The following is a 113,178-nucleotide window of genomic DNA, read 5'->3' on the forward strand; positions in this document are numbered from 1 at the left end:
TCACAGCTGCCGCTGCCGGTGCAGGGAACCGTCCTGCTGGTCGTGCTGGCCCTGCTGGCGCCGCCCGCGTGGCGCGCCTGGCAGCGCGCCATCCCTTCGCCGTCGCCGGCTCGCGTCGATCCGGCGCAAGCCTGGCGCGATGCGCTGGCCAGGGCGGTCGCCTCGGTGCGCATCCACGACGCCGATCAACTCGGCCGCGTATTCGGCACGCTGCGTACCTTGCCGGTCGCGTTGCAGGGCTGGGCCATGCAGTCCGCGCGTTGCCGCCCGGACGGCGCGGCCTGGGCCTGTTCCGCGCGCTACACCAGGACCGCGCCTGGCGCCACCAACCGCGCATTGGCGCAGCATTTGCCCGCCACCGTGCGCCCCAGCTTCACCACGCTGGACGAGGCGCACCTCCTATGGCGCGTCGAAGGCCGGGCCCGCACGCTCCGACCGGAGATACTGCGGGATGCCGCGCAAACGGATATCGATTTCGCCAGCACGTTGCAGGCCATCCGCCCGGCGTTTGCCCGCATCGCGCTCGGCGTTCCGGCCGCGCTCGCGGTCTCGCCGCCGCGCGACGAAAGCGGCAGCCCGCTGCCGGCGCCGGCGGATCTGCCCCGCATGCGCCAGCGCAACGTGGTCCTCCAGGGCCCGCTGCGCTCCTTTGCCTTGTTCGCCAGCCCGCGAGCGGTCGCGTCATGGACGGCCATCGGCCTGGAACTGCATGGCGACCGCCGTCCGGACATTGCCCACAGCCCATTGATGGCACAGCTTGAAGGAACCGTGTATGAACGCGAATGACCCGCGCCGGCAGCGCCTGCGCCGCGCGGTGGCCATGATGGCCATCGCTGCAAGCTGTGCCGCCCGGGCACAGGGGGATGCCGGTGCCGTTCCGCCCGACGCCGCCGCGGCGCCAGGATGGCCTGACGCGGATATCGTCGACCAACTGCTGCGCCGGGAAACCCGTGCGGCGCTGGCCGAACACGCGCATCGTCGTGGCGCGCCGCCTGATCCGCCGGCGCGAACGGAATCCCGCGCGGCGGCCCAGGCGCAGCCGGATCGCATCGACCTGGCCGCGATCTACGGCATCGGCAAGCGGCTGGACGTCGAAGTCCTGGTGAATGGCCAGCGCCTGCGCTACCGCCATGGCCGCAAATGGCCGGAAGAGTCACCCGACGGCGAAGGGGCCTACGCGCTGCGCGGCATCCATGGCAGCTGCATCCTGCTCGACAGCCCAGGCGGCAATCGCCGCGCCTGCCTGTCGCGTGGCGACTAGGGGCCGCCATGCTGGTACGACGATTCTCAAGGGCCTGGTCCACGCGGACGCCGGGGCAGGCGAGGCAGGCCACGCAGGCCACACAGGCCACACAGGCCACACAGTCCACACAGTCCACGCAGGCCACACAGTCCACGCCGGCCACACTAGCCGGCTCGTCCGTGCTGCCGGTGCTCGCCACGCAGGACGACATTGCGCGCATGGTCCCTGCGTTCGTGCGGGCGGTCGGCGACGAATTCGATCTTGCGGCCCTGGCGGGGCGGCTTTGCCCCGTCGTACTGCAGGATGGCGCCGTGGCCATCTTCGCGCTGGCCGACTATGCCCGTGGCGACCAGGCGGACGAAGTCGAACGCATGGTGCTGCGTCGCGGACGCCGCCTGGCCGCGCCGTCGCGCTATGTGCTGCCCGCGCCCCTGCTGCTTAGCGTGGCGCGCGGCCAATTGACCCTGCAACGCTTGCGCGATCGCCGCACCATCCTGGCGGACCGGCATAAATCCGCCTTGGCGGCCGGCTTTTGTGACATCGTCACGTGGGGCGTCCGCCACGATGCCAGCGATGTTCATTTGAACGTTCATCTGCGCAAGCCGGAGTCCGAAGTGCGCTTCACGATCGCGGGGCGCTACGTCGCGCCGTCGCGCTTTCGCCATATGCCGACCGCGACCCTGATGGAGATGCTGGCCGTGGCATGGATGGATATACGCGGCGGCAATGGCGCGGTGTTCGATCCCCAGGTCGAGCAGCAGGGACAGTTGCACATCCAGGTGGACGACCGCCCGGTCATGCTGCGCTGGGCTTCGCTGGCGACGGACAGGGGGCCGGCGGTATGCCTGCGCCTGCTGCGGCTGGACATGCAGTTCCAGGGACTCTCGCTGCGCTCGCTAGGCTATCTGGACAGCCAGATCGAGATGCTGCGGCACGCCAGCCGGGCCGACGGCGGCGCGGTCGTGCTGGCCGGCGTGGTCGGGTCCGGCAAGTCCACGACCATCGCCACGCTGATCCGCACGTTGCCCGGCAGCCGCAAGGTCATCACGCTGGAAGACCCCGTGGAATATGTCATCGACAATGCGCTGCAGAATAGCGTCTCCCGCAATCTCGATGACAGCAGCGCCACGGTCTTCGATGCCAAGCTCAGGACCGTGAAGCGCTCCGCGATGGACGATCTGCTTATCGGCGAAATTCGCGACGCGGAGACCGGCCGGGCGTTCATGGATCTCGCGGGATCGGGCGTCAACCTCTATACGACAACCCACGCCGCCTCGGCGATGATGATCCCCGAACGGCTGTCCTCCGATTTCATCGGCGTGTCGCGCGACTTCCTGGCCACCCCGGGCGTGCTCAAATTGCTGGTGTACCAGGCCCTGTTGCCCCGGCTTTGCCCACATTGCGCCTTGCCGCTGGCAACGCTGCATGATCGCGCCGACGGCGCGGCCTGGCGCGACTGGACACACCGTTTAACGGCCCTGTACGACCTGCGCGCCGAAACGCTGCGCATGCGCAACAGCGAGGGCTGCACCCGCTGCGCGAACGAGGAACTGCCTCATCTGAACGGCACCGCCGGCCGCACCGTGGTGGCGGAGATGATCGAACCTGCGCACGACGATATCTTTCTGCGCTGCGTGCGTCAGCGGGACAACCTGGCGCTGCGCCGCCATCTGCGCGGACGCCGTGCCGCGCCGTTCGACAGCCCGGACATGAACGGCAAGAGCGCCATGGAGTGCGCCATGTACAAGGTATCGACCGGAGAGATCGATCCGCGCGACGTGGAATCCCGTTTCCAGTCCTATGCCTCGGTCGAACGCGAGCGCGCGGCGTCGGGGGGCTGCCATGCCTGACTGGCGCGGCATGATCACGGGCGCGATAGCCGCGCGGCTGGATTTCCAGCGCCTGCGCCTGCGCTGGGACGCCGTGCGGTTCTCCGGTATGCGCGCGGACTACTACGAGTACCTTGCCGACATGCTGGACGGCCTGCAGGGACGCAAGACCCTGCGCGATCTCTTCGATGACGACGCCTGCCGCCATGGCGGGGGCAGCGTTCGCGGGCGCCTGGCGCGGCACTGGTCACAGGCGCTGGAACGCTGCGGCGGGGATCTGGCCCTGGCCTGGGCGGGCAGCATGCCGGCCGCCGAACTGGCCCTGCTGCACGCTGCCCAGGAGGGTGGCGCGGGCGCGCTGACCGCCGCGTTGCGCGACCTGGCCCGCGCCGCGCGCGTGGTCGAACAATGCGTGCGCATCCTCCGCGACACGCTGATGGCGGGCGTGGCGGCCGTGGCCGTGGCACTGGCCCTGGCCGCGGCGGTGCCGTATTTCACCGCGCCGCGACTGCAGGCCGTGTTCCACGGTGTGCCGTCCACCTACTACGGCGTCCTGACACGTGGCCTCTTTACCTTCGCCGGCGCGGTGCGCCACGGCCTGCCCCTGCTGCTTGCATGCGGGGTGGGCGGCATCTGGCTGCTGCTCTGGTCGCTGCCCAATCTGGTCGGGTCGTGGCGCGCGCGGCTGGACGGCTGGCTTGTGTGGCGCCTGTATCGCGACGTCAATACCATCCGCTTCCTGGCCATGCTTGCCGTCTTGGTCCGTCCGCGTGGCAATGTCGATATCCGCCTGCGCCAGGCCCTGGCCATGCAAGCCGATCAGGCGCGCCCCTGGCTGTCCTGGCATATACGCGAGATGGTCGCGCGCATCGATGCCGGAATGGTGGGCGCCGACAGTTTCGACACGGGCATGATAGACCGGCGCATCTGGTGGTACCTGAGCGACATGGTCGCCGCTCACGGCATGGCCGCAGGGCTGGACAAGGCCGCGGATCGTATCGAACGGCGCGCACTGGCACAGGTCGGCCGACAGGCTCAGGCACTTCGCTGGGGGATGCTGCTCGGCGCGGTATCCGCGGTCATCGCCCTGGCCTTGTGGCATTACGCCGCGATCGACGAATTACGCCGCGCCCTGATGCACGTCCACGCGGCCGGCTAGCCGGCCGTCCTCAATGCTTTCCAAAACACCCGGCCTTTACAAGGAGCCGCCATGTCCGCGCGCCGCCACGCCCTCCAGCAAGGGTTCTCGCTGATCGAAGTGTCCATCGTGACCGCCATCGTCCTATTGATCGCCATCGTCGGGATACCCGCGATCGGCAGCTATGTCGTCGAAAACAAGGTGCCCAAGGTCGGCGAGGAACTGCAGCGCTTCGTCGCCCGGGTCAAGGCCAACGGCCAGGGCGGCGGGGTCGCGCCGTACCACAAGCTGCATGGCGGCATGCTGGCGAACGCCTTGCGGGATTCCAGCGTCTTCGCGGTCAGCGGCAGCGATGCATCGGCCGTGGTGGCGCACGGCCTGGGCGGGAATGGCGCGGGCGGCAACGGCACCATCGCGGTGGCGCCGGCCTCGTTCGCGGGCGGCGGCCCCGGGTCGGCCTTCACGCTGACGCTGACCAACGTCAACAACGCCGCTTGTCCGGGAATCGCATCGGTCATGCAGCGCGTATCGGAAATCATCGCGGTGGAAGGCGAGGGCGGGCCGGTGATCGTCAAGGACACCAGTGCATCGCCACCTCAAGGTTACGACGCCATGCTCGCGCAGGCGCAATGCGCCCGTGGCGATGCCAATACCTTTGTTTTCACCGCACGCTGACCGGGGCGCGCTTATGCCCGGCCTTCATTCCGCGCGCCCGGATCGCGGCGTTCGCGGCCAACGCGGTTTCGCCCTGCTCGAATTGACCATCGCCGTCGCGATCACCTGCCTGCTGGCCATCTGGGCGGCCAATCGCTTGATGCACGACGCGGACGGCATCGCGGAACGCGCGGCAGGCCTGTGGATGCTGGACATCCGCCGCGCGCTGGACGGCATGCTGGCCCGCCACGGCGACACGCTGGCCGGCGGCGCCGCGCCGGTGGATGAACAGGGCAGGGCACTGTATGCCGATCCCTGGGCGCCTACGCTGACGGAGTTGAAGGCACAAGGCCATCTTGCCGCCGCCTTTCCGGAGCCGGGCCCCATGGGCATGCAGGCCGCGGTCAAGCTGTGGCGCGGCGAGGACTGCCCGGGCGCCGGATGCCGCGTGGAGGCCCTGGCGTACAGCGGCGTGCCGGCCGGTGCCGCGGGCGGACGCCGCGCTCCGGCCACGGCCGATCTGTCCCGCATCGCGGGTGTCATCATGGCGACCGACGGGGCGGGAGCCAGCGTGTCGGCGCTTGCGCCCGACCGCCTGCGTGGCGCGGCTTTCGATCTTCCCAATCCTCCGGTGCCCGGCATGGCACCCTTGCCCATCGGCACGGTCGCTGTCCGCGCCGGCCGCGAAGCCGCCGATGCCGGGCGCTATCTGCAGACGCGGGACCCGCGCGATCCGCAATTCCGCGGCGACGTCTCGGCGGCTGGTACGCTGTCGACGCGTGGCCGCCTGGTCGCCGGCGAGCATCTGAAACTGGACGGCCTCGCCGTCCCAGGGGACCCCTGTCTTGAAAACGGCTTGCTGGCACGGGATGCGGATGGCAGCCTGCTGAACTGCGCGGCGGGCATCTGGTCGCCGCCGGGCGGATTCGGCGGCGCGTATGCCACCAATACCGGCGCCGGCTGCGATGTGCCGGGGCGGTCGGTGCCGAATCCCCGAACCGGCGCGTGCTCCTGCCCGCCGGGCTATCGCGCCGTCATGGTCGCCGCCGGCGGCGAGCGGGACGCGGAAGTCGGCTGGACCGAAGGCTACGTCTGCCTGCGTTGAATGGCCGTGGCCCCGGACGTTACAGTCTTCAAACGGACGCAACCCTCTATAATCAAAAATTCGCCTCATGTCGACCGATTCATCCGCGATGAAATCCTCCGAGATCCGCCAGAAGTTCCTGCAGTTCTTCCAGTCCAAGGGGCACACCATCGTCCCTTCGTCGTCGCTCGTTCCCGGCAATGACCCGACCTTGCTGTTCACCAATTCGGGCATGGTCCAGTTCAAGGACGTGTTCACCGGCAAGGAAACCCGCGCCTATACGCGTGCAACGTCGTCGCAGCGCAGTGTGCGGGCCGGCGGCAAGCATAACGACCTGGAAAACGTCGGGTACACGGCGCGGCATCACACGTTCTTCGAAATGCTGGGCAACTTCAGCTTCGGGGACTATTTCAAGCGCGACGCGATCCATTACGCCTGGGAACTCCTGACCGCCGTCTATAAGCTGCCGGCTGAAAAACTGTGGGTCACGGTCTATCACGAAGACGACGAGGCCTATGACATCTGGGCCAAGGAAATCGGCGTGCCGGCGGAACGCATCGTCCGGATCGGCGACAACAAGGGCGCCCGCTACGCCTCCGACAACTTCTGGCAGATGGCGGAAACCGGGCCCTGCGGCCCGTGTTCGGAAATCTTCTACGACCATGGCCCGGACGTCTGGGGCGGGCCCCCGGGTTCGCCGGAAGAGGACGGCGACCGCTACATCGAGATCTGGAACCTGGTGTTCATGCAGTTCGAGCGCGATGCGGCCGGCAATATGTCCAAGCTGCCCAAGCCCTGCGTGGATACCGGCATGGGCCTGGAGCGGATCTCCGCCGTGCTGCAGGGCGTGCATTCCAATTATGAAATCGATCTTTTCCAGAAGCTGATCGCGGCCGCCGCGCGTGAGACCGGCGTGCGAGATCTCGCCGACAATTCGCTGAAGGTCATCGCGGACCATATCCGTGCGTGTTCCTTCCTGATCGTCGACGGCGTCATCCCCAGCAACGAAGGGCGCGGCTACGTCCTGCGCCGCATCGTACGGCGCGCCTTGCGGCATGGGTACAAGCTGGGGCAGACCAAGCCCTTCTTCTATCGGCTGGTGCCCGACCTTGTCGCCGAAATGGGCGATGCCTATCCCGAGCTCGCCCGTACCGCGGATCGCGTCGCGCAAGTGCTCAGGCAGGAAGAGGAACGCTTCGGCGAAACCCTCGAACACGGCATGAAAATCCTGGAAAGCGCCTTGGCCGGCGTGCCGAAGGGCGGGCAGTTGGACGGCACGACGCTGTTCACGCTGTACGACACCTATGGCTTCCCCCTCGACCTGACGGCCGACATCTGCCGCGAACGCGGGGTGGAAGTCGACCAGGCCGGCTTCGACGCGGCCATGGCGCGCCAGCGCGAACAGGCAAGGGCGGCCGGCAAGTTCAAGATGGCCGAAGGCCTGGCCTACGAAGGCGCGGCCACCCGTTTCGAGGGCTACGAGAACATCGAGCTGGACAATGTGCGGGTCGTCGCACTGTATGCGGACGGCACCGCCGTGGCGCGCATCCAGGCCGGCCAGGACGCCGTGGTCGTGCTGGATGCCACGCCTTTCTATGCCGAATCCGGCGGCCAGGTCGGCGACACCGGTTTGCTGGAAGCCGCCGGCATGCGCTTCGCCGTGGCCGATACACAGAAGATCCAGGCCGGCGTCTTCGGCCACCATGGCAAGCTGGAGTCCGGCGGCCTGGCCGTCGGCGATACGGTACTGGCCCGCGTGGATGCCGTACGGCGCGCCCGCACCGTGCGCAACCACTCGGCCACGCACCTGATGCACAAGGCCTTGCGCGAAGTCCTGGGTGCCCACGTGCAGCAGCGCGGGTCCCTGGTCGATCCGGAAAAAACCCGCTTCGATTTCGCCCATGATGCCCCGATGACCGCCGAGCAGATCGCCCGCGTGGAAGCCATCGTCAATGCCGAAGTGCTGGCCAACCAGCCCGCCCAGTCGCGCGTGCTGCCGTATGAAGAGGCGGTCAAGGGCGGCGCCATGGCCTTGTTCGGCGAAAAATACGGCGACACGGTTCGCGTGCTGGACATCGGCTTTTCCCGCGAATTGTGCGGCGGTACGCACGTGACGCGTACCGGCGATATCGGCATGTTCAAGATCGTCGCGGAAACCGGCGTGGCCGCCGGCGTGCGTCGCGTCGAAGCGATCACCGGGGACAACACGCTGGCCTGGGTACAGGCGCAGACGGCCTTGCTGAACCGCGCCGCCGCCGCGCTCAGGACGCCGGCCGCCGATCTTCCCGAGCGCATCGCCCAGGTACAGGAGCAGGTCAAGTCTCTGGAAAAAGACCTGGACCAGGCGCGCAGCCGCCTGGCCGCCAACGCCGGCAACGACCTGGCTGCCCGCCAAACGGTGGAAATCAAGGGCATCAAGGTACTGGCGGCCGGCATCGACGGCGCCGATCCCAAGGCGCTGCGCGGGATGGTCGATCAGCTCAAGGACAAGCTCAAGCCGGCCGTGGTGCTGCTGGCCGCCGCGGCCGACGGCAAGATCAGTGTGGTTGGCGGTGTCACGTCCGACCTGACCGACCGCATCAAGGCCGGGGAGCTGGTCGGCTTCGTATCGACCCAGCTGGGCGGCAAGGGCGGCGGCCGTCCGGACATGGCCATGGGCGGTGGCAGCGATGCCGCGGCCCTGCCGGCGGCCATCGCGAGCGTGCGCTCATGGGTGGATGAACGGCTGTGACGCGCGATACCGAACCTGGCGGCGGCACGGCCGTGCCGTCCGCGGAGCCGCAGGCGGCCGCGCCCGTCGCGGACCTGGAAGTCGACGCCAAGGGCCTGGCCTGCCCGCTGCCCATCTTGCGTGCCAAGAAAGCCCTGGCGCAACTGGCCAGCGGCCAGGTGCTGAAAGTCGTCACGACCGACCGCAATGCCATCCGCGATTTCCAGGCTTTCGCGCGGCAGACGGGCAATACCCTGCTGCTACAGGAAGAAAGCGCGGGGCAGGGCGTGCATTTCCTGCGCCGGCGCTAGGCAGGGTTCAGCGCTGACTTCCGGCTATCCGTGCCGGGCTACAGCGTCGGGCGGACGGCGTTTTCATTCGCTGTTTTCATGCGCCGTTTTCACGCGCAGTCTCCACGTTTTGCCCGCCTCCCTTCGCCCGCGGTATTAAAAGGGACGCGATAAATCGCGGCCAGGCTGCGACACTATCCAGCGAAAGATCCCCGCCCATTTGCCGGGATACTCGCGGAGTGCTAGAATCTACTGTTTTTCACAACCAATTCAAGGGATTACCTATGCTGGTGATTCGTCTGGCCCGCGGTGGCTCGAAAAAGCGTCCGTTCTACAACCTGGTGGCGACCGACTCGCGTAACCGCCGCGACGGCCGTTTCGTCGAGCGTGTGGGTTTCTACAATCCGGTAGCCGGCGAAGGCACGGAAAAGCTGCGCATCGCCCTGGACCGCGTTCAGTACTGGACCGGCAACGGCGCCCAGCTGTCGCCTGCCGTCGCGCGCCTGGTCAAGGACTACTCGGCCAAGGTTTCGGCCTCTGCCTGATACCCGTCCGTGCCTGTGAACAGGGCGGGGCATACCGCCGTCCGCCTCGTTCCATGACCCGCGCCGCGCAATGAGCAACGCCGCACCTACCGTTGGCGCGCCCGCCGATCTCGTCGAGCTCGGGCGCATTACCGGCGCCTATGGGGTCAAAGGCTGGGTCAAGATCCAGCCGCATTCGGCCGATGCGGACGTCCTTCTGGCTATCGCATCGGGCTCGTCCACCACGTCCTCGCCCCCGTCGACCTGGTGGCTGATCCGTCACGCCCCCCCCGGCACCACCGGCGCTTCAAGCCGCACGTCGTCGCCGCATCCGTACGTCATCCGGGCCGCGCGCCCGCAGGGCTCGCACATCGTCGCCCAGCTGGACGGCATCGCCGATCGCGATCAGGCCGAAGCGTTGAAAGGCATGGCGGTATGTGCGCCGCGCAGCGCTTTTCCCGCGCCCGACGAAGACGAGTATTACTGGGTCGACCTGATCGGCTGCTCCGTCCATGGCGACGACAACGGCGCTGCTGCCTTGCTCGGCATCGTTGACGAGGTCGTGGACAATGGCGCGCATGCCCTCCTCAAGGTGCGGCGCCAGCATGTGCCGGCGCCGGGCCAGCAGCCCCAGCCCCTGCTCGACGCGAAAGGCCGGGCTCTCGAAGTCCTGGTTCCCTTCGTCCACGCCCACATACGCGCCGTGGACCTGGCCAGCCGCCGTATCGACACCGACTGGCCGCTGGATTTCTGATGCGCTTCGACGTCGTGACCCTGTTCCCCGACATGTTCGCGGTCGTGCGGGATCTGGGGGTGACCGGCCGCGCCCACGGGCAGGGCCTGTGGAATCTGCAAACGTGGAATCCGCGCGACTTTACCCACGACGTCCATCGCACCGTGGACGATCGCCCGTATGGGGGCGGCCCGGGCATGGTCATGATGGCCGCACCGCTCGCGTCCGCCGTTCAGGCAGCCCGCGCGCGCAGGGCCGCCGATGCGGTGGCTCCCGCGCCCATCATCCTGCTGTCGCCCACCGGACGCCGGTTCGACCAGCCGCGCGCCCAGTCGCTGGCCGCTTCGGCCGGCGCGATCTTCATCTGCGGCCGCTATGAAGGCATAGATCAACGCTTCATCGACCGTCATGTCGACGAAGAGCTCTCTCTTGGCGATTTCGTGTTGTCGGGCGGCGAACTCGCCGCCCTGGCGATCATGGACGCCGCCGTGCGCTTACTGCCTGGCGTCCTGAACGACGATGAATCCGCCGTGCAGGATTCCTTCAATCCGGCCTTGTCCGGCCTGCTGGACAGCCCTCACTACACCCGGCCTGAGGTCTACGAAGGCGAGGCGGTGCCCGCGCCGCTGCTGTCGGGCCATCACGCCAATATCGCCCGCTGGCGGCGCGAACAATCCCTGCGCCTGACGGCCGCGCGCCGGCCCGATTTGATCGAGCGTGCGCGCGAGCAAGGCTGGCTCACCCCGCAGGACGAACGCTTCCTCAAGACGCTGACGCCGGACAGCTAGGGCCTGTTGACAGGCCCTAGCCGATTACGCTGACGTCCGGCGTCCCGCGGCACGCAGCCGGCGGGTTTGCACCCAGTCCGGCGATCGGCACCCGCCCAACGATCCGCACCCACCGCAGCGATCGGCATCCGCCGGGCGATCGGCATCACGCCAGAGATCGGCATCCCGCCGGCGGTTTGCATCCCCCCAGCGATCGGCATCCCCTCGGCGGTTGGCACGCGCCCTCGGCGAGGGCGCCCCTCCCGCCGGCCTCAGTTCCCCAGCTTGCCGCGCTGCTCGCGGACCTTGGCCAGGGTTTCGCCGAATTGGCCCAGGCGCGCCTTTTCCTGTTCGACGACCGCGGCGGGCGCCCGTTGCACGAAGCTGGCATTGGACAACTTGCCGTTGGCCTTGGCGATTTCGCCTTCCAGCCGGGCGATTTCCTTGTCCAGCCGCGCGCGTTCGGCCACCACGTCGATTTCCACATGCAGCATCAGTCGGGCATCGCCCACCACCTGCACCGGCGCGCCCACGTCGGGCAGGTCGGCCACCACGTCGACCTGGGTCAGGCGCGCCAGCGCCGCCAGATACGGCGCGTTGCGCGCCAGCAGCTGCGCCGGCCCTTGCGCGATCAACGGCACCTTCTGCGCCGGCGATAGATTCATCTCGCCGCGCAGCGCGCGCACGGCCTCGATCTGCGCCTTCAGTTCCGCCACGTCGGCTTCTGCCTGCTTGTCGACCGCCGCCGGGTTCGGCTGCGGATAAGGCTGGACGCTGATGCTGCCGGCCGCGCCCGCTTGCCGCTTGCCCGCCACCACCGACACCTTCTGCCAGAGTTCTTCGGTGATGAAGGGAATGATGGGATGCGCCAGGCGCAACACGACCTCCAGCACGCGTATCAACGTGGCGCGCGTGGCGGCCTGCTGTGCCGGCGTGCCGGTCTGCAGCTGTACCTTGGCCAGCTCGACGTACCAGTCGCAGTACTCGTCCCAGATGAAGCGGTACAGCGCATTGGCGATGTTGTCGAAACGATAATCGGCGAACCCGCGCGCCACTTCGGCCTCCAGCTCCTGCAGCTGGCTGACGATCCAGCGGTCGACGAAGCTGGGCTCGCCGGCCGTCGCGGCCGCATCGTGGCCTTCGGTATTCATCAGCACGAAACGCGTGGCGTTCCAGAGCTTGTTGCAGAAATTCCGGTAGCCTTCGCAGCGCTTCAGGTCGAAGTTGATGTTGCGTCCCAGCGTGGCGTAGGCCGCCATCGTGAAACGCAGCGCATCCGCGCCGTATGCCGGGATGCCATCCGGGAATTGCTTGCGGGTGGCCTTTTCGATGTTGCCGGCCAGCTTGGGATTCATCAGCCCGTAGGTGCGCTTGGCCACCAGCGTTTCAAGATCGACGCCGTCGATGAGGTCCACCGGGTCCAGGGTATTGCCCTTGGACTTGCTCATTTTCTGGCCTTCCGCGTCGCGGATCAGGCCATGCATGTACACGTGCTTGAAGGGGATTTCGCCCACCAGGTGCGTGGACATCATGATCATGCGGGCAACCCAGAAGAAAATGATGTCGAAGCCCGTTACCAGCACGCTGGACGGCAGATAGCGCGCAAGGTCCGGCGTCTTGTCGGGCCAGCCCAGGTCGGTGAAGGGCACCAGCGCCGACGAAAACCAGGTGTCCAGCACGTCCGGGTCGCGCTCCAGCGGGCCTTCCACGCCTGCCGCGCGGGCCTGTTCCACGGCGTCCGCCTCGTTGTGGGCGACGAAGACGCTGCCATCCTTGGCGTACCAGGCCGGAATCTGGTGGCCCCACCACAGTTGGCGCGAAATGCACCAATCCTGGATATTGTCCAGCCACTGGTTGTAGATGGTGGTCCAGTTGTCCGGATAGAAGGTCACGCGGCCTTCGGCAACCACGTCCAGCGCCACCTGCGTGATGCTCTTGCCGGGATGCCGCGTGCCTTCCGGCGCCGGCTTGCTCATGGCCATGAACCACTGGTCCGTCAGCATGGGTTCCAGGACCACGCCCGTGCGGTCGCCCTTGGGCTGCATCATCTTGTGCGCCTCGACGCCTTTCAGGTAGCCCTTGGCGTCCAGCTCGGCCACCACCGCCTTGCGCGCCGCGTAGCGCTCCAGGCCGCGGAACTGCACCGGACCGTTTTCATTGATGTGTGCATCGGGCGTGAAGATCACGATCATCGGCAGGTTGTGCCGCAGCGCGCATGCATAGTCGTTGAAATCATGGGCGCCCGTGATCTTGACCACACCCGTGCCGAATTCCGGATCGACGAAATCGTCCGCGATGATGGGGATGTTGCGGTCGCACAGCGGCAGTTCGACCAGCTTGCCGACCAGATGGCGATAGCGCTCATCGCCCGGATGCACGCACAGCGCGCCGTCGGCCAGCATGGTTTCGGGCCGTGTCGTGGCAATGGTCAGGCCACGCAGCGTCACCGTATTGCCTTCCTTGTCCACGATGGTCTGGGGGCCGTCGACGAAGGGGTATTCGATGCGCCACATGTGGCCTTCGGTTTCCTCGGCCTGCACTTCCAGGTCGGACACCGCCGTCAGGAGCTTGGGATCCCAGTTCACCAGGCGCTTGCCGCGGTAGATCAGTCCTTCCCGGTACAGGCGGACGAAGGTTTCCACCACGCCGCGGGACATGCGCTCGTCCATGGTGAAATATTCGCGGCCCCAATCCGCCGAGGCCCCCAGCCGGCGGATCTGGCTGGTGATCGTGCTGCCGGATTGCTGCTTCCATTCCCAGATTTTTTCCACGAACTTTTCACGGCCCAGGTCATGGCGCGAAATGTGCTGAGCGTCCAGCTGGCGCTGGACGACGATTTGGGTGGCGATGCCGGCGTGGTCCGTCCCCGGTATCAGCACCGTATCGGCGCCCCGCATGCGGTGGTAGCGCGCCAGCCCATCCATGATGGTCTGGTTGAAGGCATGCCCCATGTGCAACGTTCCCGTCACGTTGGGCGGGGGAAACTGGATGGCATAGTTGCCCGCGGCATCATTCCCGGGGACGTGCCGCCCGCCTTCGAAGTACCCGCGCCGCTCCCATTCGGCGTACCAGCGCGCCTCGATTTCGGCGGGTTCGAAGCTTTTGGATAGTTCCTGCGACTCGTTCTGGGGTGCGGCTTTGTTCATTGCGCGATTCCGGCTGACTGACGGCCCCGGGGGCTGTTTCACACGGGGCAAACCTGCAATTTTAAGATGTAGACGCCAATCGCGGCGTGCTAGAATGTCCGGTTACTGTAAACCACGTAGAAGTCCCTGTTTTTATTGGAGTTTTCATGTCCACCGAACGTACCCTCTCGATCATCAAGCCCGACGCCGTGGCCAAGAATGTTATCGGCCAGATCGTGGCCCGTTTCGAGCAGGCCGGCCTGAAGGTCATCGCCGCGCGCATGCAGCAATTGTCGCGCGCCGATGCCGAACGCTTCTACGCCGTCCACAAGGCACGTCCCTTCTTCAAGGACCTGGTCGATTTCATGGTTTCCGGCCCGGTCTTCGTGCAGGTGCTGGAAGGTGAAGGCGCCATCGCCAAGAACCGCGACCTGATGGGCGCGACCGACCCCAAGAAGGCCGAACGCGGCACCATCCGCGCCGACTTCGCCGACAGCATCGATGCCAACGCCGTGCACGGTTCGGATGCGCCCGAAACGGCCGCCGTCGAAATCGCCTTCTTCTTCCCCGAAATCAACATCCACAGCCGCTGATCGCGGTTTTTGCCGACGTCATGAACGATAGCGAACGTGTCAACCTGCTGGGCCTGGATGGCGCCGAGCTGACTGCCCTGGTGCAGCGCTGGGGCGGCAAGCCTTTTCGCGCCCGGCAGCTGCAGCGCTGGGTGCACCAGCGCGGCGCCGACACGTTCGACGCCATGACCGACCTGGCGCGCGATTTCCGCGCCCAGCTGGCGCGGGAATGCACCGTCCAGGCCCTGCCCGTCGTCACGGAGCAGAAATCCACCGACGGCACCCGCAAGTGGCTGTTCGACGTGGGGCAGGGCAATGCCATCGAAACCGTCTTCATTCCCGAGGACGACCGCGGCACGCTCTGCATCTCCAGCCAGGCAGGCTGCACCGTGGCCTGCCGTTTCTGTTCCACCGGCCACCAGGGCTTCAACCGCAACCTCCACGCCAGCGAAATCATCGGCCAGCTATGGTGGGCGCGTAAAACCCTGGAAGCCGACCTGGCCAGTGCCCGCCTGCCGTCCGCCAAGCCGGATGCCGCCGCACCGGCCGACGCCCGCGTGGTCAGCAACGTCGTGATGATGGGCATGGGCGAACCCCTGCTCAACTACGACCAGGTGCTGACCTCGCTGCGCCTGATGCTGGACGACAATGCCTACGGGCTGTCGCGGCGCCGTGTCACCGTGTCGACCTCCGGCGTGGTCCCCATGATGGACCGCCTGGCGCGCGACTGCCCGGTCGCGCTCGCGGTTTCCCTGCATGCGCCCAACGACGCGCTGCGCGATGAACTCGTGCCGCTGAACCGCAAGTATCCGCTGGCGGAACTCCTGGCGGCCTGCAATCGCTACCTCGAACACGCGCCGCGCGACTTCATCACTTTCGAATATGTCATGCTCGACGGCGTCAACGATGCCGACGAGCATGCCCGGGAATTGATCCGCATTGCCGCGCAAGTGCGCTGCAAGATCAACCTCATTCCGTTCAATCCGTTTCCGCAATCCGGCCTGAAGCGCTCGCCTTCCGCGCGCGTCCGGCTTTTTGCGCAACGCCTGATGGACGCGGGTGTCGTGACGACCGTGCGCAAGACGCGCGGCGACGACATCGACGCGGCCTGCGGGCAGCTGGCCGGCGAAGTGCGCGACCGGACCCGCATCACCGAGCGGATCGCCGCCGAACGGCAGGCCATTCCCATCAAGCAGGTATATGCCGGTGCGCGGCCGTCCGAAGGGCGGCCTGCCTCCCCCGAGGAGGACTCGCGCACCGACAGGAGGGTAGTACATTGACCGACAATGCCACGACGTCCGTTTCCACCTCGCCCGGCAAGGATGCCGCCGGTGAACATGCGGTGGGCGGCGCGCTGCGGGCGTTGCGCGTGAACAAGGGCTGGTCGCTCGACGAAGTCGCCAGCCGCATCAAGTTCGCGCCGCGCCAGATCGCCGCCCTGGAGGAAGAGCGCTGGGCCGATCTTCCCAAGGGCATTTCGCTGCGCGGCCTGATCCGCAGCTATGCGCGCCTGCTGGGCGCCGATCCCGAAGCCATCATCGCCTCGCTGGAGCCGCAGATGCGCGGCGCCGCGCCGGCACGCCTCGCCACCCAGGGCGCGCTGCAGTCGCCGCGCGGCACCTTGCCCGCCGAAGAGGAACGCAGTTCTTCGTCCTGGGGCTGGCTGATCGTCATTCTGCTCGTTATCGCCGCGGCGTTGGCCTATGGCCTCTGGCAGGGTTGGTTGCCCGCCCACTGGTTACCCAGCTGGCTGTCCCGCGCGGGGCATTGACCGCGGGCCGCCGGCGCATCACCGTCCATCGACGCCCCTCCGCTTTCCCTCAGGCTCCATTACCGCGTTTCGCCATTTCGCCATGCAAGATTCGCCATCGCCCTGCCAGGATCAAGCGCCCCCGCCCGTGGGGCCCGCGTCCCGCCACGCCACGCGCGCCGTGCGGATCCGATGGCGCGGCCGCGCCGTGACCGTCGGCGGCGATGCGCCGGTGGTCGTGCAGTCCATGACCAACACCGACACCGCCGACGCCATCGCCACGGCCATCCAGGTGCGCGACCTGGCGCAGGCGGGCTCTGAACTGGTGCGCATCACGGTCAACACCCCGGAAGCGGCGCGCGAAGTGCCCGCCATCCGCGAGCAGCTGGACCGCATGGGGGTGGACGTGCCGCTGGTCGGCGACTTCCACTACAACGGCCACAAGCTGCTGACCCAGTTTCCGGAATGCGCACAGGCCTTGTCCAAATACCGCATCAACCCGGGCAATATGGGCGGGGGCAAAAAGCGTGACGACAACTTCGCGCAGATGATCGAGGTCGCTTGCCGCCACGGCAAACCCGTGCGCATCGGCGTGAACTGGGGCAGCCTGGACCACGAACTCATGGCGCGCAAGATGGACGAGAACAATCTGCGCGCCACGCCCTGGGAGGCGCAAGCGGTGATGCGCGATGCCCTGGTCGTTTCCGCCATCAGCAATGCGCGCCGCGCGGAAGAACTGGGCCTGGCGGGCGACAAGATCATCCTGTCCTGCAAGGTCAGCCATGTGCAGGACCTCATCGCGGTGTACCGCGACCTGGCCGCGCGGTGCGACTATCCGCTGCACCTGGGGCTGACCGAAGCCGGCATGGGCAGCAAGGGCATCGTCGCCTCGACCGCCGCGCTGGCGGTGCTGCTGCAGGAAGGCATAGGCGACACCATCCGCATCTCGCTTACCCCAGAACCCGGCGGCGATCGCACCCGTGAAGTCGTCGTGGCGCAGGAAATCCTGCAAAGCATGGGATTGCGCGCATTCACCCCCATGGTGGTGGCCTGCCCGGGATGCGGCCGCACCAGCAGCACGGTGTTCCAGGAACTGGCCGACAGCATCCAGTCGTACCTGCGTCGCCAGATGCCGGTGTGGCGCACCCGCTATCCCGGCGTGGAAAGCATGAACGTCGCCGTCATGGGCTGTGTGGTCAACGGTCCGGGCGAAAGCCGCCATGCCGATATCGGAATCAGCCTGCCCGGCACGGGCGAGGTTCCCGCCGCCCCGGTGTTCATCGATGGCGAGCGCACCGTGACGCTCAAGGGCGACCATATCGCCGAGGAATTCCAGGCGATCGTCGAAAACTACGTGGCGCGCCGCTACGGCTCGCAGGTCTCACAATAAAAGAAAGGTACGGCGCCCCGGCGCGGCTGACGCCACGGGCGCGCATCACGACATGACGCAAGCTTTCCAGAAAGTCACCGCCATCCGCGGCATGAACGATGTCCTGCCCGGCGTGGGCGCCCGGTGGGAGCAGTTCGAGGAAATCGTCCGGAACTGGCTGCACGCCTATGGTTATCGCAATGTGCGCACGCCCGTCCTGGAACACACGCGCCTGTTCGCGCGCGGCATCGGCGAAGTCACCGACATCGTCGAAAAAGAGATGTACACCTTCACCGACGCGCTGAACGGCGAATCGCTGACGATGCGCCCGGAGATGACCGCCGGCATCGTGCGCGCGTCCATCGAGCACAATCTGCTGTACGACCGCCCGCACCGCGTGTATTCACTGGGTCCGGTCTTCCGCCATGAACGCCCGCAGCGCGGCCGTTACCGCCAGTTCCACCAGATCGACGTCGAAGCGCTGGGCTTCGCCGGCCCGGATGTCGATGCCGAGCTCATCGTCATGCTGGCGCGCCTGTGGAAACTGCTGGGCCTGACCGACGTGCGGCTGGAACTCAATTCCCTGGGCCAGCCGGCCGAACGTGCCGCGCATCGGGCCGCGCTGATCGAACACCTGGAAAAGCACCGCGACGTCCTGGACGAAGACGGCCAGCGCCGCATGTACACCAACCCGCTGCGCGTGCTCGATACCAAGAATCCCGCCATGCAGGCCATGGCCGACAGCGCGCCGCGGCTATTCGATTTCCTGGGCGACGAATCGCGCGCGCACTTCGACGGCGTGCGTCAGCGGCTGGACGACGCCGGCATCGCCTATCGCCTGAATCCCCGGCTGGTGCGCGGGCTGGATTACTACAACCTCACCGTCTTCGAGTGGGTCACGGACCGCCTCGGCGCACAGGGCACGGTGTGCGGCGGCGGCCGCTACGACGGGCTGATCGAACTGCTGGGCGGCAAGCCGGCGCCGGCCGTCGGCTTTGCCATCGGCATGGAGCGCCTGCTGGACCTCTGGGACCAGACCGTCCCGGCGGAACCGACGCCCGAATGCGACGTCTACGTGGTGCACCAGGGCGAAGAGGCACAGCGCCTGGCGGCCAAGGTCGGGGAGCAACTGCGCGATGCCGGACTTTCCGTTATCGTCCACGCCGGCGCGGCCAGCTTCAAGTCGCAGTTCAAGCGTGCCGACGCCAGTGGTGCCCGGCTTGCGGTTATCCTTGGCGCCGACGAAGTGGCGGCCGGTACGGCGGGCATCAAGCCCTTGCGCGGCGAAGACGCGCAGCGGCAGGTGCCGCTTGCGGAACTGGCGCAGGCGCTGCGCGGATAGCGGCCCGGCCGCCGGCCCGGTTTTTTGAAAATGGTGATTCGGCAGGACATGTGAGCATGGCATACGATCTCGAAGAACAGGAAAAACTCGACGCGTTGAAAGCCTGGTGGGCGCGCTACGGCCTGCTGGTTTCCATCGTCGTCGCGGTGTGCGCCATCTCCTATGGCGGCTGGATGGGCTGGCAGGCCTATCAGGCGCATGCCAGCCGGCAGGCCATGGGGTATTTCGAGGCGCTGGAAGACGCCGCCCGCCTGGGCGGCGCCGACGCCACCGCCCGCATCAAGGCCGCGGCCGGCACCTTGCGCGACGACTATCCCAACACGGGCTATGCGGCTCGCGGCGTGCTTGTCGCCGCACAGGCCCTGCAAGCGCAGAACGACGTGCAGGGGGCGCGCGAACAGCTCGAATGGCTGGCCTCCCAGCGCAAGCAGCCGGCCCTGCAGCCGGTGGCCAAGCTGCGCCTGGCCGGCCTGTTGCTGGACCAGAAGCAATACGATGCCGCGCTGGCCCAGCTGCAGGATCCTCCGCCGGCATTCGCCGCCCTGTACGCCGATCGCCGCGGCGACATCCTTGCGGCCCAAGGCAAGGTCCAGGAGGCGCGCGCCGCCTGGCAAAGCGCCATCGACGGCCTGGGTGCGGCGAATCCGCTGACCCCCGTCGTGCGATTGAAACTCGATGCCCTGAGCGGAGCCTGATTGCGATGTTTACGTTTGCCTTCCGTCGTCCCGTTGTCCTGGCCGCGTGCCTCGTGGCCGTGCTCAGCCTGGGCGCATGCTCGATGTTCTCCAAGGAGGACGCCCGCTACGACCCGGCGCCCCTGACTGACTACAAGCCTGGCCTGTCCGTGCGCCAGGTCTGGTCCGTTTCCATCGGCAGCGGCGGAGGCTTCGGCTTCTATCCCTCCGTGGTCGGCGAGTCCGTTTACGCCGCGGCGCCCAATGGCACCGTGGGCAAGTACGACCTGCTCAGCGGCCGTACCCTTTGGCGCGCGGACGCCAAGGCGGACCTGACCGCCGGCGCCGGCAGCGACGGCACGACCACCGTCGTGGCGACCAGCGGGGGCGACGTCATCGCTTTCGACGATACGGGCAAGCAGAAATGGAAAGTGCGCGCCACCAGCGAAGTGGACGAGCCGCCGCTGGTCAACAACGGACTCGTGGTGGTCCGCAGCGGCGACTACCGCATCACCGCGTATGACGCCCGCAATGGCGACCGCGTGTGGAGCGTGCAGCGGCCCGGCCCCGCGCTGGCGCTGCGGACCAGCACCCAGATGATCATGGCGCAGGGCCTGGTCATCGCCGGCCTGGCCGGCGGCAAGATGATGGCCATCAGCGCCGACAGCGGCAACGTGCAATGGGAAGGCACCGTGGCCACGCCCAAGGGCGGCAGCGATCTCGAACGTCTGAACGACGTGGTGGGCGCGCCGCGGCTGGTCGGCCCGCTGATGTGCGCGGTCGCCTACCAGGGCCGCATCGTCTGCTTCGACGTCTCGCAGGGCGGACGCCCGGTCTGGGCCAAGGAGTTTTCCGGCGCCGTCGGCCTGGGCGCGGATGAAAACGCCGTCTATGCGCCCGACTCGCACAGCGTCGTCCATGCCTACAGCCTGCGCGACGGTACCGAAATGTGGAAGCAGGACGCCCTGCGCAACCGCCACCTGACCGCGCCGGTGCCCATCGGGCCGGCCATCGCCGTTGGCGATTATGATGGCTATGTGCACTTCCTTTCGCGCACGGACGGCCGTCTGCTCGCACGGCTGTCCGTCGGGGGCAACGCAGTGCTGTCGCCCCTGCAGACTACCCCCCAAGGCGTGCTGGTCCAGACCGGGAACGGTAATCTGGTCCTGATCGGCACCAACTGAACCCCAACCGCTTCCCATCCGTGTCCTTCAAGCCTGTCGTCGCTCTGGTCGGTCGTCCCAATGTCGGGAAGTCCACGCTGTTCAATCGCCTGACGCGTTCGCGCGCCGCCCTGGTCGCCGACTACGCCGGGCTGACACGCGATCGCCATTACGGCGAGGGCAGGGTGGGCGACTATCCCTTCATCGTCATCGACACCGGCGGTTTCGAGCCGGTTGCCAAGGACGGCATCCTGCGGGAAATGGCGCGCCAGACTCGCCAGGCCATTGCCGAGGCCGACGTCGTGGTTTTCCTGGTGGACGGCCGTGCCGGCGTTAACGGGCACGACCACGAAATCGCCGACCTGCTGCGCCGTTCGGGCCAGCGCCGCGTCCTGCTGGCGGTCAACAAGGCCGAAGGCATGGGCATGGCGGCCACCACGGATTTCCATGAGCTCGGGCTGGGCCAGCCCTGGCCCATTTCCGCGGCGCACGGCGACGGGATCGTCGATCTGATCGAGCACGCCCTGCAAGGGCTGGTCGAGCCCGAACCTGAGGCGCAACCGACCGAAGACGACGAAGCGGACATCGCCGAAGGCGACGACGCCGCGCTGCCCGAAGGAAAATTCAGCGCACCGCCGCCCGATCACCGCATCAAGCTGGCCATCGTCGGACGCCCCAATGTGGGCAAGTCCACGCTGATCAATACCCTGCTGGGCGAAGAGCGGGTCATCGCCTTCGACATGCCCGGCACCACGCGCGACGCCATCGAAATCGACTTCGACCGCGACGGCAAGCGCTACACGCTGATCGATACGGCCGGGCTGCGCAAGCGCGGCAAGGTATTCGAGGCGGTCGAGAAATTCTCGGTGATCAAGACCCTGCAGGCCATCGAAGCCAGCAACGTGGTGCTGCTCATGCTGGATGCGCAGACCGAGATCTCTGAACAGGACGCGCATATCGCCGGCTTCGTGCTGGAAACGGGGCGCGCCGTGGTGGTGGCCATCAATAAATGGGATGGCCTGGATGCCGATCAGCGCGAGCGCATCCAGCGCGAATTCGATCGCAAGCTGCGCTTCCTTTCCTTCGCGCGGATGCATACCATATCCGCGCTGAAGGGCGCGGGCGTGAAGACCTTGCTGAAGTCCGTCATCGCCGCGCATGCGGCGGCATTCGCCAAGCTGTCCACGCCCAAGCTGACGCGCGAACTGCAAGCAGCGGTCGAGCAGCAGCCGCCGCCGCGCAAGGGCATCTTCCGGCCCAAGATGCGGTACGCGCACCAGGGGGGGCAGAACCCGCCTTTGGTCATCATCCACGGCAACGCGCTGGATGCCATCCCGGACGCCTACCGCCGCTACCTGGAAACCCGTTTCCGCAACGCCTTCGACCTGGCCGGCACGCCGCTGCGCATCGAGTTCAAATCCTCGCACAATCCCTACGTGCAAGATAAATCGTAAATCGCAGCCAAGGATCCGCCATGAGCCGTTTTTGGAGCCCCGTCGTCGCCGGGCTCAGCCCCTATGTACCCGGCGAGCAGCCCAAGCTGGCGAACCTGATCAAGCTCAACACCAACGAGAATCCCTTCGGGCCGTCGCCCAAGGTCCTGGAAGCGTTGCGCGCGGCCTGCGACGACACGCTGCGGCTCTATCCCGATCCCGCTTCCGACCGGCTGCGCAAGGCCATCGCCGCCCATTGCGGCGTGGCGCTGCCGCAGGTTTTCGTTGGCAACGGTTCCGACGAAGTCCTGGCCATTGCCTTCCAGGCTTTGTTGAACCACCAGGCGCCCTTGCGCTTCCCGGACATCACCTACAGCTTCTACCCGGTCTATTGCGGCCTGTACGGTGTGCGCCATCAGGTCATCCCGCTCACCGAGGATTTCCGCATCGACGTCCAGGACTACCTGCCCACCGGCGGCCAGCCGCAGGGACCCATCCTGTTTCCCAATCCCAATGCGCCCACGGGCCGCGCGCTGCCGCTGGCCGACATCGAGCGCATCGTCGCGGCCAATCCGGATGCGGTCGTCGTCATCGATGAAGCCTATGTGGATTTCGGCGCCGAATCCGCGGTGCCGCTGGTCAGCCGCTACGACAACGTGCTGGTGATCCAGACGCTGTCCAAGTCCCGGTCCCTGGCCGGGCTGCGGCTGGGCTTCGCCATCGGCAGCGCGGCGTTGATCGAAGGCCTGGAGCGGGTCAAGAACAGCTTCAACTCCTACCCCATCGATCGCCTGGCACAAGCCGGCGCCACGGCCGCGATCGAGGATACGGACTACTTCGAGTCCACCCGTTCGGCCGTCATCCATACGCGCGAGGCGCTGACCGGCTCGCTGCAGTCGCTGGGCTTCGATGTGATCCCATCCGCGGCCAACTTCGTGCTGGCCCGCCATCCTGAACGGGACGCGGCCGGGCTGGCTGCTGCGCTGCGGGAGAAGGGCATCATCGTGCGTCATTTCAGCCATCCGCGCATCGTCCAGCACTTGCGGATTTCGATCGGAACGGCCCAGGAATGCGAGGCATTGGTGCACGCGTTGCGCACGATTTTGGGGTGAACTTTTGGTGTCATGTTGCGTCACATCATTCAGTGGCACCGCCCGGGAAAACCCTGTAGAGTAGCTATTTCGGCGTCTGCCACTATCAAAACAACACCCCAAAACAACACAATGGAGCCTGGCCAATGAGCAATAAAGGGCAAACTTTGCAAGATCCGTTCTTGAACACGCTGCGTAAGGATCACGTACCCGTGTCCATTTATCTCGTCAACGGCATCAAGCTTCAGGGGCAGATCGAATCGTTCGATCAGTACGTCGTGCTGCTGCGTAATACCGTGACCCAGATGGTCTACAAGCATGCCATTTCAACCGTGGTTCCGGCCCGCGCGGTCAATTTCCAGGTGGAAATCCCTTCTGAATAATCGCTCTACCGATCGTCGCGCAGGCCCCGCTAGCGGCCGCGCGGACGGTCCCCCACGCGGCCCCGCGCCGCTCAATGGCCGCCTTGCTTCTCGTGCCCGCCGCACCGTTCGTGTCGGCGGGCATTTTCACTGTGCGCGCTTGGTTCGGCTGGCCGTTTCCCCCATCGTGCCGGCGATCGCGCGGGCGCGTCCCCCCATTCCCGTTTTTCGTGCCGTTCGTATCGCTCGCGCCGGCCAGGAGGCTGCATGCGTGCGTTGATCATCAGTGTCGATCTCGGCAATCCGGATTTCGACGCCCACGCCCAGGAGTTCGCCATGCTGGCGCATGGCGCCGGCGCGGACATCGTCGATACCGTGCTGGCGCGCCGCGACCGGCCCGACGCCAAATACTTCATCGGTTCCGGCAAGGTCCAGGAAGCGGTCCTGCTGGCTCGCGCGCACGATGCCGACGTGATCCTGTTCGACCAGCCCTTGTCGCCCGCGCAGCAGCGCAACCTTGAACGAGAATTCAACCTTCGCGTGGTCGACCGCGTCGCCTTGATCCTGGACATCTTTGCCCTGCGGGCCAAAAGCCACGAAGGCAAGCTGCAAGTCGAACTGGCACAGCTGCAGCATCTGACCACGCGGCTGACGCGCCTGTGGACCCACCTTGAGCGCCAGCGCGGCGGCATCGGCATGCGCGGGCCCGGCGAGTCCCAGCTCGAAATGGATCGGCGCATGATCGGCGCCCGCGTCAAGGTGTTGCGCGAGCGGCTGGACAGGGTCGAACGGCAGCGCGTCACGCAGCGGCGCTCGCGCGCACGCGGCGGCGCACTGTCGGTATCCCTGGTCGGCTATACGAACGCCGGAAAATCCAGCCTGTTCAACGCCATGACCCGTGCCGGGGCGTATGCCGCAGACCAGCTTTTCGCCACCCTGGATACGACCACCCGCCGCATCTGGATCGACGGCGCGGGCTCCATCGTGCTGTCCGATACGGTGGGATTCATTCGCGATCTGCCGCCCACGCTCATTGCCGCCTTTCGCGCCACCCTCGAAGAGACGGTGCACGCCGATCTGCTATTGCACGTCGTCGATGCCGCGAGTCCGCAGCGCGATGAACAGGTCCAGGAAGTGGAGAAAGTGTTGAACGAAATCGGCGCGGGCGATATCCCCGTCATCATGGTCCATAACAAGATCGATCTGCTGGGGCTGCCCCCCCGAGTCGAGCAGAATGCCCATGGTACGATTGCGCGGGTGTTTGTCAGCGCCGCCGAGCGCGCCGGCCTGGATGCGTTGCGCGCGGCAATTGCGCAGGCTGGTCAGATTGCGGGAAATAATGCGTCCAATATCCAAACTGTTCAATCTGAATGACCCCGGCTGGGGGCGAGGCAGCCAGAACGGCTCCGAACCACCCCGGCGTCCGCAAGGTAGCGGCGATGGGCCGCCGGACCTGGACGAGGTCTGGCGCGATTTCAACAACCGTATCGCCGCGCTGTTCGGCCGCAAGGGCAACCAGGGCGGCCGCAACGGCGGCCCGGGCGGTACCGGTGGTACCGGTCCCCGCAATGCACGCATCGGTGCCGGCCTCATCATCCTGGTATTGGTGGCGCTTTGGCTGGCCAGCGGTTTCTATATCGTCCAGGAAGGCCAGGTGGCGGTGGTCACGCAGTTCGGCAAGTATTTTAAGACCGCACAGGCGGGCTTCCAGTGGCGCCTGCCTTATCCGATCCAGAACCAGGAAATCGTCAACATCTCGCAGTTGCGGACGTTCGAAGTAGGCTTCCGCGGCAGCTCGCGCAACAAGGTGCTGCCCGAGGCCCTCATGCTGACGACCGACGAAAACATCGTCGACATGCAATTCGTGGTGCAGTATCGCCTGCGTGCGGATGGCGCGCCGGACTACCTGTTCCGCACGCGCGATCCCGACGAATCGGTCCGCCAGGCCGCCGAGACCGCCATGCGCGAAGTCGTCGGCAAGCAGCCCATGGACTACGTCCTCTACGAAGGCCGCACCAACGTCGCCACGCAGGTCCAGGCGCTCATGCAGCAGATCCTGGACCGCTACGACACCGGCATCCAGGTCAGCACTGTCGCCATCCAGAACGTGCAGCCACCCGAACAGGTGCAGGCCGCCTTCGATGACGCGGTCAAGGCGGGCCAGGACCGCGAGCGCCAGATCAACGAAGGCGAAGCCTATGCCAACCAGGTCGTGCCACTGGCCGCCGGCCAGGCATCGCGCATGATCCAGGAGGCCGAAGGCTACAAGGCCAAGGTGATCGGCGACGCGACCGGCAATACCTCGCGTTTCAACAGCATCGTCAACGAATACCGCAAGTCGCCCGCGGTCATGCGCGAGCGCATGTACCTCGAAACCATGGAGGAAATCTTCTCGCGCGCCAGCAAGGTAATGATCGATACGCGGGGCGGCAACAATGTCGTCTACCTGCCGATCGACAAGATCATCCAGCAGGCCGCGCAAGAGGCCGGCAAGTCATCGCCGCAACCGGGCCCGCTGAGCCTGCCCGGCGCCAGCCAGCCGACCATTCCGCCATCGCCACGTCCCGTCCCTGGGCAAACATCCGGCAACCCCGGCAGCGGCAACACGCTGACCCGCGACCGCTTGTCGCGCTAACCGGAGGAGCCCCGAACATGCAACGTCTACTGCCCATACTGGTCGGCCTGCTCATCATCCTGGCCGCGCTTTCCTCCTGCGTTTTCATCGTCCGCGAACGTGACTATGCCCTGGTGTTCTCGCTGGGAGAGGTACGCAAGGTCATCAGCGAGCCCGGTCTTTACTTCAAGGCGCCGCCGCCGTTCCAGAATGTCGTGACGCTGGACAAGCGCATCCTGACCATCGAATCGACGGATGCCGAGCGCATCCAGACGGCGGAAAAGAAAAACCTGCTGATCGACTCGTACGTCAAGTGGCGCATCGCCGATCCGCGCCTGTACTACATCACGTTCGGCGGCAACGAACGGGCCGCGCAGGAACGCCTGCAGGCCCAGATCCGCGACGCCCTGAACGCGGCCGTCAACATCCGTACGGTCAAGGACGTGGTATCCGCCGAGCGCGAAAAGGTCATGGCGGAAATCCTCTCCAACGTGGCCAAGCGCGCCGCTCCGCTGGGCGTGCAGATCGTGGACGTGCGCCTGCGCCGCATCGAATTCGCGCCGGAAATCTCCGAATCGGTCTATCGCCGCATGGAGGCCGAACGCAAGCGCGTGGCCAACGAGCTGCGCTCCATCGGCGCCGCCGAAGGCGAGAAGATCCGCGCGGAAGCCGACCGGCGCCGCGAGGAAATCCTGGCCGATGCCTATGCCAAGTCGCAGGCCATCATGGGCGAGGGCGATGCCAAGGCCAGCAGCATCTACGCCGACTCCTACGGCAAGGACCCCGTGTTCTACACCTTCTACAAGAGCCTGGAAGCCTATCGCTCGTCGTTCTCGAAGCTGGGCGACCTGCTGGTGGTGGATCCCAGTTCCGAATTCTTCCAGTTCTTCAAATCTTCCGTGGGCGTGCCGGGCGCGCCTAGCGGCACCCTGGGGGGGATTCCCGGCAGCACCACGCCGGGGACCCCGCCGGACAGCCGGAAATAGGGCAGTTTGCGGGGCAGTGCACGGGCTGGCGGGATCGCCCGAACCATGTACAATACCCCGTAAGCTTTAAAACATTCCGCAGCGGCTGAGCGGGCTTACGCCCCTCAGCCGCTTTTTCGTTTGGTTTGTCGTTTGGGTATCGTCTGGCGCTGCCCGCGTCTTTCTTCTCTACGCATGATCAGGTAACTAACATGGGCAACTGGTTGCTCCCCGAGCGCCTGGCGGATATTCTGCCCGCCGAGGCCCGGCGCATCGAGGAACTGCGTCGCGAACTACTCGATCTTTACCGCACCTACGGGTACGAGCTGGTCGCGCCGCCCCTGGTGGAATACATCGACTCCCTGCTCTCCGGCACCGGCACCGACCTGGACTTGCGCACCAGCAAGCTGGTCGACCAGCTTTCGGGCCGGATGCTGGGCGTGCGTGCGGACATGACGCCGCAGGTATCCCGCATCGACGCGCACCTGCTGAACCGCGCCGGCGTGACACGCCTGTGCTATTGCGGCACCGTGCTGCATGCCCGGCCCACCGACCTCCTGTCCAATCGCGAATTGCTGCAGATCGGGGCCGAAATCTACGGCCATGCGGGCGTGGAAGCGGACATCGAAATCCTGCGCCTGGTGCTCGATACCGTCACCATCGCTGGCGTGCGGCAGCCGCGCCTCGATCTTTGCCACCCCGGCGTGGTGCGGGCGATCATCGATGCCGATCCCGCCGCGCGCGCCCACGGCGAGCAGATCCATGCGCTGCTGCGCGACAAGGACGTACCTGGCCTGCTGGACCTGGCGCAGCGCCCGGACGGCCCCGGCGCGCAGACCATCCAGACGCTGCGCACCCTCATGGGCCTTTATGGCGACGTCGGCACGCTGGCTCGCGCCCGCGCCGAACTCCCGCCCTTGCCAGGCATCGCCCAGGCGCTGGATGCGCTGGAAGCGCTGCTGCGGGCACTGCCCGAGCTGCGCGCCAGCATCGACCTCGCCGACGTGCGCGGCTATGGCTACCACTCCGGCGTCACCTTCGCGCTGTACGCCGAAGGATGGCACGACGCCCTGGTCAGCGGCGGCCGCTATGACGATGTCAGCCGCGTGTTCGGGCGTGCCCGCCCGGCCACGGGCTTCAGCCTGGACCTGCGCAAACTCGCGGCCGGATTGCCCCCCGCGGAACGCTCCCGCGCCGTGCGCGCCCCGTGGGGCCAGGATGCCGCCCTGGTGGCCGCCGTTCGCGGCTTGCGCCAGGCCGGCGAAATCGTCGTGCAGGTCCTTCCCGGCCACGAGCACGATCAGGACGAATTCATCTGCGACCGCGAGCTCACGCTCCAGGACGGCGCATGGCAGGTTCGCAACCTTTGACTCATTCCCTCTTTCCAAGAGGGTCCCGACGGAATCCGCGGTTTCCCGCGAAACTCGATATTCACTTTCGATCATGAGCAAGAACGTAGTCATCATCGGCACCCAATGGGGTGACGAAGGCAAAGGAAAAATCGTCGACTGGCTGGCGGAATCGGTACAGGGCGTCGTGCGTTTCCAGGGCGGTCACAATGCCGGCCATACCTTGTGGATCAACGGCAAGAAAACCATCCTTCGCCTTATCCCTTCGGGCATCATGCATCCCGGCGTGACCTGCTATATCGGCAACGGCGTCGTGCTCTCCCCGGAAGCGCTGCTCAAGGAAATCGAAGAGCTCGAAGCCGCCGGCCTGGATGTCCGCTCGCGCCTGCAGATTTCGGAGATCTGCCCGCTGATCCTGCCGTACCACGTTGCCGTGGACCAGGCGCGCGAACAGCGCAAGGGCGAGGGCAAGATCGGTACGACCGGGCGCGGGATCGGCCCCGCCTACGAGGACAAGATCGCCCGCCGTGCGCTGCGCGTGCAGGACCTCTTCGATCCCGTGCTGTTCGACCAGAAACTCGCCGAAGTGCTGGATTACCACAACTTCGTGCTGACCAAATACCTGGGCGCGGAGGCCGTGTCGGCCAGCCAGGTGCGCGACCAGGCCATGGCGCTGGCGCCGGCGATCGCCCCCATGGTGCGCGACGTCTCCAGCAACCTGTTCGCCGCCCAGAAGGCCGGCCAGCGCCTGCTGTTCGAAGGCGCACAGGGAGCGCTGCTGGACGTCGATCACGGCACCTACCCCTACGTCACCAGCAGCAATTGCGTCGCCGGCGCGGCGGCCGCCGGTGCCGGCGTCGGCCCGCAATCCCTGGACTACGTCCTCGGCATCACCAAGGCCTATACCACGCGCGTCGGCTCCGGTCCTTTCCCCACCGAACTGCTGGACGAAATCGGTGCGCGGCTGGCCAACATCGGCAAGGAATTCGGCTCGGTCACCGGCCGCCCGCGCCGCTGTGGCTGGTTCGACGGCGCCGCGCTCAAGCGGTCCGTGCGCCTGAACGGCATCAGTGGTCTTTGCATCACCAAGCTGGACGTGCTGGACGGTCTGGAAACCATCCGCCTGGGCGTGGGTTATCGGGTCAACGGCGAATTCCGCGACGTGCTGCCTTACGGCGCGGTCGAAGTGGCCAAGGCCGAAGCAGTGTTCGAGGAACTGCCGGGGTGGTCCGAGTCCACCGTCGGCATTACCGAATACGAAAAGCTGCCGGCGGCGGCGCGCGCCTACCTGGAGCGCGTGGCGCAGGTCTGCGAAGTACCCATCGATCTGGTTTCCACCGGCCCGGACCGTACCGAAACCATCGTGTTGCGCCATCCGCTGAAGGGGTAGGAGTACACGGCCATGGCTCTCCCGCCAAGTACCGATAAAGACCTGTGGATCAGCTGGGAGGAATATCACCGGCTGATCGAACAACTGGCCTTGAACGTGCACCGTTCAGGCTGGCGGTTCGACCAGATCCTGTGCCTGGCGCGCGGGGGCGTGCGGGTCGGCGACGTGCTTTCCCGCATCTTCGACGTGCCCTTGGGGATACTCGCCACCAGCAGCTATCGCGAAGCGGCCGGCACCAAGCAGGGTGCGCTGGACATCGCCCAGTTCATCACCATCACCCGCGGTACGCTTGCCGGGCGGGTGTTGCTGGTGGACGACATGGTCGATACCGGGCTGACGTTCAACCGCGTGATGGAGCATTTGCGCGGGCAGTTCCCCGCGATCACGGAACTGCGCAGTGCGGTCCTGTGGTGGAAGGGCCATGCCAAAGCCGTCCCCGATTATTACGTGGACAAGCTGGTCACCAATCCCTGGATCCACCAGCCCTTCGAGGACTACGACAGCCTGCGGCCGCATCAGCTGGAAGCCTGGACCCGGAAGGGCTCGACGTCCTGACGCGTTGCGTGCTAGAATCTCCTGTTACCAAGTCGACTTTTCGGCTTTACCTTTCGGGTTTTACCCTTTTCGGCTTCCCCCACTCTTCGCTCTACGCCTATGCCTATTGTTCGCCTGAAGGAAAACGAACCGTTTGAAGCCGCCCTGCGTCGCTTCAAGCGCACCATCGAAAAAACGGGTCTTCTGACCGAACTGCGTTCGCGCGAGTTCTACGAGAAGCCCACGGCCGAGCGCAAGCGCAAGCACGCCGCCGCGGTGAAGCGCCATTACAAGCGGATTCGTAGCCAGCAACTGCCCCCGCGTCTGTATTGACGCCTGTCCTGATTGACGGATCGATGATTGATGAATCGGTCTAATCGATTCGAATTTGATTGATTCCCGAATCCTTCATACAGGAATTACTCGCCCGGGTCGACGTCGTCGATGTGGTCGGGCGTTATGTGCAGTTGCGCAAGGGTGGGGCCAACCTGCTTGGCCTGTGTCCCTTCCATAACGAAAAAAGTCCCTCCTTCACGGTAAGCCCCACCAAGCAGTTCTATCACTGCTTCGGTTGCGGCGCGCATGGCAGCGCCATTACCTTCCTGATGGAACACACGGGCGCCAGCTTCCCTGAAGCCGTGCGCTCGCTGGCGGGATCCGCCGGCATGGCCGTGCCGGAAGAAGACCGCAGTCCGCGCCAGCGCGCCGAATCCGCGCGCCGCAAGGAAGAGGTCTCGCGCCACACGCAAGTGCTGGAAGCGGCCCAAGCGTTTTACCTGAAGCAATTGCGCGCGTCCGCGCCGGCCATCCGCTATCTCAAGCAGCGCGGCCTGACAGGCGAGATCGCCCGTCATTTCGGCCTCGGCTGGTCAGGTAGCGACCGCCAGGGCTTGGCTCAGGTATTCAGTCGCTACGATGATCCCGTGCTGGTAGAGGCCGGCCTGGTCATCGAGGCCGAGGACGCCCGCCGTTATGACCGCTTCCGCGAGCGTGTCATGTTCCCTATCCGGAATGCACGCGGCGTGTTGATCGGCTTCGGCGGGCGCATCATCGGCAAGGGCGAGCCCAAGTACCTGAATTCCCCCGAAACCCCGATCTTTTCCAAGGGCCAGGAGCTGTACGGTCTGTGGGAAGCGCGGCAGGCCATACGTACCGAAGGCCAGGTCATCGTGGTGGAAGGCTATATGGATGTAGTCGGCCTGGCCCAACTCGGCCTGGGCAATGCCGTGGCCACGCTGGGAACCTCGACCACGCCGGACCACGTAAAGAAGTTGCTGCGCGCCAGCGACCGCGTGGTGTTCAGCTTCGATGGCGACAAGGCGGGGCGCCGCGCCGCCTGGCGGGCGCTGCAGGCGTGCCTGCCGGTCTTGCGCGACGATATCAACCTGCGCTTTCTCTTCCTGCCGGCCGAGCACGATCCGGATTCCTATGTGCGCGAGTTCGGTGCCGAAGCCTTCCGCGCCAGCCTGGGTGAAGCGACCGCGTTGTCGCGGTTCCTGTTGGACGAATTGGCCTCTCGCCACAACCTGGGCGAGGCGGAAGGGCGGGCCGCCTGCATGCACGAAGCGCGGCCCTTGCTGGGCGCCATTCCGGCCTGCGGGTTGAAGACCCAGATCGAGCGCGAATTGGGCAAGCTGGTGCAGTTGACGCCCGAAGAGGTTGGGCAGGCGCTGGCCCTGCCTGTCGGTCCGCCTGGGACGCAGGCGGCTGTCGCCCAGGGGGCAGCGCCGTCGCGGCCGCCCGGGCCGCGGGCGGAAGGGCCTTTCGACATGGGCATGGAGGATGGGCCGCCACCTGATTTCTCCTACGAGCCTATCCCGGACGGCGCGGGCGAGCCTTCCTGGGAAGGCAGCGGTCGCGAAAAGAAGGGACGGTTCACCGCCAAGCGCTTCGATGCGAAACCGGGCGGCAAATGGTCGCGTCGTGACGACCGCGACAAGGTGGGCGGGGTGATCGAGCCGCGCCGGCCGGTGCCGACCATGGCACGCCGCCTGTTGCGGCTGTTGTTGTCGCACCCGGAACTGGTCGACACGATGGGGGATCAGCAGCTTGAAGTATTGGACAGGGGGCCCCACCTTGGTATGGTCAGGGAGCTCGTTGTGCTGGCCCAGCGCAGCGGGGCGCGCCATCTGGGGGCCTTGCTGGAAGCCGCGGAGCCTGAATCGGACATCCAACTGGTATTGCGCAGCATGAGCGCGGACTTGGTCGGCGAGGAAGAATTGCCCGACCCCCAAGCGGAGTGGGACGACGCCTTGCACCGCATCGAATTCGTGGCCATCCGCGCCGAAATCGACGAATTGGCCCGGTCGGGCTTGCAAACGCCGCAGGACCGCGACCGGTATCAGGAACTTTCCAGGCGTTTAGCGGCAATTAAGCACGCCGGGAGCGACTCAATAGGGTAAAATCAAGGGTTTTCCTGACAGGCAAGGCCGGCGGTGTTGGCAGCGGGGGTGGAACGGCGAGCGCCAAGGCGCGACCACGTTCCCGTCGTGGCGAACGTTAAGGGGCAGCAAACGAGCAGCAAACGGGGCAGCAAACCAGCCAGCACGGGACAGCAAACGGAACCGCGAATGGGACCGCCGACGGCGCAAGCCGGGCGAGAACCGGACGGTTTCGGCCTTGTCTAATGCCAGTAGGTGCGGGCGCCGAGTATCCCGGGCGCTGGGGCCCAGTGTGTCAGGAGATCGGGAAAGCTGTCGGTGTACGGTCGGTGCGGTACGGTCGACCAACAGGGTGTTCATTCTACCGAAGGCATCGTAACAACGCATCGACACGAGATTACCCAAGGTACCAGAAATCAGGAAGAGCAGGGCCCAATTGGTTGGTTGGCGCAGGACAGAAAATACCGGATTCCTGCCTGGCTGGCTGGTATAGGACGGAAGTCGCGGCACATGTGCCCGAAGATTGCAAGACAAGGTGCTGCACAACGCCATCATCCGGCAAGCAGCCTCGCCCATCAGGGGCTTCTGCAATGTTCACGCATGGGACGTGACGTACCGCCCGATCACCAAGCACTGTTGTTAGTTTTAAAAGTACGCGTCTTGACTCGGCTCGGGCATGAACCCCGGCCGTCGATAGCGGTGCGGCAGGCTTTCCGCCTGCAACGACCACGGAAGCGACTATGACGAAATCCATCGGCAAAACCTCCTCAGCAGTTGAAATGGCCGAAGAAGCCAAAACGGCCAGGCCCGCTGCCAGCAAGGCGGCGGAAAAGACATCGGCCAAAGCGGCCGTCAAGGTTGCGCCCAAGTCCGCCACCGTGAAGCCCGCCCCGGCGAAGAAGGCCGCCAAGGCCGACACGCCCGAGAAGGCCGCCAAGGCAAAGAAAGCCGAAGACAAGCTGGCCGAACTGGTCGGCCGTCCCGCGTCCGTGCCCAGTGGGCGCCGTCCCGGCCGGCCCGCCAAGAACCAGAACAATGACAACGCCGATTTCGATGACGCCGGCGACGGCGAAGGCGAAGTGCTGCCCGAACTGAAGCCGGTCAAGCGCGGCGGCAAGCGCGGCAAGGGCGATGCCAAGGATCTGATCGCCCGCGGCCCCGTCAGCCCGGAAGAATACGAAGCACGCCGCAACCGCCTGAAGCAGCTCATCAAGCTGGGCAAGGACCGCGGCTACCTGACGTACGGCGAGATCAACGATCATCTGCCCGACGATCTGGTCGATGCCGAAGCCATCGACGGCATCATCAGCACCTTCAGCGACATGGGCATCGCGGTCTATGACCAGGCGCCCGATGCCGAAACGCTGCTGATGAGCGAAAACGCGCCGGTTGCCTCCAATGACGATGACGTCGAGGACGAAGCCGAAGCCGCGCTGACCACCGTCGATTCCGACTTCGGCCGCACGACAGATCCGGTCCGCATGTATATGCGCGAAATGGGTTCGGTCGAGCTGCTGACGCGCGAAGGCGAAATTGAAATCGCCAAGCGCATCGAAGACGGCCTGAAGCACATGGTCATGGCGATCTCCGCCTGCCCCACCACGATCAACGAGATCCTGGCGCATGTCACGCGCGTGCGTGAAGGCCAAGCCCAGATCGACGAAGTCGTGGACGGCCTGGTCGACCCGGAAGACGGCGAAGAGTACGCCGGCGCCGGCGTGACGGCCGACGAGGACGAGAACGAGGACGGTCCCGCCGGCGGCATGAGCAGCAAGCAGCTGGAAGACCTGCGCGTCAAGGCGCTGGCCAAGTTCGACGAAGTGGCCAAGCAGTTCGAAAGGATGCGCGGCGCCTACGAAGTCGACGGTTATCGTTCCTCCCCTTATCTGAAGGCGCAGGAAGCGATCCAGAACGAACTCATGGGCATCCGCTTCACCGCCAAGATGGTGGAGCGCCTCGCCGACACGCTGCGCAACCAGGTCGAGGAAGTGCGCCAGCTGGAACGCGCCGTCCTGCATACCTGCGTGGATCGCGCCGGTATGCCGCGCTCGCATTTCATCAAGGTGTTCCCGGGCAACGAAACCAACCTGCAGTGGGTGGTGGACGAAGTCGCGGCGGGCCATCCGTACGCCGAAACCCTGGAACGCCAGATTCCGGCCGTGCAGGAATTGCAGCAGAAGCTGATCGATCTGCAGGCGCGCGTCGTGTTGCCGCTGAAGGACCTGAAGGAAGTCAACAAGCGCATGGCCACGGGCGAAGCGAAGGCCCGCAAGGCCAAGCGCGAAATGACCGAGGCCAACCTGCGCCTGGTGATCTCCATCGCCAAGAAGTACACCAACCGTGGCCTGCAATTCCTGGATCTCATCCAGGAAGGCAACATCGGCTTGATGAAGGCGGTGGACAAGTTCGAATACCGGCGTGGCTACAAGTTTTCAACATATGCCACATGGTGGATCCGCCAGGCCATCACGCGTTCGATCGCCGACCAGGCGCGGACCATCCGTATTCCGGTTCACATGATCGAGACGATCAACAAGATGAACCGGATCAGCCGCCAGATCCTGCAGGAAACGGGCGCCGAGCCCGATCCCGCGACGCTGGCGCAGAAGATGGACATGCCGGAAGACAAGATCCGCAAGATCCTGAAGATCGCCAAGGAGCCGATCTCCATGGAAACGCCCATCGGTGATGACGACGATTCGCACCTGGGCGATTTCATCGAAGACACGGCAACGCTGGCGCCTTCGGACGCGGCATTGCACGGTTCCATGCGCGATGTGGTCAAGGAAGTGCTAGACTCCCTGACTCCGCGCGAGGCCAAGGTTCTGCGCATGCGCTTCGGCATCGAGATGAGCACCGATCAGACGCTGGAAGAAGTCGGCAAGCAGTTCGACGTCACCCGCGAGCGGATCCGCCAGATCGAAGCCAAGGCCTTGCGCAAGCTGCGCCATCCCAGCCGCGCCGACAAGCTGAAGAGTTTCCTCGAAGGCCAGTAAGGCAGGGACGCGCGCCCGCACGCAGGATACAAGACCAATAAGGGCCTCTAGCTCATGCCTGGTTAGAGCAGCGGACTCATAATCCGTTGGTGCCGAGTTCGACTCTCGGGGGGCCTACCAACAATTCAAGGACTTGCAACGCCAGCCGTTGCAGGTCCTTTTTCTTTTCCACCGGCACGCGGGGTTAGTGCTTCAGTCCAATTGTGTGTGCGCGACCGCGGCAACTACCATGCAGACCGACGGCTCGGCAATCCGCCTGTTTCCAGAGCTGTCGCGGGGGAGACGCCATGCGCATGCCGGACGCACGTCACGCTATCGGGGCGATCCACAGGTTGATGCCGATAGGGCTACTCACCGTTGCGCTTGCGGCCTTTCCGATGGCGGGACGCGCCACCGAGCAGATCACCGAGGCGGAAGCCAGATCGATAGCCGCGGATGCATACGTTTATTTCTATCCGCTCGTCTCGATGGACGTCACCCGCAGGCAAAGCACCAACATCGCTTCTGCTGGCAGCAAGCCCGGCTTCGCGCCGATGAATGCCATATCCAACTGGCCGACATTTCCCCCGGCCGACGTGAAGATAGTCGTCCGACCGAACTTCGATACCCTCTATTCCTCGGGGTTTCTTGATCTCACCAAGGGGCCTGTCGTCGTGTCCGTGCCCGACACCGGCGGACGCTACTATCTCATGCCGATGCTGGACATGTGGACGGACGTGTTCGCTTCCCCGGGTTGGCGCACGACGGGCACGCAGGCGGGGCATTATCTCGTCGCGAATCCGGACTGGCGGCCCGAACTGCGCGATACGTTCGGCGAGTACAAGCTTCCGGCTGGGACCGTCAGGATCGACGCACCGACGCCCTATGTCCTGATCATCGGCCGCACCAAGACGGACGGCCCCGCGGACTACGATAACGTCCACAAGATCCAGGCAGGTTATAAGTTCGTTCCGCTGTCGCAATGGGGGCAGGCCGAACAGCCTGTGACGGCAACAGTCGATCCGGCGATCGACATGAAAACCCCGCCCAAGCTCCAGGTAGACGCAATGCCGGGCGAAAAGTATTTCGTCTACGCCGCGGAATTGCTCAAGCTGCATCCGCCCCATGCGACGGATCAACCCATCATTGCGCGCATGAAGCGCATAGGTATCGAGCCCGGCAAGAGCCTCGACACAAGTACGCTCGATCCGGTGGTGAAAAAGGCGCTGGCGGCGGCACCGGAAGCGGCTCAGCGGGTCATGCTATGGAAAGTCGCGACACTGGCGCGTGTCGCGAACGGCTGGGCCATGAATACCGATACGATGGGCGTATATGGCAACTACTACTTGAAGCGTGCGATCATCGCGCAGCAAGGGCTCGGCGCCAATGTGGTGGAAGACGCGATTTATCCGCTGAATCTGGCCGACAGCGAGGGCAAGCCGCTTGACGGATCCAACAAGTATGTACTCCGCTTCGAGAAGGGCAATACGCCTCCCGCGCAGGCCTTCTGGTCGGTCACGCTCTACGACGCTGAAGGCTTCCAGGTCCAGAACAGCCTGGACCGCTTCGCGGTCAGTAGCTGGATGCCATTCAAGTACGGCCCGGACGGTTCGCTGGAACTGTATTTCCAGAACGAGAACCCCGGGAAGGACAAGGAGGCGAATTGGTTGCCGGCGCCGAAGGGGGAATTCAATCTGACGATGCGTCTTTATGCACCGGAGTCCGATGCGCTTACCGGCAAGTGGAATCCGCCGATGGTCCGGAGAACGAGCGACACGGTACCCGTAACGGCCCAGTGAGGCGCGGGCAGCCCGACTTGCCATGGCCAAATCGCCAGCACATCCGGCCAGCGCCGCGCATCAGCCGAGGACTTGCAAGGGTAATCGTTGCAAGTCCTTTTTCTTTGCACCGTGACAGCGGCAGGCCACGGCATCCAGCCGGCCGTCACCGATGATGATTTATGGACTGGCTGGTTTACAATGCGCCCTCATCAAGGAGACCGCCATGGGGCGCCCGCGGCAGTTCGACGAAGACCAGGTACTGGAACGCGCGTTGCGTGTCTTCTGGGAAAAGGGGTTTGATGCCGCGTCGCTGGCCGATCTGCAGCGCGCGACGGGATTGACCAAGTCCAGCCTGTACAAGGCCTTCGCAAGCAAGGAAGGGCTTTTCCGCCGCGTTCTCGAGCGGTACCACCGCGACTACCTGGCCTTCCGCGTGGATGCCTTGGCCCAACCGACGCCAAGGCGGATCGCGCAAGCCTTGCTCGACGGGATCGTCCATCTTTATACGGGAAAGAATGCGCCGTCGGGCTGTCTCGTCACGTTGGCCGCGCTTGCCTGCAGCACGGACGCGCGGCCAGTGCGCGATGCGCTGTCCGACAGTCGCAGTGCATTCGAACGGACCCTGCGCGCCCGCTTTCATTCGGTGCGGAATGCGGGGCCGCTGCCCGCCGGCATGGGCAGCGCCGCCGCCGCCGCTTTCCTTTGCACTTTCATACAGGGGCTTGCGGTCCAGGCAAGGGACGGCGCCACCCGGCGTCAGTTGCGCCAGCTGGCGGCGGCGGTATTGAAAAGCTGGCCCGGATAAACTGCCAGCGCTCGTCAATCACGGTGGTGTTTTATCGCGGCACAGGCAGTGGCATGACTTCAGCAAACGAACCATTCCCGGGCCTGCGCAGGACCTGGACACACGATATCGGCCCCTTGCGGCTGGAAAGGGCGCAGTCCCACGGGCCGCTTGCGCATCCCATCCGGGTGCCGGTGGCCAAGCGTACCGCCATCATCATCCAGCTGAGGCCGTTTCGCCTGCACAGGCTGTGGCGATCGGGGGCGCTGGTCTACGAGGGCGCGCACAAACCCGGCGGCGTCTCGGTGACGAATATGGAAGAGGAATGGACCTGCCACCACCTTTCCGCCTTCGACAATTTCCGCATGCATCTGGACCATGACCAGCTCGCGGAAATCGCGGCCTGCGGCGGTGGCGGGCGCGATTTTTCGCTGCGCAATCCGACAGGCGCGGTCGACAGGACGCTGCTGTCATTGGTCCACGCGCTGTCGCCGGCGGTGAACTCGGGCAATGATCTCAACCGGCTTTATGTCGGCCATGTCACCAGCGCGATGATGACCCATATCGTTTCCGTGTACGGCAGTCATTTGCGGCGCGGCAACTATTGCCCCGCATTGAGCGCGCGCCATGAGCGCCTGGCGATCGAGTACATGTGCCATCGGCTCGCGGAAAACATTTCCGTCGAGGATGTCGCCGCCGCATGCGGGATATCGGCTGGACATTTCACCAAGGCCTTTGCCGGCTCGACGGGTTTCACGCCGCACCAATGGGTGTTGCACCGGCGTATCGAATTGGCGAAAGCGCTGCTGCGCAAGGGCGTGGATATCGCATCCATCGCGAGCACTTGTGGTTTTTCGGACCAGAGCCACTTCAGCAGGGTATTCAAGAAAATGACGGGGATGCCCCCGGCCAGGTGGCGTAGCCAGTAAGTCGTTTCTGGATCTTGTTTTTCCCTCATAAAGCGGAGTAGGCTATGTGCGTTTCGTACATTTGTCCTCTCTTTCATACAAGACGGTGGTGGAGCGGGCAGGATATCTTGCGCCCTGCGTTTCTCGTCGAAGATATTTCTGCATTGCAGCACGCTGAACCTGCTACCTGGGGGTGATTCCGCGCAACGCCGGCCCGGCCCTCGGACCGGCGATTGTGGACCGTTCGGTACCTTATTTCTTTGAGCTGGACCGATTCCCATTCCCTGTTGTGACGACGCCCTGCGGTTTGTCGCGTGACGCTTTTCGCCCGAGCCGCGCGGGTGCGCCATTGGACCGTTGGTAAGGAGAGTCTCATGAGTACGCTCACGCACAAGCGCGCCACCGTGAACGGCGTTCGCCTGCACTATGTCACCGCCGGCAGCGGTCCCGTGGTTTTGTGCATGCACGGCTGGCCGCAAAACCACCGCGAGTTCCTGCCTGTGATCGAGGCGTTCAGCGATAAATACCGTTTCATCGCGCCCGATCTGCGCGGCTACGCGGATAGCGACAAGCCGTTCGACGGCTACGAGCCGAAGACGATCGCGGCGGACATGCTGGAATTGCTGGCGGTCGAAGGCGTGGACCGGTTTCACATCCTGAGCCACGATCTGGGCGGGCCGCCGTCGGTCGCGCTGGCCTATCTGGCCCAGGCGCGGGCGCTGTCGCTGGCAACCATCGAGACTCCGTTCTTCGGCCTGGATTTTCCGGGCTACGTCGATCCCCGCGTGCCGTATTGGCACCTGGGCATGCACATGAACATGGACGTTACGCTGTTCCTCGTGGAAGGGAAGGAGGAACGGTATCTGCGCCATTTTTTCAGGGACTTCGCCTACAACCCCGCTGCTCTTCCCGAAGAAGAGGTGCAGCGCTACGTGATGCAGATGCGCCAGCCGGGCAATCTGCGCGCCAGTCTGAACCACTACGGCTACATTCCGCAAATGGCGGAGCAAACCGGCGAACTGACAAAGACCAAGCTGACCGTTCCCATGCTGGCCTGGGCGGGGCGGTCCTCATTTGGCGATCACTGCTTCGATTGTGCCAAGGCCATCGCGGTGTCCGCGAAGGGCGGCGTGATCGAGGAGTGCGGGCACTGGGTGTTCGAAGAGAGACCCGAATTCATCAACGAGCAGTTGGGTGCCTTCTGGGCGGAGCATGCCGGAACGAAGTAACCCATGCGATGCATAGGGAGACCATGATGATGCCCTCACATGACACGCCGCCCGGGGTTACACGGGCCGACCACACCGGCTTTACCGTTTCCTCGCTGGATGAATCGCTGGCGTTCTGGGTGGATGTGCTGGGATTCCGCCTGGTTACCCGGGATCGCTATCCGGCCAGTGAGTTTCTCGACAATGTGGTCGGCGTCCCGGGCGCCGAACTCGAGCTGGCGATGGTGGAGGCCCCAGGCGGGCACCTGATCGAATTGCTCGAATATTCCGCGCCCGCGAACCGGGAGTATTTCAAGCCGCGCGCATGCGATGTGGGCTCCGTTCACCTCGCCTTCCTTGTCGATGACCTGGATGCGCTGCTGGCGCGCGTGGCGGGCGCCGGCTGGATGGCGCTGGGCGAGCCGCAGACCGTACGAGGCGGCAGCCGGGATGGCCTGCGCCTGTTCTATGCGCGCGGTCCGGACGGCGTGACGGTGGAGTTCCTTCAGCCGCCGCGGCAGGCCGATGGGCGTGCGGCCGGATGGAAAAACTCGATGAACGAGCGATAGCCGTATCGAGCTTGTCAGCGTTGTACCTTATCGATTCCTCAAGGAGTGCATGATGGCAAACCCCAAGCTTGAAGTCCTTACCCCGCAGAACAGCCAGATCATCTTCATCGACCAGCAGCCGCAAATGGCGTTCGGCGTGCAGTCGATGGACCGACAAGCGCTGAAGAACAATGTGGTCGGACTGGCCAAGGCCGCGAAGATCTTCAATATCCCGACGACCATCACCACCGTGGAAACCGAAAGCTTCTCCGGCTACAGCTATCCGGAGCTGCTGGATGTGTTCCCGGGCAAGGAGGTGCTGGAGCGCACGTCCATGAATTCCTGGGATGACCAGAAGGTACGTGATGCCCTGGCGGCGAACAAGCGCAAGAAGGTGGTCGTCTCCGGCCTGTGGACGGAGGTGTGCAACAACACCTTCGCGCTGTGCGCGATGGCCGATGGCGGCTACGAGATCTACATGGTGGCCGACGCTTCCGGTGGTACGTCCAAGGAGGCGCACGACTATGCCATGCAGCGCATGATCCAGGCTGGCGTGGTGCCGGTGACCTGGCAGCAAGTGCTGCTGGAATGGCAGCGCGACTGGGCGCATCGCGACACCTACGACGGCGTCATCGACATCGTCAAGGAGCATTCCGGTGCGTACGGCATGGGCGTGGACTACGCCTATACGATGGTGCACAAGGCCGCGCAGCGCACCGCGACCCCGCACGAAGCGCGTCCGGCGGTTCCGGCCCGCTGACAGGGTGCACGGATGGGTCGGCATGCGCATGCATCGCCGGCCCCGCCCGGAGGCCTGCACCGGCCAATGCCGGCGCGGGCATCCTTCGTCATCCTGCCTTCACGCAAGGAGCCTATCGTGCCCCCCATCAACCGCCGCCAGTTCATTGCCGGCGCCGCCGCCGCCCAAGCGGCCATCACCCACAGGAGTCTCGCCATGAGCGCACAGTCCGTGCCGGATCTTATCCTCGTCAATGGCAGGTTCAGCACGCTGGACCGTGCCAATCCGCAGGCCGATGCCGTCGCCATGCAGGACGGCCGCTTCGTCGGCGTGGGGACGCGCGACGATGTCATGAAGCTCGCCGGGCCGCGCACCCAGGTCATCGACCTGAACGGCCGCCGCGTCATCCCGGGGCTGATCGACAGCCACATGCACATCATCCGCGGCGGCCTGAACTACAACATGGAGCTGCGTTGGGACGGCGTGCGTTCGCTGGCGGACGCCATGCGCATGCTCAAGGACCAGGTGGCGCGCACCCCGGCGCCGCAGTGGGTCCGCGTGGTGGGCGGCTTCACCGAGCACCAGTTCGCGGAAAAGCGCCTGCCCACGATAGACGAATTGAATGCCGTGGCGCCCGACACGCCCGTGTTCATCCTGCACCTGTATGACCGCGCCATGCTGAACGGCGCCGCGCTGCGCACGGTGGGGTACACCAAGGACACACCCAATCCCCCGGGCGGCGAGATCGTCCGCGACGCCCATGGCAATCCCACGGGGCTGTTGCTGGCCAAGCCCAATGCCACGATCCTGTACGCCACGCTGGCCAAGGGGCCGAAGCTGCCGCCGGAATACCAGATGAACTCCACGCGCCACTTCATGCGCGAAGTGAACCGCCTGGGCGTGACCGGCGTGATCGACGCGGGCGGTGGCTACCAGAATTATCCGGACGACTACACCATCATCGAACAGCTGCATGCGGCCGGACAACTTACCGTGCGGCTTGCGTACAACCTGTTCACGCAGAAGCCCAAGGAAGAACTGAACGACTTCAAGACGTGGACGACCTCGGTGCAGCCGGGGCAGGGGGACGACCTGTACCGCCACAACGGCGCGGGCGAGATGCTGGTCTATTCGGCGGCGGACTTCGAAGACTTCCGTGTCGAACGGCCGGACATGCCGCCGTCCATGGAGGGCGACCTCGAACCGGTGATCCGGCTGCTGGCGGAAAAGCGCTGGCCCTGGCGGCTGCACGCAACCTACGACGAAACGATCACGCGGGCGCTCGATGTCTTCGAGAAGGTGAACCGCGACGTGCCGTTCGACGGCCTGAACTGGTTCTTCGACCACGCCGAAACCATTTCGGACCGCAATATCGACCGCATCGCCGCGCTGGGCGGCGGCATCGCCGTGCAGCACCGCATGGCGTACCAGGGCGAATACTTCATCGAGCGCTACGGCGCCAGGGCGGCCGAGGCGACGCCGCCGGTCAAGCGGATGCTGGAAAAGGGCGTGAAGGTCGGCGCGGGCACCGATGCCACGCGCGTGGCGTCCTACAACCCGTGGGTCGCCCTGTACTGGTTGACGACGGGCAAGACCGTGGGCGGCACCTCCATCTATCCCCAAGCTAACGTGCTGGACCGGGAAACCGCGCTGCGGCTGTGGACCGAGTCCAACACCTGGTTCTCGTCCGAGGTGGGCAAGAAAGGGCAGATCAAGGTCGGCCAGTTGGCCGACCTGGCGGTACTGTCCGCCGACTACTTCGCCGTGCCCGGTGACGAGATCCAGGACATCACGTCGGTGATGACGGTGCTGGGAGGCAAGGTGGTGTATGGCGACGGCGAATTCGGCGGGCATGCCCCCGAGATTCCCCCGCCCATGCCGGACTGGGCGCCGGTGCGCCATTACGGCGGCTACCAGCCGCGTGCCCAGGCCAGCACGCGCGCCGCGCTCAAGACCATGTGCGGGTGCGCGCGGTCGTGCGGCGTGCATGGCCATGCGCATGCGCGGGCGTGGGGCTCCAGCACGCCCGTTTCCGACGAGAAGACGTTCTGGGGCGCGTTGGGCTGCTCGTGCTGGGCATTCTGAACCACAGCGGAGGCCGTGCCATGAACCGATTATCCGCGTCATCGTCGCCGTTCCAGGCGTCCACCGCGTCCGGGGCGTCCACGACGTCGTCGGCGTCCCAGGCGCCCGCAAAGTCCCAGGCGTTCCCGACGTCCCAGGGGCCCTGGACGTCCCTGGTCTCCCAGGCGTCGCCGAACGGCGGGCCGCCGGGACGCGCCGCCCCGGCGGGTTCGGGCCCATCCGCGCCCTCGCGGGAGCTTCCCCCGGGGCTGCCGCGCTGGCTACGGTGGATTGCCTTGCTGCTGCTGTGCGCCGCCTACCTGCAGGGCGGGCTGGTCAAGCTTTTCGACTTCCCCGGCGCGGTGGTTGAAATACAGCACCTCGGCCTGGCGCCGGCGGTTCCCATGGCGGTGGCCGTCATCGTGCTGGAGCTCGGCGCATCCGCGCTGATCCTGCTGGGATGGTGGCGCTGGCTGGGGGCCTTGCTTCTGGGGGCGTTCACGCTGGCGGCCACCTTCCTCGCGCTGCGCTTCTGGAGCGCACCGCCCGACGCGCGCTTCGCGATGGAAAATGCGTTCTTCGAGCACCTGGGCCTGGTGGGCGGCTTTCTGCTGGTCGCCTGGCACGACTTGCGCCACCGGCATGCCGGCGCTTACCTCCGCACCACCACAGGAGTGCAATCATGAAGGTATATCTGATCTCGCTGGGTGCCGGCATATTGGTCGGCATCATCTACGCGCTCCTGGGGGTCCGCTCGCCCGCGCCGCCGGCGGTTGCCCTGATCGGACTACTCGGTATGCTGATCGGCGAACAGGTACTGCCCCCAGTGAAACGGATGATGGCCGGCGAAGCGGTGACGACCGCCTGGTTCCGCCAGGAGTGCGTGCCCAAGATCACGGGCAACCCGCCCAAGGAAGCGGCGGCCGCTGGAGCCGAATGCGAAACCCCGACAAGGAGCCAATGATGGCCTTGACCTCCCAGGCCTTACAGGCAAAGCCGGCGGCGGTGGCCGACATTCCCAGCTGGCTGCTTTCGTTCGCCGCCGGCTACGTGGACGTCGTTGGCTTCGCGGCGCTGTTCGGGCTGTTCACCGCGCACGTGACCGGCAACTTCATCATGATCGGCGTGCAGCTCATCGGGGCTTCGGAAGGCCTGCTGACCAAGCTGCTCGCGCTGCCGACCTTCGTCGTCGCCGTGGGCTGTGCCCGCCTGCTGGAGACCGCGCTGCGCCGGCGCGGATTGCCTGCCATTGCCGTGCTGTTTTTCCTCGAAGGCGCGCTGCTGGCGGCCTTCATGGCGACCGGACTTGTCGCCGTGCCCCTAACCGATCCCAGCGCGCCCCTGGTCGTCATCTGCGGACTGCTGGGCGTGGCGGCGATGGGCATACAGAACGCGATGTCCCGCACCCTCCTGGCCGATGCAGGACCGACCACGATCATGACCGGCAACACGACCCAGATCGTGATCGATGCGGTCGACCTGCCGGGCGCGACGCCGGAAGCGCGCGCCGCCATACGCCGCAGGCTGGGCAAGATGCTGCCGGCGGTGATCGGCTTCGCGAGCGGCGCCATCATCGGGGCGTTCGCCTTCAAGCTGGTTTCTTTCTGGAGCTTGGCGCTGCCCGCGGTGTTGCTGCTGAGCCTCTCCCTCCAGCATCGGCGCGAACCGCATTCGCTTTAGACGCGGGCCGGACCCAAAAAAAACGCCACGGCGGAAGCCGTGGCGGTAAGTGCGCTACGTTCGCTATTACGGTGCTGCGTTACCGTTCAAAAGCGACGCGAAACATTACCAAGTCGTCTTGAAAATATGGGGCCATAGCCTCGGCATTCTGTAACAAAATGAAAGCTTCTAGTTTGTATTTCTAGAAATATAAAAATCCGATTTGCGCAGGGCGGTACGGGCCGGCGAGCGCCGGCTGACATGGACCTGTCACACGGATCGATACAACGTTGCAAGTGGTCCAACCTCTTAAAGTCCGGACCTTAAATGTCGCCCGGCCCGGCGGCAGCCCCGTTCCGCGCGCCTTAATCCAGGGCGCGGCGGACGATATCGACCAGCGTGGTCGCTTCCGCTTCGTCCATGTCGAAGCGCGTGACGAGGCGGATGACGCCCCCGCGGCGGCGCCCGAAGCGTGCGCCCGCCGCCGTGATGGCCTGGACCGCGCGGTCCGGCATGCGCAGGAACAGCATGTTGGCCTCGACGGGCGCCACCAGTTCGATCCCGGGCAGGGCGCCCAATTCGCGGCCCAGGCGCGTCGCGATGGCGTTCGAATGCCGGGCCAGCCGCAGATACAGGTCGTCCTGGACATAAGCCAGCAATTGGGCGGACGAAAATCGCATCTTGGACCATGTCTGCCCGGCACGCCGCAGGCGATAGGACAGTGGCTCGGCCAGTTCGGCGTTGAAGACCACGATGGCGTCGGCGTTCATGCCGCCGTTCTTGGTGACGCCGAAGGACAGGATGTCGACGCCCGCGCGCCACGTCATCTCGGCCGGGGTGCAATCCAGGCGGGCCAGCGCGTTCGCGAAGCGCGCGCCGTCCATGTGGAAGCGGATGCCCGCATCGCGCGCGATCGCGCCGATCGCGGCGATATCCTCGCGGCGATAAACCGTGCCGTATTCGGTGGCTTGGGTGATCGTCACCGCATCGGGCTGCGAGCGGTTGCGTATGCCGCGTTCCGCCGTGGCCAGGGTGTCTTGCAAGGTCGCGGGCGCCAGCTTGTACGCTTCGCCCGGCAGTGCGACGAGCTTGGCTCCTCCGCTATAGAACTCCGTGGCGCCGCCTTCCGAGGTGTGGACGTGCGCCTCCTGGTGGCAATAGATCGCGCCCCATGGACGCGCGCAGCAGGACAGCGATATCGCGTTGGCCGCGGTGCCCGTGGCGACCGGGAAGACCGTGACGGGCGTTTCGAACAGCGTGGAAAACGCCTGGTTGACGGCCGCGCTGTAGTCGTCGTCGCCGTAGGATGCGGCTGGATCCCGATTGGCTGCTTCGACGGCGCGCAGGATTTCGGGACTGGCCGTGCCGACATTGTCGCTGCGGAAATTCAGCGTGACGGTGGGCGGAAGATCGTTCAACTTGGACTCCAGGCAGCGTCGTCGACGCTACATCAACGGGCTATCCCGCCGCCGCAGGCGCCGCTGCAGCAGCAGTAGCGGGACGGCGGTGAAAATGATCAATATCGATGCGGCGGCCGCCGCCAATCCGGCGCCGGTGCCTTCCAGCAACTGGTACATGCGTACCGTGATCGTGGACCAGCGGCTGGTGTACAGCACAATGGTCGAGCTCAGCTCCGACGCCACCGTGATCCAGACCAGCACCATGCCGCCGACCAGGCCGCCGGCCATCAGCGGAACGACCAGGCCGACGAAGGTCCTGAACGGCGATACGCCGAGATTGATCGAAGCCTCTTCCAGGCTGGGCTCGATCTGATGCACGATGGCGGCGGCCGAGCGTACGCTGAACGGCAGCTTGCGCACGACGTAGGCGATGACCAGGATGAGCCACCCACCTGTCAATACTAGGGGGTGGTTGTTGAAGGCCAGGATCAGGCCGACGCCCATCACCGTGCCCGACACCGCGAAGGGCACCATGCCGATCATATCCAGCGTGGCGGAAAGCCGCCCGCGATGGCGGGTGACGATATAGCCGATGGGCGCGCCCACCACGGTCGCGACCAGTGCGGCCACGGTCGCCAGGATCAGCGTGTTGTAAAGCGGCTCGTACGAGCCTGCGAGCAAACCGGCGTAGTTGCTCAGGCCCAGATCCCAGGTCAGTACCGGGCCCCTGAAGCGCAGGAAGGAAATGCACAGCACGGCGACGAAAGGCATCAGCGACAGCAGCACGATGCCCCAGCTGTACAGCGTCGCGAGCGCGCGCCAGCCGGGCGACAGCGGCAGCGCCGGCGGCGCGCTACGCGCGTTCGTCGTGAAGCGCCGTTTCGACAGGTAGTGGCGCTGCGCCAGCAGCCCCAGCGCCGTGCACAGGATCAACAGCACGCTCAGGGCGCCGGCCGCCGCCGGGTTGTTCTCCGCTTCGCCGGCGAAGAGCTTGAAGATGTCCACCGCCAGGAAGGGGCGGTCCTCCGCCAGGACGGACGGTACGCCGAAGTTCTCCAGCGTTTCGATGAAAACCAGCAGCGCGCCCGCCAGCACGGCGGGCATCACCACCGGAAGCAGCACCGTGCGGAAGACATGCCAGCGCGAACCACCCAGGTTGCGCGCGGCCTCCTCCACCGAAATGTCGATCGCCTTGAAGCCGGCCATGGTTGGCATCAGCACATAGGGATACAAGGTCAGCGAGAGTACGGCAATGATGCCCGGCAGTCCGTAGATGGGCCCGATGGGTATGCCGATTTCCCGCAGGGCGGTCGTGATGACGCCCGCATGGCCGAACAGCAGCACCAGCGCATAGGCGGCCACGAAGGAAGGCAGCACCAGGGGCAGCGAGGCCAGCGTGAACAGGACGGCCTTGCCGGGCAGGTCGACCCGTGCCATGCAAAAGGCCAGCGGCACGCCGATCACGGTGGCGCCCACGGTGGCGCAAGCCGCCGCAACCAGGCTGTTGCCCACGCTCTTGAGGTAATAGCCGCTCTTGAATATGCCCGCATAGTTGGCCAGCGTTAAGGCGCCGGTACCGTCCACCCGCAGGCTGGCGTTCAGCACCAGCGCCAGGGGGTAGAGCAGGAAGAGGGCGAGCAGGGCCAGCGCGCCGATCGACACGACATAGCGAAAGCCCTTCATGAGGCCGGGAACGCGATGATCTGCGCCGGATCGTAGGCCAGCGTCAGGGGCGCGCCTTCGGCCATGGCGCCCAGCGATGCGCCCAGCGCGGAAATCCGGATGGGCGTGCCATCCGGCAGCGCCGCATGCAGCCGGTGTATCTGGCCCAGGAACTCGCGCAATACCAGCCTGGCGCGCAGCAGGGGGCCTGGCGCGTGGTCCACGAGGCGCAGCGCCTCCGGGCGTATCGACAACAGGACCTTGCCGCCCGGTTCGGCCACCTTGCCCTGCACCGATATCGTGGTGCCGCCCGCCGCGACTTCGCTCATCTGTCCATCGAAGCCGCCCGCCACGCCAGGCAGCATATTGGTGCCGCCCAGGAATTCCGCGACGAAGGCCGTGCGCGGGCGCTGATAGATGGATTCGGGCGATCCGATCTGTTCGACCTTGCCGTCACGCAGCACGGCGATGCGATCGGAAATCGCCAGGGCCTCTTCCTGGTCGTGCGTCACGTAGACCGCGGTCAGGCCCAGGGACTTCTGCAACTGGCGGATCTCGACACGCATTTCCACGCGCAGCTGGGCGTCCAGGTTGGACAAGGGTTCGTCGAACAGCAGTACGGCCGGCTCGATGACGAGCGCGCGCGCGATGGCTACGCGCTGCAGTTGTCCGCCGGACAACTGGTGCGGCCAGCGCCGCCCGTAGTTCGCCAGGCGCACCCGTTCCAGCGCCTTGCGCACGCGCGCTTCGATGTCCGCGGCCGGCACCTTGCGCGCCCGCAGTCCATAGGCCACGTTGTCGGCAACGGTCAGGTTGGGAAAGATGGCGTAGTTCTGGAACACCATCGCGATGTTGCGGCGGTGCGCGGGCAGGCGGTCGATGCGTGCGTCGCCCAGCAGGATGCTGCCGGATGCGATGTCCGTAAAGCCCGCGATGCTGCGCAGCAGCGTAGTCTTGCCGCAGCCGGAAGGGCCGAGCAGCGTGAACAGCTCTCCGTCACCGATGGTGAGGGAAATGCCATCCACCGCCCGCGCCGCGCCATAGCTGCAGACCAGCTCGTCGATACGTATGGTCGTCATGGAAGCAGCGGACCGGGGCCCTCAGCGCGTTTCCTGGATGGTGGTCTTCAGGCGGCGCAGCGTATCGGCGCGAGCGGCTTCCCATTTGGCGTCGTCGTAGGGCAGTACCTTGATTTCCTTGAAGGCCGGCATCTTTCCCACGGCGCTCAGGTCGACGTCCTGCCGGGCGGGGCGGCGAAAGGTGGCCTTCAGCAGCATTTCCTGCGTGGGCTTGCTCGCCAGATAGTCGATCAGCTTCTGGGCGTTTTCAAGGTCCGGACCGCCCTTGATGATGGCGGCGCCTTCGGCCAGGGCCACGGTGCCGTCCGCCGGATAGCCGACCTCGACCGGCGCGCCGTTGTGCGCCCACAGGTTGCCCGCGTATTCCAGCGAAATCCCCAGCGGATATTCGCCGCTGCCGTTGCCGTCGAAGACCAGCGTCGAGCGGTTCAGCACCTTGGTGTTGGCGACCAGTTTGCCGAACTTCTGCCACGCCGCGTCGTTGTCGCCCCAGGCCTGCAGCAACGCCGTCGCCGCCGCGTAGGAGAAGCCGGAATTGGCGGGATCGGTGTAGGCGATGCGGCCTTTCCATTTGGCGTCCAGCAGGTCTTCCCACCGCTTGGGCGCGTCGGCGTCCGGAATGGCCTTGCTGTTGCGGTTGATGGTCACCACCTGGATATTGGTGCCGACCCAGAGGTTATTGGGATCGCGATACAGTTCGGGTACGGCCTCGCGCCCCTTGACGGCGTAGGGCTGGAAATACTTGCCATTCTGCTTGAGCAGGGCGGCGCTCACGCCCCACACCACGTCGGCCTGCGGATTGCCTTGCTCCGATGCGATGCGGCGGAACAGCACGCCCGAGCCGGTGGAGATCACGTTCACCGTGATGCCGGTGGATTGCTTGAAGCCGTCGGCCACCAGCTTGTTGACGGTATCGTCATTGGCCGAATACAGCACCACGTGATCGGACGCGGCCATCGCGGACGTGACCGTGCCGACGACGGCCAGCGCCAGCGTCGCGAGACAGGCAGGCAGGCGTTTCATGTTTTCCCCTATTTATCGTTGAATGGATGCGGCAAGACTGGCGCGCGCCGCGGCGATCCCGGCACCCGGCGTGAAGGCATGGCCCAGGTGCGACAGGACGCTTTCCAGGTGCTCCAGATCGGTGAGGATCGTGTCGTCGTTGAAATCGCCCATCGTGCCGATGCGGATGACGCGGCCGGACAGCTTGTTGCGCGAACCGGCGATCACCGTGCGATGGCGCTCGTACAGCGCCTTGACGATCGCCGCGCCGTCCAGCGCCTGCGGCACCGACACGGCAACGACGGTGCTGGACCGATTTCGACCCGTGCCGAACACGGGCAGGTTGATGGCGGCGGCACCGTCACGCAGCGCGGCCGACAGGCGCCGATGGCGCGCCAGCACCTGGGGCAGGCCCTCGCCGTGGATCATGTCCAGGGCTTCCAGCAGGCCGTAGACGATCGGCACGGCCGGTGTGAAGGGCGTTTCGCCTTTTTCCAGCGACGCCAGCGCGCGCGCGAAGTCCCAATAGAAGGCGGGGAAGTGGTCGCCCCGGCCGATCACCTCCCAGGCCTTGGCGCTGACACTGGCCAAGCCCAGGCCGGGCGGGCACATCAGTGCTTTCTGCGATGCCGACACGACCACGTCGACACCCCATTCATCCTGCTTCATCTCCGTGCCCGCCAGCCCGCTGACGGAATCCGCGACCAGCAGCGTGGGCGTGTCGCGAAGCAGCGCACCCAGCCGGGCCAGGTCGGCCGTAATGGCGGTCGAGCTTTCGTTGTGGATGACGAATACCGCCCGGTAGCGCTTTTCGCTCAGGCGTTGCGCCACCGCGTCGATGTCGATGTCGCTGCCCCAGGGCATGTCCAGGCGGTCGAAGCGGGCGCCTATCGCCTGCGCGATCGAGGCGAAGCGTTCGCCGAACTGCCCGTGCGAGACGAACAGCAATTCGGTGTCGGGGCTGGCGATATTGACCACCGCGGCTTCCATCATCCCGCTGCCCGAGGCAGCAAAGAACAGGACGCGGTTGCGGGTGCCGAAGATGGGCTTGAGCCGTTCTTCGGCATCGGCCAGCATGGCGCGGAATTCAGGTCCGCGATGGTTGACGATCAGGCGGGCGGTGGCCTGCCGGATGCGCTCGGGTACGAACGTCGGGCCGGGAAGCCGCAGACGATATCCGTCGGGGATGACCCCGGCCTTGTTTGCAGCATGAGACACCCTATGGAACCTCCCCGCTATCGCCCCCGACTGCATCCAATCATACAGTCGTACAGAGGCGCAAAGCATGGACGGTTTGCAGCTAATAGTCAATCCGGTGTATCGCTGCCCGGCGCAAAGCCCTGTCGCCAAAGATTACGTCCGCGTGAACCGCGACGGGACATCGAACAAGACACGCGATGCCGCCGTCAACGTCGGCGAAACAGTGGCGTCGCGCCGGTAACTTGCCGTGATACGCCCGCGTGCGGGTAGGCGCCGGGTGCAACGGTGGCTTCGACCGGAGAATACAATCGCCCGTTTCGTCTACGACCTTCGAGGCCCGCCTACCCATGACAGACAGCTACCGCATTCCCGATCAGGTCTCGATGCCTGAATTGACGCTGCGCGGCGTCATCCTCGGCGCGCTGATTACGGTGGTGTTCACGGCGTCCAACGTCTATCTGGGATTGAAGGTTGGCCTGACGTTTTCCTCCGCCATACCCGCCGCGGTCATCTCCATGTCCGTCCTGCGGCTGTTCCGCGACGCCAACATCCTGGAAAACAATATGGTGCAGACGCAGGCGTCCGCGGCCGGCACCTTGTCCTCGGTGATTTTCATCCTGCCCGCGCTCGTCATGATGGGGCATTGGCAAGGCTTCCCGTTCTGGCTGACCCTGGCGGTCTGCGCGGCCGGCGGGATGTTGGGTGTCATGTTCACCATCCCCTTGCGGCGGGTCATGGTGGTGCAAAGCGACCTGCCCTATCCCGAAGGCGTGGCGGCCGCGGAGATCCTGCGCGTGGGCGCGGCGGCATCGGCGGACGCGCAGGCCGTCTCCGGCGATGCGAACACCAGGAAGGCCGCTGCGAACGGCGGGTCCGGCACCGGCATGGCGGACATCGCCACCGGGGGACTGGTCGCCGCGGCGGTCAGCTTCGCCGCCGGCGGGCTGCGCGTGCTGGGCGACGGCGTAAGCATCTGGTTGTCGGCGGGCGCGGCCATCTTCCGCATCCCCATGGGTTTCTCGACCGCCTTGCTGGGCGCCGGCTACCTGATCGGCATCGTGGCGGGGCTGGCGATGCTGACGGGATTGGTCATCGCCTGGGGCATTTCCGTGCCGGTGTTGACGGCGCTGCACCCCATGCCGGCGGGGGCGTCGGCGGCCAGCTACGCCACCGGCCTCTGGTCTTCCCAGGTGCGCTTCATCGGCGCGGGCGTGATCGGCGTGGGCGCCATCTGGACGCTGGCCACGCTGGCCGCGCCGATGGCGCGCGGCCTGAAGGTGACGTTCTCCAGGATGAGCGGCGTGGGCGGGCAGGGCACCGGGCAATCGCCGCGCACGGACCGCGACCTGCCCGGATTCTGGATCGCCGCGATCAGTCTGGTCATGGTGGCCGTGCTGGTGCTGACCTTCCATGCATTCCTGTCCGGCGCGCCGCTGGCGACGGGCCTGACCTGGCGGCTGGTGATCTATGCCGTCATCTTCGCCTTCGTCTTCGGCCTGCTGGTCGCCGCGGCCTGCGGCTATATGGCCGGCCTGGTAGGGTCGTCGACCAGTCCCATTTCCGGCGTCGGTATCGTGGCCATCGTGCTGGTATCGCTGCTGATCCTGGCCATCGGCAATGGCGATGGATTGCTGTCCACCGACGCGGGCCGGCGGCTGGCCATCGCGGTGGCCATTTTCACCACATCGGCGGTGATCGCCGTGGCGTCGATCTCGAACGACAACCTGCAGGATCTGAAGACGGGATGGCTGGTGGGGGCCACGCCGTGGCGCCAGCAGGTCGCGCTGTTGATCGGCTGCGTGGCCGGCGCCGTGGTCATCTCGCCCATCCTGGATCTCTTGTACAAGGCCTACGGTTTCGCGGACGCCCTGCCGCGTCCCGGCATGGATCCGACGCAGGTCCTGTCCGCGCCGCAGGCCACGCTCATGCTGGCCATCGTGCGCGGCATTTTTACCCACCAGTTGAATTGGGCCATGATCGTGATCGGCATGGGCATCGGCATCGCGCTGATCGTGGTGGACCAGATCCTGGAGCGTACCTGCAAGGTGGCGCGCATGCCGGTGCTGGCGGTCGGCATCGGCATCTACCTGCCGCCCACGGTCAGCGCCCCGCTGGTGCTGGGCGCGGTGCTGGCCTGGCTGGTCGACCGTGCCTTGCAACGGCGCCGGAATGCCGGCCGGGCGGACGACGCCGCCATTGCCGGCGCCCAACGCCGCGGCGTGCTGATCGCGTCGGGATTGATCGTCGGCGAGAGCTTGATCGGCGTCGTCATGGCGGCCGTGATTGGCGCCAGTGGCAACGACGCGCCGCTGGCGATCGCCGGTGCCGGTTTCGCGCCGATCGCTTCCTGGCTGGGGCTGGCCGTGTTCCTGGCGGTGGCCTTGCTGTTCGCGCGCCGCGTGGTGGCGGCCGCGGCCTGGCGTTGATACGCCCCGGAGGGCGCGCGACGGCGCGCGGCCGCGCGCAAGGCTAATCGTGATAGACGATGCGCAGCGGCAGCGCTTCGCGGTCCGCCAGCCGGCGGCTGGCTTCCTCCACCAGTTCGTCCTCGGCCGCGCGCAGCGCGGCAACGCCGCTCAACCCGGTGCTGCGTTCCACCCGGCGCAACACATCGGCCGTGCAGCGGCAGGCGACGTAGCGATGCCCCGTTTCCAGCCAGAAGACGGCGCCGTCCTCGACCATCGATATCTCCCAGATTGCCCCCATCGTGTCCTCCCGAAGTCCAGGGGTTAACATTGGGCCCGCGCAAATCCGGTTCAAGGCATATGGGCTATTTGGTAATCCGCTCCCAGTCTAGGCAGGCTCCATCCATGGTGGAAATCAGATGGACGTACTACGACGCCCGCACGACACGCCGACGCCCTACGCCGCATGGCGCATCGCGTGCAAGGCCGGAGATGCATGGCTGAACCTTATCTGGTCCGTCCGGACTAAGGCTCACGTCGCTTATCGCCTTCAATCCGTGGAATCTATGAAGAAGCTTATTGTCGTTTTGTGGTCCGCCGCGGCCTTCTGCACCAGCGGTGCCGTGCAGGCCGCTGCCCCCGCCGTGGCGCCGTCCGCGACGCAGCCCGCCACCGCCGGCCAGCCCGCCACCGCCGGCCAGCCCGCCTCCGCCGGCCAGCCCGCCTCCGCCACACCGCCCGCGCCGGAAGCGCCCGCACCGGATGCCAGGTCGTGGCTGCTGCTGGATGCCACGAGCGGGCAGGTCATCGCCTCGAAGAACCCCGACGAACGCGTGGAGCCCGCTTCGCTGACCAAGATCATGACGTCCTATCTGATCTTCCAGGCGCTGCGCGACAAAACGCTGGATCTCAACCAGCAGGTGACCGTCTCCACCAACGCATGGAAGGTCGCGCCGGGCAGCTCGAAGATGTTCCTGGAGCCCGGCATGCATGTGAGCATCGACGATCTACTGTCGGGCCTGCTCATTCAATCGGGCAACGACGCCGCCGTCGCGCTGGCGGAGGCCGCAGCCGGCTCCGAGGCGGCCTTCGTGCAACGCATGAATGACACGGCCGAACGCATGGGCCTGAAGTCCACCCACTTCAACAGCCCGCATGGTCTGCCGGATCCGCAGACGTATTCCACCGCGCGCGACCTGGCGACGCTGACCTCGCGTGTGATCCGCGATTTTCCGGACCTATACGTGCGCTACGACCACGTGAAGTCATTCCGCTTCAACAACATCACGCAGCCCAACCGCAACCGCCTGCTCTGGAGCGATCCGTCGGTGGATGGCGGCAAGACCGGGCATACCGAGGCGGCAGGCTACTGCATGATCGCGTCCGCACTGCGTCCGGGCGCGGCCGGCCAGCGCCGGCTGATCGCGGTCGTCATGGGCACCCCTTCGGACAAAGTGCGCACCGCGGCCACGGGCATGCTGCTGAACTGGGGCTTCCAGAACTACGAGACCGTCAAGCTTTACGCCAAGGGTCAATCGATCGGCAACTCGACGGTCTGGAAAGGCCAGCAGCCGCAGGTGCTGGTGGGCTTCGATCGCGATATCTATGCCACCGTTCCGCGCGCCTGGGTGCCCCGCCTGCAGAAGGTCATCACCCACCAGGGACCCCTGGTCGCGCCGCTGACGCTGGACAGCCAGGTGGGTACGGCCGATGTGCAGGTCGATGGCCGAACGATCCAGAGCTATCCCATCGTGGCCTTGCAGCCGGTGGAGCAGGGCGGCATGCTGTCGCGCGGTTGGGACAGTATGCGGCTGTGGGTCTATGGATTGATGAAAGAGCAGCCCCCGGCCTGAACGCCGCCGCGCCGGCTTTGGCGTTATGTCAGAAACCGCTGACATAACGCCAGCCGATCCAGCACTGTTGCACACCTTGCTGGCTTTCCGTTAGTTCGAGTCCCGATCATGATTCTCCTGTCCAGGCAGAAGAGAGATAACCATGACAAGACTGATCGATGTACCCGGGATGGCCACCTTGATGCGCGAGGTCGGCGTCGCGCCCTTCATGCGCGATCTCGCGCAACGCATACGCGCCGATTACCTGCGCTGGCCGGAATTCGAGAAATCCGCCCGGCTTGCGTCGCATTCGCCCGTGGGCGTGATCGAATTGATGCCCGTGGCCGACGCGGCGCGCTATGCCTTCAAGTATGTCAACGGGCATCCCGGCAACACCGTGCTGGGCCTGCCTACCGTGATGGCCTTCGGGGTGCTGGCCGACGTCGCGACCGGTTATCCGCGCCTGATGTCCGAGCTGACCTTGACCACGGCGATGCGTACCGCCGCCACCTCGGTCGTCGCCGCGGCGGCGCTGGCCCGCCCCGATGCGCGCACCATGGCCCTCATCGGCAACGGCGCACAGAGCGAATTCCAGGCGCTTGCCTTCCACGACATGCTGGGTATCGAGGAAGTCCGCCTTTTCGACATCGATAGCCGCGCCACCGCCAAGCTGGTGCGCAATCTGGCGCAGGCTGCGCCCGCGCTGCATGTCGTCGTGGCGGCCAGTGCCGCGGCGGCGGTACGGGGCGCGCATATCGTCACCACCGTCACCGCGGACAAGGCCTACGCAACCATCGTCACGCCCGGGATGATGGAACCGGGCATGCATCTGAACGCGGTGGGCGGCGATTGCCCCGGCAAGACGGAAATCCATCCCGATATCCTGCGGCGGGCGCGCATCATCGTGGAATACGAGCCGCAATCGCGCATCGAAGGCGATATCCAGCAGTTGCCCGCGGACTTCCCGGTGACTGAATTGTGGCGGGTGCTGAACGGCGATCGGGCCGGACGCGAGTCGCCGGCGCAGGTCACCGTCTTCGATTCCGTGGGTTTCGCCCTGGAGGACTATTCCGCCCTGTGCCTGGTTGCGGAGCTGGCGGAAAAGCACGGCGTGGGGGTAGAGCTGCCCCTGATCGCGATGGGCGGGGATCCCAAGGACCTGTATGCCCTCGCGCTGGGCGAAGACGCGGCCCTGCGCGCCGCAGCCTAGTCGCCCATCGTCGCTTGGGTGAATGCGCCGGTTCCATCCGTTCCGGGTCGCCGCCCATTCTCGCGACCCGCACATCGATCCACGTCCGGGCCTTGCCCGACGCAACTGGCTATTTGTACACGGCCAGCAGCAGATTGGTTTCCGAGTTCGCGATCCCTTTGATGCGGCGCAGATCGCGCAGCACGCGGTCGAACGTCGCCAGGTCCTGCACCCGGATTTCCGCCACCAGGTCCCAGCGTCCGCTGGTCGAATGCACCTGCACGATCTCCGGCAGCCGGCGCAGCGCCGTCAGCACGGCGTCGGTTTCGTTGCCCCGCACCTCGATCAAGGTCATGGCCCGTACGCCGTCGTCCTCGGTTTCGCTGCGCAGGCGGACGGTGAATCCCAGGATCGTGCCGCCGCGCACCAGGCGGTCTATGCGATTGTGTATGGTGCCGCGCGACACGGCCAATTTTTTGGCCAGCGTGGCGGTGGTCAGGCGGCCGTTGTCGCGCAGCAGGGCGATGAGGCGGCGGTCCAGATCGTCTAGGGCTTCTTGCATGGGAAGAGCGGCGTGGTGCCGTAGGGGGCTGCGCTACTGTAGCACCGCGCGACGCATTCGACGTTTCGCGGCGGGTGCGCTAAAATCGTTGATAGATCAATTATTGATATATCCACAAATGGCCCCCCGCGCTCCCGCCACCCCCCATTCCGCCGGCCAGGTATTGCCGTTTCGCCAGTCCTTGATGGCGATGCTGGGCATGTGCTTCGTCGTCATGATGGTGGCCATCGACCAGACGGTGGTCGGCACCGCCTTGCCCACGGTGGTGGCGGAGCTCAAGGGCTTCGACCTGTACGCCTGGGTCGCGACCTCGTATCTGCTGACCTCGGTCATCACCGTGCCGATCTTCGGGCGCCTGGGCGACTACTACGGCCGCAAGCCTTTCGTGGTGTCGGCGATCCTGGTGTTCACGGCGGCGTCGGCCCTGTGCGGCGCGGCCGACAGCATGCTGTTCCTGGTCATCGCGCGGGCGCTGCAGGGCATCGGTGGCGGCATGCTGGTGGGCACCGCCTTTGCCTGCATCCCCGACCTGTTTCCGGATTCCTATGTGCGCCTGCGCTGGCAGGTCATGTTCAGTTCGGCCTTCGGCATCGCCAACGCCATCGGGCCGTCGCTGGGCGGTATCCTGACCGAATACTACGGCTGGCGTTCCGTCTTCTACGTCAACATCCCGGTGGGTCTGCTGGGGCTCTGGTTCGTCTCCCGCCATCTGCCCCATCTGCGCCACAGCGATCCCAACCGCAAGATCCGCCTGGACTGGCCGGGCGCGCTGCTCATCGCGCTCGCGCTGGGCGGCTTGCAACTGGTGGTCGAGTTGTTGCCGGCCAGGGGGATCAGCAACCTGACCGCCACGCTGGCCGCCGCCAGCCTGGTCGCCTTCGGCCTGCTGTATTGGTGGGAAAGGCGTTGCGAGCAGCCGCTGCTGCCGTTCGAGATGTTCCGCAATGCCAGCCTGGCGCCGCTCTTCATGCTGGCGCTGCTGGTCGGGGTCTCGATGTTTTCGCTGCTGTTCTATGCGCCGCTGCTGCTGCAGGGCGGCTTCGGATTGTCGCCCAAGGATGCTGGCCTGCTGATCACGCCCATGGTCGTTTGCATTACCGTGGGCAGCATCACCAACGGCCGCATCGTCACGCGCATCAAGAATCCGAACAACATGCTCTATGTCGGCTTTCTGCTGATGTGCCTGGCTACGGCCGGCATCATTTCCACCCACAACTACACGCCGCGCTGGCTGATCGCCAGCTACATGCTGGCGGCCGGCCTGGGTCTGGGGTTCATCATGCCGAACCTGACGGTCTTTGCGCAGGAAACCGCCGGGCGGGCGCACCTGGGCATCGCCACGGCGCTGCTGCAATCGCTGCGCATGGTCGGCGGCATGGTGGGCACGGCCGTCGTGGGCACCATGGTGAACCACAGCTATATCAGCGGCGTGCGCGCATCGCTGGATAGCGGCCAGGCGCTACGCTGGCTGGATACGCTGGACGATCCGCAGATACTGGTGAACCCTTCCGCGCAGGCCGCCTTCATGCAGCAGGTGGCGGCGGCAGGCCGGGATGGCGCCTCGTACCTGGAAGCGGCCCGTGTATCGTTGGTCGGCGCTATCCACGACGGGCAGATCATCGTGCTGGCGATCGCCATCCTGTCGCTGTGGTTCGTGCGGCGGGTGCCGCCGATCCGGCTTACCCGCCGTTCCAAGGCGGCCAGCGCGCCGGCGGAGTAAGGCATGCCGAAGGAGCAACAAGGGCTGCATACCGTGCAGATGCTGGGGCAGACCTATCGATCGATGATGGCGGCTTTCGAAGCAAATGTGGGGCATGCCTTGCCCCGCTGGCGCATTCTGCTGGCGTTGCACGAGGCGGGCGCCCTGTCGCAGAAGATCCTGGCGGAACGCTGCCGCCTGGATCCCGCATCGCTGACGCGCCAGCTGCAGGCCATGGAAAGCCTGGGGTGGATCAGCCGCGCCATCGATGAACAGGACAACCGCGTGATCAACGCCATGCTCACCACGCAGGGCAAGCGCGTGGTGGCCGAGGCGCTGCCGCGGCGCGCCGCGTTCTTCGATCACGCCATGCAGGGCCTGTCGGCGGAGCAGATCAAGGTCTGCCACGAAGTCCTGGCCGTGCTGGAGGAAAACTTCAAGGCGGCGCAGCAGCGCGTGACCAGCTGAGCCGGCGCCTGCCGAACCGCCGGAGACGGTGGTGGGTCGCCTTCTGCAAGATGGCCGGCCACCGGATGCCGGAACGCTGCCGGCTGACTGCGCAGTGGACCTGGCCGGATGAGGTCAAGGCCCGGTGCCCATCAATTGCGCGGCCAATTCCCGTAACCGGTTCTTCTGTACCTTCACGGAATTGGCGCTCTCCACCACGGGAAATGCCGGCAGCACGTGAAAACCGGCGGGCACCTTGAAGGCGGCCATGGCGCGCCGGCATGCCGTCCGCCATGCGGCCGGATCCGGGATCGCGCCGTCTTCCAGCAGTACGAAGGCATAAGGCACCGTCGTCCCCTGGTGTTCGGTGCCTACCACCTGGCAGGCGCGGATGCCGGGCAGGGCGGCGATGCAGGCTTCGATTTCCGCCGAATTGACCAGGAAACCCGCCAGGCGCAGGGAGTCGCCCATGCGGCCCTGGAAGACGAACTGCGTTTGGTCCACGACATAACCCAGGTCGCCCGTCCGAAAGTAGCCGTCCGGCGTCAGCGCCCGTGACGTAGGGACGGGATCGTCCAGGTATCCCAGCATCAGGCTGGGGCTGAGTATTTCGATTTCGCCGGATTCGCCGGGCGCCCCCAGGCGTCCGCTGGCCGGGTCGCGTACCCGTACGCGCGCGTCGGGGTAGATCAGCCGTCCGCCGGGAAGATAGCGATGGACGGCGTCCTGCAAGGGTTGCGCCGCCACCAGCGCGATCAGTTCGCTGGACCCGTACAGCCCCGTCGTCGCGATGCCGTGCGCCGCGGCGCGCGCGGGCAACGATTCCAGGCCAGGCGCGAAGCTCGCGAAGCCGAACAGGCGTACGGACGAATAGTCGTTGCCTGGCGCCGCATCCAGCATGCGCTGCAGGGCTTCGTTGTTCAGGTAGGCATGCGTGACGCGATGGCGTGAGATGGCGTCCGCCGCATGCCGCGCGTTGAATACGGCCTGGCACACCACCGGTATCCCGGGCGCGAGGCCCCCCGCCAGCGCGGCGAATCCGAAGACGCCGCAGAAGGGGGCGGCGGCCAGGATACGCGCGCCATCATCGTGTCCATAGGCACGCGCCACTTGGTCGCCGTGCCGCAGCAAGGTCGCCTGCCCATGCACGACGAACTTGGGCAGCGAGGTCGTACCCGATGTCGTGAAGCAGATCGCTGGCCCGTCGGCCGCGGCCTCGGCCAGCGGCGTTCCCTCGGCCATCATCGCGCGCAAGGAATAGGCGGGCACGCCCGCCGGCCCTCTGGAAGGCGCGCCTGCTGCGCCTGCCAGGCATACGCCGCGCAGGCGTCGCGTGAGCGTGGCAGGCACGTCCGAGAGGATCGCGTCGAAGTCGATGTCCTTGAACCCGGGCCAGTACAGCAGCCAGTCCGCGCGGCCACGGCCCAGCACGTCGGCCAGTTCACGCGCGCGAAAACGCGTGTTCACCGCCAGCGCCAGCGCACCGATGCGCGCGCATGCCAGGAAGCCGGCCACCCATTCTTCCCCATTCGGCAGCCAGATGGCGACGCGATCCCCCGCGCGCATGCCCGCATCGGCCAGCGCGCCCGCCAGGCGCGCGGCGTGCTCGCGCAATGCCGATACCGTGACCGGCGTATCGCCATCGATCAGGGCGATGCCCGCCGGCTCGCGCGCGGCCCAGGCATCCAGCCGCGCGGCGAAGGTCTCTGCCTGTCGCGCGCTCACGGCGTTTCCTTGGCAAACGCGCCGGATGGACGGCCCTTCTGTCGCTGCGCGACCGCTCCCCCGGCGGGGGGCGCGCGCTCCCCGAGAGGCTTCATACCGTAGCCACCGGCGTCACGGGCGAGCCGACCGCGCCGGGCAGCCGCAGCGGTGGCGCGGTCAGCAAAAACCGGGTGCGATCATGGGCGCGCAGCCAGTCCGCCAGCTCCTCCAGATACCAGAGCTCCGCCAGCGGCACGCCCAGCTTGAAGAGGCAATGGTGGTGCAACGGGAGGATGGAGCGTCCGGGTCCGGCAGTGCGAGCGGGGTAGGCCTCCACCGCGTAGTTGTCGGCGCAAATCGCCGCGATGCCCGACGCGCCGATCCAGTCCAGCAGCGCGGCGTCCGCGCCGTCCAATACGGCGCCTACCTGCTCCAGCGCCGCGTGATCCGGGTTGCCGGCCATGCGCACGATGGCTTCGGCGAAACCGGTGCGCAGCACCAGCATATCGCCCGGTTCCACTGTCACGTTCTGGTCGCGCATGACTTCCTGCAGCACCGTGTGGTCCACCAGCGTGCGCCGCATGCCTAGCGCCTGTGCCAGGTCCACCATGACGCCGCGGCCCTGCATGCCTTTGCGCGCGTAGTTGTCGATGCCCAGCTTGCGCGCGTACGAGCCGCCCGGCGGGCAGCAGCCCGAGGACGCAGCGGGATCGTCGCCGCCCAGGATATCGACGCCGGCCTCGTAGCCGTTGTAGTAGACCAGGCGCTCGGCGCCGTCGCCCTGGGTATCGAAGAGCGCGCCGACATGGCTCAGGCCGTCCCATTGCGTCGAATATTGCAGGGTCAGCGTGACCTGGTCGTCGTTGAGTACGTCCACCGCGGTGGCATCCTCGCGCCGCACCGCGAAGTTGACATTGGGATGCCCGTTCCTGTCCGTGGGCGACAACACCGGCGGGTGGCGGCGCGGATTCAGCACATTGCCGCCCGGCAGGTCCAGCGGCAGGGACAGGCAAAACACCTTGCCGACGCGCACTTCGCGCACGGCCTGCAAGACTTTTTCCTCGGTAAGAAGATTCAGGCGCCCAAGTTCGTCGTCCGCGCCATAGTCGCCCCAAGTGGAGCCGTCGGGCCTGCGATTCCAGCGTTGCATGTGCATTGTCTCCTCGCGCCGTTTTATGGTTATATCCAAGGACTATAGTACGTATTCGGGTGTTTTCAGCTGCGAGGGACGCCTATCGGGAAGCGCATTCCCGCCACTGCGGAACCGTGCCCGATCCACGCTTTTTTCGTTGCCCGGCGGTTGCATTTCCATAAGAAAAGGGTCCGTCCGGCGGACCGTAGAGGAGACCAGCATGCCCCGATCTTTCTCCAAGGCGCCGTGGCGCCAATGGCTGGCTGCCTTTTGCCTGGTGGCATCCGGCGCCGCGCACGCGGCCGGCTTTCCGGACCATCCCCTCACCGTCGTGGTCCCTTATCCGCCCGGCGGGGCCGCCGATATTTTCGGACGCGCCATTGCCAATGCGCTGCAGTCCAGCCTGAAGTCCACGGCGGTCGTGGAAAACCGGCCCGGCGCCGGCGGCAATATCGGGATGGGCTATGTGGCGCGCAGCAAGCCCGACGGCTATACCTTGGGACTGGGCACCATCGGTACGCAGAGCATCAATCAATTCCTGTATTCGAACATGCCGTTCGATCCCGAACGCGACCTGATCCCGATCGCCCTGGTGTCGACCACGCCCAACGTACTCGCGGTCAGCGCCAAGTCGCCTTATAAGACCTTGCAAGACGTCATTGCCGCCGCGCGTTCGGCGCAGGGAAAGAAGTTGTCCTACGCTTCTCCCGGCATCGGCTCGTCGGTGCATCTCACGGGTGCCTATTTCGAATCGGTCGCGCACGTGAGCCTGCTGCATGTTCCGTTCAAGGGGTCATCCGCCTCGCTGCCGGCGGTAGCGGGCGGACAGGTCGATCTTCTGTTCGACAATCTGCCGGGGGCACTGGCGCAGATCAAGGACGGCTCGCTGGTCCGCGGCATCGCGGTAACGTCCGCGCAGCGCAATCCGTCGGTGCCGGATTTGCCGACGTTCGCCGAATCCGGCTTGCCGGGTTTCGACGTGACGGCATGGTTTGCCCTGTACGCGCCGCACGGGACGCCGAAGCCTGTCGTCGATACGCTGATTGCCGCCGCCCGCGCCGGGCTGCAGGCGCCCGAAGTCGCGGCCAGTTTCGCCACCATGGGCGCGCAGCCGGGCACGCTGTTCGGCGAGGACCTGGCGGCGTTCGAGCGCAGCGAACGCAAGAAATGGGGCGCCGTCGTCAAGGAAAGAGGGATCACCGCACAATGACCCGCCCCGCTGTCCTTGTCACCGGTGGCAGCCGCGGTATCGGCCGCGCCATCGTCACCCGCCTGGTGGATGACGGCTATGAAGTGATCAACTTCAGCCGCCGTCCGCCCGCCGACCTACTGCCCCACGAATCCTTTACGTCGGTCGACCTGGCCGAACCGGATGCCGCCCGCCATGCCGTACAGGCGCTTGCCGCGGACCGGCTGGTGACGCGCCTGGTCAATAACGCAGGCATGGCGGAGATCGCGCCGATTGAATCTGTCGGCCTGGAAGCGATACATCGCACGGTGGCGCTGAACCTGACCGCGCCCATCATCCTGCTGCAGGGCCTGTTGCCCGCGATGCGCGCAGCGGGCGAAGGGCGCGTGGTCAATATCGGCAGCCGTGCGGCGCTGGGCAAGCCGGGCCGCACCGTCTACGGCGCGACGAAAGCGGGTCTGGCAGGCATGACCCGGACCTGGGCGCTTGAACTGGCCCGGGACGGTATCACGGTGAACGCCGTCGCGCCCGGCCCCATCGCCACGGAGCTCTTCGACGCCACCAATCCGGTGGGGGGAGGCATGGTCGACATTCGCAGTCGCGTGCCGGTCGGGCGATTGGGCCGGCCGGAAGAAGTCGCGCATGCCGTGGCCATGTTTCTCGACGCGCGAGCCGGTTTCATCACCGGGCAAATCCTGTACGTCTGCGGCGGCGTCAGCGTGGGACCCGCCGAATAACGGTGGGATACCACCCGCGGCGCGTGTGTTCCACCCCGATCGCTGGCGTGGCCTCGATAAAAAAGAACGCCGGTTGCCCCGCGGCAACCGGCATCTTTCTCGGGTATTGTCGCGGTGCCGCTATATGGCGCCCACAAGCAGAAGAATAATGACAATGATCAACACCAGTCCGAGGCCCCCGCTGGGGTAGTAGCCCCAGGACCGGCTGTGGGGCCAGGTCGGCAGTGCGCCGATCAGAAGCAGGATCAGGATGATCAACAATATGGTTCCAAGGGTCATGTCATTCTCCTTATTCGGCTGGATGGCCAACCAACCCGCAAGGCGATGCGCCATTCGCATCACGGTTGGGTAGGAGCAAAAATCGGACCCGGATGAGTAGGGCGAGTTTCCACCCCTAAGCACTATCCCGGCAAAAAGCAAATCATCCGTACGGAGGGTGTTGTCCGAATACGTCGTTACGCCAAATGCGTTACACACTGACATATGGCGCTTCGATACGATAAGTGGAACCTTGCACGGAGATCGACATGAACTACGATAACAACGCCATCAACGATCGAGCCGCGCATGTGATCTGGTTCGAGACCTTGGCCGGCGCGCGGAAAATCAAGGCGGGCGTTTCCTGGGAAGTGCTGCGCGACCGTTTCGGCGCCAGCATGGACGAAGAGGATCTGCTGATCGCCTATCGCGGCAACAGCCGTATGCTGCATGCCTTGGCACAGCGCAAATTCCTGGAAAGCCATCCGCTGCCCGTCATGCTGGGCCAGTCGGACTTCTCGCGCGAAGGCGGGTACGGACGCTAGCGGCGCGCCCGGCGCCTGGTCTGCTGCCCCGGACTCGGCCAGCGAGACTCCTTCGAGCGTTAACAGGCCCTAATGCTTGCCCGCGACGATGCGGCCCAAGGCGCGTATCGCGGCCTGCAGGTCCGGGCTCATGGGATGCGCGCAGCTGATACGCAGAAAGTGTTCGTAGCGGTCGGAATTGGAAAACATGCGGCCCGGCGCCACCCGGATGCCGCCTTCCAGGGCTTGTTCGAAGACATCCTTGGACGAGCGGGCATCCGGCATCTCCACCCATAGCAGCATGCCGCCGCGCGGCACGCTCAGGCGGGTGCCGCGCGGAAAATGCTCCGCGATGGCGCGCGCCATGCCTTCGCGCTGGCTTTTCAGTCGGCGCCGCAAGCGCATCAAGTGGCGGTCGTAGCCCTTGGATTGCAGGACTTCGGCGATGGCGATCTGTGGCGTTGCGGTATTCGGCCGGCTTTGCACGAATTTCAGCATCGCCAGTCGCGCCTTCCACCGGCCCCCGATCATCCAGCCCAGGCGCGAGCCCGGCGCCAGCGTCTTCTGCATGGAGGCGCAGTAGATGACATTGCCGTCGCGATCCCAGGCCTTGGCCGCGCGCAGCGGCTCGTCGCCGTCGGCCAGCGCGCCGTAGGTGTCGTCCTCGATCAGCGGGATGGCCTGCCGTTCGCACAACGCCACGAGGCGGGCCTTGTCCTCGTCGGGCATGATGCTACCCAGAGGATTGTGCAGGTTCGGTACAACGACCACGGCCTTGATGTCGGCGTGGGTTTGGAAGGCCAGGTCCAGCGCTTCGATGGAAAGCCCGCGCTGCGGGCTGGTGGGAATCTCCAGGGCGCGCATGCCCAGGCTGCCGATCACCTGTAGCAAGCCGAAGTAGGCGGGTGACTCGACCGCGATGGTATCGCCCGGACCGGCAACGGCACGCAGTGCGATGTTCAGCGCCTCGATACACCCATTGGTAATGATGATGTCGTCCGGGCTGGCGCTGATGCCGGCGTCCAACGCGCGCCGCGCCAATGTCGCTCTCAAATAGGGGTGGCCCTGGTGCGGCGCCGGCCGTGTCATCGCCTCCGGATAGCGCCGTACGGCGCGCAGCATGGCCTGCTTCAGGGCGTCGACCGGATAGGCGTCCGCCGGCGCGACCGAATTGGCCAGGTCGATGCGTGGCGGATGCATCGCACTCTTGGCGATGAAGTCGGATACCCGGTCATGGATGCCGACATAGGAGGCGGCGTCCAGGACCTGTCGTGTATCGGGTTCGTCGACAGGGAGCAATTTGCTGCGTTGCGTCTTCAGTACGAAGTAGCCCGATCGGGGGCGTGCTTCGATCAAGCCATCGTCTTCCAGGCTGCGGCAGGCCTGCAGGGCGGTGCTGATGCTGACTTGATGGAGCCTGACCAGCGTGCGCACGGACGGCATGCGCGTCGTGGGGGCGAGGACTCCAGAATAAATGGCTTGCCGGTAATGCTCGGCCAAACGTTGATACAGAGGCTGTTCCATTGCGCAATCATTGCGTACGCCAGCCGGGGCGGAATAGGCACAGTTGTGGCGGAATCTGACAGTGACAGAAATGCTTGGTGTCAGCTGCTGCCATGTACAAACCCACGGCCTGTGCCTGGGAGGCCTTCCACGCCAGGCCTAAGCTGCACAACGTTCTGCAATACACGTTGGAGGTAATCGTGAAAATGGACCGGTCGGCCTGGGATATTTCGCTTTCATGCGGTGAAACACGCGTGGTTTATATACCACCGCGGGCGCTTATTCTGGGTGTCAAAGGCCATGCGACCGTCGTCGAGCGCGTGGACGGACTCGGGGATGCCAGTTTCAGCCTGTGCATTCCCCTGCGTGGTGGCGAGACCTATGTGCTCGCCTATGGCGGCCACGTCATGGTCCGCGCCGCGAAGTCCTGCAGTCTGCGCGTGCTTCCGCCGCAGCCGCTTTTCGCGGCCTGGCGGGCCCGCTGCGTACGCATGGCCAGGGCGCTGCAACATACCGCCGCCGCCCTGAACCGCCGGCTGCATGGCGCCTAGCGCCTCAAGCGGCGTGCCGCCCGACGATATCCCGGGCAACCGCTTCGGCGACTTCGATGCCGTCGATCGCGGCGGAATAGATTCCCCCGGCATAGCCGGCGCCTTCGCCGGCCGGGTACAGCCCCACGGTGTTGATGCTTTGGTAGTCGTCGTCCTTGCGACGGATGCGTAGCGGCGACGACGTGCGAGTTTCAACGCCCGTCAGGACGGCGTCGCCCATCGCGTAGCCCTTGATCTTGCGGTCGAAGGCCGGCAATGCTTCCCGGATCGCCTCGATGGCATAGTCGGGTAGCGCGGTCGACAGGTCGGTGGGCGTGACGCCGGGGGTGTAGGAGGGCTGAACCTCGCCCAGTGCCGCGGAGGGGCGGCGTGCCAGAAAGTCTTCCACCCGCTGTGCCGGGGCCAGGTAGCCTCCGCCGCCCAGTTCGAACGCGCGCGATTCCCAATGCCTTTGGAAATCGATGCCGGCCAGCGGCCCGCCCGGATAGTCTTCCGGCGTGATGCCGACCACGATGCCGGCATTGGCGTTGCGTTCCGCCCGCGAATATTGGCTCATGCCGTTGGTGACGACGCGGTTGGGTTCGGAGGTGGCCGCGACCACGGTTCCCCCGGGACACATGCAGAAGCTGTATACCGAGCGGCCGTTGCGGCAATGATGCACGAGCTTGTAGTCCGCCGCGCCCAGCACGGGATGGCGCACGTGCCCGCCGAAGCGGCCGCGGTCGATCAGGCTTTGCGGGTGTTCGATGCGAAACCCGATCGAGAAGGGCTTGGCTTCAAGAAAAACGCCGCGCTCATGCAGCATCTGGAAGGTGTCGCGTGCGCTGTGCCCGACTGCCAGCACCAGATGTGTACAGGACAGATATTCGCCGTCCGCCAGCTTCAGTCCCCGCACGCGGCCATGATCCAGGTCCAGGTCTTCGACACGGCTTTGAAAGCGGATCTCGCCACCCAACGCCTCGATGGAGGCGCGCATTTTTTCCACCATGCTGACGAGCCGGAAGGTGCCGATGTGCGGCTTGCTGACGTAGAGGATTTCTTCCGGCGCGCCGGCGAGGACGAACTCGTCCAGCACTTTGCGTCCCAGATACCGTGGATCCTTGATCTGGCTATATAGCTTGCCATCCGAAAAGGTGCCGGCGCCGCCTTCACCGAACTGCACGTTCGACTCCGGGTTGAGCACCTGTTTGCGCCACAGTCCGAAGGTGTCCTTGGTCCTTTCCCGCACCGACTTTCCGCGTTCCAGGATGATGGGACGGAATCCCATCTGCGCCAGGATCAGTCCTGCAAACAGGCCGCATGGCCCCAACCCGACCACGACCGGCCGTGGCGCACCGGGCGCCATGCTGGCATTGGCCACGAATCTGTACTGCATATCAGGCGTCGGGCCCACGTGCGGGTCGCTGGCGAAGCGGGCCTGCACGGCGGCTTCGTCGCGCACCTGCGCGTCGATGGTGTACACCAGCTGGATGCTGTCCCGCTTGCGGGCGTCGTAGCCGCGGCGATAGACGTGGAAAGAAATCAGGTCGGCGGGTGTGATGGCCAGTCGGGCGGCGATGGCGTGGGCAAGTGCGGCTTCGGGATGGTCCAGCGGCAGCTTGACTTCGGAAATACGTAGCATGATGGGAATCCGGCGCCGCTTATGGCGCATCGATGCGGCCGCCCGGTGGGGCGCGCAGGCGGCAGTTTAGCAAGCCGCCGGCGCGCGCCCGCGCGGCTATTCCCAAGCTTGCATGTCCCCTTGGGGCGAGGGTGGGAAATCCGGCGGGTCTCCCGGGGTGGGCGGATCTTCGGGCAAAGGCGGCTCACCGGGGGCCGGCTCCCGGTGCGGCGCGTCATCCGCGTGCTCCATGATTTCCTCGGCCACGTTGGCCGAACTGGGCGAGCGGGGATTCAAGGTGTTGGGCGCGATGGACATGGTGATCCCCTGATAGTGAAGGACTGATATAGGGGCAAGCCTCATTCCTGTCGATCAGGCCGTCCGCCCACCACCGAAGCGCTGCGCGCTTCGCCCTACGGGGCGACGCTGGCGGACCGGCGGAGCCGGATCCGCGGCGTCCCAGGTCGGGCCGCACCGGCTTCATGCGACGGGTGGGGTGACAAAGCCATCCCCTTAAGCGCTGCCAGGGGCGATGTGGGCACGGCAATTGCTGAGCAGGCGCGTCTGGACGGTGAAAATCGTCCAGGAAGCGGAATTTTCCATTCATCCGACTCATAAAAGGAAAGACCCGATGAAGAACAAACTCGTTCTCGCCGTCCTTCTCGCCATCGCCACCTTGTCGGCCGGTTGTAATACCGTTTCCGGCGCAGGCAAGGATATCGAGCGTGGAGGGGAGAAGATCCAGGGCGCCGCCGACAGGCATAACTGACGTCTGTCCGCGCCGGTGACGCCCGTCCAGGGCAACGCCGCCGGCGCCCCGCCCTTTTGATCAAGGCCAATTGGAGGCAATAACAATGTTCAGAACCATGCCCTCACTGACCCCGGACCAATTTCGCTGGCTGAAAGAATTGCGTTCACGTGCGTCCTTCGTGGGATTCGAGGTGCCGCAGCCCGTGCGGGGCCAACTGGAAGCGTTGAACTACATCGAGGAGCGCGACGGCAAGTCGACCGTTACGCGTCCCGGCGCGGTTGCCCTGGGATCGTACCGGGAGCCGCTTCGGCCCTGACGGCATGCGGGGCTGATGCATAATTCCATGGTTGAGCCAGCAACCTGGAGTGGGTAATGCCCCGATGCCGTCCATTAATGCTTGCCGCGCTGATATTCCTGGGCGGATGCGCCTCGGGGATTGATGCGGGCGGCAATTTCCCCCGCGCGACCTTCGATGTCAACACGCCCTACGACGCGGCTTATCGCCGCGCCGCCGAATTCGCGCGGGTCTGTCATACAGCGCCCGAGCATCCCTATGGGGTGCAGTACGGCACGAGCGAAACCCTGGACGAAAAATTTGCCGTGGGCCGGATCGCCGTATTCAAGGTCCCGGAGCCCACCGTCCATCTTGAAGTGATCGAGGTCAAGCCCAAAGGCAAGACGGACGCCACGGTAACCGTCACCGTGCTGGGACAGGGAAGCTGGGATGCGCGCGAACTCGACGCCGCGAAGCAGTCCATCCAGAGCGCGACGCCAGCCTGCCGCGACAGTAAAGGCTGAGAGGCTGGTTTCGGTCAGCGCGACGTGTCCGTCGGCCGCTTCTCCGAAAGATCCGCCGGATCGTTCGCGTACACGTCGTCTTCCGGACGCGGAATGCCGGGGTCGCCGGGATCGGACAGCGCCCGTCCACCGCGCGGCATGCCGGCGACCATGGGCGACTTGTCCGGCACAGGCAGGATGCGCGTACCCAAGCGGGCCTTTTCGTCGGCGTCACGGGCGGACGATGGGGCGTCCGATGCGGGTTGGCGTGCTTCAGGCATGGTAGGGCTCCTGCGTGGGGGGCGGTAATGCAAAGTTTGCTTGCCGCTCCGGCAAATTTTGCAGGAGCGGGCATCCGTCGGCTTCGTCAGAAAATGTTGGAGTCTCGGACGCGCTTCTTGTACGGGGCGGGCTTGGTGTTGTCGGCCCAGCTGGATCCGCTGCCGGCATCTTCCACCGGCTGGCTGGCATTGCGGGCTTCGTCGTGTGCACGGTCCTGGCGCGGCCGGGGCAGGTTGGGGACGTCGACGGGCGAATCCGGCGGAAATACCTTGCCGTGCGCGCCCGCTTGCGTGCGGCGCGACATCCCGCTTCCCGCAATGCGGCGGGGGGATGACTTTTCCATGTTGCGCTCCTGGTGTTGAGCCTACTTCGGGCGCAAGACGCGTTCCCGTCGTGGACAATCCCCGCTATGCTTGCGTCTGCCGTCGTTTACCCCATGGAACCATGGATCACACAGATCACCCCCGTTCTTCCAACGCCTATCAGGCTCTGACTTTCCATGCACTCTCGGGCTTCCGCTTCCTGGGATGGATCAACGGCATCGCCGCGCTCATGCTGCTGGCGTTCTCGCTGGGGATTGTGGGCGGCGATGTCGATCCGCCGGACCTGCGGCAGCCGATTTCCGCTTATGCGCTAGGCCTGGCCGCGTGCGCGATAGGCGTTCTGTTCTCTTATCTGGCTCACTTCAGCGTGTTCCGGCAGATCGCGGCGGGGCGCCCGGGCAAAGGGCATTGGGTGCCGATGATATTGTCCGCGCTGGCTTATTTCGCCAGCGTGGGAGCCTTCGTGATGGGGTGCTGGGGAGCCGCCACCGCGGCGGCCAACACACCGCAGAACGACGTTTCCTACCGCGCCGATGCCGCGCTGGCGACGCCCTCGCTGGCCCTGCGCGGGCAGCCTCACTCGGGCAGATAGGCCGCGATCAGTTTTTCGGCCGCCTCGGCGAGCGCCCGGGCCGGCCCGTCGCGGTCGCCCGCGAAAATCTGCGCCGACACAAAACACCCTTCCAGCAATAACAGCAGGGCGTCGCCCAGCGTATCGGCATTGGCTGCGCCGGCGGCGGCAGCCAGTTCGCGCAGGCGCGCGCGCAAGGCGCGCTTGTTGGCCTCCGCGATGGCGCGGCCGGGATGCACGCCGGCATCGCCGGGATATTCCACGACGGCGTTGGTCAGGGCGCATCCGCGATAGCCGGGGGTGTCGACGCGCTGCGCGACGTGACGGAAGTAGGCCAGCAGCTGTGCCTTGGGGTTCCCCGCATGGGGCCGGATCGTCTCGTCGAAGCGCTGAAAGAACGCGGCGTCATAATCCTTGAGGTAAGACGCAGCCAGCTCGTCCTTGGATCCGAAACTGCGGTACAGGGTGGGTTTGGTCGCGCCGGCGCGCGTGACGATTTCGTCGACGCCGACCGCGCGGATGCCATCCCGGTAGAACAGCTCGTGCGCCGTGCGGCGTATGCGTTCGGCTGCGCGCGGCTGCTTGGTGCCGCTGTCGGCGGTTTCCGTAAGGGCGGGAGAAATGGAAGGGCGGTTCATCGTAAATCTGCTTGACAGTGTTACCGAGCGGTACGTAAGATTCCCGACGTCAGCAACGTACCGGTAAGTAACATGACTATAGCCCGTTCCCGGCGATTTGGACAGAAGTATGCCTTCGTCGTGGTGGCCATCGCCTTTGTCGCGCTTCTGGTGGGCGCGGGCCAGCGCGCCGCGCCCGGCGTCCTGATCGTGCCGCTGGAACAGGCATTCGGTTGGGGCCGGGACGTTACTTCGCTATCGGCGGCGATCGGTATTTTCCTGTACGGGCTGGTGGGGCCGTTCGCCGCGGCCCTGATGCAGAGCTTCGGCGTGCGGCGAACCCTGATCGGCGCGCTGGCGCTGATGTCCGTGGCCAGTGGCGCCAGCGTCTGGATGACGGAGCCCTGGCATCTGGTCCTGTCCTGGGGCGTGGTGTCCGGGCTTGCGACGGGCTGCGTGGCGGTGGTGTTCGGCGCGACCGTGATCAATCGCTGGTTCGTCAAGCACCGCGGCCTGATGATGGGCATCCTGACCGCCAGTACGGCGACCGGCACGCTGATTTTCCTGCCCGGCATGGCGGCGCTGGCCGAAGCCGGCGGGTGGCGCCCCGTCGTCATCACCATTTCGGCGGTGTGCCTGGCGCTGGTGCCCCTGGCGTGGTGGCTGATGCCCGAGCGGCCCTCCGATATCGGGCTGGTGCCCTACGGCGCGGACCCGGACCACGTGCCGCCGGCGCCGCTCCATGCCAATCCGCTCAAGGCGGCGTTCGGCGCATTGCAGCGCGCCGTGCGCACCCGCAATTTCTGGTTCCTGTTCGCCACCTTCTTCATTTGCGGCTTCACCACGAATGGCCTGATCGGCACCCACTTCATTGCGCTCTGCAGCGACCAGGGCATCGCGGAAGTACGGGCCGCGGGCCTGCTGGCCATGATGGGCTTGTTCGACCTGGTGGGAACAACGGCGTCGGGCTGGCTGACCGACCGTTATGATCCGCGCAAGCTGCTCTTCATGTACTACGGCTTGCGCGGCGCCTCGCTGATCTTCCTGCCGTTTTCGGATTTCTCCATCTACAGCCTGGGCATCTTCGCGGTCTTCTACGGGTTGGACTGGATTGCCACGGTGCCGCCCACGCTCAAGCTGGCGGTGGAAAGCTTTGGCGAGCGGGATGCCCCCATCGTGTTCGGCTGGATTGTCGCCGGGCATCAGCTGGGCGCGGCGAGCGCGGCGTTCATGGCGGGCGCGGTGCGCCAGGCGCAGGGCAGCTATTTCCTCGCCTTCCTGGTTTCGGGGGCGACGGGCATCGTTGCCGCGGTCATCGCGTTGCAGGTACGCAAAGCCAAGGCGCTGCCTGTCGCGGCCACTGCCTGATATACGCAAGATCTGGTGGACGCGTGGATGCGGCCTGGTTAATATACGCAAAGCGTATATATCCGAGGCTGCCATGTCCACTTCCCAGCAAGCTTTTTTGCGCGATGCGATGCGTCGCCTGAATCTGACCCGCGATGTCTTCGCCGCCCGGATAGGGGTGAAGCGCCGCGCCCTGGATACCTGGCTGCTGCCGGAGGGGTCCCAGGAATTTCGCGCGATGCCCGAAGTCGTGGAACGCTTCGTGACGGAAATCGTGCAGAACGGCGACCTGCGCGAAAAGTATACGCAGAGTGCGCAGAACGGGCCATTGCGCGATCGCATCAGCGTGGAAGGCAAGCACCAACTGCTCTCGGTGGACCAGTTCACGCGCGAGTCGGTGGAAGACCTGTTCCGCGTCGCCGATATGATGCAGCCCATCGCGCGCCGCCAAAAGGTTTCCCGCGTGCTGGAAGGCGCCGTGCTGGGCAACCTGTTTTTCGAGGCCAGTACCCGGACGCGCGTCAGTTTCGGCTCGGCCTTCTGCCGCCTGGGCGGATCGGTGTGCGACACGACCGGTTTTACCTTTTCGTCCATGGCCAAGGGCGAATCGATCTACGACACCAGCCGCGTGATGAGCGGCTACGTCGATGCCATGGTGATCCGCCATCCTGAAAAAGGCTCCGTGGCCGAATTCGCGCGCGCGACCAATATTCCGGTCGTCAATGGCGGCGACGGCCCCGGCGAACATCCCAGCCAGGCCCTGCTGGACCTGTACACCATCCTGACGGAGTTCTCGCGCCTGGGGAAACTGCTGGACGGCGCGCATATCGCGATGGTGGGCGACCTGAAATACGGTCGCACGGTGCACTCGCTGATCAAGCTGCTGGCCTTGTACCGGGGAGTGAAGTTCACGCTGATTGCACCCCCGGGCCTGGAAATGCCGGCGTACATCATCGAGCAGGCGGCCAAGCACGACAACGTCATCGAACAGAAGCAGTCCTTGGCCGAAGGCCTGCCGGGCGCGGACGTGATCTACGCGACACGCGTGCAGAAGGAACGCTTCGCCGATGAGGCGCAGGAAGGGTATGCGCCCGATTTCCAGATCAACCGCGCCATCATCGACGCCTATTGCGGCCCGGACACCATCGTCATGCATCCGCTGCCGCGCGACAGTCGGCCGGGCGCCAACGACCTCAGCGTGGACTTGAATCACGATCCGCGGCTGGCGATCTTCCGCCAGACGGACAACGGTATTCCCATCCGCATGGCGATCTTCGCCGTGTTGCTCGGCGTGGAAGGGCTGGTACAGCACTCCCTGCGCGACGTGACATGGCGGCATCCCTCGCATATCGGGCCGGACGATTCGGCCTTCCACGGACTGGATTGATTCGAGCGCGCCCGGGGCAGACCCGGGCGCGATCCGCGGCATGCCGGGCGGCAGCAAATCCCCGCGCGGCTGCGCCCGCGGCGGGGGGGCCTGCGTGGGCGCACCCGGGAGCAAATCCCCACGTGGGCGCACCTGGGAGCAAATCCCCACGTTGCCGCACCCGCGGCGGCAAATTGCCGCGCGGCGGGCTCAGTTGCGCTTTTCGCCGCCCAGGGCGTCGACCAGCTCCGTCATCAGCTTGGCCAGTTCGCCGGTCATCAGCGCCATGTCGCTGTCGAACTTCTCGTCGTCATTCTGCGCCATGCTGTCGGTGTTTTCCTTCAGCACGTCCAGCGGTGCGATGCGCTTGACGTCCAGCGATTCGGTCAGCACGAAAGAGACGCGGTCGGCCCAGGTCATCGCCAGCCGCGTGCATTGCTTGCCGGACTGGATGTGCCGCCGCACGTCGTCGGCGTCGATGGTGTGCTTGACGTAGCGGATGGCAGCCCGGCTTTCGCCGGACGCGCGCAGTTCCGTATCCTGGTCGATGCTGAAATTCGCCGGTGCCTCGTCTTCCGCCAGCCAGCCCGTCATCGCCGCCGCCGGCGATTGCGTGACGTACAGGCTTTCGAGCGGGAAGGGGTCGATCGATTTGGCCAGCAGGCCCAGGACTTCGTCGGCCTTCGCCGAGGCCGCGGCATCGATCACCAGCCAGCGGTTGACCGGATCGATCCACACGCGCGTATCGCGATAGATGCTGAAGGCCTTGGGGAGCAATTCGTCGGTGACGCGCTCCTTGATTTCCTTCATCTGCTTGCGTCCGGGCTTGTAGCCCTGCTGCTCCTCGATCTCCTGGGCACGCGCCTTCGCCACCTGGTTGACGACGGTGGCCGGCAGCAGCTTCTTTTCCGCACGCAGGGTGACAAGCATCTGGCCATTGACCGTATGCACGAGGCCGCCGTTTTCACGCGTGGGTATCCAGCCCAGGCTTTGCATTTCCAGCGTGTTGCCGCCTTGGTAGGCGAACTTGGACAGCGCCTCTTCGAGCTGCTCGTCCTTTAAGGCCCAGGACGGGGAAAGGCGGTAGATCTTCAGATTCTTGAACCACATATGCGTCGGGCAAAAGCGACGATTCTATACGACCTGCCCATCGGGACGTGTGCCAGGGGTGCGACACGTTCTGTCACGGACAGTCGGCATGCTCTGGAGTATCGTGCGCCGCAGCGCAAGCAAGCGCTTGCAATAAAACATAGTGGGAGACCTATGAAACCTGTCACCTTCATCGGGGCCATCCTGGTCGTTCTGGGCGTGGTCGCGCTCGTGTATCAGGGATTCAGCTATAAATCCGAGGACACCATCGTGCAGATCGGGTCCGTCAAGGCCACGGCCGAAACGACCAAGTCGGTGCCCATCCCGCAATGGGCCGGTATCGCCGCCATCGTGGTGGGCGTGGTCGCGATCGGCGTAGGGATGCGGCGTTAGGCAATGCCGCGGCCGCCGGCGCGGGCCAGTCTCGGCCGGCGGCGCACCTGAGAGGCGCCGGCACGGGCGCGGGAAAGCCGCGGCCGGCGTCTAGTGGGCATGCGGTTTGCGATTTTGTCGGTTCTCGGGCCGGCAAGGGGGCGCCATGGCACGCACCGCAGCAGGAACCACCTCGAAGAACGCGCGCGCTGTGAAGCGGCCCGCGAGGCGGCGCGCCGCCCAACGTGGCGCCGCGCACGGCGCGACTTCGCAGCCAGTGCAGGATACCCAGGTCCTGGGCATCGCCATCACCCATCCGGATCGACCGCTTTACGCCGAGCCCGACGTGACCAAGCTGGAGCTGGCGCGGTATTACGAATCGGTCTCGACGCTGATCATGCCCCATCTGGCGGACCGGCGCGTCGCGCTGCTGCGTTGTCCGGACGGCACCGCGGGCGAGTGCTTCTTCCAGAAGCACATGGGCGAACACCTGCCGGCAGGCGTCGAGCTGGACGAAGACATGCTGGTCATCCGCGACATCGCGGGCGTGATCGGCCTGGTGCAGCGCGGCGTGATCGAGTTCCATACGTGGGGGGCCAAGTCGCCGGGTGCGGACAAGCCGGACAGGCTGACATTCGATCTTGACCCGGACCCCCACACGCCGTGGCCCCGCATCGCGGAAGCGACGCGTGTGCTGCGGGATCTTTTGCGCGATGTGGGCCTGCAGCCTTTCCTGAAAACGACGGGCGGCAAGGGTTTGCATGTGGTGGTGCCCGTGCGCGCGACGCTGGGCTGGGATGACGTGCGGCGCTTCTGCAAAGGTGTCGCCCAGCAGCTCGAGGACATGCAGCCCGAGGTGTTCGTGGCGAATATGTCCAAGGCCAAGCGGCAAGACCATATCTTCGTCGACTATCTGCGCAATAGTGACGGCGCCACGGCCGTTGCCGCCTTCTCCGCACGCGCACGCGCCGGCGCGCCGGTCTCCATGCCGGTGCCCTGGGATGTCATCGGGGCCGCCGATGATCCGCGCGGCGATGCCTACAATGTGCGCAACGTATTGGAGCGGGTGCGTGCACGGCCGGACGATCCGTGGGCTGGCTACGAAAGCGGGCGCAAGGCGCTGACGGCCGCCATGCGCGACAAGTTCGACGCGGCATAGCGTCGGCTGCGCAACGTGTGTGCGCCGCGCAAAAAAAAGGCCCGACTGTGGAGGTCGGGCCGGTACGGGAGCACACGATGTCGCGCTGTTTAAGGCTCGCGGGGAGCGCGGCATCGGTGTCAGAAGGCGGCCCTGCAATCGCCGGACAGGGGGATCGATCGTCCGGTGATCGCGCGCAAGGCCGTGATCTGAGCGGTCAGTCTAGTCTCCGTGCTCTGACATCGTCCTGAATCTGGAGGCAGGGTCGTGGCGTGCCGCAGCCCACGGAGCAAGACGTTTTTTTCGCATGCAGGCATCGCCCTGCCGCGCAAAAAAAAAGCCCCCATCGCGGAGGCTTTGTGAAAGGCCGGTCGGGTGCAGCGTCCCGCCCGGCAGGGGCCTTGCGGACTAGAAGTCCTTGTTCAAGTCGACGTCCTTGGTTTCGCGCACGAACAGCGTGCCGATGACCAGCGTCATCGCGGCGACGATGATGGGATACCACAGGCCGTCGTAGATGTTGCCCGTGGCCGCGACGATGGCGAAGGCCAGCGGTGGCAGGAAGCCGCCGAACCAGCCGTTGCCGATGTGATACGGCAGGCTCATGGACGTATAGCGGATGCGCGTCGGGAACATTTCCACCAGCATCGCGGCGATGGGGCCGTAGACCATGGTGACGTAGATCACGAGTATGGTCAGCAGTACGACCACCATGACGTCATTGGACTGCGCGCGGTCCGCCGTGGCGGGATAGCCGTGGCCACGGATGGCCGCCGTCATCGTTTTGTCGAGTTCGGCCGTGCGCGTCTTGAAGTCCGCCGGCGCGAGCGCCTTGCCGTCGAAGGATTGGAACTCGTCGGCGCCGATGCGTACCCTCGCGACCGATCCGGCGGGCGCCGTCTCGTTCTTGTAGTTCACCGAATTGCGCGCCAGGAAGGACTTGACGATATCGCAACTGCTGGTGAACGACGAGGTACCGACCGGGTTGAACTGGAACGAGCAGGTGGCCGGATCGGCGATGACCGTCACCGGCGCGGAGGCCTGGGCCTTTGCCAGTGCCGGGTTGGCGAAGTGGGTAAGCCCCTGGAAGATGGGAAAGTACGTCACCGCCGCGATCAGGCAGCCGGCCATGATGATGGGCTTGCGCCCGATGCGATCGGACAAGCTGCCGAACACCACGAAGAACGGCGTGCCGATCAACAAGGCCAGCGCGATCATGATGTTGGCCGTGTTGGCGTCCACCTTCAGCGTCTGTGTCAGGAAGAACAGCGTATAGAACTGGCCGGTGTACCAGACGACGGCTTGGCCGGCGGTCAGGCCCAGCAGGGCCAGGATCACGATCTTCAGGTTCTTCCACTCGCCGAACGACTCGCTGATCGGCGCCTTGGATCCCTTGCCTTCGTCCTTCATGCGCTGGAAGGTGGGCGATTCGCTCAGCTGCAGCCGGATCCACACCGACACCGCCAGCAGCACGAACGACAGCAGGAAGGGCGCGCGCCACCAACCCCAGGCTTCGCGGAAGGATGCTTCCCCGGAGTAGGAACGGATGCCAAGGATGATCAGCAGCGACAGGAACAGGCCCAGGGTCGCGGTGGTCTGGATCCAGCTGGTGTAGAAGCCGCGGCGTCCCATGGGCGCGTGTTCGGCCACATACGTGGCCGCGCCGCCGTACTCGCCGCCCAGTGCCAGGCCTTGCAGCAGGCGCAGGATGATCAGCAGGGCAGGGGCCGCGATGCCGACGGAGCCATACGTGGGCAGCACGCCGACCAGGAAGGTCGACAGGCCCATGATGACGATGGTCACCAGGAATGTGTACTTGCGGCCCACCAGGTCGCCCAGGCGGCCGAACACCAGCGCGCCGAAGGGCCGCACGGCGAAACCGGCGGCAAAGGCCAGCAGCGCGAAGATGAAGCCGGCCGTCGGATTGACACCCGAAAAGAAGTGCAGGGCGATGATGGGCGCGAGCGAGCCGTATAGATAGAAGTCATACCATTCGAAAACGGTGCCCAGCGACGACGCGAAAATCACCTTGCGTTCGTTGCGGGTCATCGGAGTCGGGGCCGTGACGGCGCCCGGGCGCGGCATGGATGCTGTGCTCATGATGTCTCCTCAGGATGGCCGGCGGTGGTCCCGCCGTGCTCGGTATGTGCAGACTCGCCCGCGTCGGCGGGGAGGCTGACCGCCACGGTAGGCAAGAAGGCTGACGAGGGTCTGACGTTTCCCTGAAGCTGTGCCTTATTTATGTTTCTGTTTGTAAACCGAGCGGAAAGCGCACGGTAATTTTCAGCCCGCGCAGCGGGGCGTCCGCCGTGGGATTGTCCGCGAGCGTCACCGTTGCGCCATGTTTCTGCGCGATTTCGCGCACGATGGCCAGCCCCAGGCCGCTGCCTTCGGCAGCGGTGCCCAGCACGCGATAGAAACGATCGAAGACACGTTCCCGTTCATGGGGCGCAATGCCGAGACCGGAGTCTTCCACTTCCAGGATCGCCGCGCCGGGCAGAGCGCGCACGCGCACGGTGACGCGGCCGCCGCGCGGGGTGTAGCGCAGCGCGTTATCCACCAGGTTGTTCAGCAGTTCCGCCAGCAGGATGGCGTTGCCGGCGATGGCGGTCGTCCGCTCCGCCTCCTCGAACCCCAGGTCGATGCCGATGGCCAGGGCCTGCGGCGCCCATAACGTGGTCTGCTCGCGGGCCAGGGCGTTCAGATCGATGGGCGCCATGCCGATGATGGCCGGGTTTTCGGCGCGCGCGAGCAGCAGCAGCTGGTTTACCAGGCGGGTGGCGCGCTCGGACCCGGCCACCAGCTGCCGCAGGCTGGTTTGCATTTCGTCCGGGCTGGCGTCGCGCAGCGCCAGTTCCGCCTGCGTGCGCAGTCCCGCCAGCGGCGTCTTCAACTGGTGCGCCGCATCGGCGACGAAGCGGCGCTGCGTCTGCACGGTGGCCGACAGCCGTTCCAGCAGCTCGTTGATCGCGACCACCAGCGGCGCGATCTCACTGGGCGTGGCGCGCTCGTCGATGGGTGACAGGTCGTCCGGCCGGCGCGCGCGCAGGCGCTGCTGCAGGGCGTTCAAGGGCGCCACCCCGCGCGATAGCCCGAACCAAACCAGCAGGACGGCGATGGGCAGCACCACGAATTGCGGAATGATGACGCCCTTGATGATGTCGTTGGCCAATTGGGCGCGCCGTTCGGCCGTTTCCGCGACGATGATCAGGGCCGGCATTTCGCTGGGGCCGCCCGCATCGACCCGGGTATAGGCCAGCCGGATGGCAAAGCCGCGCAGGCTGCTGTCTTCGTAGCGCACCGCTCCCGGCGCCGCGACATCGGCGCCCTTGGGCAATGGCAGTTCGCGGTCGCCGCCCAGGTATTGGCCGTGTCCGGCCAGCACCAGCCAGAACACGCTGTCGGTTTCGTTCGCGCGCAGCATGCTGCGCACGGGATCCGTCATGTCCAGGGCTGCCTTGCCATCGACCGTATGGACCTGGCTGGCCAGCACGCGCAAGTGGCTGGCAAGCGCGCGGTCGTAGGGCACGTCCGCGATGTTCTGCGCGACGACGTAGGTGATGGCCACGCTCATGGGCCATAGCAGGAACAGCGGCGCAAGCATCCAGTCCAGGATCTCGCCCAGCAGTGAACGCCGTGGCAGCGCGAAGGACGGGCCGCGCGTGCCGCTGCGCAGAATGTCCAGTGCTTCCCGGTTCAGCGGCGCGACGCGGCGCGTTTCAGTGCGCCAGTTCGCCCGTGCCATGATCCCGTTCCAGGCAATAGCCCAGGCCACGCACGGTCATGATCCGGACGCCTGTCGGCTCCAGCTTTTTGCGCAAGCGATGCACGTAGACTTCGATGGCGTTGGTGCTGACTTCGTCGCCCCATTCGCACAAGTGGTCCACCAGCTGGTTCTTGCTGACCATGCGCCCGCTACGCATGAGCAGGATTTCAAGCAGCCCGATTTCGCGCGCGGACAGGTCCAGGGCTTGGCCGTCCACCGACGCGACCCGTCCCGCCTGGTCGAAGACCAGGCGGCCGTGGCGGATCAGGCTGGCACCGCCACCCGTGCCGCGCCGGGTCAGGGCCCGCACGCGCGCTTCCAGCTCCGACAGGGCGAAGGGCTTGGCCATATAGTCGTCCGCGCCGAGGTCCAGCCCTTTGACGCGCTGCTCTATGCTGTCGGCGGCGGTTAGAATAAGCACCGGCAGCTGGGCGTTGCGGGCGCGCAGCCGTCTCAGGACTTCCAGCCCCGCCAACTGCGGGAGCCCCAGGTCCAGGATCAGCAGGTCGAACGCCTGCGCCGCCAGCGCCAGATCGGCCGCCATGCCGTCGCGCACGGCGTCCACGGCATAGCCGTTATGCCGCAATGAACGCGACAGGCCATCGGCAAGGATGCTGTCGTCTTCGGCGATAAGTATGCGCATGGGACCAGGCTCTCTCGTGGATCGTTTTGGTTTATGAGCTGAGCGCGTCCGTGCGTGCCGGGGTGCGGCCGCCACGGTTTTTCTGTTCTGGGTTGCGCCGAATTGTTTCCGGCTTGTCTCCGCTCTCCTGGGGCCGATTCTGTCACGCCGCCTGGCGCTTGCCCACACGGGATAACGCGGAAAAATTTGTCATACTGTTTTTTTGTACAGTATAATCCGGTGCCATAATCCGGCCAGAACCTCGCCAGAACCTCATTCGCTAGAAACCGCCAGACAGGACATTTCATGGACGACAAAACCAGCAAGGCAGCCGCCTCGGAAAAAGCCAAGGCGCTCGCCGCGGCCCTATCGCAGATCGAAAAGCAGTTCGGCAAGGGCTCGATCATGCGGTATGGCGACAACGAGGTCGAGCACGACATCCAGGTGGTGTCCACCGGCTCGCTGGGCCTGGATATCGCGCTGGGCGTGGGCGGCCTGCCGCGCGGCCGGGTGGTCGAGATCTATGGTCCCGAATCCTCGGGCAAGACGACGCTCACGCTGCAGGTCATCGCCGAGATGCAAAAAGTGGGCGGCACCTGCGCGTTCATCGATGCCGAACACGCGCTGGACGTGCAATACGCCGCCAAGCTGGGCGTCAACCTGACCGACCTGCTCATTTCCCAGCCGGACACCGGCGAACAGGCGCTGGAAATCACCGACGCGCTGGTGCGATCGGGTTCCGTCGACCTCATCGTCATCGACTCAGTGGCCGCGCTCGTGCCCAAGGCGGAAATCGAAGGCGAAATGGGCGACTCGCTGCCCGGCCTGCAAGCCCGCCTGATGAGCCAGGCGCTGCGCAAGCTGACCGCGACGATCAAGCGCACCAACTGCATGGTCATCTTCATCAACCAGATCCGGATGAAGATCGGCGTCATGTTCGGCAATCCGGAAACCACCACCGGCGGCAATGCGCTGAAGTTCTATTCTTCCGTGCGCCTGGACATCCGCCGCATCGGTTCCATCAAGAAAGGCGAAGAAGTCGTCGGCAACGAAACGCGCGTCAAGGTCGTCAAAAACAAGGTCTCGCCCCCCTTCAAGCAGGCGGAATTCGACATCATGTACGGCAGCGGCATTTCGCGTGAAGGCGAAATCATCGATCTGGGCGTGCAGGCCGGTATCGTCGACAAGTCGGGTGCCTGGTACAGCTATAAGGGCGACCGCATTGGCCAGGGCAAGGACAATGTCCGCGAATACCTGAAGGAGCATCGCGAAATGGCGTTCGAAATCGAGAACCGCATCCGCGAAAACCAGGGTATCGTCAGCCGCGCCAATACCTTCGCCGAAAGCGAGGCCGAAGAGGACTGATCACCGATGATTTCCGGCCGCCGCGGCATGGGATCGCGCACCCGGTCCTCCGATGATTCCGCGGACGATCCCTTCCGTGCCGGCAGCCGGCCCACGGAAAAGCGCGGGCCGACACTGAAAGCCCGCGCCGTGGCCTATCTATCCCGACGTGAATACGCGCGCAGCGAATTGGCGCGCAAGCTCGGTGCGTATACGGACGACGCCGCGGCCCTGGACGCCTTGCTGGATGACCTGGAACGCGAAGGCTGGTTATCCACGCGGCGTTTTGCCGAGGGCCTGGTGCATCGGCGCGCCGAACGCCAGGGCGCGGCTCGCATCGTGCAGGAACTACGCCAGCATGGCGTCGATGAAACGCAGATAGGGGAACTCCGGGACAGCCTGCGGGCGACGGAATACGAGCGCGCGATGGCCGTGTGGACCAAGCGTTTTGGCGAACGTCCCGTCGATCGCGCCGCTTATGCCAAGCAGGCGCGCTTTCTCGCTTCCCGTGGTTTCGCGCACGACGTCATTCATCGCGTGCTGGGCGACGAGCGGGACGACTGAATCCCTTAGGGGCCAGGCCAGCGTCCACCTTCACGCTGCCTTGATGCCGGTCAGCGTCCGGAAACTGACATCCCGGGCGATGGTCAGGAAATCCTTGATGAAGGGGGCGTCCGCGTCTTCATTGCGGATCGCCGCATATAGCGTGGGCCATACACCTTGTGGTCCCAGCCGGCATACCTTCAGCCATCCCTTGTCCAGGTATTCCGTCAGCGCCCAGTTCGGCAGCGCGGCGACGCCACGGTTGCTGGCGATCAACTGGGCAATGATGGGCGTCAATTCGGCCTTGCGAACGCTGGCCGGCTCTACGTCGGCCGGATCGAGAAAGGACGTGAAGACATCCAGGCGCTGACGGTCGACCGGATAGGTGATCAGCGTCTGGTCCGCCAACTGTTCGGGCCGGATATAGCGCTGCGACGCCAGCGGATGGGATTCCGAGACCGCGAGGACCAGTTCATAGGTGAACAGCGGGACATAATCGATGGCTTCCAGTGTCTGCGGGTCCGAGGTTATCACCAGATCGAGATCGCCGCGCAGCAGCGCGGGGAAGGGGGCGAAAGAGAACGCGGCGGACAGGTCCAGTGCCACCTCGGGCCATTGCGCCCGGAATGCGTCCAGCGCCGGCATCAGCCATTGAAAACAGGAGTGGCATTCGATCGCCAGATGCAGGCGGCCCGTCCGGCCCGCTGCCAGGCGTTGCAGTTCGCGTTCCGTGGCCCGCAGGCGCGGCAGGATGTCGTCCGCCAGCGCGAGGACGCGCAAGCCGGCGGTCGTCAATCGCGCCGGCCGCGTCCTGCGATTCAGCAGGGGCGTACCCAGGCGGGATTCCAGTTCACGCAATTGGTGGGATAGCGCGGACTGCGTCAGGTGCAGCCGTTCGGCGGCTTCCTGGAGGCTGCCCCCATCACGGATGGCGGAAAGGGTTTCCAGATGGCGGATTTCGAGCATGTCGGGCTGAACCACAAAGGCGTCGGGGGTCTGCGGCCCCGGGAATGGGCAGAAATGCGATACGGCGGGCGAAGCAGCGGCTTCCGGGCGCGCGCGCCGGCTGTACGCGGGGCGCGGTAGCAGGCCGCTGTCCCGCCGGCGGTTCGCGATTCTATATGAATATGGCTCATGAAATCGTTGCAAACATTGATTTTGACTCAAGGTTAAACGCGCGCACAATGCCGGAACTTGAACATTCTTTGTTGGATTCCTGATTTCCATGACGACGATTCATAATCTTGGCTTCCCGCGCATCGGTGCGCAGCGCGAACTGAAGCGTGCGGTCGAGGCCTATTGGGCGGGCAAATCCTCGCTGGCGCAACTGGAAGAGACCGGACGGGAATTGCGCGCCCGGCATTGGAAAGCCCAGGCCGATGCCGGTGTGGACCTGCTGCCGGTAGGGGATTTCGCCTGGTATGACCACGTGCTGGAATGGACGACCCTGCTCGGGGCGGTGCCCCCGCGCTTCGCACAGCGGGCCGGTGCACCGGTGGGCCTGGACACGCTGTTCCGCATGGGGCGGGGCCGCGCACCCAGCGGCACGCCCGCCGCGGCTTGCGAAATGACGAAGTGGTTCGACACCAACTACCACTACATCGTCCCCGAACTCACGCCCGGACAGACTTTCCGCATCGCCCGCGAATCGCTGTTCGAACAGATCCGCGAGGCGCAGCAGTCGGGTTATCCCGTCAAGCCGGTGATTCCGGGGCCGCTGACGTGGTTGTGGCTGGGCAAGGGGGACGCCTACGCCGGTCCGGGTGATGGCGGCAAGCTCGAGCTGCTGGCCACCCTGATTCCCGTCTACACGGAAGTCCTGCGCCGGATCGCCGAGCTGGGTGTCGAATGGGTGCAGATCGACGAGCCTATCCTGGCGCTGGACCTGCCCGCCGCCTGGCGCGAAGCCTACGCGGCGGTGTATGCCCGTTTGTCGGGCGCGCCCTTGAAACTGCTGGTGGCGACCTACTTTGATGGCCTGCAGGACAACCTGGCTACGGCCGCCGCCTTGCCGGTGGCGGGCCTGCACGTCGATCTGGTGCGCGCGCCGGAACAGCTCACGCCCTTGCTGCAAGTCCTGGGCGCCAAGGTGCTGTCCGCCGGCATCGTGAACGGACGGAATATCTGGCGCACGGACCTGGATGCCGCGCTGCGCACGCTGGCGCCCGTCAAGGCCGCGCTGGGCGACCGGCTATGGATCGCCCCGTCCTGCTCGCTGTTGCACGTGCCCGTAGACCTGGCCTTCGAAACGGAACTGGACGACGAACTCAAGAGCTGGCTGTCCTTTGCCGTGCAGAAGCTGGACGAAATACGCACGCTGGCGCGTGCGCTGGACGGCAGCCAGGAGGCGGACGTGCAGGATGCGCTACGCGTGCAGCGTGCGGCGTTGGTCGATCGCGCACGGTCTCCCCGCATCCACAATCCCGCGGTGGCACGGCGCATGGCTGCCGCCGTCCAGGTGCAGCGCGACCGTGCGCCGTTCGCGCAGCGCATTGCGCGGCAGCAGGAAAAGCTGGCCTTGCCGGCGTTTCCCACCACGACGATCGGCTCCTTCCCCCAGACCGCGGAAATCCGCACGCTGCGGCGGGACTGGAAGGCTGGTGCGATCAGTGATTCGGCCTACGAGGCGGCGATCCGCAAGGAAATCGAAGCCGTCATCCGCTTCCAGGAGAACGTCGGCCTGGACGTCCTGGTACATGGCGAGCCGGAACGCAACGACATGGTGGAATATTTCGGCGAACTGCTGGCTGGCTTTGCCTTTACCCGCAACGGCTGGGTCCAGAGCTATGGTTCGCGCTGCGTCAAGCCGCCGGTGATTTTCGGCGATGTCGCGCGCCCGGCGCCCATGACCGTGGCGTGGTCCTCGTATGCCCAGTCCCTGACGGACAAACCGGTGAAGGGAATGTTGACCGGCCCGGTGACCATCCTGCAGTGGTCCTTCGTGCGCGACGACCAGCCGCGCGAGCAAACCTGCCGACAGCTGGCGCTTGCGCTGCGCGACGAGGTCGTCGACCTGGAAAAGGCTGGAATCCGCGTGATCCAGATCGACGAGCCGGCGATCCGTGAAGGGCTGCCGCTGCGCCGCGCCGACTGGGGGGCATATCTGGACTGGGCGGTGGATTGCTTCCGGCTCTCCACGGCGGGCGTGCGGGAGGATACGCAGATCCACACCCATATGTGCTACGCCGAGTTCAACGACATCATCGAATCCATCGCCGCGATGGACGCCGACGTCATCACCATCGAGACTTCGCGTTCCAATATGGAGCTGCTGAAGGCGTTCGAGGATTTCCGCTACCCCAACGACATCGGCCCGGGCGTCTATGACATCCATTCGCCGAACGTGCCGGACGTCGACTGGATGGTGTCGCTGATGCAGAAGGCAGCCGGTCGCCTGCCGAAGGAGCGTCTCTGGGTGAATCCGGACTGTGGCCTGAAGACCCGGGCCTGGCCGGAAACCGAGGCCGCGCTGGTCAGCATGGTCGACGCCGCCCGCCAGCTGCGCGCGCAAGCCTGAGCGCGGCCAGGGCATCGTCGCGGGGCCGGTCTCCCGGATAGGGAACCGGCCCCGGTTTTTTGGAAAAAGGCCGTGCGCTATACTTTGAAGGTTTTGTTGCCTTGCAGCAACCTTAGCCGAACACGCATGCCTTTGCCGCCGCCGAAAGTCTCCCGCCAGCCCATCCACACGCGCTCGATCCGCGTGCAGGGCTATGCGCGCGAAGACGGCCTGTGGGACATCGAGGCCGAACTCATCGATGTCAAGGCCTACGACTTCGTCAAGCACGAGGGCGATACGCTGCGCGCCGGCGAGCCGGTGCATCATATGCACCTGCGTATCACCATCGATTCCGCCTACACCATCGTGGCGGCCCAGGCCGTCTATGATGCCGCGCCTTATGGCCAAAACTGCACAAGTATCGAAAGCGCATATCAAGACCTGGTGGGCATGAATCTGATCAAGGGATTTCGCCAGCAGGTCAAGACGCGCTTCGGGCGCGTGGCCGGTTGCACGCATATGAGCGAGCTTGCGCTGGTGTTGCCGACCGCCGCGGTGCAAACCATGGCCGGCCGGCGCCGCGAGAACCCTGATCCCGGCAAGCGGCCGTTCCAGCTGGACGGCTGCCATGCGCTCAGTACGGACGGGCCGGTGGTCCTCCGGTACTACCCCAAGTGGCATACCGGCGATGTTTCCGCCGAGGATGCCGCTTCTGATTCTTCTCTTTTTTCTCATACGACCTGACAGGTAACACATGAAAATCCACGAGTATCAAGGCAAGGAACTGCTGAAGAAATTTGGCGTGACCGTGCCGCGCGGTATTCCCGCCTTCACCGTCGACGAAGCCGTGAGCGCAGCGGAAAAACTGGGCGGGCCTGTCTGGGTCGTGAAGGCGCAGATCCACGCGGGCGGCCGTGGCAAGGGTGGCGGCGTCAAGCTGGCTCGTTCGATCGACGAGGTCCGCAAGCTGTCCAGCGAAATCCTGGGCATGCAGCTGGTCACGCACCAGACCGGCCCCCAAGGCCAGAAGGTAAACCGCCTGTACATCGAGGAAGGCGCGGACATCCAGAAGGAATACTATGTTTCGCTGGTGACCGACCGCGCAACACAGAAGGTCGCTCTGATCGCGTCGAGCGAAGGCGGCATGGATATCGAGGAAGTCGCGCATTCGTCGCCCGACAAGATCATCACCGAATACATCGACCCGCTGACCGGCGTGACCGCCGAGCAGGCGAAGAAGGTGGCCGACGCCATCGGCATGCCTGCCAATTCGACGGCCCAGACGGTCGACCTGTTCCAGAAGCTGTACAAGTGCTACATGGAAACGGACGCCTCGCTGGTCGAAATCAACCCGCTGAACCGCGACAGCAAGGGCAACATCATTGCCCTGGACGCCAAGTTCAACTTCGATTCGAACGCCCTGTTCCGTCATCCCGAAATCGTTGCCTATCGCGACCTGGACGAGGAAGACCCGGCCGAAATCGAAGCCAGCAAGTTCGATCTGGCCTATATCCAGCTTGACGGCAACATCGGCTGCCTGGTGAACGGCGCCGGCCTGGCCATGGCCACCATGGACACCATCAAGCTGTTCGGCGGCGAGCCGGCCAACTTCCTGGACGTCGGCGGCGGCGCCACGGCGGAAAAGGTCACGGAAGCCTTCAAGATCATGCTCAAGAACAAGAGCGTGAAGGCCATTTTGGTCAATATCTTCGGCGGCATCATGCGCTGCGACGTGATCGCCGAAGGCGTGATCACCGCGTGCAAGGCCGTCAACCTGAACGTTCCGCTGGTCGTCCGCATGAAGGGCACCAACGAAGAACTCGGCAAGAAGATGCTGGCCGAGTCCGGACTGCCCATTATCAGCGCCGACACCATGGCCGAAGCGGCCACCAAGGTCGTTGCCGCCGTCAAATAAGAAGTTATTGCCAAGGATTCACAAATGTCGATCTTGATCAACAAGGACACTAAAGTCATCACCCAAGGCATCACGGGCAAGACGGGCCAATTCCATACCCGCATGTGCCGTGACTACGCCAACGGCAAGGCCGCCTTCGTGGCCGGCGTGAACCCCAAGAAGGCGGGCGAGGACTTCGAAGGCATTCCCATCTACGCGTCGGTCAAGGACGCCAAGGCCGCAACCGGCGCCACCGTGTCGGTGATCTACGTGCCGCCCGCCGGCGCCGCCGCTGCCATCTGGGAAGCCGTGGAAGCCGAACTGGACCTGGCCATCTGCATTACCGAAGGCATCCCCGTCCGCGACATGCTGGAAGTGCGCAATCGCATGAAGCAGAAGGGCAGCAAGACGCTGTTGCTGGGCCCGAACTGCCCCGGCCTGATCACGCCGGACGAAATCAAAATCGGCATCATGCCTGGCCACATCCACCGCAAGGGCCGCGTGGGCATCGTCAGCCGCTCCGGCACGCTGACCTACGAAGCCGTTGCCCAGGTGACCGAACTGGGTCTGGGCCAGTCCAGCGCCGTCGGTATCGGTGGCGATCCGATCAACGGCCTGAAGCACGTCGATGTCCTGAAGCTGTTCAATGACGATCCCGACACCGATGCCGTCATCATGATCGGCGAAATCGGCGGTCCGGACGAAGTCAGCGCCGCGCAGTGGGCCAAGGACAACATGAAGAAACCGGTGGTCGGCTTCATCGCCGGCGTCACCGCGCCTCCTGGAAAGCGCATGGGCCACGCCGGCGCGCTGATTTCCGGTGGCGCCGATACGGCCGATGCGAAGCTGGAGGTCATGGAGGCCTGCGGCATCCGCACGACGCGCAACCCCTCGGAAATGGGCAAGTTGCTGAAGTCCGTGCTCTGATCCGCACGGCTTGTCGTTGTCGCGACAGGGGCGCCGCCGGTAGGGCGCTCCTTCCGTGGTAAAGAAAAACCCGCCTCATGGCGGGTTTTTCTTTACGCGCCATCCGTGCATCAGGCCAGTCGGGCTCGCGCGGATTCCACCCGGTATTTATATTCAGATAAAAGTCAGTTTGAATTCAGGAAAACGTCAGTTTAAGGATTATATCCAGACTGGCGTGCTGGAGCTTGCCGGCGCGGCCGGACGCATCTTCCTGGTTTAATGTTCAGCTTATATTCAGAATAGAGAAAGGATTATGAAAGTATTCGGCGGCATGCTCAGCCGGGCGTCATGAAGCTGACAAAAAACCTGCGAATTTCCATCAGAAATCCAACAAACAGCTGAACGTTTTGTTTTTGCCTCGATATAATGTTCGACGTCCCCCACGATAAATAAACTGGCGCAACGCGACACGTCATCGCCGCGCGGGTGGGGTTCGACTTTCTAAACCATTGAGGGATCGAGGACGAGGGGTATGGAATTAACACAAGCCGCTTTCTGGCTCGCGCTTCTGCAAATCATCTGGGTCAATATTCTCCTGTCCGGGGATAACGCCGTGGTCATCGCGCTGGCGGCCCGTTCCTTGCCGCCTGCCCAGCAGAAGAAGGCCATCGTCATCGGTTCGGCCGCCGCCATCATCATGCGGATCATCCTGACGCTGGTGGCCGCCAAGCTGCTGTTGCTTCCCTGGCTGAAGTTGATCGGCGCGGTCCTGCTGGTCTATATCGGCGTGTCGCTGCTGATGCCCGAGGACGAGGACGACGGTGGCGCCAAATCCCATGGCAATCTGCTCTCGGCCATCCGCACCATCATGATCGCTGACCTGGTGATGAGCCTGGACAACGTGGTGGCCGTGGCGGCCGCGGCGATGGGCGATACGACGCTGCTCGTCTTGGGCTTGGCCATCAGTATTCCCCTGGTCATCTTTGGCAGCACGCTGCTGCTCAAGGTGATCGAGCGCTTCCCGATCATCGTGTGGGTTGGCGCGGCGCTGCTCGGTTTCATCGCGGGCGAGCTGCTCGTGGGAGATCCGGCGCTGCACGACTCGGTCGCGCGCATCGACGCTGCCTTGGGCACCACAGAGCATAACCTTGCCCTGATGGCCGGCGCCTTCGGCGCGGTCCTGGTCTTGCTGCTGGGCAAGATCCTGATCGCGCGCCGCCATCCTGACAAAAATCTTAATCGTTCGGAGCAAATCTGACGAAAAGCTGAATTACAATCCCCGCTCAGGGCCGATCGCCCGCCGCCACGCGAAATGCTGGTGCGCGGGCGGGACGTTTGCTCCAATCGGCTTGAATGAAAACCATGTTGGGGGTTGTGACGTGTTTGAGTTCTTCCAGACGCTCAGTTGGGCGGCCGTTTTCCAGATCATCCTGATCGACATCCTGCTGGGCGGCGACAACGCCGTGGTCATTGCGCTGGCTTGCCGCAACCTGGCTCCCAAGCAGCGGATGCAGGGCATACTGTGGGGCACCGCCGGCGCCATCCTCTTGCGCGTGGTGTTGATCGCCTTCGCGCTCACCCTGCTGAATATCCCTTTCCTGAAAGTCGCCGGCGGCCTGCTGCTGCTCTGGATCGGCGTCAAGCTGCTGATGCCGGAGGATGAGGGGCACGACAAGATCAAGGGCGGATCGTCCATCGCGTCCGCGGTCAAGACCATCATCGTGGCTGACTTCGTCATGAGCCTGGACAACGTCATCGCCATCGCTGGCGCCGCCCAGAACGCCGACCCCAGCCACCAGATCGGGCTGGTCGTCTTCGGCCTGCTGGTCAGCGTGCCCATCATCATCTGGGGCTCCACGCTGGTACTGAAGCTCATCGACCGTTATCCGCTGGTCGTTACTTTCGGCGCCGGGCTGCTGGGCTGGATCGCAGGCGGCATGGTGATCACCGATGTCATTGTCGAAGGTCAATTCGGTCCGCAGCCGGCTATGGTTAAATTGAGCGCTGAAATCATCGGCGCGCTGCTCGTCGTTCTCCTGGGACGGCGGCTGGCAGGCCGCAAAGTCGTCTCCAAGGAATCCGTGCATGAGTCTGCGTAAAACCGGTAAGTCCGAGCAATCCGAATCGGGCCTGAGCCTGCTCCAGGGCTTGTTCATCCTCGCCGTGCTGGGGGTCATCGTCACTGTGGCGGCCGCCCATTTCAGCTGAGCAAGCCGCTGTGTCACACCCTAGCCGTTTGATCATTGCCACGCGGGCAAGCCGCTTGGCGCTGTGGCAGGCCGAGCACGTGCGCGGCCGCCTGCAGGCCCTGTATCCCGCCTGTTCGGTAGAGCTGCTGACGCTGACCACGCGTGGCGACCAGATCCTGGACCGCACGCTGTCGAAGGTCGGCGGCAAGGGGCTCTTCGTCAAGGAGCTCGAAAATGCGCTGCTGGACGGGCGGGCCGACCTCGCCGTGCATTCGCTGAAGGACGTCCCCATCGATCTGCAGGCTCCCTTCGAGCTGTGCGCGATGCTGGAGCGGGCGGATCCCCGCGATGCCTTCGTCTCCAGCCGTTATGCCGCGCTGCGCGAGCTGCCCGATGGGGCGGTGGTGGGTACGTCCAGCCTGCGACGCGAGTCGCAGATCCGCGCGCACTACCCGAAGCTGGTCGTGCGGCCCCTGCGCGGCAACCTGGATACGCGGCTGGCCAAGCTGGATGCGGGCGACTATGACGCCATCGTCCTTGCCGCCGCCGGCCTGGAGCGCCTGGGGCTGGCCAGCCGCATACGCGCCGTCCTGGACGTCGACGAAAGCCTGCCGGCCGCCGGTCAGGGCGCCTTGGGCATCGAGATCCGCGCCGATCGTGGCGACGTGCGAGGATGGGTGGCGCCGCTCGCCTCGGCGCGCACCACGGCATGCGTGGCGGCGGAAAGGGCGGTGTCGCGCGAGCTGGGCGGTTCCTGCCAGGTGCCCCTGGCCGCCTATGCCACCACCGACGGGGATACCGTGCATCTGCGTGCGCTGGTCGCCTCGGTGGACGGCGCGCGCATGCTGCGCGCCGAGGCCTCCGGGCCGGCGGCGCAGGCCGGGGACATCGGGGTGGCCGTGGCGCGCGAATTGTTGGACAAGGGCGCTTCCGCCATCCTGGCCGACCTGTCGGCCCACGATTGACCCCCCCACCTGGTGCGCGCGTGAAGCCCGGCGAGATCCAGACGGCCATACTGACGCGTCCGGCGGGGCGCAACGATGGGCTGGCGACGCGATTGCGGGCGGCAGGCTGGGATGTCCACGCGTGGCCCGCGCTACGCATCGAGCCCCTTGTGCCGGGGCCGGCGGGCATTCCATTGCCGCGGGATTTCGATCTGGCGGTCTTCGTCAGCGGCAATGCCGCATCCCGGTACCTGGACCAGCTGCAGGCGCTCGGCATGGGCGCTTGGCCGTCGTCTTGTGTTGCCGCGGCCGTCGGGCCGGCCACCGCCGCCCGCCTGCGTGAATCCGGCCGACTGGACGCGCGCTGCGTGATCGTCCACCCTGCCGCGGACGCACCCCGGCACGATTCCGAAGCCTTGTGGGAACTGCTGGCCGAGCGCGGCCCGATCCCGCGGCGCGTACTGCTGGTGCGCGGCACGGACGGCCGCGACTGGCTGGCGCAACGTCTCGCCTCGCATGGGGCCGCGGTTCACCTGCATGCGGTCTATCGGCGCGTTCCCGCGTGCTGGGACGCGCCGGCGCTGGCCCAACTGGGGCGCTGGGCGGCAGCGGGCCACCATCCCACCTGGCTGTTGACCAGCGGCGAAGGCATCGACGCGGTCCGGGCGAACGTGGTCCGGGCGGCTGCAGAAGCCTGGTGGCACGCGTGTCGTTTTATCGTCACCCATGCGCGTCTGGCCGATCGGCTGGCCTTGCCGGCGCAGGTCGCCGGGCGGGCGGTGCGGGTTTGCGCACCGGCTGAGGATGCCATCTTTAATGCTTTTGTTTCGGCTTGAGTCATCGTTTCGCATTTGTACCGAATACAATCGCCCCATGACAGAAAAGACTCCTGCCACCGATCCGGCCGCGGCGCCGGTCGTCTCTCAGAATCCGACATCGGCCGACATGAAATCCCCCGGCCCGAAGAACGCCGCGTCGAACACGCCGCCGGCCGCGGCGCGCAGAGGGGGCGCATCGCCCTTGGTCGCCACCCTGGTCGTTGTCGTGCTGCTTGCGCTGGTCCTGGTCGCCGCGCTCTGGATGCAGCGCCAGCAGTTCCTGGCCGCGGGCCGCGAGGTCGCTACCCGCCTGGATGGGCTGAACAGCGCCCTGGCCCAGACCCGCGCCGAGAGCCGCCAGGCCCTCTCCCTGGCGCAGGTGCAGAGCGACAAGGTCGCGGCGCTGGAAGCCACCCTGCAGGAAACACAGAGCCAATACACGGCGTTGCAACAGGCATGGCAGGACTTCAACGATAACGTGAGCGACGACGTTCTGATCAACGACGTTGAACGCCTGTTGACCATCGCCGACCAGCAACTGCGCCTGGGAGGCAACGTCAGCAATGCCATCGTCGCGATGGAAACGGCGCAATCCCGCCTGGCGCGGGCAGGGCGGCCCCGCTATGCCAGCTTGCAGCAAACGATCAACGGCGATCTCGATCGCCTCCGCGCGGTCAAGACTATCGACATTCCGGTCCAGGCCAGCCGCATCGAGCGCCTGGTCAATCTGGTGGGCAAGGCGCCCCTGCTCGTGCCGGATGCCGTGACGGCCGACGCCGCGGCGGCCGGCGTGGCGCCCGCCGTGGCGATCCCCGCCGATGCCGCCCCGGCCCCGGCCCCGGCCGCCGCGCCGCAACCCCAGCCCGATGCCGCCTGGTGGCAGCGCTGGCGTGCGGAAATCGCTTCCTGGCCCAGCCGCGCCGGCGGCGCGCTGGTGCATGAACTGGGCGACCTGGTACGTGTGCAGCGTGTCGACGAACCGGCGGCATTGCTGCTTTCCACGGAGCAGGCCGAACAGCTGCGCTCCACGCTGCGCCAGCGCCTGCTGACCGTGCAACTGGCGCTGCTGATGCGCCAGCCCGCCATCTGGAAGAACGAACTGGACACCGTTACCCGTACGCTGGGTACCTATTACGACCGCCGTTCGCCCGATACGCTGGCCGCGCTCGGACTGGCCCGTGAACTGGCGCAGATCCAGATCGCGACGCCCATGCCGGACCTGTCGGACAGCCTGAGTGCCATCGCGGCGCTGCGGGCGGCCGGTTCGTCCACCGTCAAAGGGCGGGACTGAACCATGCGCGCCTGGTTCTGGACGCTGTTGCTGGCGGTCGTCGCGGTTGCCGTGGCGGTGGTGTTGCGGGCCCACCCCGGCAACGTCTTGCTGCTGGTCTGGCCCTACCGCGTGGAGCTTTCACTGACGCTGGCGGTATTGCTCCTGGTCGCGCTGTTCGTGGCGATTTACGTCGGCCTGCGCTTGCTGGCCTGGCTGCTGGCCATTCCCGAGCGCATGCGCGCCTGGCGCGGACGCCGCGCCCAGGCGCGCGATCACGAATTGCTGGAACGCGGCTGGATCGGTTTGCTGGAAGGCCGCTATGCGCATGCCGAGAAAGACCTGGCCAAGTTGCTGGACCAGGCCAAGGGCCGCAATCGCCGGGTGCTCGCGGCCTTGTCCGCGGCGCGCGCCGCGCAGGGACTGGGCGAATTCGTGCGGCGCGATGTCATGCTGGATCGGGCGCGAGAAGCCGCCGGCAGCGACCCGGGCCTGATCGAAGCCGTGGCCACCGTCACCGCGGACCTGCTCCTGGAGCAGGGACTGCCGGAGCGTGCGCTGGACGTGCTGGCGCCCCTGCAGGACGGCGGCGCGCGGCACTTGCATACGCTGCGCCTGCTGTTGCGGGCCGAGCGAGCGCTGGGCCACCACGATCGCGTATTCACGCTGGCGCGCGCGCTTTCGCGGCGCGGCGCGATGGCGCGCGATGAGGCGATGCGCATCATTGGCGTGTCCGGTGCGGCGCGCCTGCGCGCCGCCGCCGACGGCGATACGTGGCGCGCCATCTGGAAGGACCTCAAGGCCGAAGAGCGCCTGCTGCCGGACATCGCGCTGGCCGGTGCCGCCGCGTTCGAAGCGGCCGGCGAAGCCGACGAGGCCGCACGCATCCTCGAGGCCGCCATCGCACACGGCTTCGATGCGCGGCTGCTGGCCGCGTATTCGCGCTGCGACGCGGCTCAGGTGCCACGCCGCCTGGAACGCGCGGAAAAGTGGCTGCAGCAGCGTCCGGCCAACGCGGATGTGCTGTCCGCGCTTGGCATGCTGTGCCTGACGGGTCAGTTGTGGGGCCAGGCGGAACGTTATCTGCGGCGTGCCGTCGAGCGTCGCGCCGATGCGCGCACGCATGCCCTGCTGGGCAGCCTGTATGACCGCCTGGACCGGCAGAACGATGCCGTCCGGCATTGGCGCCTGGCCACGGCGGCCGGTATCGCGCTACCGGTGCTGGCAGCAGACGATGCCCTGCCCGCGGCCGATACGCGCGCCGATCCGTCGCGCGTGGATCCCGAAAGCGGTTTCCTTTCGGATGCCGCGGAAGCGCCCGCGCCCGCTAGTGCCTACATCCACGAGGCCGTGCCGGTGGAAGCGCCGGTGGCCGACTACGTGCTGGACCCGCATGCGCGCGGCCGCACGGATCCGCGCTCCGACGAACCCGCGCCGTCGTCGCCGTCGCCCGTTCCGCCGCCGGCCGAAGCGCCGGTGGATGTCGAGGATTATTTCGACAGCGCGCCCATCCCGGTAGCCGGGTTGGGCGACGAACAGCCCGAACCCGCCACGCCGTCGCGACGCGACAACGGCGTCGCGGATCTGCCATCCCGGTCCGGCGGCTCCGGTGACCAGGGCAAGTCCTGATTCTTTTCCATCATGAAGGTTGAACCATGAGTCTCGATCGCGTCCCTCCCGGCTCCAAGCTGCCGGATGAATTCAACGTCATCATCGAAATTCCCATGAACGCGGACCCGGTGAAGTACGAGGTCGACAAGGACACGGGCGCCGTGTTCGTCGACCGCTTCATGCTGACCGCCATGCACTATCCGTGCAACTACGGCTACATCCCGCAAACGTTGTCGGAAGACGGTGATCCCGCGGATGTCCTGGTGGTTACGCCGTTCCCGATCCAGATCGGCTCGGTGATCCGCTGCCGCGCCCTGGGCGTGCTGGAAATGGACGATGAGTCCGGCGGCGACGCCAAGTTGCTGGCCGTGCCGGTCGACAAGCTGTATCCGCCTTACCGGCACATCAAGTCTTACCAGGACCTGCCCGAGGAAGATATCGCTCGCATCCAGCACTTCTTCGAGCACTACAAGGATCTGGAAAAGGGCAAATGGGTCAAGGTGAAGGGCTGGAAGGGCGTCGATGCCGCGCATGAGGAAATCACGCGCAGCGCCGAACGCCATGCGAAGGGCGGCAAGTAAGCGTCCGCCCGGCCGCACGAAAGTCCACGAGGGTCGGCGATGCCGGCCCTTTCTCTTTTGCCGGCGGCGTGCGCCGCGGTAAGTGCTCTCGCGCGGCGTTTTCTTGCGAAATGCTGAAAGCCTCGCCTCGGTCCGGCTACCGAAGGCTGAGGGGGTTAGCACCGGCTGTTCAAGCGCCGTGAAACGATTACACTCGCGCATGATTATTTCAGCACCGGCCCTCCGGTTGCGTCTCCAACGAGGTCAACAGCATGGACTATGTTTTGCCCCCTCAGCCCGTCGTCGCCGTCCCGGTGGCGGGTAGCGCCGCCTTATTCCCGGTTCGCCGCGTGTATTGCGTTGGACGCAATTACGCCGAGCATGCCAAGGAAATGGGGTTCACCGGCCGCGAGGATCCGTTCTTCTTCTGCAAGCCCGCCGATGCGATCATCGCGGTGCGCGATGGTGAAACGGGGAAGATGCCGTATCCGTCCAGGACGTCGAACCTGCACTACGAAATGGAGCTGGTCGTGGCGATCGGCAAGGCGGGCAAGGATATTCCGGTCGAGAAAGCCAACGAGCACATCTGGGGTTATGCCTTGGGGCTGGACATGACGCGACGCGACCTGCAGGGCGAAGCCAAGAAGCTCGGACGTCCCTGGGAAGTGGGCAAGGCCTTCGACCAGTCCGCCCCGCTGGGTCCCATCCATCCTGTCGGCAAGACGGGCATCCTGGAAAAAGCGGACATCTGGCTGGATGTGAACGGGACGCGCAAACAGGGCAGCAACATCAGCGAACTGATCTGGAACATTCCCGAGAGCATCGCTTATCTGTCGGGCCTGTTTGAACTGCAGCCCGGTGACCTGATCTTTACCGGCACGCCGGAAGGCGTCGGTCCGGTCGTCAAGAACGACCTGATGGTGGGTGGTGTCGCGGGTCTGGGTGAACTGCGCGTCCAGGTAGTGTGAACGACCGCTGCCACGACGGGCACGGTCCAATGAAGGAGAGCAAACCATGCGCTCGAAGATGATGCTCACGACGTTGGTTGTCTTTGCGATGGTCCTGGCGGGCTGCAACACCGTTGCAGGCGCCGGCAAGGACCTGCAGCGCGCGGGCAATGCCATCACGAACGCCGCGGAAAAATAAACGCGCGTTGCCGTTCATGGCCATGACGCCGCCCTTGGGCGGCGTTTTGTTTTGGTGCGCCGCCGTGATGGTTTGATCCAGCTCGGCATCTACGAATAGCCGTCGCCTTTTGCATTGCGCACACTGGACGCCTACCACTTCGACGGAGGCATCCATGCGCAAACATCGTCAACGGCAGCTCGGCCAGGGCATGACGGAGTACATCATCGTGGTCGCGCTGGTGGCCGTGGCTGCCATTGCCGTGTATCAACTGTTCGGGCAGGTCGTGCGTTCGCAGACAGCGGCCATGGCCCGCGAGCTTGCCGGCGAAAGCGGCGCCGATCAATCGCGCGCGGCACAGGCCGCGGCAGGCAAGGCGGCCGCACAGGCCAAGGCGAAATCGCTGAAGTCCTTCACCGGCAACGCCGGGGCCGCACAATGATCCCGCATGGCCGCGCGCGCGGGCAGGCCCTTCCGCTCGCCTTGGGCCTGGCCAGTTTGGGCGCCTTGTCCCTGGTCCTGCTGTACAACCTGGGCCAGACCATCGCCGCGCGGGCACGCCTGACCCATGCGGCGGACGCCGCGGCGTATAGCGGCGCGCTTGTGCAGGCGCGTGCCCTGAACCTGATCGCCTATATCAACCGGGCACAGATCGCGCACCAGGTGGCAATGGCGCATCTCGTCACCCTGGCGACGTGGGCGCAGTTCGCGCAGGCCGAACGCCAGCGCGTGCTACGCGGCAATCCGCCTGCCGCGGTGATCGCCATGCTGTTCGGGCCCACGCACGGCCAGGCCTATGCCAGCACGGTCGCGGCCGTCAACGCAGGCACGCTGGCCATGCGCTTCGCGCAGGCCTATGAGCGCCACGACACCCTCGTCCATCGCGTGCTGGCCGCATCGGTACGGGAAACGCTCGCCCACCTGCCCGATAGCCGTTTCCAGGCCATGCGCGCAGTCGTCCAGGCCAACTATCCGGAATTTGCCGTGGCCTCGGCCACGCACGTCGGCGCGGCACCGCGCGACCAACTCAGTCTGGAGCTGCGCGCGGACGACTGGCCCGGATTCGTGCGGCGCCATGCGGGCAACGCGCGCGGGGCCTTGCGATCGACCGTGCTGGCGGCCACGGACCACTACGGTTTCCTCGCCCCGCGGAACGCGGACGCACGCAACGGCTGGCCGGTCAGTTTCCGCTGCCCGACCTGGCGGCACGAACTGCGCCGCCGCGGCGGCACTCGGCTGGGCAGCGACGGGCGCTGGCGTTCCATCGATACGCAGTCTTTCCACAAGCTGCGGTCAAACAAATACATCGGCTGCTACTACCGCGAATACGCCATGGGATGGGGCAAGGCGGAGGTCCGGAAATCGGGCGCCGCGACCGACGATCAGCGAGGTGTGGACGCACCGGATGACTTTTCGCGGCAGGACTTCTGGCGATGGGTGCGCCAGCATACGTCCTGGGACATCGTCAACGGCGTATCGAATCCGCTGGCCTACGCTTACTCCCTGCGTGACGTGGCGCGGCCTCATGGCACGGGGCTGCCGTCCTATGCGGAAGTGCCTGTGCGCCGGGCCGGTCGCGCCGCACGTTTCGTGCTGGCGCTGCGACAACCCGCGCCGTTGTTGTCGACCACCGATGCGCGCAGTGCGGTAGCGGCGCCGGGCGGGCGGTTCGCCTACGCCGGGTTGGCGCGGGACAACGATATCGGGGTTTTCAGCGCCGCGGAAACGTACTTCGCCAGGCCTCGGCCACGCACGGACGGTGCCGCGGAGCTGGCCACCTTGTTCCGCCCTTATTGGCAGGCGCGGCTGGCCCCGAGGCCGGATCGCAATTCCATATTCCTGCGCGCGGCCCCGTCGCCGAACGTGTCCGCGGCGAAGGCCGGACGCCCGACGGGCATGGAGGCGGCTCATGGCCAGTGAAGCACAGCGTGGCCAGGCCCTGGTCGAAGCGCTGGCCGGCTTGGCGATTCTTGGCATGCTGGGGACGGCCGTGATCAGCGTGGGCCGATTCCAGTGGCATGGTCTGCAGGCCTCTCATGTCGCACGGGTCCAGGTATTTCGTTTCGCGCTCGGCGATCGCACGGGCCTGGGCGAGGGGGCATCGGTATCCGCATCCGCTGCCGCGTTGCCGGTCGGGCCGGGCCTGATACGCACGAGCGTCATGCGCGCCCGTGCTGCCGCGGATTTTCCCGGTCCGGGCGGCGCGGGGGCGATGGCCCTGCGGCGCGAGCTTGGTCTGGAAGACCGTGGCATGGTGCGCGCCGACGCGGCGGTGCGCGTCTTCCCGCATCGTCAGCATGGGCATGGATGGCGCTTGCGCCGCCATGCGGCCATACTGGCGGACGCCGGCCATGCGGATAGCGACGCGCGTGCGCAACAGCGCATCGGCGCGTCCCGAACGGCCTGGGGCAACGCTGCGCGCGCCAGCCATGCGGCCGCGCGAGAGGCGAAGTCGCTACTGCGGCGGGTCGATCTCGGGTGGCGGCGTCCCGCCCCGGACCTCGATTGGCTGATGCCGTGGTCGAGCCTCGTGCCGGCGGACCGGCTGGATCGCGAAGCCAGCGCGGCAGGGCGGCGCCCATGAAGCGTGCCGATGTCATGCTTGCGGCGGCGATCGGCGGCCTCGCGCCCATCGCGTGGCACCCGTCATGTACGGCGCATGCCTTGCCGGCCGTCGTCTCCGCCTCTGTGACGCCACCCGCCTTGCCGCCGGGCGGCGGCTACACCCCCCTCGGCGAAAGCATGCGTGTGCAAGGGCTGCCTGTCTTCGTGTGGCTGCTTGACGCGCCCGGGTCGCTGCGGGACATCGCGTCCTGGCTGTCGGCCCGGCAGCCGGCGCTGCGGGACTTATGGGTCCGCCCTGGCGCGATCGTACTCGCCGGCATCGCCGAAGGCATGCATTGGGCTGCTCGCTTGTCCGATGCCGGTGCAGGCCGGACGCAGGGCACGATTTCGGCTATGCCGGTCGACGTCGACGCGGCGTACGGTAGCCGCATCGGTACGCTCGCCGCCGGCGCGGCCGGCGGCGGGGTCGGCGCTGCGGGCGCCGGGCGCGGATCCGCCAACCCCGGGCCGTTGGCGGATCCGGCCTGGCGCCTGCCGGGAGGGCAGCTGCACTTCGAGTTCCGTTCCCGGGATGAGGCCGCGTCGATCGTCGAACAGATATGGACGCATGCGGTTTCCCCGGCGGACCTGCGCAAACAGCTGGTCCGCGAGCTCCTTGCCGCGGGATGGCGGCCTGCGGATAGTGGCGCTCCGGGGCCGGGCGCATCAGCGATCGCGGGCGCGGCCGCGCCGCCGGCAGCGCAGTCCTGGTCGCTCGGCCGCAGGACATTGTCCCTGATCATCGTCCCGCTGGACCGGGGCAGCGGCATTACGGCCGTCACGCGCATCGGAGCGTAGCCAGGCATGTTCGACCGTATTCCGCAGCGTTGGCTGATGGCGGCCGTCACGGTGACGGCGGGTGTGTTCGCGGCATGGGCGGCGCGGCAGCACATACAAGGCCGCATCGCGCAGATCGAAGCCGAGGCGAGGGTGGCCACCGTTTCACGGCTGGTCGCCGCCTATGACCTTGCGGCCGGCACGCGGCTGGACGAGGCATATGTCGCCGTCCGCGATATCCCCGCGCAATGGGCGCCGAGCGACGCCCTGGCGCCGGAAGACTTTGCCGCGCATACCTACAACGTGCTGGCGCATTCCCTGCGTCGCGGAGACCCCATCCTGCGTTCGCATCTGGCTCCCATGAAGGCCGCTCCCTTGTCGTCGCGCGTGCCGGCGGGACGCCGCGCGATCACGATTCCGGTGGACGATATCAATTCGCTCTCGGGCATGCTGCAGGCTGGCGATCTGCTGGATCTTTACGTCTCGTTCGAACACGGCCGTCGCCAGATTACGGCGCCCTTGCTGCAAGGCGTGCTGGTGCTGGCCACCGGCCGAGAAGGCGACGGCGAGGAGGCCGCGACGGCGCCGTTTTCCACCATCACCCTGGACGCGGGACCGGAAGACGCGGTGAAGCTCGTCGCGGCCCGGCAGGCCGGCCGTATCACCGCCATCCTGCGGCACCATCGCGATGCAGATACCAACCCCACGGCCGCCCGCGGGGACCTTGCCGCGCTGCTGGGCATCGCCGGCGCGGACGATACCCCGCCGCGCGCGGTACAGGTGCTGTATGGGGACCGGCCTTACGGTGATACGCCGGATGCCCGTCATGCCGATGACGACCGGCGTGCGGACTCCGGCCTGTTCGATGCCGACGTGCCGGGCGAGGTCGTCAGCGCGGGGCGCTCGCGGTCAGGCGCGGCATCCAGGCCGGATCATCGTGGGCGGGTGCGGCCTTGAACAGGACGGAGCGTGGGCGACCGCGTATGCGGCGAATCGGAAGTTGGGTCGGGCGGCGAATCAGGCGACGAATCGCGCCGTGCGGTGCGCCTGCCCTCGGGGTGGACTTGGCGATGCGGATTGCGCTGCGGGCGCGCCGAGGGATACGGCAATGGGTTCGGCGGCCCGCGCAGGTCGTGCTGCTGGCCGTGGCCGCGGGGGGCCCGTCAGCGCCGGCGTGCGCGGCCCAGGTGCTGACGATGGAGGTCGGTGAAACGCGTGTGTTGGCGCACCCGGGTGTCAGCCGCGTCGCGGTGGGCCATGGCGAAGTGCTGCAGGCCGTTCCCGTGGATGCCGCCGAGGTCATCGTATTCGCGCGGACCGAGGGTGAAACGTCGCTGCACGTATGGGCGCGCAAGAAGCGCAGCGCCTATACCGTGCGTGTCGCACCGGCACGGTCGCGCAGCGTGCGCGCGGAAGTCGATGCGCTGCTTGCGCGCATCCCGGGCGCGCGTGGCCAGGCGGTGGGGGACCAGATCGTCATCGAAGGCAACGATCTCTCGGACGCCGACCACGCGCGCATCGCGGCACTGGCGCAACGCTATCCCCAGGTGCTGGATTTCACGGGCAAGGTGGGTTGGGACCGCATGGTGCTGCTGGACGTCAAGGTAGTGGAATTGCCGCGCTCGCGCCTGACGGAACTGGGAGTACGGTGGGACGGCGCGAGCCAGGGCGGCCTGACGGCGGGATGGGCTCTGGATGCCGCGGCGTCCGGGCGATTGGCCGAACGGCCGGGTGAATCTCCCGTGTCCACGGCGCTGCGCGCGGCGCCGGGCGTCGGCTACGTCGGCATGAACATGCTGCTTTCATCGCGCTTGAACCTGTTGGCGCAAAACGGCGAGGCCACCGTGCTGGCCCAGCCCCAGTTGCTGGCGCGCAGCGGGTCGACGGCGGAGTTTCTCGCCGGCGGGGAAGTGCCGTATGCCACCGTGGACAAGGACGGTAATGCGTCCACGCTGTTCAAGCCCTATGGCGTGTCCTTGCGGATTACGCCGACGATCGCGTCCAGCGGTACGGTGCGTTCGCGCATCGAGGTGGAAGCCAGTGCGGTGGACGCGTCGGTCACTGCCAACGGAGGGCCGGCCCTGAAGACGCGCCGCGCGTCGACGGAGTTCAATGTGCGCTCAGGCCGGACCTTGGTGATCGGCGGCTTTCTTTCACGCGAGCGCAACGTGGAGTCCAACGGCCTGCCGGGCTTGCGCGATATCCCGCTCCTGGGGGCGCTGTTCGGCGCGCGGCGTGAACAGTACAAGGAAACGGAATTGGCCATCTTCGTCACCCCCGTCGTGGTGTCGGAGGACCACATGTCCATGCAAACGACGGCTTCGCGTGCACAACAGCACTTGCAAGACGCTTTCCCCGCGACGACCCGCATGCTGATGTCCGAGCCGGGCGGCCGGGAAGCGGCCACCGATGGCGCATGGGATCCCTATCGAGGCGCGGGCTCGCAATGGGCGACGCCGTTGCCGCGCCGCGGTGCCAACCAATACGATTTCAAGGATTGAGCCGTGCTGGAGATCGAACTGCAATTCGAGGATGGTACGCACCGCATCGTGCGTGTCCAGCCCCCCGTCATCCTGGGCCGCGGTCCGCACTGCGGGATCCGCGTGCGGCACTGGCGCGTGGGACGCGAGCACGCCCGTTTGCTCATGTCCGGCCAGGACGTGATGATCGAGGACGCCGGCACGCTGTCCGGCACGCTGGTCAACGGCAAGCGAATCGCGCGTTATGGGCCCTTGGCACCGGGCGACGAGGTTCTCGTGGGGCCATGCCTCATGAAGGTGCGCCGCGAACCCTTCCTGGCCCGGATGGCGCCGGCCGATTCGTGCAGGCCGTTCGCGCCGTCGCCACGGGGCCTGGCCGCCCCGCCTTCGCTCGCGTTGGATGCGCACAAGGGGACTTCCATGACATCCTGCCTGGCCGATCCCGGGCGCGCTTCCGTGGGGGCTTCCGTCGTGCCTTGCCCGGCGCCGCCTGCGCGGCCCGACGGTGCCGGTTACTCCGAGCGCTGCATCGCGGAACCGGCGCTGCGCGACGTGGCCGACGCGCCGGCGGTCTATGGTGCCGATGCCGGCATGCGCGCGGCCGTCGATCTGCTGCCGCACCGGCAGCGTTTGCAATCGGCCCTGCTGGACGCCCTAGACATCCGGCGACGCGATGTGGCGAAGATGAGCGACGCGCTGTTGCGCAGCGAAGCCGCCGAACGCCTGCTGGCCATTGTCCGCACGGATACGGCGATCCCGGACGGCATCGACCGGGACGCGCTGATGCGGGACGTGCTCGATGAGGCACTCGGTTTTGGACCGTTGTCACCGTTGCTGGACGACCCGGGTATCACCGAGATCATGGTGAACCGCCACGATGAAATCTACGTGGAACGCGATGGCCGGCTGGTCCGCCACGCCGCCGCCTTCAGCAGTGAACAAGCGGTGCTGCGCGTGCTCGACCGCATCGTGGCGCCCGTGGGACGCCGCATCGACGAAAGCTCCCCCATGGTGGATGCACGCCTGGCGGACGGATCCCGGGTGAACGCGGTGGTCGCCCCCGTGGCGCTGAAGGGCGCCAGCCTGACCATACGCAAGTTTCCCAAGCGCGCCCTGGCCATGGACGACCTGGTATCGCGCGGGTCGCTGGACGCCGCCATGGCGGAATTCCTTGCCCGCTGCGTGCGCGAACGGGTGAACATCGTCGTATCGGGCGGCACGGGTTCCGGCAAGACGACCCTGCTGAATATCCTGTCCAACGCCATTCCGCAAGGCGAACGCGTCATCACCATCGAGGACGCCGCAGAACTGCGCCTGCACCATGCGCACGTGGTCGCCCTGGAAGCCCGCCCCGCCAATATCGAAGGACGCGGCCACATCGCCATCCGCGATCTGGTGCGCAATGCGCTGCGCATGCGGCCCGACCGCATCGTGGTCGGCGAATGCCGCGGCGCGGAAGCCTTCGATATGCTGGCCGCCATGAATACCGGCCACGAAGGCTCGCTGACGACGCTGCACGCGAACAGTCCCCGTGACGCCCTGGGCCGCCTGGAAACCATGATATTGATGGCGGGCATGGAGCTGCCCTTGGCCGCGGTACGGGAACATATTGCGTCCAGCATCCATCTGATCGTGCAACAGGCACGAATGCCCGACGGCAGGCGGCTGGTCACCGCCATCGTGGAGGTAACCGGCATGGAGGGCGGACGCATACAGACCCAGCCGCTGTTCGTCCATGAGGGCGGCACGGGGCGTGGCAGCTTCACCGGCTGCGGCACGATGCCGACCTTCGCCGACGCCTGGCGCGAAGCCGGCCGCCCGCTGGACCCCGCGCTGTTCATGGGGCGCACGCCATGCGAGCCGCCCTCCATGCATGCGGGCGCCATGCACGGCGGCGCCTCCGCGGACTGGCGGCAATGATATGGCTGGCGGCGCTGGCCGCGACATGCTGCGTCATGCTTGCATGCTGGACGGCCTACGGCTGGTTTGCCGGCGCATGGTCCCGCTACCGGCAGGTGTACACCGACGAGGCCGGCGCACGGCTGGACGAGGTATTCCTGTTCGTCGATCCGCGCCAGCTATGGGCGGCGAACCTGGCCTTTTGTTCGGCTGCCGCGATGGCGGCCTACGCAGCCACCGGCAGCGGCGCGCTCGCCGTGTTGGCCGGGCTTGCGCCGATCCGGGGCCCACACGCCCTGATCGCGCTGCTGCGGCGCCGTCGGCACCTTCGCTTCGACGCGCAGTTGCCCGATATGCTGCTGGCCCTGGGATCCAGTCTGCGTGCCGGCGCAAGCCTGACAGGGGCCCTGCGGCAATTGATCGACCACTGCGAACCGCCGGTGTCGCAGGAATTCGGCTTGATCCTGCGCGAGCAGCGCCTGGGAATCTCGTTCGATCAGGCGCTGCTCAACCTGCAGGGCCGCATGCCGACCGACGCAGCGGGGCTGGTCGTTGCGGCCCTGCGTATCGCCGCGCAGACCGGCGGCAATCTGGCGGAGGCACTGGAACGCATCGCGACCGTGCTGTCGGCGCGCCTACAGCTTCAGGGGCGCATCCGCACGCTGACCGCGCAAGGCCGCCTGCAGGCCTGGATCGTCGGTGCATTGACGCCGGTCCTGGCGGGCGTGCTGACCTGGCTGGATCCCGTTTCGATGGCGGCCCTCTGGCATACGCCGGCGGGATGGTCGGCGCTGGCCATCATCGCAATGCTGGAAATCGCCGGGGTGGTATGGATACGGCGCATCGTCAATATCGATATCTGAGGCGTCGCGCGAAGCGCCGCGCCGGTACGCGGCATGGCATGGAGGTCCGATGCTGGTCCTGGCTATCCTGATGGCTGCCTTGTTCGTCGTGGGGGCGCTTATCGTCTTGCGCCCGCTTGTCTGCCCGATTGGGCGGGAACACCCGGTGGCCGGGGGATTGCCGGCGCCGTGGCGGGTCGCCTGGCCCTGCCTGGACCGGATGGCGCCTACGGCAGCGTCCATGCTCTCCTGGCGGCGCCGCCGGCGTCTGGGGGCGCGGCTGCTTAGCGCCGGCTTGTCGGCGCCATTGACAGCCGGCCATGTCGCCGCCGCGCAGTGGGCATGCGCCGGCCTGGGGGCGATCGGCGCCCTGGCGCTCTTCCTGGCCCTGAGCGACCAACCCGGCGGCCGTGCCGCTCTGGCGGCCTGTGCCCTGGGCGCGATGGCGGGCGGGGCCGTGCCGCCCCTATGGTTGCGCGCGGAAATCCAGCGTCGTCGTGCACGCATGGCGCGGGAATTGCCGTTTCTGCTGGACATGACGACGCTGTGCGTCGAATCGGGATTGAACCTCCAGGGCGCCTTGCGGCAGGCGGCGGAACAAGGGCCCGCCGGACCGCTTCGGGATGAATTGCTGCGCACGCTGGGCGATATGCGCGCGGGCCTTCCGCGCATTCAGGCCTTGAATGCCTGGTCGGACCGCGTGGACCTGCCGGGCGTGAGGGCGCTGACGGTGGCGCTGGCCCAGGCGGATACGCTGGGGATGAGCCTGGGACCGATCCTGCGCGCCCAATCCGATCGCCGTCGAGCGGAGCGGTTCAACCGCGCCGAAAAACTGGCCATGCAGGCGCCGGTCAAGATGCTGTTCCCGCTGATCTGCTGCATATTTCCCTGCACGTTCGCCGTGCTGGCCTTTCCCATCGCGGTCCAGTTCTGGGAGGCGATGCAATGAGGCGGCCAAGCGGCCGGGTGCGCGTGCTGCGCGTGCACGGTTGGGCGGGCCGTTTGCGCGGGCTGCTGTGCCGGCGCAGGCCACGCGCGGGCGTGGCGCTATGGCTGGCACCGTGCCGGGCCGTGCATACGTTCGGGATGCGCTATTCGCTGGACATCCTGTTCCTGGACGCTGCCGGCCGCACGGTCGCTATCGTCCGCGGGCTGCGGCCATGGCGCGCGGCCTTATGCCTGCGTGCCGTGTCCGTCGTCGAGCTGGAAGCTGGCGTTATTGATCTCGAAAACGGAGGTATACGCCGGATAGAAGCTGCTGTACAAAATGCCGAACGCCGCGATGTTTACTGGAACCTGCACCGTATTGACCAGGGTTTGCGAGACATCCAGCGAGATCAGCGTGCCGGCGCAGAAGTCGATACCCAGGAATACCGCGGCCCAGGTCAGGCCATAGACCAGAAACGCCCATTTGTTGCGCCAGCAGGCGATGCCGGAGAAAAACAGCGCTTGCGGCAGCTTGATGTTGTGCCAGGCGATCAGCACCGGGGCATGCCAGAACAAGGCCCCGATGATGACATACAGGGCGCCGAACACGAGCAGGGCGGTGTGCAACGCCTCGAAGAAGGGAACGAAATCATTGGTGACCGACGCCGCTCGGACACCCTCCACCAGTTCGCTGGAGAACGGTACGAAAGCGATCAACCCCGCCAGTATGCAAAGACCGGCGTACAGGCCCCCAAGGATAAGCAGCTTCTTGAGGACCCCGGGCTTTTGCAGCGGTTTCAGCCACATGGACGGCAGCATGGTGCGGTCGGCCTCGATATGCTTGCACGCCGACAGCGTCATCAGGGTGATGCAAGGCACCAGCGTGGTGTAGAAGAGGGGGCCGATGGGCACCGTGAACATCGCGAACAGCAACAGCAGGGTGATGACGAGGGACCAGGTGAACAGCGCCAGCGGCTGGCGCATGAACAGCCGGAACCCGTCTCGTGCCCATTGCCAGCCGGCCGTTGCAGGTAAGGATGCTGCTTGCATATTCGTGGGTTCGCTAGGCTGCCAGGTAAGAAATCATGCTTGAATTATGGAGCCAGCTCGCTTCAGGGCAAGCTCGGCGGCGCATCGCGGTGGCGCGCCAGCAACACTCGCTCGAAATGCCGCGGATCGTGCGGTTTCAAGGTCTGCGCCGGCCGCGGCAGGTGGAAGTCGTACAGGCGTGACAGCCAGAACCGCAGGGCGGCCCCCCGCAGCATCGCGGGCCAGGCCTGCCTTTCCTCCGCGGTGAAAGGGCGCTCCTGGGTATAGGCCTGTAGCCACCTTTGCGCGAGTTCCGGGACGATCTGGCCGGTTTCGCGCACGATGCACCAGTCGTTGATGCTGACCGCGACGTCGAACAGCCAGGTATCGCAGCCGGCGAAGTAGAAGTCGATGATCCCGCCCATGAGAGGGTTTTCGAACGTCCCCGCGAACAGTACGTTGTCGCGGAACAGGTCGCAGTGCGCCGGCCCGCTGGGCAGCGCCCGCCACGCGGGACTTGCCGACGCCGCGACCTGCTCGTCCAGGGTTTTTCGCAGCAGTGCTTCCTGCGCCGGGTCCAGGAAGGGAAGTACCTTGGGCGCGGTTTCGCGCCACCAGGCCAGCCCGCGCAGATTCGGTTGGCGCAGCGGCAGATCGCGTGCCGCGATGTGCGCGCGGGCCAGCGTGCGGCCCGTCAGTTCGCAGTGCAGGGGGCCGGGCGCCGGCTCGTAGCCGCCGGGCAGGCGCGTGACGATGGCGCAGGGCTTGCCATGCATGTCGACAAGGCGGGCGCCGTCGCGGCCCGTCTGGGGCTGGGGCACCGGTACGCCGCGTTCGGCCAACTGGTGCATCAGCTCGATATAGAACGGCAATTGTTCCCGCGTGAGCACCTCGAAGATCGTCAATACATATTCGCCGCCCGTGGTGGTCAAGAAGTAATTGGTGTTCTCGATGCCGGCCGTGATGCCCTGCAGGGAAACCAGCTCGCCCAGGTCGAACTGCGTCAGCAGGGTGCGGGCGTCGTCGTCGGTGACGGGTGTGAATACGGCCATGGGGATACGGCAAAGGTTGTCGGGCATCAGGCGGCCGCGCGCCAGGCAGCGGCGGCGCAATTTTAGACTACCCCGGCCTCCGGCCCGGTGCTGCGGCTAAAATGGCCCTATCTTTTCACCAGGTCCTTTCCGTGCTTTCCTCCGATTGGCGGCTGTGCGTCGCGCCCATGATCGATGTTACCGACCGCCATTGCCGCTATTTCCATCGGCTGCTGGCCCCGCGCGCACGGCTGTACACCGAAATGATCACCACGGGGGCGTTGCTGCATGGCGACGTCGCGCGGCACCTGGATTTCGATACGGTGGAGCACCCCGTGGCCCTGCAGCTGGGCGGCAGCGAACCGGATGCCCTGGCGCAGGCCGCCCGCCTGGGCCAGCGTTGGGGCTATGACGAAATCAACCTGAATTGCGGCTGTCCTTCAGAACGCGTGCAGCGCGGCGCATTCGGGGCCTGCCTGATGGCCGAATCCGACCTGGTGGCCGACTGCGTCAAGGCGATGCGCGACGCGGTGGACGTTCCGGTGACCGTCAAGCACCGCCTGGGGCTGGACTATGACGAGTCGTATGCCTTCGTGCGCGACTTCGTGGGCAAGCTCTACGATGCGGGTTGTCGGGTATTCATCGTCCATGCGCGCAATGCGGTCCTGAAGGGACTGTCACCCAAGGATAATCGCGAGATCCCGCCCTTGCGTTATGACGCCGCCGCCATGCTCAAACGCGATTTTCCCGATTGCGTGGTGGTGTTGAACGGCGGCCTGGCCGACGCCGACGCCGCCGAACGGGCCGCGGAAACTTTCGATGGCGTGATGCTGGGGCGGGCGGCCTGGCACACGCCGCGTATCCTGTCCGAGCTTACGCTGCGCTTCTGGCCCGCCAGCCGCCTGCCGGGCGATGCGCAAGTGGTAGACGCCATGATGCACTACGCCACCCAGGCGATCGCCCGCGGTGTGCCTCTGCGCGTCATCGTGCGCCCCTTGCTGGGTCTGGTGAACGGGCAGGCCGGCGCCCGCCGTTGGCGCCGCATGCTCTCCGATGCGGCGGCCTTGAAATCCGACGACCCAGGGCTGATCTACGAAGCCTGGCGCAGTGTGCAGCATCCCGCCGCGCACCACGCCGAAGCCATGGAATTGGAGTAGAACCAGAGCGCCGCGCCACACGGCCCGGCAAAGCGCCCCGGAAGCGGGCCTAGATTTCCTTGGGCGCCGCGCCTTCCTCGTCCATCGGCCAATCGCGGATGTACGCCTTCAGCATGTTGTTCTCGAAACGCTGCGCGTTCACGATGGCCTGCGCCATATCGTAGAACGAGATCACGCCCATCAGCATATTGCCGTCCATCACCGGTATGTATCGCGCGTGCTTGTCCAGCATCAGGCGCTGCACTTCCTCGGCGCTGGTATTGGGCGTCACGCTGACGGGGGCATCGTCCATGATGGCGCGGATCGTGGTGGTACCTAGCGTGCCGCCGTTGCGGTTCAGATGCTGGATGATTTCACGGAACGTCAGCATGCCGGCCAACATGCCGGATTCCATGATGACGAGCGAGCCGATGTCCTGCAGGCTCATCGTTTCCACCGCCTTGCTGACCGGCGTGTCCGGCGTGGCCGTATAGAGGGTGTCGCCCTTGACCCGAAGAATTTCGCTGACTTTCAACATGATGGTCCTCCATGGGCTCGCGCCCAGGCTTATTTTTTGACGGCCTCGATCTTCAGGATGTCCGCCGAGCTATTGCCGGTATTTTGCGCCTCCTGCATGAGATCTTCCAGCGTCGGGGCCTCGTCGGCGGTCAGGGTGGCGCGGGCGACCCGCAGGATTTCAGGCGATTCCCGCAGCCGTCGCTGGTTGCGGTCCAGGACGAAACGATCGAAAAGCGGGGCCAGCGCCGCGCGCCGCGGGTCGCAGGCGAGTATCCATCGCTGTTCCTGCGTACGTACCACCATGCCCAGGTCGGACAAGGATTCCAGCACGGCATTCAGTTCGTCATGATGAAGATGCAGATCGACGGCAAGGCGGCTGGCGCTGCGGCCAGGCGGGTTGGTGCCCATATTGCGGTACAGGCAGCGCAGCACTTCTACCGCGTCGACGAACGCCGCCCCGGTTTCGCGATTGATGTCCCAGCGGCCGACGCGGATCATGGGCAGGCTGGCCGCCACCGTGGCGCCGAACAGCACTGCCAGCCAGGACAAATAAATCCACAGCAGGAAAATCGGCAGGGTGGCGAAGGTGCCGTAAATGACGGTATACGTGGGAAACCGCGTCAGATAATAGGCGAATGCCGCCTTCATCAGCTCCAGCACGATGGCCGTGCCGAAGCCGCCGGCCAGCGCGTCCGTCCACGAGACGCGGCGATTGGGCACGACGATGAACAGGGCGGCAAACCCGAGTCCCGTCAGCGTCAGGGGCAGGAAGGACACCGCCAGGCCGAT

The 113,178-nt window shown here is 65.9% G+C and carries 109 protein-coding genes, 1 tRNA gene and 2 pseudogenes (2 of these 112 cut by a window edge); 86 read left to right on the plus strand and 26 right to left on the minus strand.

Translation table 11 applies throughout. The features are described 5' to 3' along the window. The 11 genes from AKI39_RS08500 to trmD all read left to right on the plus strand — a co-directional run. Window positions 1–786 carry the 3' portion of a type 4b pilus protein PilO2 gene (locus AKI39_RS08500; RefSeq protein ID WP_066634456.1) on the plus strand. Its footprint begins 522 nt before the window's first position, so 786 of the gene's 1,308 nt are visible here — the last part of the coding sequence; its start codon lies off the left edge, out of view; the stop codon is at window positions 784–786. Then, window positions 773–1,261 (plus strand): hypothetical protein, encoded by a 489-nt coding sequence (locus tag AKI39_RS08505; protein ID WP_066634458.1) that lies wholly within the window; start codon window positions 773–775, stop codon window positions 1,259–1,261. Before AKI39_RS08500 ends, AKI39_RS08505 begins: the two co-directional genes overlap by 14 nt. Window positions 1,262–1,461: 200 nt before the next feature. After that, complete coding sequence (locus AKI39_RS08510; RefSeq protein WP_235610814.1) at window positions 1,462–3,093, plus strand: ATPase, T2SS/T4P/T4SS family; 1,632 nt, start codon at window positions 1,462–1,464, stop codon at window positions 3,091–3,093. Between the two features lie 10 nt (window positions 3,094–3,103). After that, the gene (locus AKI39_RS08515; protein WP_066642515.1) at window positions 3,104–4,231 is read left to right on the plus strand and encodes a general secretion pathway protein; all 1,128 of its coding nucleotides are present in this window, start codon (window positions 3,104–3,106) and stop codon (window positions 4,229–4,231) included. A gap of 51 nt (window positions 4,232–4,282) precedes the next feature. Continuing rightward, a complete protein-coding gene (locus AKI39_RS08520; RefSeq protein ID WP_066634460.1) occupies window positions 4,283–4,885 on the plus strand; it encodes a type 4 pilus major pilin in 603 nt (200 codons plus the stop codon). A gap of 13 nt (window positions 4,886–4,898) precedes the next feature. Continuing rightward, complete coding sequence (gene pilV / locus AKI39_RS08525; RefSeq protein WP_066634462.1) at window positions 4,899–5,969, plus strand: type II secretion system protein; 1,071 nt, start codon at window positions 4,899–4,901, stop codon at window positions 5,967–5,969. A gap of 88 nt (window positions 5,970–6,057) precedes the next feature. After that, window positions 6,058–8,679 carry an alanine--tRNA ligase gene (gene alaS, locus AKI39_RS08530; protein WP_066642518.1) on the plus strand — a complete coding sequence of 874 codons (2,622 nt, stop codon included), beginning with the start codon at window positions 6,058–6,060 and terminating at the stop codon, window positions 8,677–8,679. Between the two features lie 32 nt (window positions 8,680–8,711). Then, the gene (locus AKI39_RS08535) at window positions 8,712–8,969 is read left to right on the plus strand and encodes a sulfurtransferase TusA family protein (RefSeq protein ID WP_066642521.1); all 258 of its coding nucleotides are present in this window, start codon (window positions 8,712–8,714) and stop codon (window positions 8,967–8,969) included. A gap of 263 nt (window positions 8,970–9,232) precedes the next feature. After that, window positions 9,233–9,493, plus strand: a complete 261-nt coding sequence (rpsP, locus tag AKI39_RS08540) for a 30S ribosomal protein S16 (protein ID WP_066634464.1) — start codon at window positions 9,233–9,235, stop codon at window positions 9,491–9,493. 70 nt (window positions 9,494–9,563) lie between these two features. Then, a complete protein-coding gene (gene rimM, locus AKI39_RS08545; protein WP_066634465.1) occupies window positions 9,564–10,226 on the plus strand; it encodes a ribosome maturation factor RimM in 663 nt (220 codons plus the stop codon). Further along, the gene (gene trmD / locus AKI39_RS08550; protein WP_066634466.1) at window positions 10,226–10,993 is read left to right on the plus strand and encodes a tRNA (guanosine(37)-N1)-methyltransferase TrmD; all 768 of its coding nucleotides are present in this window, start codon (window positions 10,226–10,228) and stop codon (window positions 10,991–10,993) included. Before rimM ends, trmD begins: the two co-directional genes overlap by 1 nt. 251 nt (window positions 10,994–11,244) lie before the next feature. Here trmD and AKI39_RS08555 read toward each other — a convergent pair whose 3' ends face one another. Next, window positions 11,245–14,118 carry a valine--tRNA ligase gene (locus AKI39_RS08555; RefSeq protein WP_066634468.1) on the minus strand — a complete coding sequence of 958 codons (2,874 nt, stop codon included), beginning with the start codon at window positions 14,116–14,118 and terminating at the stop codon, window positions 11,245–11,247. 146 nt (window positions 14,119–14,264) lie between these two features. On the opposite strand from AKI39_RS08555, the gene ndk reads away from it, so the two are divergent. From ndk to AKI39_RS08705, 30 genes and pseudogenes are all read left to right on the plus strand, one after another. Further along, window positions 14,265–14,690 carry a nucleoside-diphosphate kinase gene (gene ndk / locus AKI39_RS08560; RefSeq protein ID WP_066634470.1) on the plus strand — a complete coding sequence of 142 codons (426 nt, stop codon included), beginning with the start codon at window positions 14,265–14,267 and terminating at the stop codon, window positions 14,688–14,690. Window positions 14,691–14,710: 20 nt separating this feature from the next. Next, window positions 14,711–15,874 (plus strand): annotated as a pseudogene (gene rlmN, locus AKI39_RS08565) (23S rRNA (adenine(2503)-C(2))-methyltransferase RlmN); the annotation flags it as partial. Between the two features lie 71 nt (window positions 15,875–15,945). Further along, on the plus strand, window positions 15,946–16,440 hold the full coding sequence (locus tag AKI39_RS08570; protein ID WP_066634472.1) for a helix-turn-helix domain-containing protein: 495 nt from the start codon (window positions 15,946–15,948) through the stop codon (window positions 16,438–16,440). Window positions 16,441–16,522: 82 nt separating this feature from the next. Beyond that, entirely contained in the window at window positions 16,523–17,809 is a 1,287-nt protein-coding gene (gene ispG / locus AKI39_RS08575; protein ID WP_066634474.1) for a flavodoxin-dependent (E)-4-hydroxy-3-methylbut-2-enyl-diphosphate synthase, read from the plus strand. A 52-nt stretch (window positions 17,810–17,861) separates the two neighbouring features. After that, window positions 17,862–19,130, plus strand: a complete 1,269-nt coding sequence (gene hisS, locus AKI39_RS08580) for a histidine--tRNA ligase (protein WP_066634476.1) — start codon at window positions 17,862–17,864, stop codon at window positions 19,128–19,130. A 56-nt stretch (window positions 19,131–19,186) separates the two neighbouring features. Continuing rightward, window positions 19,187–19,825, plus strand: coding sequence for a YfgM family protein (locus tag AKI39_RS08585; protein WP_066634478.1), 639 nt, complete (start codon window positions 19,187–19,189; stop codon window positions 19,823–19,825). Between the two features lie 5 nt (window positions 19,826–19,830). Then, window positions 19,831–20,988: an outer membrane protein assembly factor BamB gene (bamB, locus tag AKI39_RS08590; RefSeq protein WP_066634480.1), complete on the plus strand. Its 1,158-nt coding sequence runs from the start codon at window positions 19,831–19,833 to the stop codon at window positions 20,986–20,988. Window positions 20,989–21,008: 20 nt separating this feature from the next. Continuing rightward, window positions 21,009–22,421, plus strand: coding sequence for a ribosome biogenesis GTPase Der (gene der, locus AKI39_RS08595; protein WP_066634482.1), 1,413 nt, complete (start codon window positions 21,009–21,011; stop codon window positions 22,419–22,421). Between the two features lie 20 nt (window positions 22,422–22,441). Continuing rightward, window positions 22,442–23,512: a histidinol-phosphate transaminase gene (gene hisC / locus AKI39_RS08600; protein WP_066634484.1), complete on the plus strand. Its 1,071-nt coding sequence runs from the start codon at window positions 22,442–22,444 to the stop codon at window positions 23,510–23,512. Window positions 23,513–23,637: 125 nt separating this feature from the next. Beyond that, the gene (hfq, locus tag AKI39_RS08605) at window positions 23,638–23,874 is read left to right on the plus strand and encodes an RNA chaperone Hfq (protein WP_066347256.1); all 237 of its coding nucleotides are present in this window, start codon (window positions 23,638–23,640) and stop codon (window positions 23,872–23,874) included. Between the two features lie 246 nt (window positions 23,875–24,120). Beyond that, the gene (gene hflX, locus AKI39_RS08610; RefSeq protein WP_066634486.1) at window positions 24,121–25,227 is read left to right on the plus strand and encodes a GTPase HflX; all 1,107 of its coding nucleotides are present in this window, start codon (window positions 24,121–24,123) and stop codon (window positions 25,225–25,227) included. Next, window positions 25,193–26,488: an FtsH protease activity modulator HflK gene (gene hflK, locus AKI39_RS08615; protein WP_066634488.1), complete on the plus strand. Its 1,296-nt coding sequence runs from the start codon at window positions 25,193–25,195 to the stop codon at window positions 26,486–26,488. The genes hflX and hflK overlap by 35 nt, the downstream gene beginning before the upstream one ends. A 17-nt stretch (window positions 26,489–26,505) precedes the next feature. Next, the gene (gene hflC, locus AKI39_RS08620; RefSeq protein ID WP_066634490.1) at window positions 26,506–27,453 is read left to right on the plus strand and encodes a protease modulator HflC; all 948 of its coding nucleotides are present in this window, start codon (window positions 26,506–26,508) and stop codon (window positions 27,451–27,453) included. Between the two features lie 191 nt (window positions 27,454–27,644). Next, window positions 27,645–28,802, plus strand: coding sequence for an ATP phosphoribosyltransferase regulatory subunit (locus AKI39_RS08625; protein ID WP_066634491.1), 1,158 nt, complete (start codon window positions 27,645–27,647; stop codon window positions 28,800–28,802). A gap of 73 nt (window positions 28,803–28,875) precedes the next feature. Next, the gene (locus tag AKI39_RS08630; protein ID WP_066634492.1) at window positions 28,876–30,171 is read left to right on the plus strand and encodes an adenylosuccinate synthase; all 1,296 of its coding nucleotides are present in this window, start codon (window positions 28,876–28,878) and stop codon (window positions 30,169–30,171) included. A gap of 12 nt (window positions 30,172–30,183) precedes the next feature. Continuing rightward, complete coding sequence (locus AKI39_RS08635) at window positions 30,184–30,726, plus strand: phosphoribosyltransferase (protein WP_066634494.1); 543 nt, start codon at window positions 30,184–30,186, stop codon at window positions 30,724–30,726. A gap of 99 nt (window positions 30,727–30,825) precedes the next feature. Next, window positions 30,826–31,038 carry a 30S ribosomal protein S21 gene (gene rpsU / locus AKI39_RS08640; RefSeq protein WP_006218592.1) on the plus strand — a complete coding sequence of 71 codons (213 nt, stop codon included), beginning with the start codon at window positions 30,826–30,828 and terminating at the stop codon, window positions 31,036–31,038. A 59-nt stretch (window positions 31,039–31,097) separates the two neighbouring features. Next, window positions 31,098–33,107: a DNA primase gene (gene dnaG / locus AKI39_RS08645; protein WP_066634496.1), complete on the plus strand. Its 2,010-nt coding sequence runs from the start codon at window positions 31,098–31,100 to the stop codon at window positions 33,105–33,107. 719 nt (window positions 33,108–33,826) lie between these two features. After that, a complete protein-coding gene (gene rpoD, locus AKI39_RS08650) occupies window positions 33,827–36,082 on the plus strand; it encodes an RNA polymerase sigma factor RpoD (protein ID WP_066634499.1) in 2,256 nt (751 codons plus the stop codon). Window positions 36,083–36,123: 41 nt separating this feature from the next. Next, window positions 36,124–36,202, plus strand: a tRNA-Ile gene (locus AKI39_RS08655). A 167-nt stretch (window positions 36,203–36,369) separates the two neighbouring features. Continuing rightward, window positions 36,370–37,860, plus strand: coding sequence for a DUF1254 domain-containing protein (locus tag AKI39_RS08660; protein WP_083228706.1), 1,491 nt, complete (start codon window positions 36,370–36,372; stop codon window positions 37,858–37,860). A gap of 205 nt (window positions 37,861–38,065) precedes the next feature. Next, window positions 38,066–38,647, plus strand: a complete 582-nt coding sequence (locus tag AKI39_RS08665) for a TetR/AcrR family transcriptional regulator (RefSeq protein WP_066634502.1) — start codon at window positions 38,066–38,068, stop codon at window positions 38,645–38,647. Between the two features lie 53 nt (window positions 38,648–38,700). Then, on the plus strand, window positions 38,701–39,555 hold the full coding sequence (locus AKI39_RS08670; protein WP_083228707.1) for a helix-turn-helix transcriptional regulator: 855 nt from the start codon (window positions 38,701–38,703) through the stop codon (window positions 39,553–39,555). Window positions 39,556–39,908: 353 nt separating this feature from the next. Then, on the plus strand, window positions 39,909–40,763 hold the full coding sequence (locus tag AKI39_RS08675; RefSeq protein WP_066634506.1) for an alpha/beta fold hydrolase: 855 nt from the start codon (window positions 39,909–39,911) through the stop codon (window positions 40,761–40,763). 26 nt (window positions 40,764–40,789) lie between these two features. Further along, a complete protein-coding gene (locus AKI39_RS08680) occupies window positions 40,790–41,311 on the plus strand; it encodes a VOC family protein (RefSeq protein ID WP_235610775.1) in 522 nt (173 codons plus the stop codon). 52 nt (window positions 41,312–41,363) lie between these two features. Beyond that, window positions 41,364–42,050: a hydrolase gene (locus AKI39_RS08685; protein ID WP_066634508.1), complete on the plus strand. Its 687-nt coding sequence runs from the start codon at window positions 41,364–41,366 to the stop codon at window positions 42,048–42,050. Window positions 42,051–42,245: 195 nt separating this feature from the next. Beyond that, entirely contained in the window at window positions 42,246–44,114 is a 1,869-nt protein-coding gene (locus AKI39_RS08690) for an amidohydrolase (protein WP_066642528.1), read from the plus strand. A gap of 248 nt (window positions 44,115–44,362) precedes the next feature. Then, window positions 44,363–44,779 (plus strand): DoxX family protein, encoded by a 417-nt coding sequence (locus tag AKI39_RS08695; protein ID WP_066642530.1) that lies wholly within the window; start codon window positions 44,363–44,365, stop codon window positions 44,777–44,779. Beyond that, a complete protein-coding gene (locus AKI39_RS08700) occupies window positions 44,776–45,057 on the plus strand; it encodes a XapX domain-containing protein (protein WP_066634509.1) in 282 nt (93 codons plus the stop codon). The genes AKI39_RS08695 and AKI39_RS08700 overlap by 4 nt, the downstream gene beginning before the upstream one ends. Beyond that, the gene (locus AKI39_RS08705; RefSeq protein WP_083228709.1) at window positions 45,057–45,773 is read left to right on the plus strand and encodes a YoaK family protein; all 717 of its coding nucleotides are present in this window, start codon (window positions 45,057–45,059) and stop codon (window positions 45,771–45,773) included. Before AKI39_RS08700 ends, AKI39_RS08705 begins: the two co-directional genes overlap by 1 nt. Window positions 45,774–46,117: 344 nt before the next feature. Here AKI39_RS08705 and AKI39_RS08710 read toward each other — a convergent pair whose 3' ends face one another. The 5 genes from AKI39_RS08710 to AKI39_RS08730 are packed head-to-tail and all read right to left on the minus strand — an operon-like array spanning window position 46,118 to window position 52,113. After that, entirely contained in the window at window positions 46,118–47,170 is a 1,053-nt protein-coding gene (locus AKI39_RS08710; RefSeq protein ID WP_083228710.1) for a threonine aldolase family protein, read from the minus strand. A gap of 27 nt (window positions 47,171–47,197) precedes the next feature. Next, window positions 47,198–48,835 carry an ABC transporter permease gene (locus AKI39_RS08715; protein WP_066634510.1) on the minus strand — a complete coding sequence of 546 codons (1,638 nt, stop codon included), beginning with the start codon at window positions 48,833–48,835 and terminating at the stop codon, window positions 47,198–47,200. Then, window positions 48,832–49,893 carry an ABC transporter ATP-binding protein gene (locus AKI39_RS08720; protein ID WP_066634511.1) on the minus strand — a complete coding sequence of 354 codons (1,062 nt, stop codon included), beginning with the start codon at window positions 49,891–49,893 and terminating at the stop codon, window positions 48,832–48,834. Before AKI39_RS08720 ends, AKI39_RS08715 begins: the two co-directional genes overlap by 4 nt. A 21-nt stretch (window positions 49,894–49,914) precedes the next feature. Continuing rightward, window positions 49,915–50,916 (minus strand): extracellular solute-binding protein, encoded by a 1,002-nt coding sequence (locus tag AKI39_RS08725; protein ID WP_066634515.1) that lies wholly within the window; start codon window positions 50,914–50,916, stop codon window positions 49,915–49,917. Between the two features lie 12 nt (window positions 50,917–50,928). Further along, a complete protein-coding gene (locus tag AKI39_RS08730; protein ID WP_158515161.1) occupies window positions 50,929–52,113 on the minus strand; it encodes a pyridoxal-phosphate-dependent aminotransferase family protein in 1,185 nt (394 codons plus the stop codon). Between the two features lie 67 nt (window positions 52,114–52,180). On the opposite strand from AKI39_RS08730, the gene AKI39_RS25720 reads away from it, so the two are divergent. Then, on the plus strand, window positions 52,181–52,336 hold the full coding sequence (locus AKI39_RS25720) for a hypothetical protein (protein ID WP_158515162.1): 156 nt from the start codon (window positions 52,181–52,183) through the stop codon (window positions 52,334–52,336). 106 nt (window positions 52,337–52,442) lie between these two features. Next, entirely contained in the window at window positions 52,443–54,521 is a 2,079-nt protein-coding gene (locus tag AKI39_RS08735; RefSeq protein WP_066634517.1) for an OPT family oligopeptide transporter, read from the plus strand. A 43-nt stretch (window positions 54,522–54,564) separates the two neighbouring features. Here AKI39_RS08735 and AKI39_RS08740 read toward each other — a convergent pair whose 3' ends face one another. Continuing rightward, window positions 54,565–54,801: a hypothetical protein gene (locus AKI39_RS08740; protein WP_145925226.1), complete on the minus strand. Its 237-nt coding sequence runs from the start codon at window positions 54,799–54,801 to the stop codon at window positions 54,565–54,567. Between the two features lie 265 nt (window positions 54,802–55,066). On the opposite strand from AKI39_RS08740, the gene AKI39_RS08745 reads away from it, so the two are divergent. Continuing rightward, complete coding sequence (locus AKI39_RS08745) at window positions 55,067–56,353, plus strand: D-alanyl-D-alanine carboxypeptidase family protein (protein ID WP_083228712.1); 1,287 nt, start codon at window positions 55,067–55,069, stop codon at window positions 56,351–56,353. A 142-nt stretch (window positions 56,354–56,495) separates the two neighbouring features. Further along, complete coding sequence (locus tag AKI39_RS08750; protein WP_066634520.1) at window positions 56,496–57,542, plus strand: ornithine cyclodeaminase; 1,047 nt, start codon at window positions 56,496–56,498, stop codon at window positions 57,540–57,542. Window positions 57,543–57,651: 109 nt separating this feature from the next. Here AKI39_RS08750 and AKI39_RS08755 read toward each other — a convergent pair whose 3' ends face one another. Beyond that, the gene (locus AKI39_RS08755; RefSeq protein WP_066634521.1) at window positions 57,652–58,083 is read right to left on the minus strand and encodes an Lrp/AsnC family transcriptional regulator; all 432 of its coding nucleotides are present in this window, start codon (window positions 58,081–58,083) and stop codon (window positions 57,652–57,654) included. 118 nt (window positions 58,084–58,201) lie between these two features. Here AKI39_RS08755 and AKI39_RS08760 point away from each other — a divergent pair, with 118 nt between their 5' ends. Continuing rightward, a complete protein-coding gene (locus AKI39_RS08760) occupies window positions 58,202–59,803 on the plus strand; it encodes an MDR family MFS transporter (RefSeq protein WP_066634523.1) in 1,602 nt (533 codons plus the stop codon). 3 nt (window positions 59,804–59,806) lie between these two features. Then, window positions 59,807–60,250 carry a MarR family winged helix-turn-helix transcriptional regulator gene (locus tag AKI39_RS08765; RefSeq protein WP_066634526.1) on the plus strand — a complete coding sequence of 148 codons (444 nt, stop codon included), beginning with the start codon at window positions 59,807–59,809 and terminating at the stop codon, window positions 60,248–60,250. Between the two features lie 114 nt (window positions 60,251–60,364). Here AKI39_RS08765 and AKI39_RS08770 read toward each other — a convergent pair whose 3' ends face one another. Both AKI39_RS08770 and AKI39_RS08775 read right to left on the minus strand, forming a co-directional pair. After that, window positions 60,365–61,954 (minus strand): AMP-binding protein, encoded by a 1,590-nt coding sequence (locus AKI39_RS08770; RefSeq protein ID WP_066634528.1) that lies wholly within the window; start codon window positions 61,952–61,954, stop codon window positions 60,365–60,367. A 91-nt stretch (window positions 61,955–62,045) separates the two neighbouring features. Further along, window positions 62,046–63,083 carry a cyclase family protein gene (locus AKI39_RS08775; protein WP_066634530.1) on the minus strand — a complete coding sequence of 346 codons (1,038 nt, stop codon included), beginning with the start codon at window positions 63,081–63,083 and terminating at the stop codon, window positions 62,046–62,048. A gap of 202 nt (window positions 63,084–63,285) precedes the next feature. Here AKI39_RS08775 and AKI39_RS08780 point away from each other — a divergent pair, with 202 nt between their 5' ends. Both AKI39_RS08780 and AKI39_RS08785 read left to right on the plus strand, forming a co-directional pair. After that, on the plus strand, window positions 63,286–64,275 hold the full coding sequence (locus AKI39_RS08780; protein ID WP_066634532.1) for a Bug family tripartite tricarboxylate transporter substrate binding protein: 990 nt from the start codon (window positions 63,286–63,288) through the stop codon (window positions 64,273–64,275). Further along, complete coding sequence (locus AKI39_RS08785; protein ID WP_066634534.1) at window positions 64,272–64,991, plus strand: SDR family NAD(P)-dependent oxidoreductase; 720 nt, start codon at window positions 64,272–64,274, stop codon at window positions 64,989–64,991. Before AKI39_RS08780 ends, AKI39_RS08785 begins: the two co-directional genes overlap by 4 nt. 120 nt (window positions 64,992–65,111) lie before the next feature. Here the strand turns inward: AKI39_RS08785 and AKI39_RS08790 are convergent, their stop codons facing one another. Further along, the gene (locus AKI39_RS08790) at window positions 65,112–65,270 is read right to left on the minus strand and encodes a DUF3309 family protein (RefSeq protein ID WP_066634536.1); all 159 of its coding nucleotides are present in this window, start codon (window positions 65,268–65,270) and stop codon (window positions 65,112–65,114) included. Window positions 65,271–65,518: 248 nt separating this feature from the next. Between AKI39_RS08790 and AKI39_RS08795 the strand changes: the two genes are divergently transcribed. After that, a complete protein-coding gene (locus AKI39_RS08795) occupies window positions 65,519–65,794 on the plus strand; it encodes a DUF1488 family protein (protein ID WP_066634538.1) in 276 nt (91 codons plus the stop codon). A 69-nt stretch (window positions 65,795–65,863) separates the two neighbouring features. Here the strand turns inward: AKI39_RS08795 and AKI39_RS08800 are convergent, their stop codons facing one another. Next, window positions 65,864–67,297 (minus strand): aminotransferase-like domain-containing protein, encoded by a 1,434-nt coding sequence (locus AKI39_RS08800; protein ID WP_066634540.1) that lies wholly within the window; start codon window positions 67,295–67,297, stop codon window positions 65,864–65,866. Between the two features lie 92 nt (window positions 67,298–67,389). Here AKI39_RS08800 and AKI39_RS08805 point away from each other — a divergent pair, with 92 nt between their 5' ends. Further along, window positions 67,390–67,827: a hypothetical protein gene (locus tag AKI39_RS08805; RefSeq protein ID WP_066634544.1), complete on the plus strand. Its 438-nt coding sequence runs from the start codon at window positions 67,390–67,392 to the stop codon at window positions 67,825–67,827. A gap of 4 nt (window positions 67,828–67,831) precedes the next feature. On the opposite strand, the gene AKI39_RS08810 is transcribed toward AKI39_RS08805, so the two are convergent. Together AKI39_RS08810 and AKI39_RS25465 are read right to left on the minus strand one after the other, a co-directional pair. Further along, the gene (locus tag AKI39_RS08810) at window positions 67,832–69,448 is read right to left on the minus strand and encodes an NAD(P)/FAD-dependent oxidoreductase (RefSeq protein ID WP_066634546.1); all 1,617 of its coding nucleotides are present in this window, start codon (window positions 69,446–69,448) and stop codon (window positions 67,832–67,834) included. Window positions 69,449–69,544: 96 nt separating this feature from the next. Then, entirely contained in the window at window positions 69,545–69,745 is a 201-nt protein-coding gene (locus AKI39_RS25465) for a hypothetical protein (protein ID WP_145925227.1), read from the minus strand. A gap of 313 nt (window positions 69,746–70,058) precedes the next feature. Here AKI39_RS25465 and AKI39_RS08815 point away from each other — a divergent pair, with 313 nt between their 5' ends. The 3 genes from AKI39_RS08815 (at window position 70,059) to AKI39_RS08825 (ending at window position 70,976) form a co-directional block, all read left to right on the plus strand. After that, window positions 70,059–70,196: an entericidin A/B family lipoprotein gene (locus AKI39_RS08815; RefSeq protein WP_066634548.1), complete on the plus strand. Its 138-nt coding sequence runs from the start codon at window positions 70,059–70,061 to the stop codon at window positions 70,194–70,196. 85 nt (window positions 70,197–70,281) lie between these two features. Continuing rightward, complete coding sequence (locus tag AKI39_RS08820) at window positions 70,282–70,494, plus strand: hypothetical protein (RefSeq protein WP_066634550.1); 213 nt, start codon at window positions 70,282–70,284, stop codon at window positions 70,492–70,494. 77 nt (window positions 70,495–70,571) lie between these two features. Further along, window positions 70,572–70,976, plus strand: coding sequence for a BPTD_2524 family lipoprotein (locus AKI39_RS08825; RefSeq protein WP_083228713.1), 405 nt, complete (start codon window positions 70,572–70,574; stop codon window positions 70,974–70,976). A 14-nt stretch (window positions 70,977–70,990) separates the two neighbouring features. On the opposite strand, the gene AKI39_RS08830 is transcribed toward AKI39_RS08825, so the two are convergent. Together AKI39_RS08830 and AKI39_RS08835 are read right to left on the minus strand one after the other, a co-directional pair. Next, window positions 70,991–71,236, minus strand: coding sequence for a hypothetical protein (locus tag AKI39_RS08830; protein WP_066634554.1), 246 nt, complete (start codon window positions 71,234–71,236; stop codon window positions 70,991–70,993). An 86-nt stretch (window positions 71,237–71,322) separates the two neighbouring features. After that, on the minus strand, window positions 71,323–71,580 hold the full coding sequence (locus AKI39_RS08835) for a hypothetical protein (protein ID WP_076879678.1): 258 nt from the start codon (window positions 71,578–71,580) through the stop codon (window positions 71,323–71,325). A 101-nt stretch (window positions 71,581–71,681) separates the two neighbouring features. On the opposite strand from AKI39_RS08835, the gene AKI39_RS08840 reads away from it, so the two are divergent. Further along, window positions 71,682–72,152, plus strand: coding sequence for a hypothetical protein (locus AKI39_RS08840; protein ID WP_066634558.1), 471 nt, complete (start codon window positions 71,682–71,684; stop codon window positions 72,150–72,152). Here AKI39_RS08840 and AKI39_RS08845 read toward each other — a convergent pair. Beyond that, on the minus strand, window positions 72,137–72,769 hold the full coding sequence (locus AKI39_RS08845; RefSeq protein ID WP_066634560.1) for a TetR/AcrR family transcriptional regulator: 633 nt from the start codon (window positions 72,767–72,769) through the stop codon (window positions 72,137–72,139). The genes AKI39_RS08840 and AKI39_RS08845 overlap by 16 nt on opposite strands. A 72-nt stretch (window positions 72,770–72,841) precedes the next feature. Here AKI39_RS08845 and AKI39_RS08850 point away from each other — a divergent pair, with 72 nt between their 5' ends. Then, on the plus strand, window positions 72,842–74,116 hold the full coding sequence (locus AKI39_RS08850) for an MFS transporter (RefSeq protein WP_066634562.1): 1,275 nt from the start codon (window positions 72,842–72,844) through the stop codon (window positions 74,114–74,116). Between the two features lie 73 nt (window positions 74,117–74,189). Beyond that, entirely contained in the window at window positions 74,190–75,482 is a 1,293-nt protein-coding gene (locus AKI39_RS08855) for an aspartate carbamoyltransferase (RefSeq protein WP_066634564.1), read from the plus strand. Between the two features lie 189 nt (window positions 75,483–75,671). Here the strand turns inward: AKI39_RS08855 and AKI39_RS08860 are convergent, their stop codons facing one another. Further along, window positions 75,672–76,571, minus strand: coding sequence for a recombination-associated protein RdgC (locus AKI39_RS08860; protein WP_066634566.1), 900 nt, complete (start codon window positions 76,569–76,571; stop codon window positions 75,672–75,674). Between the two features lie 153 nt (window positions 76,572–76,724). Between AKI39_RS08860 and AKI39_RS08865 the strand changes: the two genes are divergently transcribed. Together AKI39_RS08865 and ligD are read left to right on the plus strand one after the other, a co-directional pair. Further along, a complete protein-coding gene (locus tag AKI39_RS08865) occupies window positions 76,725–76,943 on the plus strand; it encodes a hypothetical protein (RefSeq protein ID WP_066634568.1) in 219 nt (72 codons plus the stop codon). A gap of 145 nt (window positions 76,944–77,088) precedes the next feature. After that, complete coding sequence (gene ligD / locus AKI39_RS08870) at window positions 77,089–78,081, plus strand: non-homologous end-joining DNA ligase (RefSeq protein ID WP_083228714.1); 993 nt, start codon at window positions 77,089–77,091, stop codon at window positions 78,079–78,081. Window positions 78,082–78,468: 387 nt separating this feature from the next. Here the strand turns inward: ligD and AKI39_RS08875 are convergent, their stop codons facing one another. From AKI39_RS08875 to AKI39_RS08885, 3 genes are all read right to left on the minus strand, one after another. Further along, window positions 78,469–80,157, minus strand: a complete 1,689-nt coding sequence (locus AKI39_RS08875) for an MFS transporter (RefSeq protein ID WP_145925228.1) — start codon at window positions 80,155–80,157, stop codon at window positions 78,469–78,471. Window positions 80,158–80,296: 139 nt separating this feature from the next. After that, the gene (locus tag AKI39_RS08880; RefSeq protein WP_145925412.1) at window positions 80,297–81,661 is read right to left on the minus strand and encodes a sensor histidine kinase; all 1,365 of its coding nucleotides are present in this window, start codon (window positions 81,659–81,661) and stop codon (window positions 80,297–80,299) included. Window positions 81,662–81,776: 115 nt separating this feature from the next. Beyond that, a complete protein-coding gene (locus AKI39_RS08885; protein WP_066634575.1) occupies window positions 81,777–82,466 on the minus strand; it encodes a response regulator in 690 nt (229 codons plus the stop codon). Between the two features lie 285 nt (window positions 82,467–82,751). On the opposite strand from AKI39_RS08885, the gene recA reads away from it, so the two are divergent. Together recA and recX are read left to right on the plus strand one after the other, a co-directional pair. Then, window positions 82,752–83,810, plus strand: a complete 1,059-nt coding sequence (gene recA, locus AKI39_RS08890; RefSeq protein WP_066634578.1) for a recombinase RecA — start codon at window positions 82,752–82,754, stop codon at window positions 83,808–83,810. Between the two features lie 6 nt (window positions 83,811–83,816). Then, window positions 83,817–84,353, plus strand: coding sequence for a recombination regulator RecX (recX, locus tag AKI39_RS08895; RefSeq protein WP_066634580.1), 537 nt, complete (start codon window positions 83,817–83,819; stop codon window positions 84,351–84,353). Between the two features lie 30 nt (window positions 84,354–84,383). Here recX and AKI39_RS08900 read toward each other — a convergent pair whose 3' ends face one another. Further along, entirely contained in the window at window positions 84,384–85,298 is a 915-nt protein-coding gene (locus tag AKI39_RS08900) for a LysR family transcriptional regulator (protein WP_066634582.1), read from the minus strand. 259 nt (window positions 85,299–85,557) lie between these two features. Here AKI39_RS08900 and metE point away from each other — a divergent pair, with 259 nt between their 5' ends. The 24 genes and pseudogenes from metE to AKI39_RS25995 all read left to right on the plus strand — a co-directional run. Beyond that, complete coding sequence (metE, locus tag AKI39_RS08905) at window positions 85,558–87,849, plus strand: 5-methyltetrahydropteroyltriglutamate--homocysteine S-methyltransferase (protein ID WP_066634584.1); 2,292 nt, start codon at window positions 85,558–85,560, stop codon at window positions 87,847–87,849. A gap of 126 nt (window positions 87,850–87,975) precedes the next feature. After that, complete coding sequence (locus tag AKI39_RS08910) at window positions 87,976–88,572, plus strand: DUF2889 domain-containing protein (RefSeq protein ID WP_066634586.1); 597 nt, start codon at window positions 87,976–87,978, stop codon at window positions 88,570–88,572. Window positions 88,573–88,582: 10 nt separating this feature from the next. Next, window positions 88,583–89,743: an ADP-forming succinate--CoA ligase subunit beta gene (gene sucC / locus AKI39_RS08915; RefSeq protein ID WP_066634588.1), complete on the plus strand. Its 1,161-nt coding sequence runs from the start codon at window positions 88,583–88,585 to the stop codon at window positions 89,741–89,743. Window positions 89,744–89,767: 24 nt separating this feature from the next. After that, window positions 89,768–90,649 (plus strand): succinate--CoA ligase subunit alpha, encoded by an 882-nt coding sequence (gene sucD, locus AKI39_RS08920; RefSeq protein WP_066634590.1) that lies wholly within the window; start codon window positions 89,768–89,770, stop codon window positions 90,647–90,649. Between the two features lie 511 nt (window positions 90,650–91,160). Next, the gene (locus AKI39_RS08925) at window positions 91,161–91,886 is read left to right on the plus strand and encodes a TerC family protein (RefSeq protein ID WP_066634592.1); all 726 of its coding nucleotides are present in this window, start codon (window positions 91,161–91,163) and stop codon (window positions 91,884–91,886) included. A 121-nt stretch (window positions 91,887–92,007) separates the two neighbouring features. Next, window positions 92,008–92,727, plus strand: coding sequence for a TerC family protein (locus AKI39_RS08930; RefSeq protein WP_066634594.1), 720 nt, complete (start codon window positions 92,008–92,010; stop codon window positions 92,725–92,727). Beyond that, entirely contained in the window at window positions 92,714–92,836 is a 123-nt protein-coding gene (locus AKI39_RS26170; protein ID WP_255364355.1) for a hypothetical protein, read from the plus strand. Before AKI39_RS08930 ends, AKI39_RS26170 begins: the two co-directional genes overlap by 14 nt. A gap of 10 nt (window positions 92,837–92,846) precedes the next feature. Continuing rightward, complete coding sequence (hemC, locus tag AKI39_RS08935; protein ID WP_066634598.1) at window positions 92,847–93,782, plus strand: hydroxymethylbilane synthase; 936 nt, start codon at window positions 92,847–92,849, stop codon at window positions 93,780–93,782. Further along, a complete protein-coding gene (locus AKI39_RS08940; protein ID WP_443103331.1) occupies window positions 93,779–94,597 on the plus strand; it encodes a uroporphyrinogen-III synthase in 819 nt (272 codons plus the stop codon). The genes hemC and AKI39_RS08940 overlap by 4 nt, the downstream gene beginning before the upstream one ends. Window positions 94,598–94,634: 37 nt before the next feature. Beyond that, window positions 94,635–95,870: a uroporphyrinogen-III C-methyltransferase gene (locus tag AKI39_RS08945; RefSeq protein ID WP_145925230.1), complete on the plus strand. Its 1,236-nt coding sequence runs from the start codon at window positions 94,635–94,637 to the stop codon at window positions 95,868–95,870. Between the two features lie 3 nt (window positions 95,871–95,873). Beyond that, complete coding sequence (locus AKI39_RS08950) at window positions 95,874–97,478, plus strand: heme biosynthesis HemY N-terminal domain-containing protein (protein ID WP_083228715.1); 1,605 nt, start codon at window positions 95,874–95,876, stop codon at window positions 97,476–97,478. A 26-nt stretch (window positions 97,479–97,504) separates the two neighbouring features. After that, the gene (gene ppa, locus AKI39_RS08955; protein ID WP_066634601.1) at window positions 97,505–98,041 is read left to right on the plus strand and encodes an inorganic diphosphatase; all 537 of its coding nucleotides are present in this window, start codon (window positions 97,505–97,507) and stop codon (window positions 98,039–98,041) included. A gap of 251 nt (window positions 98,042–98,292) precedes the next feature. Next, complete coding sequence (locus AKI39_RS08960) at window positions 98,293–98,988, plus strand: fumarylacetoacetate hydrolase family protein (RefSeq protein ID WP_066634604.1); 696 nt, start codon at window positions 98,293–98,295, stop codon at window positions 98,986–98,988. A 46-nt stretch (window positions 98,989–99,034) separates the two neighbouring features. Further along, a complete protein-coding gene (locus AKI39_RS08965; RefSeq protein ID WP_066347456.1) occupies window positions 99,035–99,166 on the plus strand; it encodes an entericidin A/B family lipoprotein in 132 nt (43 codons plus the stop codon). Window positions 99,167–99,320: 154 nt separating this feature from the next. Continuing rightward, window positions 99,321–99,587 carry a hypothetical protein gene (locus tag AKI39_RS08970; protein ID WP_066634607.1) on the plus strand — a complete coding sequence of 89 codons (267 nt, stop codon included), beginning with the start codon at window positions 99,321–99,323 and terminating at the stop codon, window positions 99,585–99,587. Beyond that, on the plus strand, window positions 99,584–101,065 hold the full coding sequence (locus tag AKI39_RS08975; RefSeq protein WP_066634609.1) for a hypothetical protein: 1,482 nt from the start codon (window positions 99,584–99,586) through the stop codon (window positions 101,063–101,065). The genes AKI39_RS08970 and AKI39_RS08975 overlap by 4 nt, the downstream gene beginning before the upstream one ends. After that, window positions 101,055–101,729 (plus strand): hypothetical protein, encoded by a 675-nt coding sequence (locus tag AKI39_RS08980; protein WP_066634610.1) that lies wholly within the window; start codon window positions 101,055–101,057, stop codon window positions 101,727–101,729. Before AKI39_RS08975 ends, AKI39_RS08980 begins: the two co-directional genes overlap by 11 nt. After that, window positions 101,726–102,547: a hypothetical protein gene (locus tag AKI39_RS25470; RefSeq protein WP_066634611.1), complete on the plus strand. Its 822-nt coding sequence runs from the start codon at window positions 101,726–101,728 to the stop codon at window positions 102,545–102,547. Before AKI39_RS08980 ends, AKI39_RS25470 begins: the two co-directional genes overlap by 4 nt. A gap of 6 nt (window positions 102,548–102,553) precedes the next feature. Continuing rightward, window positions 102,554–103,483: a Flp pilus assembly protein CpaB gene (cpaB, locus tag AKI39_RS08990; RefSeq protein WP_066634613.1), complete on the plus strand. Its 930-nt coding sequence runs from the start codon at window positions 102,554–102,556 to the stop codon at window positions 103,481–103,483. A 119-nt stretch (window positions 103,484–103,602) separates the two neighbouring features. Continuing rightward, complete coding sequence (locus tag AKI39_RS08995; RefSeq protein WP_066642550.1) at window positions 103,603–105,027, plus strand: type II and III secretion system protein family protein; 1,425 nt, start codon at window positions 103,603–103,605, stop codon at window positions 105,025–105,027. A 3-nt stretch (window positions 105,028–105,030) separates the two neighbouring features. Next, window positions 105,031–106,926 (plus strand): ATPase, T2SS/T4P/T4SS family, encoded by a 1,896-nt coding sequence (locus AKI39_RS09000; RefSeq protein ID WP_083228718.1) that lies wholly within the window; start codon window positions 105,031–105,033, stop codon window positions 106,924–106,926. Further along, window positions 106,923–107,768, plus strand: coding sequence for a type II secretion system F family protein (locus tag AKI39_RS09005; RefSeq protein WP_066634614.1), 846 nt, complete (start codon window positions 106,923–106,925; stop codon window positions 107,766–107,768). Before AKI39_RS09000 ends, AKI39_RS09005 begins: the two co-directional genes overlap by 4 nt. Before the next feature lie 49 nt (window positions 107,769–107,817). Continuing rightward, a complete protein-coding gene (locus AKI39_RS09010) occupies window positions 107,818–108,696 on the plus strand; it encodes a type II secretion system F family protein (protein ID WP_066634615.1) in 879 nt (292 codons plus the stop codon). After that, window positions 108,693–108,911, plus strand: a pseudogene (locus AKI39_RS25995) (DUF192 domain-containing protein); the annotation flags it as partial. The gene AKI39_RS09010 and the pseudogene AKI39_RS25995, both read left to right, overlap by 4 nt. A gap of 9 nt (window positions 108,912–108,920) precedes the next feature. On the opposite strand, the gene AKI39_RS26000 reads toward AKI39_RS25995, so the two are convergent. Then, window positions 108,921–109,724, minus strand: a complete 804-nt coding sequence (locus AKI39_RS26000) for a BPSS1780 family membrane protein (protein WP_066634617.1) — start codon at window positions 109,722–109,724, stop codon at window positions 108,921–108,923. 62 nt (window positions 109,725–109,786) lie between these two features. Continuing rightward, the gene (locus tag AKI39_RS09020; protein ID WP_066642552.1) at window positions 109,787–110,755 is read right to left on the minus strand and encodes a homoserine kinase; all 969 of its coding nucleotides are present in this window, start codon (window positions 110,753–110,755) and stop codon (window positions 109,787–109,789) included. 167 nt (window positions 110,756–110,922) lie between these two features. Here AKI39_RS09020 and dusA point away from each other — a divergent pair, with 167 nt between their 5' ends. After that, complete coding sequence (gene dusA, locus AKI39_RS09025) at window positions 110,923–111,891, plus strand: tRNA dihydrouridine(20/20a) synthase DusA (protein WP_066642554.1); 969 nt, start codon at window positions 110,923–110,925, stop codon at window positions 111,889–111,891. A gap of 49 nt (window positions 111,892–111,940) precedes the next feature. Here dusA and AKI39_RS09030 read toward each other — a convergent pair whose 3' ends face one another. Both AKI39_RS09030 and AKI39_RS09035 read right to left on the minus strand, forming a co-directional pair. Continuing rightward, a complete protein-coding gene (locus AKI39_RS09030; RefSeq protein WP_066634619.1) occupies window positions 111,941–112,408 on the minus strand; it encodes a CBS domain-containing protein in 468 nt (155 codons plus the stop codon). Window positions 112,409–112,437: 29 nt separating this feature from the next. Then, a protein-coding gene (locus tag AKI39_RS09035; protein WP_066634621.1) for a YihY family inner membrane protein crosses the window boundary here: on the minus strand, window positions 112,438–113,178 show its 3' portion. The gene runs 570 nt beyond the window's last position; the window shows 741 of its 1,311 coding nt (coding positions 571–1,311); its start codon lies off the right edge, out of view — the gene reads right to left on this strand; the stop codon is at window positions 112,438–112,440.

This window comes from Bordetella sp. H567, from assembly GCF_001704295.1.
Classification (GTDB): Bacteria; Pseudomonadota; Gammaproteobacteria; order Burkholderiales; family Burkholderiaceae_B; genus Bordetella_C.

Coding starts and splice junctions, on each gene's coding strand:
- AKI39_RS08505 (WP_066634458.1), top strand. CDS start 773: ATGAACGCGAATGACCCGCGCCGGCAGCGCCTGCGCCGCGCGGTGGCC.
- AKI39_RS08510 (WP_235610814.1), top strand. CDS start 1,462: ATGGTCCCTGCGTTCGTGCGGGCGGTCGGCGACGAATTCGATCTTGCG.
- AKI39_RS08515 (WP_066642515.1), top strand. CDS start 3,104: ATGATCACGGGCGCGATAGCCGCGCGGCTGGATTTCCAGCGCCTGCGC.
- AKI39_RS08520 (WP_066634460.1), top strand. CDS start 4,283: ATGTCCGCGCGCCGCCACGCCCTCCAGCAAGGGTTCTCGCTGATCGAA.
- pilV (WP_066634462.1), top strand. CDS start 4,899: ATGCCCGGCCTTCATTCCGCGCGCCCGGATCGCGGCGTTCGCGGCCAA.
- alaS (WP_066642518.1), top strand. CDS start 6,058: ATGAAATCCTCCGAGATCCGCCAGAAGTTCCTGCAGTTCTTCCAGTCC.
- rpsP (WP_066634464.1), top strand. CDS start 9,233: ATGCTGGTGATTCGTCTGGCCCGCGGTGGCTCGAAAAAGCGTCCGTTC.
- rimM (WP_066634465.1), top strand. CDS start 9,564: ATGAGCAACGCCGCACCTACCGTTGGCGCGCCCGCCGATCTCGTCGAG.
- trmD (WP_066634466.1), top strand. CDS start 10,226: ATGCGCTTCGACGTCGTGACCCTGTTCCCCGACATGTTCGCGGTCGTG.
- AKI39_RS08555 (WP_066634468.1), bottom strand. CDS start 14,118: ATGAACAAAGCCGCACCCCAGAACGAGTCGCAGGAACTATCCAAAAGC.
- ndk (WP_066634470.1), top strand. CDS start 14,265: ATGTCCACCGAACGTACCCTCTCGATCATCAAGCCCGACGCCGTGGCC.
- ispG (WP_066634474.1), top strand. CDS start 16,523: ATGCAAGATTCGCCATCGCCCTGCCAGGATCAAGCGCCCCCGCCCGTG.
- hisS (WP_066634476.1), top strand. CDS start 17,862: ATGACGCAAGCTTTCCAGAAAGTCACCGCCATCCGCGGCATGAACGAT.
- AKI39_RS08585 (WP_066634478.1), top strand. CDS start 19,187: ATGGCATACGATCTCGAAGAACAGGAAAAACTCGACGCGTTGAAAGCC.
- bamB (WP_066634480.1), top strand. CDS start 19,831: ATGTTTACGTTTGCCTTCCGTCGTCCCGTTGTCCTGGCCGCGTGCCTC.
- hisC (WP_066634484.1), top strand. CDS start 22,442: ATGAGCCGTTTTTGGAGCCCCGTCGTCGCCGGGCTCAGCCCCTATGTA.
- hfq (WP_066347256.1), top strand. CDS start 23,638: ATGAGCAATAAAGGGCAAACTTTGCAAGATCCGTTCTTGAACACGCTG.
- hflX (WP_066634486.1), top strand. CDS start 24,121: ATGCGTGCGTTGATCATCAGTGTCGATCTCGGCAATCCGGATTTCGAC.
- hflK (WP_066634488.1), top strand. CDS start 25,193: ATGCGTCCAATATCCAAACTGTTCAATCTGAATGACCCCGGCTGGGGG.
- hflC (WP_066634490.1), top strand. CDS start 26,506: ATGCAACGTCTACTGCCCATACTGGTCGGCCTGCTCATCATCCTGGCC.
- AKI39_RS08625 (WP_066634491.1), top strand. CDS start 27,645: ATGGGCAACTGGTTGCTCCCCGAGCGCCTGGCGGATATTCTGCCCGCC.
- AKI39_RS08630 (WP_066634492.1), top strand. CDS start 28,876: ATGAGCAAGAACGTAGTCATCATCGGCACCCAATGGGGTGACGAAGGC.
- AKI39_RS08635 (WP_066634494.1), top strand. CDS start 30,184: ATGGCTCTCCCGCCAAGTACCGATAAAGACCTGTGGATCAGCTGGGAG.
- rpsU (WP_006218592.1), top strand. CDS start 30,826: ATGCCTATTGTTCGCCTGAAGGAAAACGAACCGTTTGAAGCCGCCCTG.
- rpoD (WP_066634499.1), top strand. CDS start 33,827: ATGACGAAATCCATCGGCAAAACCTCCTCAGCAGTTGAAATGGCCGAA.
- AKI39_RS08660 (WP_083228706.1), top strand. CDS start 36,370: ATGCGCATGCCGGACGCACGTCACGCTATCGGGGCGATCCACAGGTTG.
- AKI39_RS08665 (WP_066634502.1), top strand. CDS start 38,066: ATGGGGCGCCCGCGGCAGTTCGACGAAGACCAGGTACTGGAACGCGCG.
- AKI39_RS08670 (WP_083228707.1), top strand. CDS start 38,701: ATGACTTCAGCAAACGAACCATTCCCGGGCCTGCGCAGGACCTGGACA.
- AKI39_RS08675 (WP_066634506.1), top strand. CDS start 39,909: ATGAGTACGCTCACGCACAAGCGCGCCACCGTGAACGGCGTTCGCCTG.
- AKI39_RS08680 (WP_235610775.1), top strand. CDS start 40,790: ATGATGCCCTCACATGACACGCCGCCCGGGGTTACACGGGCCGACCAC.
- AKI39_RS08685 (WP_066634508.1), top strand. CDS start 41,364: ATGGCAAACCCCAAGCTTGAAGTCCTTACCCCGCAGAACAGCCAGATC.
- AKI39_RS08690 (WP_066642528.1), top strand. CDS start 42,246: ATGAGCGCACAGTCCGTGCCGGATCTTATCCTCGTCAATGGCAGGTTC.
- AKI39_RS08700 (WP_066634509.1), top strand. CDS start 44,776: ATGAAGGTATATCTGATCTCGCTGGGTGCCGGCATATTGGTCGGCATC.
- AKI39_RS08705 (WP_083228709.1), top strand. CDS start 45,057: ATGGCCTTGACCTCCCAGGCCTTACAGGCAAAGCCGGCGGCGGTGGCC.
- AKI39_RS08715 (WP_066634510.1), bottom strand. CDS start 48,835: ATGAAGGGCTTTCGCTATGTCGTGTCGATCGGCGCGCTGGCCCTGCTC.
- AKI39_RS08720 (WP_066634511.1), bottom strand. CDS start 49,893: ATGACGACCATACGTATCGACGAGCTGGTCTGCAGCTATGGCGCGGCG.
- AKI39_RS08725 (WP_066634515.1), bottom strand. CDS start 50,916: ATGAAACGCCTGCCTGCCTGTCTCGCGACGCTGGCGCTGGCCGTCGTC.
- AKI39_RS25720 (WP_158515162.1), top strand. CDS start 52,181: ATGGACGGTTTGCAGCTAATAGTCAATCCGGTGTATCGCTGCCCGGCG.
- AKI39_RS08735 (WP_066634517.1), top strand. CDS start 52,443: ATGACAGACAGCTACCGCATTCCCGATCAGGTCTCGATGCCTGAATTG.
- AKI39_RS08740 (WP_145925226.1), bottom strand. CDS start 54,801: ATGGGGGCAATCTGGGAGATATCGATGGTCGAGGACGGCGCCGTCTTC.
- AKI39_RS08745 (WP_083228712.1), top strand. CDS start 55,067: ATGAAGAAGCTTATTGTCGTTTTGTGGTCCGCCGCGGCCTTCTGCACC.
- AKI39_RS08750 (WP_066634520.1), top strand. CDS start 56,496: ATGACAAGACTGATCGATGTACCCGGGATGGCCACCTTGATGCGCGAG.
- AKI39_RS08755 (WP_066634521.1), bottom strand. CDS start 58,083: ATGCAAGAAGCCCTAGACGATCTGGACCGCCGCCTCATCGCCCTGCTG.
- AKI39_RS08760 (WP_066634523.1), top strand. CDS start 58,202: ATGGCCCCCCGCGCTCCCGCCACCCCCCATTCCGCCGGCCAGGTATTG.
- AKI39_RS08765 (WP_066634526.1), top strand. CDS start 59,807: ATGCCGAAGGAGCAACAAGGGCTGCATACCGTGCAGATGCTGGGGCAG.
- AKI39_RS08775 (WP_066634530.1), bottom strand. CDS start 63,083: ATGCAACGCTGGAATCGCAGGCCCGACGGCTCCACTTGGGGCGACTAT.
- AKI39_RS08780 (WP_066634532.1), top strand. CDS start 63,286: ATGCCCCGATCTTTCTCCAAGGCGCCGTGGCGCCAATGGCTGGCTGCC.
- AKI39_RS08785 (WP_066634534.1), top strand. CDS start 64,272: ATGACCCGCCCCGCTGTCCTTGTCACCGGTGGCAGCCGCGGTATCGGC.
- AKI39_RS08790 (WP_066634536.1), bottom strand. CDS start 65,270: ATGACCCTTGGAACCATATTGTTGATCATCCTGATCCTGCTTCTGATC.
- AKI39_RS08795 (WP_066634538.1), top strand. CDS start 65,519: ATGAACTACGATAACAACGCCATCAACGATCGAGCCGCGCATGTGATC.
- AKI39_RS08800 (WP_066634540.1), bottom strand. CDS start 67,297: ATGGAACAGCCTCTGTATCAACGTTTGGCCGAGCATTACCGGCAAGCC.
- AKI39_RS08805 (WP_066634544.1), top strand. CDS start 67,390: ATGTACAAACCCACGGCCTGTGCCTGGGAGGCCTTCCACGCCAGGCCT.
- AKI39_RS08810 (WP_066634546.1), bottom strand. CDS start 69,448: ATGCTACGTATTTCCGAAGTCAAGCTGCCGCTGGACCATCCCGAAGCC.
- AKI39_RS25465 (WP_145925227.1), bottom strand. CDS start 69,745: ATGTCCATCGCGCCCAACACCTTGAATCCCCGCTCGCCCAGTTCGGCC.
- AKI39_RS08815 (WP_066634548.1), top strand. CDS start 70,059: ATGAAGAACAAACTCGTTCTCGCCGTCCTTCTCGCCATCGCCACCTTG.
- AKI39_RS08820 (WP_066634550.1), top strand. CDS start 70,282: ATGTTCAGAACCATGCCCTCACTGACCCCGGACCAATTTCGCTGGCTG.
- AKI39_RS08825 (WP_083228713.1), top strand. CDS start 70,572: ATGCTTGCCGCGCTGATATTCCTGGGCGGATGCGCCTCGGGGATTGAT.
- AKI39_RS08830 (WP_066634554.1), bottom strand. CDS start 71,236: ATGCCTGAAGCACGCCAACCCGCATCGGACGCCCCATCGTCCGCCCGT.
- AKI39_RS08835 (WP_076879678.1), bottom strand. CDS start 71,580: ATGGAAAAGTCATCCCCCCGCCGCATTGCGGGAAGCGGGATGTCGCGC.
- AKI39_RS08840 (WP_066634558.1), top strand. CDS start 71,682: ATGGATCACACAGATCACCCCCGTTCTTCCAACGCCTATCAGGCTCTG.
- AKI39_RS08845 (WP_066634560.1), bottom strand. CDS start 72,769: ATGAACCGCCCTTCCATTTCTCCCGCCCTTACGGAAACCGCCGACAGC.
- AKI39_RS08850 (WP_066634562.1), top strand. CDS start 72,842: ATGACTATAGCCCGTTCCCGGCGATTTGGACAGAAGTATGCCTTCGTC.
- AKI39_RS08855 (WP_066634564.1), top strand. CDS start 74,190: ATGTCCACTTCCCAGCAAGCTTTTTTGCGCGATGCGATGCGTCGCCTG.
- AKI39_RS08860 (WP_066634566.1), bottom strand. CDS start 76,571: ATGTGGTTCAAGAATCTGAAGATCTACCGCCTTTCCCCGTCCTGGGCC.
- AKI39_RS08865 (WP_066634568.1), top strand. CDS start 76,725: ATGAAACCTGTCACCTTCATCGGGGCCATCCTGGTCGTTCTGGGCGTG.
- ligD (WP_083228714.1), top strand. CDS start 77,089: ATGGCACGCACCGCAGCAGGAACCACCTCGAAGAACGCGCGCGCTGTG.
- AKI39_RS08875 (WP_145925228.1), bottom strand. CDS start 80,157: ATGAGCACAGCATCCATGCCGCGCCCGGGCGCCGTCACGGCCCCGACT.
- AKI39_RS08880 (WP_145925412.1), bottom strand. CDS start 81,661: ATGCTTGCGCCGCTGTTCCTGCTATGGCCCATGAGCGTGGCCATCACC.
- AKI39_RS08885 (WP_066634575.1), bottom strand. CDS start 82,466: ATGCGCATACTTATCGCCGAAGACGACAGCATCCTTGCCGATGGCCTG.
- recA (WP_066634578.1), top strand. CDS start 82,752: ATGGACGACAAAACCAGCAAGGCAGCCGCCTCGGAAAAAGCCAAGGCG.
- recX (WP_066634580.1), top strand. CDS start 83,817: ATGATTTCCGGCCGCCGCGGCATGGGATCGCGCACCCGGTCCTCCGAT.
- AKI39_RS08900 (WP_066634582.1), bottom strand. CDS start 85,298: ATGCTCGAAATCCGCCATCTGGAAACCCTTTCCGCCATCCGTGATGGG.
- metE (WP_066634584.1), top strand. CDS start 85,558: ATGACGACGATTCATAATCTTGGCTTCCCGCGCATCGGTGCGCAGCGC.
- AKI39_RS08910 (WP_066634586.1), top strand. CDS start 87,976: ATGCCTTTGCCGCCGCCGAAAGTCTCCCGCCAGCCCATCCACACGCGC.
- sucC (WP_066634588.1), top strand. CDS start 88,583: ATGAAAATCCACGAGTATCAAGGCAAGGAACTGCTGAAGAAATTTGGC.
- sucD (WP_066634590.1), top strand. CDS start 89,768: ATGTCGATCTTGATCAACAAGGACACTAAAGTCATCACCCAAGGCATC.
- AKI39_RS08925 (WP_066634592.1), top strand. CDS start 91,161: ATGGAATTAACACAAGCCGCTTTCTGGCTCGCGCTTCTGCAAATCATC.
- AKI39_RS26170 (WP_255364355.1), top strand. CDS start 92,714: ATGAGTCTGCGTAAAACCGGTAAGTCCGAGCAATCCGAATCGGGCCTG.
- AKI39_RS08945 (WP_145925230.1), top strand. CDS start 94,635: ATGACAGAAAAGACTCCTGCCACCGATCCGGCCGCGGCGCCGGTCGTC.
- AKI39_RS08950 (WP_083228715.1), top strand. CDS start 95,874: ATGCGCGCCTGGTTCTGGACGCTGTTGCTGGCGGTCGTCGCGGTTGCC.
- ppa (WP_066634601.1), top strand. CDS start 97,505: ATGAGTCTCGATCGCGTCCCTCCCGGCTCCAAGCTGCCGGATGAATTC.
- AKI39_RS08960 (WP_066634604.1), top strand. CDS start 98,293: ATGGACTATGTTTTGCCCCCTCAGCCCGTCGTCGCCGTCCCGGTGGCG.
- AKI39_RS08965 (WP_066347456.1), top strand. CDS start 99,035: ATGCGCTCGAAGATGATGCTCACGACGTTGGTTGTCTTTGCGATGGTC.
- AKI39_RS08970 (WP_066634607.1), top strand. CDS start 99,321: ATGCGCAAACATCGTCAACGGCAGCTCGGCCAGGGCATGACGGAGTAC.
- AKI39_RS08975 (WP_066634609.1), top strand. CDS start 99,584: ATGATCCCGCATGGCCGCGCGCGCGGGCAGGCCCTTCCGCTCGCCTTG.
- AKI39_RS08980 (WP_066634610.1), top strand. CDS start 101,055: ATGGCCAGTGAAGCACAGCGTGGCCAGGCCCTGGTCGAAGCGCTGGCC.
- AKI39_RS25470 (WP_066634611.1), top strand. CDS start 101,726: ATGAAGCGTGCCGATGTCATGCTTGCGGCGGCGATCGGCGGCCTCGCG.
- cpaB (WP_066634613.1), top strand. CDS start 102,554: ATGTTCGACCGTATTCCGCAGCGTTGGCTGATGGCGGCCGTCACGGTG.
- AKI39_RS09005 (WP_066634614.1), top strand. CDS start 106,923: ATGATATGGCTGGCGGCGCTGGCCGCGACATGCTGCGTCATGCTTGCA.
- AKI39_RS09010 (WP_066634615.1), top strand. CDS start 107,818: ATGCTGGTCCTGGCTATCCTGATGGCTGCCTTGTTCGTCGTGGGGGCG.
- AKI39_RS26000 (WP_066634617.1), bottom strand. CDS start 109,724: ATGCAAGCAGCATCCTTACCTGCAACGGCCGGCTGGCAATGGGCACGA.
- AKI39_RS09020 (WP_066642552.1), bottom strand. CDS start 110,755: ATGGCCGTATTCACACCCGTCACCGACGACGACGCCCGCACCCTGCTG.
- dusA (WP_066642554.1), top strand. CDS start 110,923: ATGATCGATGTTACCGACCGCCATTGCCGCTATTTCCATCGGCTGCTG.
- AKI39_RS09030 (WP_066634619.1), bottom strand. CDS start 112,408: ATGTTGAAAGTCAGCGAAATTCTTCGGGTCAAGGGCGACACCCTCTAT.